At 58.7% G+C, this 89,575-nt stretch carries 86 protein-coding genes (1 of these 86 running past the window's edge); 45 read left to right on the top strand and 41 right to left on the bottom strand.

The annotated features are described in order from the left end of the window. Positions 1 to 207: 207 nt before the first annotated feature. Positions 208 to 1,554: a heavy metal sensor histidine kinase gene (locus H8F23_RS24445; RefSeq protein WP_194936098.1), complete on the bottom strand. Its 1,347-nt coding sequence runs from the start codon at positions 1,552 to 1,554 to the stop codon at positions 208 to 210. Next, positions 1,554 to 2,234, bottom strand: a complete 681-nt coding sequence (locus H8F23_RS24440; protein WP_194936097.1) for a heavy metal response regulator transcription factor — start codon at positions 2,232 to 2,234, stop codon at positions 1,554 to 1,556. The genes H8F23_RS24445 and H8F23_RS24440 overlap by 1 nt, the downstream gene beginning before the upstream one ends. Positions 2,235 to 2,398: 164 nt before the next feature. Here H8F23_RS24440 and copI point away from each other — a divergent pair, with 164 nt between their 5' ends. Both copI and queF read left to right on the top strand, forming a co-directional pair. Then, on the top strand, positions 2,399 to 2,932 hold the full coding sequence (gene copI / locus H8F23_RS24435; RefSeq protein ID WP_186624457.1) for a copper-resistant cuproprotein CopI: 534 nt from the start codon (positions 2,399 to 2,401) through the stop codon (positions 2,930 to 2,932). 61 nt (positions 2,933 to 2,993) lie between these two features. Further along, the gene (gene queF, locus H8F23_RS24430; RefSeq protein ID WP_194936096.1) at positions 2,994 to 3,824 is read left to right on the top strand and encodes an NADPH-dependent 7-cyano-7-deazaguanine reductase QueF; all 831 of its coding nucleotides are present in this window, start codon (positions 2,994 to 2,996) and stop codon (positions 3,822 to 3,824) included. Between the two features lie 171 nt (positions 3,825 to 3,995). On the opposite strand, the gene H8F23_RS24425 is transcribed toward queF, so the two are convergent. Together H8F23_RS24425 and H8F23_RS24420 are read right to left on the bottom strand one after the other, a co-directional pair. Further along, positions 3,996 to 4,259 (bottom strand): DUF4404 family protein, encoded by a 264-nt coding sequence (locus H8F23_RS24425; RefSeq protein ID WP_194936095.1) that lies wholly within the window; start codon positions 4,257 to 4,259, stop codon positions 3,996 to 3,998. A gap of 108 nt (positions 4,260 to 4,367) precedes the next feature. Next, positions 4,368 to 4,988: an HAD family phosphatase gene (locus H8F23_RS24420; RefSeq protein ID WP_194936094.1), complete on the bottom strand. Its 621-nt coding sequence runs from the start codon at positions 4,986 to 4,988 to the stop codon at positions 4,368 to 4,370. 197 nt (positions 4,989 to 5,185) lie between these two features. Between H8F23_RS24420 and H8F23_RS24415 the strand changes: the two genes are divergently transcribed. Then, on the top strand, positions 5,186 to 5,875 hold the full coding sequence (locus tag H8F23_RS24415) for an MlaA family lipoprotein (RefSeq protein ID WP_093433716.1): 690 nt from the start codon (positions 5,186 to 5,188) through the stop codon (positions 5,873 to 5,875). 52 nt (positions 5,876 to 5,927) lie between these two features. Here the strand turns inward: H8F23_RS24415 and H8F23_RS24410 are convergent, their stop codons facing one another. Continuing rightward, complete coding sequence (locus tag H8F23_RS24410; RefSeq protein WP_186624453.1) at positions 5,928 to 6,227, bottom strand: PilZ domain-containing protein; 300 nt, start codon at positions 6,225 to 6,227, stop codon at positions 5,928 to 5,930. Positions 6,228 to 6,502: 275 nt separating this feature from the next. Here H8F23_RS24410 and rssB point away from each other — a divergent pair, with 275 nt between their 5' ends. Both rssB and rssC read left to right on the top strand, forming a co-directional pair. After that, positions 6,503 to 7,684 (top strand): two-component system response regulator RssB, encoded by a 1,182-nt coding sequence (gene rssB / locus H8F23_RS24405; protein WP_194936102.1) that lies wholly within the window; start codon positions 6,503 to 6,505, stop codon positions 7,682 to 7,684. Next, entirely contained in the window at positions 7,684 to 8,166 is a 483-nt protein-coding gene (rssC, locus tag H8F23_RS24400; RefSeq protein WP_003226553.1) for an anti-sigma factor antagonist RssC, read from the top strand. The genes rssB and rssC overlap by 1 nt, the downstream gene beginning before the upstream one ends. Positions 8,167 to 8,382: 216 nt before the next feature. Here rssC and tal read toward each other — a convergent pair whose 3' ends face one another. Next, positions 8,383 to 9,309: a transaldolase gene (tal, locus tag H8F23_RS24395; RefSeq protein ID WP_007910528.1), complete on the bottom strand. Its 927-nt coding sequence runs from the start codon at positions 9,307 to 9,309 to the stop codon at positions 8,383 to 8,385. Positions 9,310 to 9,511: 202 nt separating this feature from the next. Next, on the bottom strand, positions 9,512 to 10,468 hold the full coding sequence (locus H8F23_RS24390; protein ID WP_194936093.1) for a cellulase family glycosylhydrolase: 957 nt from the start codon (positions 10,466 to 10,468) through the stop codon (positions 9,512 to 9,514). A gap of 293 nt (positions 10,469 to 10,761) precedes the next feature. Here H8F23_RS24390 and H8F23_RS24385 point away from each other — a divergent pair, with 293 nt between their 5' ends. The 8 genes from H8F23_RS24385 to H8F23_RS24350 all read left to right on the top strand — a co-directional run bounded on the left by H8F23_RS24385 (position 10,762) and on the right by H8F23_RS24350 (position 20,343). After that, positions 10,762 to 11,202, top strand: coding sequence for a low molecular weight protein-tyrosine-phosphatase (locus H8F23_RS24385; protein ID WP_194936092.1), 441 nt, complete (start codon positions 10,762 to 10,764; stop codon positions 11,200 to 11,202). Between the two features lie 39 nt (positions 11,203 to 11,241). Continuing rightward, complete coding sequence (locus H8F23_RS24380) at positions 11,242 to 13,470, top strand: polysaccharide biosynthesis tyrosine autokinase (protein ID WP_194936091.1); 2,229 nt, start codon at positions 11,242 to 11,244, stop codon at positions 13,468 to 13,470. 40 nt (positions 13,471 to 13,510) lie between these two features. After that, positions 13,511 to 14,593, top strand: a complete 1,083-nt coding sequence (locus H8F23_RS24375; RefSeq protein ID WP_194936090.1) for a glycosyltransferase — start codon at positions 13,511 to 13,513, stop codon at positions 14,591 to 14,593. 15 nt (positions 14,594 to 14,608) lie between these two features. Continuing rightward, positions 14,609 to 15,721: a polysaccharide pyruvyl transferase family protein gene (locus H8F23_RS24370; RefSeq protein WP_034156412.1), complete on the top strand. Its 1,113-nt coding sequence runs from the start codon at positions 14,609 to 14,611 to the stop codon at positions 15,719 to 15,721. Beyond that, a complete protein-coding gene (locus H8F23_RS24365; RefSeq protein ID WP_194936089.1) occupies positions 15,718 to 16,950 on the top strand; it encodes an MATE family efflux transporter in 1,233 nt (410 codons plus the stop codon). The genes H8F23_RS24370 and H8F23_RS24365 overlap by 4 nt, the downstream gene beginning before the upstream one ends. Continuing rightward, positions 16,941 to 18,044: a hypothetical protein gene (locus tag H8F23_RS24360; RefSeq protein ID WP_016986717.1), complete on the top strand. Its 1,104-nt coding sequence runs from the start codon at positions 16,941 to 16,943 to the stop codon at positions 18,042 to 18,044. Before H8F23_RS24365 ends, H8F23_RS24360 begins: the two co-directional genes overlap by 10 nt. 12 nt (positions 18,045 to 18,056) lie before the next feature. After that, on the top strand, positions 18,057 to 19,103 hold the full coding sequence (locus H8F23_RS24355; RefSeq protein ID WP_194936088.1) for an acyltransferase family protein: 1,047 nt from the start codon (positions 18,057 to 18,059) through the stop codon (positions 19,101 to 19,103). Positions 19,104 to 19,212: 109 nt separating this feature from the next. After that, the gene (locus tag H8F23_RS24350) at positions 19,213 to 20,343 is read left to right on the top strand and encodes an SGNH/GDSL hydrolase family protein (protein WP_194936087.1); all 1,131 of its coding nucleotides are present in this window, start codon (positions 19,213 to 19,215) and stop codon (positions 20,341 to 20,343) included. Between the two features lie 107 nt (positions 20,344 to 20,450). Here H8F23_RS24350 and H8F23_RS24345 read toward each other — a convergent pair whose 3' ends face one another. Together H8F23_RS24345 and galU are read right to left on the bottom strand one after the other, a co-directional pair. Next, the gene (locus H8F23_RS24345) at positions 20,451 to 20,855 is read right to left on the bottom strand and encodes a phosphohexomutase domain-containing protein (protein WP_194936086.1); all 405 of its coding nucleotides are present in this window, start codon (positions 20,853 to 20,855) and stop codon (positions 20,451 to 20,453) included. A 29-nt stretch (positions 20,856 to 20,884) separates the two neighbouring features. Next, on the bottom strand, positions 20,885 to 21,718 hold the full coding sequence (galU, locus tag H8F23_RS24340; protein WP_194936085.1) for a UTP--glucose-1-phosphate uridylyltransferase GalU: 834 nt from the start codon (positions 21,716 to 21,718) through the stop codon (positions 20,885 to 20,887). Between the two features lie 389 nt (positions 21,719 to 22,107). Between galU and galE the strand changes: the two genes are divergently transcribed. The 6 genes from galE (at position 22,108) to H8F23_RS24310 (ending at position 28,308) form a co-directional block, all read left to right on the top strand. Next, positions 22,108 to 23,124, top strand: coding sequence for a UDP-glucose 4-epimerase GalE (gene galE / locus H8F23_RS24335; protein WP_194936084.1), 1,017 nt, complete (start codon positions 22,108 to 22,110; stop codon positions 23,122 to 23,124). 230 nt (positions 23,125 to 23,354) lie between these two features. Continuing rightward, the gene (locus tag H8F23_RS24330; RefSeq protein ID WP_007910552.1) at positions 23,355 to 23,591 is read left to right on the top strand and encodes a hypothetical protein; all 237 of its coding nucleotides are present in this window, start codon (positions 23,355 to 23,357) and stop codon (positions 23,589 to 23,591) included. Between the two features lie 90 nt (positions 23,592 to 23,681). Beyond that, a complete protein-coding gene (locus tag H8F23_RS24325) occupies positions 23,682 to 24,800 on the top strand; it encodes a polysaccharide biosynthesis/export family protein (protein ID WP_194936083.1) in 1,119 nt (372 codons plus the stop codon). Between the two features lie 9 nt (positions 24,801 to 24,809). Continuing rightward, complete coding sequence (locus tag H8F23_RS24320) at positions 24,810 to 25,475, top strand: YjbF family lipoprotein (RefSeq protein ID WP_194936082.1); 666 nt, start codon at positions 24,810 to 24,812, stop codon at positions 25,473 to 25,475. Then, a complete protein-coding gene (locus tag H8F23_RS24315; RefSeq protein WP_194936081.1) occupies positions 25,475 to 26,233 on the top strand; it encodes a capsule biosynthesis GfcC family protein in 759 nt (252 codons plus the stop codon). Before H8F23_RS24320 ends, H8F23_RS24315 begins: the two co-directional genes overlap by 1 nt. Then, positions 26,230 to 28,308: a YjbH domain-containing protein gene (locus H8F23_RS24310; protein ID WP_194936080.1), complete on the top strand. Its 2,079-nt coding sequence runs from the start codon at positions 26,230 to 26,232 to the stop codon at positions 28,306 to 28,308. Before H8F23_RS24315 ends, H8F23_RS24310 begins: the two co-directional genes overlap by 4 nt. 599 nt (positions 28,309 to 28,907) lie before the next feature. Here the strand turns inward: H8F23_RS24310 and H8F23_RS24305 are convergent. The 3 genes from H8F23_RS24305 to H8F23_RS24295 all read right to left on the bottom strand — a co-directional run bounded on the left by H8F23_RS24305 (position 28,908) and on the right by H8F23_RS24295 (position 32,345). Continuing rightward, positions 28,908 to 30,302 carry an undecaprenyl-phosphate glucose phosphotransferase gene (locus H8F23_RS24305; RefSeq protein ID WP_007950006.1) on the bottom strand — a complete coding sequence of 465 codons (1,395 nt, stop codon included), beginning with the start codon at positions 30,300 to 30,302 and terminating at the stop codon, positions 28,908 to 28,910. Positions 30,303 to 30,692: 390 nt separating this feature from the next. Further along, complete coding sequence (locus H8F23_RS24300; protein WP_093433774.1) at positions 30,693 to 31,325, bottom strand: winged helix-turn-helix domain-containing protein; 633 nt, start codon at positions 31,323 to 31,325, stop codon at positions 30,693 to 30,695. Between the two features lie 279 nt (positions 31,326 to 31,604). Beyond that, entirely contained in the window at positions 31,605 to 32,345 is a 741-nt protein-coding gene (locus tag H8F23_RS24295) for a winged helix-turn-helix domain-containing protein (protein ID WP_194936079.1), read from the bottom strand. Positions 32,346 to 32,850: 505 nt separating this feature from the next. Here H8F23_RS24295 and H8F23_RS24290 point away from each other — a divergent pair. Continuing rightward, positions 32,851 to 33,684 carry an undecaprenyl-diphosphate phosphatase gene (locus H8F23_RS24290; protein ID WP_099756770.1) on the top strand — a complete coding sequence of 278 codons (834 nt, stop codon included), beginning with the start codon at positions 32,851 to 32,853 and terminating at the stop codon, positions 33,682 to 33,684. Here the strand turns inward: H8F23_RS24290 and H8F23_RS24285 are convergent, their stop codons facing one another. From H8F23_RS24285 to H8F23_RS24270, 4 genes are all read right to left on the bottom strand, one after another. Then, a complete protein-coding gene (locus H8F23_RS24285) occupies positions 33,685 to 34,104 on the bottom strand; it encodes a DUF2388 domain-containing protein (RefSeq protein WP_228759359.1) in 420 nt (139 codons plus the stop codon). It lies immediately after the preceding gene. 27 nt (positions 34,105 to 34,131) lie between these two features. Next, on the bottom strand, positions 34,132 to 35,118 hold the full coding sequence (gene dusA, locus H8F23_RS24280; protein ID WP_194936078.1) for a tRNA dihydrouridine(20/20a) synthase DusA: 987 nt from the start codon (positions 35,116 to 35,118) through the stop codon (positions 34,132 to 34,134). 260 nt (positions 35,119 to 35,378) lie between these two features. After that, on the bottom strand, positions 35,379 to 36,179 hold the full coding sequence (locus tag H8F23_RS24275; protein WP_194936077.1) for a hypothetical protein: 801 nt from the start codon (positions 36,177 to 36,179) through the stop codon (positions 35,379 to 35,381). 60 nt (positions 36,180 to 36,239) lie between these two features. Further along, the gene (locus H8F23_RS24270) at positions 36,240 to 37,238 is read right to left on the bottom strand and encodes an SIR2 family protein (protein ID WP_194936076.1); all 999 of its coding nucleotides are present in this window, start codon (positions 37,236 to 37,238) and stop codon (positions 36,240 to 36,242) included. A 646-nt stretch (positions 37,239 to 37,884) separates the two neighbouring features. Between H8F23_RS24270 and H8F23_RS24265 the strand changes: the two genes are divergently transcribed. From H8F23_RS24265 to lepB, 3 genes are all read left to right on the top strand, one after another. Continuing rightward, a complete protein-coding gene (locus H8F23_RS24265; protein ID WP_194936075.1) occupies positions 37,885 to 38,247 on the top strand; it encodes a DUF6124 family protein in 363 nt (120 codons plus the stop codon). 147 nt (positions 38,248 to 38,394) lie between these two features. Beyond that, positions 38,395 to 38,802: a hypothetical protein gene (locus H8F23_RS24260; protein WP_194936074.1), complete on the top strand. Its 408-nt coding sequence runs from the start codon at positions 38,395 to 38,397 to the stop codon at positions 38,800 to 38,802. Positions 38,803 to 38,883: 81 nt separating this feature from the next. Continuing rightward, positions 38,884 to 39,681, top strand: a complete 798-nt coding sequence (gene lepB / locus H8F23_RS24255) for a signal peptidase I (RefSeq protein WP_194936073.1) — start codon at positions 38,884 to 38,886, stop codon at positions 39,679 to 39,681. A gap of 44 nt (positions 39,682 to 39,725) precedes the next feature. Here the strand turns inward: lepB and H8F23_RS24250 are convergent, their stop codons facing one another. The 3 genes from H8F23_RS24250 to H8F23_RS24240 all read right to left on the bottom strand — a co-directional run bounded on the left by H8F23_RS24250 (position 39,726) and on the right by H8F23_RS24240 (position 43,405). Beyond that, positions 39,726 to 41,141 carry an amino acid permease gene (locus H8F23_RS24250; protein ID WP_194936072.1) on the bottom strand — a complete coding sequence of 472 codons (1,416 nt, stop codon included), beginning with the start codon at positions 41,139 to 41,141 and terminating at the stop codon, positions 39,726 to 39,728. Positions 41,142 to 41,268: 127 nt separating this feature from the next. Further along, complete coding sequence (locus H8F23_RS24245) at positions 41,269 to 42,321, bottom strand: ornithine cyclodeaminase (RefSeq protein WP_194936071.1); 1,053 nt, start codon at positions 42,319 to 42,321, stop codon at positions 41,269 to 41,271. A 49-nt stretch (positions 42,322 to 42,370) separates the two neighbouring features. Beyond that, positions 42,371 to 43,405: a histone deacetylase family protein gene (locus H8F23_RS24240; protein ID WP_150708032.1), complete on the bottom strand. Its 1,035-nt coding sequence runs from the start codon at positions 43,403 to 43,405 to the stop codon at positions 42,371 to 42,373. A 119-nt stretch (positions 43,406 to 43,524) separates the two neighbouring features. On the opposite strand from H8F23_RS24240, the gene H8F23_RS24235 reads away from it, so the two are divergent. Further along, entirely contained in the window at positions 43,525 to 44,025 is a 501-nt protein-coding gene (locus H8F23_RS24235; RefSeq protein WP_099756755.1) for an Lrp/AsnC family transcriptional regulator, read from the top strand. Positions 44,026 to 44,102: 77 nt separating this feature from the next. On the opposite strand, the gene H8F23_RS24230 is transcribed toward H8F23_RS24235, so the two are convergent. Next, complete coding sequence (locus H8F23_RS24230) at positions 44,103 to 44,471, bottom strand: DUF7079 family protein (RefSeq protein ID WP_228759358.1); 369 nt, start codon at positions 44,469 to 44,471, stop codon at positions 44,103 to 44,105. A gap of 177 nt (positions 44,472 to 44,648) precedes the next feature. Here H8F23_RS24230 and H8F23_RS24225 point away from each other — a divergent pair, with 177 nt between their 5' ends. Then, entirely contained in the window at positions 44,649 to 44,861 is a 213-nt protein-coding gene (locus tag H8F23_RS24225; RefSeq protein ID WP_194936070.1) for a hypothetical protein, read from the top strand. 3 nt (positions 44,862 to 44,864) lie between these two features. Here H8F23_RS24225 and H8F23_RS24220 read toward each other — a convergent pair whose 3' ends face one another. From H8F23_RS24220 to H8F23_RS24190, 7 genes are all read right to left on the bottom strand, one after another. Then, positions 44,865 to 45,656: a transporter substrate-binding domain-containing protein gene (locus tag H8F23_RS24220; protein ID WP_194936069.1), complete on the bottom strand. Its 792-nt coding sequence runs from the start codon at positions 45,654 to 45,656 to the stop codon at positions 44,865 to 44,867. Positions 45,657 to 45,715: 59 nt separating this feature from the next. After that, on the bottom strand, positions 45,716 to 46,585 hold the full coding sequence (copD, locus tag H8F23_RS24215; RefSeq protein ID WP_194936068.1) for a copper homeostasis membrane protein CopD: 870 nt from the start codon (positions 46,583 to 46,585) through the stop codon (positions 45,716 to 45,718). A gap of 3 nt (positions 46,586 to 46,588) precedes the next feature. Next, on the bottom strand, positions 46,589 to 46,963 hold the full coding sequence (copC, locus tag H8F23_RS24210; protein WP_194936067.1) for a copper homeostasis periplasmic binding protein CopC: 375 nt from the start codon (positions 46,961 to 46,963) through the stop codon (positions 46,589 to 46,591). Positions 46,964 to 46,995: 32 nt separating this feature from the next. Beyond that, positions 46,996 to 47,865, bottom strand: a complete 870-nt coding sequence (locus H8F23_RS24205) for a copper resistance protein B (RefSeq protein ID WP_194936066.1) — start codon at positions 47,863 to 47,865, stop codon at positions 46,996 to 46,998. A gap of 11 nt (positions 47,866 to 47,876) precedes the next feature. After that, the gene (locus H8F23_RS24200) at positions 47,877 to 49,583 is read right to left on the bottom strand and encodes a copper resistance system multicopper oxidase (protein WP_194936065.1); all 1,707 of its coding nucleotides are present in this window, start codon (positions 49,581 to 49,583) and stop codon (positions 47,877 to 47,879) included. A gap of 73 nt (positions 49,584 to 49,656) precedes the next feature. Further along, a complete protein-coding gene (locus H8F23_RS24195) occupies positions 49,657 to 50,622 on the bottom strand; it encodes a phospholipase D family protein (protein WP_194936064.1) in 966 nt (321 codons plus the stop codon). 48 nt (positions 50,623 to 50,670) lie between these two features. Beyond that, complete coding sequence (locus H8F23_RS24190) at positions 50,671 to 51,141, bottom strand: hypothetical protein (RefSeq protein WP_194936063.1); 471 nt, start codon at positions 51,139 to 51,141, stop codon at positions 50,671 to 50,673. Between the two features lie 165 nt (positions 51,142 to 51,306). Here H8F23_RS24190 and H8F23_RS24185 point away from each other — a divergent pair, with 165 nt between their 5' ends. The 4 genes from H8F23_RS24185 to H8F23_RS24170 all read left to right on the top strand — a co-directional run bounded on the left by H8F23_RS24185 (position 51,307) and on the right by H8F23_RS24170 (position 53,858). After that, positions 51,307 to 51,972, top strand: coding sequence for a ribonuclease T2 (locus tag H8F23_RS24185; RefSeq protein WP_194936062.1), 666 nt, complete (start codon positions 51,307 to 51,309; stop codon positions 51,970 to 51,972). Between the two features lie 135 nt (positions 51,973 to 52,107). Next, positions 52,108 to 52,605, top strand: coding sequence for a PAAR domain-containing protein (locus H8F23_RS24180; protein ID WP_038362545.1), 498 nt, complete (start codon positions 52,108 to 52,110; stop codon positions 52,603 to 52,605). Positions 52,606 to 52,608: 3 nt separating this feature from the next. Next, positions 52,609 to 53,337, top strand: coding sequence for an alpha/beta hydrolase (locus H8F23_RS24175; protein ID WP_137218725.1), 729 nt, complete (start codon positions 52,609 to 52,611; stop codon positions 53,335 to 53,337). Further along, a complete protein-coding gene (locus H8F23_RS24170; RefSeq protein ID WP_194936061.1) occupies positions 53,337 to 53,858 on the top strand; it encodes a hypothetical protein in 522 nt (173 codons plus the stop codon). The genes H8F23_RS24175 and H8F23_RS24170 overlap by 1 nt, the downstream gene beginning before the upstream one ends. 17 nt (positions 53,859 to 53,875) lie before the next feature. Here the strand turns inward: H8F23_RS24170 and H8F23_RS24165 are convergent, their stop codons facing one another. Continuing rightward, positions 53,876 to 54,733: a LysR substrate-binding domain-containing protein gene (locus H8F23_RS24165; protein ID WP_194936060.1), complete on the bottom strand. Its 858-nt coding sequence runs from the start codon at positions 54,731 to 54,733 to the stop codon at positions 53,876 to 53,878. Between the two features lie 109 nt (positions 54,734 to 54,842). On the opposite strand from H8F23_RS24165, the gene H8F23_RS24160 reads away from it, so the two are divergent. The 3 genes from H8F23_RS24160 (at position 54,843) to H8F23_RS24150 (ending at position 58,082) form a co-directional block, all read left to right on the top strand. Further along, positions 54,843 to 55,547 carry a haloacid dehalogenase type II gene (locus tag H8F23_RS24160; protein ID WP_194936059.1) on the top strand — a complete coding sequence of 235 codons (705 nt, stop codon included), beginning with the start codon at positions 54,843 to 54,845 and terminating at the stop codon, positions 55,545 to 55,547. 12 nt (positions 55,548 to 55,559) lie between these two features. Further along, the gene (locus H8F23_RS24155) at positions 55,560 to 56,333 is read left to right on the top strand and encodes an aldolase (protein WP_194936058.1); all 774 of its coding nucleotides are present in this window, start codon (positions 55,560 to 55,562) and stop codon (positions 56,331 to 56,333) included. Positions 56,334 to 56,510: 177 nt separating this feature from the next. Further along, the gene (locus tag H8F23_RS24150; RefSeq protein ID WP_194936057.1) at positions 56,511 to 58,082 is read left to right on the top strand and encodes a sensor domain-containing diguanylate cyclase; all 1,572 of its coding nucleotides are present in this window, start codon (positions 56,511 to 56,513) and stop codon (positions 58,080 to 58,082) included. Positions 58,083 to 58,268: 186 nt separating this feature from the next. Here the strand turns inward: H8F23_RS24150 and H8F23_RS24145 are convergent, their stop codons facing one another. Then, positions 58,269 to 58,568 carry a hypothetical protein gene (locus H8F23_RS24145; protein WP_194936056.1) on the bottom strand — a complete coding sequence of 100 codons (300 nt, stop codon included), beginning with the start codon at positions 58,566 to 58,568 and terminating at the stop codon, positions 58,269 to 58,271. 186 nt (positions 58,569 to 58,754) lie between these two features. Here H8F23_RS24145 and H8F23_RS24140 point away from each other — a divergent pair, with 186 nt between their 5' ends. Continuing rightward, positions 58,755 to 59,195, top strand: coding sequence for a carboxymuconolactone decarboxylase family protein (locus H8F23_RS24140; protein ID WP_095050559.1), 441 nt, complete (start codon positions 58,755 to 58,757; stop codon positions 59,193 to 59,195). Between the two features lie 136 nt (positions 59,196 to 59,331). On the opposite strand, the gene H8F23_RS24135 is transcribed toward H8F23_RS24140, so the two are convergent. From H8F23_RS24135 to H8F23_RS24125, 3 genes are all read right to left on the bottom strand, one after another. After that, a complete protein-coding gene (locus H8F23_RS24135) occupies positions 59,332 to 60,924 on the bottom strand; it encodes a DHA2 family efflux MFS transporter permease subunit (protein WP_194936055.1) in 1,593 nt (530 codons plus the stop codon). Further along, a complete protein-coding gene (locus H8F23_RS24130; protein WP_194936054.1) occupies positions 60,921 to 62,030 on the bottom strand; it encodes an HlyD family secretion protein in 1,110 nt (369 codons plus the stop codon). Before H8F23_RS24130 ends, H8F23_RS24135 begins: the two co-directional genes overlap by 4 nt. A gap of 96 nt (positions 62,031 to 62,126) precedes the next feature. Continuing rightward, the gene (locus H8F23_RS24125; RefSeq protein ID WP_194936053.1) at positions 62,127 to 62,891 is read right to left on the bottom strand and encodes an AraC family transcriptional regulator; all 765 of its coding nucleotides are present in this window, start codon (positions 62,889 to 62,891) and stop codon (positions 62,127 to 62,129) included. A gap of 98 nt (positions 62,892 to 62,989) precedes the next feature. Between H8F23_RS24125 and H8F23_RS24120 the strand changes: the two genes are divergently transcribed. From H8F23_RS24120 to H8F23_RS24090, 7 genes are all read left to right on the top strand, one after another. Beyond that, the gene (locus H8F23_RS24120; protein WP_194936052.1) at positions 62,990 to 64,123 is read left to right on the top strand and encodes an MFS transporter; all 1,134 of its coding nucleotides are present in this window, start codon (positions 62,990 to 62,992) and stop codon (positions 64,121 to 64,123) included. A 108-nt stretch (positions 64,124 to 64,231) separates the two neighbouring features. Then, the gene (locus tag H8F23_RS24115) at positions 64,232 to 65,959 is read left to right on the top strand and encodes a ShlB/FhaC/HecB family hemolysin secretion/activation protein (RefSeq protein WP_194936051.1); all 1,728 of its coding nucleotides are present in this window, start codon (positions 64,232 to 64,234) and stop codon (positions 65,957 to 65,959) included. 97 nt (positions 65,960 to 66,056) lie between these two features. Further along, positions 66,057 to 70,526, top strand: coding sequence for a hemagglutinin repeat-containing protein (locus tag H8F23_RS24110; RefSeq protein ID WP_194936050.1), 4,470 nt, complete (start codon positions 66,057 to 66,059; stop codon positions 70,524 to 70,526). 203 nt (positions 70,527 to 70,729) lie between these two features. Next, on the top strand, positions 70,730 to 71,107 hold the full coding sequence (locus tag H8F23_RS24105) for a cytochrome c (protein ID WP_194936049.1): 378 nt from the start codon (positions 70,730 to 70,732) through the stop codon (positions 71,105 to 71,107). A 104-nt stretch (positions 71,108 to 71,211) separates the two neighbouring features. Beyond that, positions 71,212 to 71,703 (top strand): sigma-70 family RNA polymerase sigma factor, encoded by a 492-nt coding sequence (locus tag H8F23_RS24100; RefSeq protein ID WP_099756744.1) that lies wholly within the window; start codon positions 71,212 to 71,214, stop codon positions 71,701 to 71,703. Positions 71,704 to 71,743: 40 nt separating this feature from the next. Further along, positions 71,744 to 72,727, top strand: a complete 984-nt coding sequence (locus tag H8F23_RS24095) for a FecR family protein (protein ID WP_194936048.1) — start codon at positions 71,744 to 71,746, stop codon at positions 72,725 to 72,727. Positions 72,728 to 72,825: 98 nt separating this feature from the next. Beyond that, positions 72,826 to 75,252, top strand: coding sequence for a TonB-dependent siderophore receptor (locus H8F23_RS24090; RefSeq protein ID WP_194936047.1), 2,427 nt, complete (start codon positions 72,826 to 72,828; stop codon positions 75,250 to 75,252). Between the two features lie 88 nt (positions 75,253 to 75,340). Here H8F23_RS24090 and H8F23_RS24085 read toward each other — a convergent pair whose 3' ends face one another. Continuing rightward, the gene (locus H8F23_RS24085; protein ID WP_093433835.1) at positions 75,341 to 76,492 is read right to left on the bottom strand and encodes an MFS transporter; all 1,152 of its coding nucleotides are present in this window, start codon (positions 76,490 to 76,492) and stop codon (positions 75,341 to 75,343) included. 236 nt (positions 76,493 to 76,728) lie between these two features. Here H8F23_RS24085 and H8F23_RS24080 point away from each other — a divergent pair, with 236 nt between their 5' ends. Further along, positions 76,729 to 77,709 (top strand): diaminopimelate epimerase, encoded by a 981-nt coding sequence (locus tag H8F23_RS24080; RefSeq protein ID WP_194936046.1) that lies wholly within the window; start codon positions 76,729 to 76,731, stop codon positions 77,707 to 77,709. Between the two features lie 54 nt (positions 77,710 to 77,763). Here the strand turns inward: H8F23_RS24080 and H8F23_RS24075 are convergent, their stop codons facing one another. The 7 genes from H8F23_RS24075 to H8F23_RS24045 all read right to left on the bottom strand — a co-directional run bounded on the left by H8F23_RS24075 (position 77,764) and on the right by H8F23_RS24045 (position 85,711). After that, positions 77,764 to 78,411 carry a carboxymuconolactone decarboxylase family protein gene (locus tag H8F23_RS24075; protein WP_194936045.1) on the bottom strand — a complete coding sequence of 216 codons (648 nt, stop codon included), beginning with the start codon at positions 78,409 to 78,411 and terminating at the stop codon, positions 77,764 to 77,766. Positions 78,412 to 78,697: 286 nt separating this feature from the next. Continuing rightward, positions 78,698 to 80,269, bottom strand: coding sequence for a glucan 1,4-alpha-maltotetraohydrolase domain-containing protein (locus H8F23_RS24070; RefSeq protein ID WP_194936044.1), 1,572 nt, complete (start codon positions 80,267 to 80,269; stop codon positions 78,698 to 78,700). A 196-nt stretch (positions 80,270 to 80,465) separates the two neighbouring features. Continuing rightward, positions 80,466 to 81,701 (bottom strand): cytosine deaminase, encoded by a 1,236-nt coding sequence (codA, locus tag H8F23_RS24065; RefSeq protein ID WP_194936042.1) that lies wholly within the window; start codon positions 81,699 to 81,701, stop codon positions 80,466 to 80,468. 15 nt (positions 81,702 to 81,716) lie between these two features. Continuing rightward, entirely contained in the window at positions 81,717 to 82,988 is a 1,272-nt protein-coding gene (gene codB / locus H8F23_RS24060) for a cytosine permease (RefSeq protein WP_194936041.1), read from the bottom strand. Between the two features lie 241 nt (positions 82,989 to 83,229). Next, on the bottom strand, positions 83,230 to 84,042 hold the full coding sequence (locus H8F23_RS24055) for an alpha/beta fold hydrolase (protein WP_194936040.1): 813 nt from the start codon (positions 84,040 to 84,042) through the stop codon (positions 83,230 to 83,232). A gap of 147 nt (positions 84,043 to 84,189) precedes the next feature. Next, complete coding sequence (gene queD, locus H8F23_RS24050) at positions 84,190 to 84,546, bottom strand: 6-carboxytetrahydropterin synthase QueD (RefSeq protein ID WP_007955941.1); 357 nt, start codon at positions 84,544 to 84,546, stop codon at positions 84,190 to 84,192. 85 nt (positions 84,547 to 84,631) lie between these two features. After that, positions 84,632 to 85,711 (bottom strand): patatin-like phospholipase family protein, encoded by a 1,080-nt coding sequence (locus H8F23_RS24045; protein WP_194936039.1) that lies wholly within the window; start codon positions 85,709 to 85,711, stop codon positions 84,632 to 84,634. A gap of 244 nt (positions 85,712 to 85,955) precedes the next feature. Between H8F23_RS24045 and H8F23_RS24040 the strand changes: the two genes are divergently transcribed. The 4 genes from H8F23_RS24040 to H8F23_RS24025 are packed head-to-tail and all read left to right on the top strand — an operon-like array spanning position 85,956 to position 88,557. Further along, positions 85,956 to 86,264: a PepSY domain-containing protein gene (locus H8F23_RS24040; protein ID WP_194936038.1), complete on the top strand. Its 309-nt coding sequence runs from the start codon at positions 85,956 to 85,958 to the stop codon at positions 86,262 to 86,264. Continuing rightward, a complete protein-coding gene (locus H8F23_RS24035; protein ID WP_095050577.1) occupies positions 86,264 to 86,575 on the top strand; it encodes a PepSY domain-containing protein in 312 nt (103 codons plus the stop codon). Before H8F23_RS24040 ends, H8F23_RS24035 begins: the two co-directional genes overlap by 1 nt. A 3-nt stretch (positions 86,576 to 86,578) precedes the next feature. Beyond that, on the top strand, positions 86,579 to 87,247 hold the full coding sequence (locus tag H8F23_RS24030) for a response regulator transcription factor (RefSeq protein ID WP_007915592.1): 669 nt from the start codon (positions 86,579 to 86,581) through the stop codon (positions 87,245 to 87,247). Continuing rightward, complete coding sequence (locus tag H8F23_RS24025; RefSeq protein ID WP_194936037.1) at positions 87,244 to 88,557, top strand: sensor histidine kinase; 1,314 nt, start codon at positions 87,244 to 87,246, stop codon at positions 88,555 to 88,557. The genes H8F23_RS24030 and H8F23_RS24025 overlap by 4 nt, the downstream gene beginning before the upstream one ends. A gap of 338 nt (positions 88,558 to 88,895) precedes the next feature. Here the strand turns inward: H8F23_RS24025 and H8F23_RS29400 are convergent, their stop codons facing one another. After that, on the bottom strand, positions 88,896 to 89,575 hold the 3' portion of the coding sequence (locus H8F23_RS29400) for a methyl-accepting chemotaxis protein (RefSeq protein WP_371857720.1). The gene runs 76 nt beyond the window's last position; 680 of the gene's 756 nt are visible here — the last part of the coding sequence; its start codon lies beyond the right edge, outside the window; the stop codon is at positions 88,896 to 88,898.

Raw genomic sequence — 89,575 nt, 5'->3', positions numbered from 1 at the left:
CTACTGAACATAGGCGAAAATCGAGTCTGAAAAACCTGATTATTGCTCAGGAAGCAGGCACAGCAAGGGGGAGCAAGCTCCCCCTTCAGTTTTTACCGGACACTAGTGACGCTCTGCGTGGGAATGCCTCAACGGACGCTCCGCGTTCGGCTCTGGAAGGGACGCGGAGCGTCCCGGGCTGCATTCCCACGCAGAGCGTGGGAATGATCAGGTTCGAGGCAACTCAATCACAAACCGCGTCCATCCTGCTTCAGATTCGCAATGAATCTGCCCACCATGGGCGCGGACGATCGACTGAGTAATCGCCAGCCCCAACCCTGCATGCTCACTGCTGCCTTCCTGCCGCGCCGGATCGGCCCGATAAAACCGGTCGAACAAGCGTGGCAGCAGCTCCGCAGAAATCCCCTCGCCACTGTTTTCTATTGAAACGCGCACAGCGTTCGGTTGCTCAACGATCCGCAAGCTCACATAGCCCTCAGCCGGGGTAAACCGCAGTGCGTTATCCAGCAAATTCGACAGCGCCCGGCGCAACATGCTGCGATCACCTTCGATCCGCGCATGGCCCTCGCGCGTCAGCTTGACCCCGGCGTCCTCCGCCAGCGGCGCAAAAAACTCCAAAAGCACATCGGTTTCATCCGCCAGCTCCAGCGCTTCACGCTTGGGCATCAGCAAACCGTGATCAGCCTTGGCCAGGTACAACATGTCGTTGACCAGTTGCGCCATCCATTGCAGCTCTTCGAGGTTACTGTGCAGCGCTTCGCGGTAATCCTCGATCGGCCGTGGGCGGGTGAGGGTGACCTGAGTGTGGGTCAGCAGGTTCGACAATGGCGTGCGCAGCTCATGAGCGATGTCGGCGGAAAACGCCGAGAGCCGCTGAAACGAGTCGTCGAGGCGTGCGAGCATGGCGTTGAAGCTGTGGGCCATTTCCGCAAGCTCGGGCGGCATTTGCGCTTCCGGCAGTCGGGCATTCAGCGATTGTGCGGAAATCCCACGGGCGACCGCGCTCATGCGCCGCAACGGGCGCAAGCCGCTGCGGGCCGCCCAGGCGCCGAGCAAGGCAGTGGCCAGCGCCGAGAGACCGACGGTCAGCCAGATCAGGTGCTGCATACGTTGCAGGAAGTGTTGGTGATGGGTAATGTCGAGCAACAAGGACAATTGCGGTGAATCGGCTTTGTCCGGGTAGAGCGGGGCGTTGAGTACGCGATAGTCGCTGCCGTCGTTGCTAACTGTCGACAGGCCGGATTGTTGCGGTAAATCCTTGGGGATTAGCGTCGAACTGTCGTACCAGCGTTGGCCGTCGCCGCCAGTGATGCGTAGCGACAGATCGGCCTGACGACTCAGCTCATCCGCAAGCCGTGCTTCACGTTGGCCGGGTTGAACATCCTGCAAGGCGCGGCGCAGGCCGATCAGCTTGCCGTCCAGTTGTTGCTGGTCGAGTTCGATGAAGTGCGCTTCGCTGGCACGGTTGAACAACACCCCGGCAAACAGCGAAACCACCGCCGTGCAGGCGGCAAACAACAGGGCCAGGCGTGAACTCAGGGACAAACGACGCATCAGGCGCCACGCTCTTCGAGCACGTAACCCATGCCGCGCACTGTGTGGATCAGTTTGTTGGGGAATTCATCGTCGATTTTCAGACGCAAACGGCGGATCGCCACTTCGATGACATTGGTGTCGCTGTCGAAATTCATGTCCCAGACCTGTGAGGCGATCAGCGATTTCGGCAGCACCTCACCCTGACGACGCAGAAGCATTTCCAATAGCGCGAATTCCTTGGCGGTGAGATCAATGCGTTGGCCACTGCGTTCGACCCGACGGCGAATCAGGTCAAGACGCAGATCGGCCAATTGCAGGCTGGTTTCCTGTGGTATAGCGCTGCCGCGACGCAACAGGCTGCGCACCCGCGCCAGCAGTTCGGAGAAGGCGAACGGTTTGACCAGATAGTCGTCGGCGCCCAGTTCCAGGCCATGCACCCTGTCTTCCACGGCGTCTTTGGCCGTCAGAAAAAGTACCGGCGTATCCAGCCCGGCGCTGCGCACCGCTTGCAGAATCTGCCAGCCGTTGCGGCCCGGCAGCATCACGTCGAGGATCAGCAGCGCATAATCACCGCTCAGTGCCAGTTGCTGACCGCTGTTGCCGTCGGCCACCAGTTCCGTATTGAACCCGGCCTCGGTCAGGCCCTGGCGCAGGTATTGGCCGGTTTTCGCTTGGTCTTCGACGATCAACAGTTTCATGGGCGACTCGGTTTTGTTCGGGGTGTAGAAACGAAAGCTTTATACCTTGAGAGCAGGCGACAGGCGCCAACCTGACAAAGTTGTAATCTGCCTGTCAGGTAGATGCCAGCGCCGGCCGGCTAAAGTTTCCCACAGGCTGAACCTTATCTTGTTGGAGAACGACCATGTTTTTACGCCAATCCCTGACGTTGGCTGCCTGTCTGTTGGCGCTGAGTTCGCCAGTGTGGGCCGCGCCAGCTCACACCTACGATTTTGGCCAGCCAGCACCTGCCGCCAATGCCACACGCAGCATTGAAGTGGTGTTGAACGACATGTCGTTCGACCCCAAGGCGATTCAGATCAAGGCCGGTGAGACCGTTCGTTTTGTGCTGGTGAATAAAGGCCAGTTGTTGCACGAATTCAATCTCGGTGACGCAGCGATGCACGCCAAACACCAGCAGGAAATGCTGCAGATGCAGCAAAGCGGCATGCTTACGCCTACCGGTATGAAGGAAATGTCCCACGACATGGCTGGCATGGATCACGCAGCGATGGGCCACGGCATGAAGCACGATGACCCCAATAGCGTGTTGGTCGAGCCGGGCAAAACTGCCGAGCTGACCTGGACCTTCAGCAAGGCGACCAGCCTGGAATTCGCCTGCAATATTCCCGGGCATTATCAGGCGGGCATGGTCGGCAAACTGACGGTCAGTCAGTAAGCACTCAAAGGCGCGGGCAAAGACTGGTAGAATCCGCTGATTCTTCAGTCAGGTTTCCGTCATGCATCCCGCAGCCGAACATTCGCCGCTGGGCAAATCCAGCGAATACATCGCCACATACACGCCGTCCCTGCTGTTCCCGATTCCGCGCACCGCGAAATGGGCCGAACTGGGCCTGACCGCCGAAACCCTGCCGTATAAAGGTGTGGATTTCTGGAACTGCTTCGAGCTGTCGTGGCTGCTGCCGTCGGGCAAGCCGGTGGTGGCGATTGGCGAATTCAGCATCCCGGCGGATTCGCCGAACATCATCGAATCGAAGTCGTTCAAGCTGTATTTGAATTCGTTGAACCAGACGCCGTTTGCCGATGTTGCCGCATTGGAGGCGACGCTGGTCAAGGATTTGTCGGCCGCCGCCGGTAAACCGGTGGGCGTGCGGGTACGCAGCTTGAAGGACGTCGAAGCAGAAGGCGTCGTGGCGCTGCCCGGCGTGTGCATCGATGATCTGGATATCAGTGTCAGCAACTATGAGCATCCGCGCCCGGAATTGCTGCGTTGCGATGATTCGCGGATTGTCGAGGAGACGGTGTATAGCCATCTGCTCAAATCCAATTGCCCGGTGACCAGTCAGCCGGACTGGGGCAGTGTGGTGGTGGAATACCGTGGTTCGGCGCTGGATCATGCGAGTCTGCTGGAATACATCGTCAGCTTCCGCCAGCACTCGGACTTCCATGAGCAGTGTGTGGAGCGGATTTTCCTGGATCTGCAGCGTCTGCTGAAACCAGAAAAACTGACGGTGTTTGCGCGCTACGTGCGTCGCGGTGGATTGGACATCAACCCATATCGCAGCACCGAAAGCGTACAGCTGCCGAACCACCGGCTCGTACGTCAATAAAGATCAACTGTAGGAGTGAGCCTGCTCGCGATAGCGGTGTGTCAGTTAACATCATCGTCAACTGGCTCACCGCTATCGCGAGCAGGCTCACTCCTACAGGGGAACGCATTGCCAAAGTTGAAATGAAAAAGCCCTGCCAGTGATGGCAGGGCTTTTTTGTAAGGCGGGGAATCAGATCCCCATGCTGCCCAGCGCGTTAACGATGTTGCGCAGGGTGCCGGCGATGGCCGGGTGTTCGACTTCGAAGCGTTCAACCGCCAGATTCACGCCATCGGCAATGCTGGCGTCTTGCGTGGCGCTTTCCAGTTGAATTTCGGATTCAATCTGCGCCATCAGCGCACGCAGGTCCTCACGTTCGACTTCCGACAGCGGCGGATTCTGCTCCAGTTGCTCGCGCAGGGCATTCAGTTGTTCTTGCAGTTCTTGGGCGGGCATGGTGTTTTCCTTTTATCAATAGGCACTGGCATTGACCGCAGCCGCGCGCCAAAGGTCTATGGCTGACCTTTAGATTAATCCACTCCCGTCAAACCTGCATGATCCCGATCAGGGCTTTTCGCCTTTGAGCCGGCGCAGGCTGATGTCGGCCAGGCAGGTGTCGAGTTCGCCCAAGTGATCGATGACCGAATGCACGCCCAGCCCGAATAACTGCACGGTGGCCTTGCCACGCAAGTGTTCGCGTTCTTTCTGGCTCAAGGCTTGCCATTCCTGAGGCGCCAGGCCGCAGAGCGAGCCGCAGGAGGCGAGGCCGATGGTCCACAGGCCGGCATTCAGTCCAGCTTCCAGCAGGCGCGGTTCGCCACTGACCAGCACGCAACCGTCCAGGCTGCCGACGTTCAGCGTCATCAATGCTTGCCAACAGGCGTTCGGGGCGGGCCATGGGTTGATTGTTGCCGAATGTTGCGCAGGCGTGATCCACGCCGGCAGCGAGGCCGACAACGCTTGCGCGAGGGGCGGGGGCAATTCATCCAGCCAGGCGCAGGGAATCTGCTGGCGCTGCAGGCTGTGCAGGCTGTCGAGTGCGCCGGGTGTGGGCTCGGCATGCTCGGGCAGGGTGATCGTCTGTTGCCGGGCGCGAGCACCGAAATCCACCAGACAACCGCTGAGTCCGAACAGTACGGCCGTCAGGCTGGGGGCGGCGACGGGCAAGGTTTCGGCGTGTGTCATGGCAACGTCCCTGAAATAACGATCAGGCTAGGGCGTCTCAGTGACAGTTGGATGACAGCGGTGTGAAGGCGACGCGTGAAGCGTCCTACAGACTGCTTCATTGCGCAGACTGTCCAAACGGGCTTTTGCGCTTATACTAGCGACCTGAATACCCGGACCCAGAGGTCCGCGACAGTACCATTCCAAGGAGTTTTTCTATGCGCTGGAGCAATCCGCTCGCTCAGCTTTGTGTATGTGCCGGCCTGTTGCTGGCCCCGTTTGCCTCTCAGGCGGCAACGGAAGAAGACCCTTGGGAAAGCGTCAACCGTCCGATCTTCCAGTTCAACGACTTCGTTGACACCTACGCGCTGAAGCCATTGGCGCAGGGCTATGAGTTCGTTACACCGCAGTTCCTTGAAGACGGCATTCACAACATGTTCCGCAACGTCGGTGACGTCACCAACCTGGCCAACAACATCCTGCAGGCCAAACCGGCTGCCGCTGGCGTCGACACTGCACGTCTGATCTTCAACACCACGTTCGGTCTGCTCGGCTTCTTTGATGTCGGGACCAAAATGGGCCTGAACCGCAGCGATGAAGATTTTGGCCAGACCCTCGGTTACTGGGGCGTCGGCAGCGGTCCGTATGTAATGCTGCCATTGCTCGGCCCAAGCACCCTGCGTGATGCACCGTCGAAATACGTCGACAGCTACACCGGTATGTACCGCTACATCGACGACGTGCCGGCGCGTAATTCGATCTTCGGCCTGAACATCGTCGACACCCGCGCGAGCCTGCTGTCGAGCGAGAAGCTGATCAGCGGCGACAAGTACACCTTCATCCGCAACGCTTACTTGCAGAACCGCGAGTTCAAAGTGAAGGATGGCCAGGTCGAAGACGATTTTTAATCTCGACCGGTAAAAACAAAGGCGACCTCAGGGTCGCCTTTTTTGTGTGCAGCTATTTCATCTTCAGGATGGTCAGACCGAGTTTCTGGCCGCCGTCATCCTGTGCTCGAATCCAGACCACTTCAGTCTCGGCCTCAAGGCCAGTGAGAGCCGCGTGGTCGGAGTCGATGCGTACGCTCAAACGGTCGCCGACCGCGAACTGGCGCGGCGCTTCGACCTGCATGCCGCTGCTGGAGAGGTCGATGCACACCCCTGAAACTTCATCACCTTCATGAATCAACACGACATCGGCATCGACCCGCATGCGGATGAAATCGCGCTTTTCGCTGTAGTCCCGACTGGTTTGACTCATAGGTTCGTCCTTCCATTGGGTTACGGTTTGAGCTGTTCTTATAACTCTCGGTGATTTGACAAGTAAAGTCGTCAAGCGACCATCGGCGCATGCTTGAAACGCTCTGCGGATGGGAGTACCGTCTGCGCCTTAGAAGGGCACCTCTGGTGCAACCGCGTTTGCAGCCAATGCTCGAAAGCGGTGCAGCAGAGAGGCTAGAAAGCGAATCCAGTAGTCTGCGCAGGGCCAAATGCCCCGCCAACTACGCCAACCTAATTCTGGCGCCGTTTGCCCACATGCCAAAAACCAGTGCCACGCTGCTGATAATCGATGATGACGAGGTAGTGCGCGCGAGCCTCGCGGCCTATTTGGAAGACAGTGGTTTCAGCGTCCTGCAGGCCAGCAACGGCCAACAGGGTCTTCAGGTATTCGAGCAAGAACAGCCCGAGTTGGTCATCTGCGATCTGCGCATGCCGCAGATGGGCGGTCTCGAACTGATCCGTCAGGTCACCGAGAGGTCACCGCAGACGCCGGTGATCGTGGTGTCGGGTGCCGGCGTAATGAACGACGCGGTCGAGGCCTTGCGCCTGGGCGCGGCGGATTACCTGATCAAGCCTCTCGAAGATCTGGCTGTGCTCGAGCACTCTGTGCGCCGGGCCCTCGATCGTGCGCGCTTGCTGCTGGAAAACCAGCGCTACCGCGAGAAGCTGGAAAAGGCCAACCGTGAGCTTGAAGCCAGTCTGAACCTGCTCCAGGAAGACCAGAACGCCGGTCGCCAGGTGCAGATGAACATGCTCCCGGAAAGCCCGTGGAGCATTGACGAGTTCAAGTTCGCGCACCAGATCATCCCGTCGCTGTACCTGTCGGGTGATTTTGTCGACTATTTCCGAGTCGACGAGCGCCGGGTCGCGTTTTACCTGGCCGATGTATCCGGGCATGGCGCCTCTTCAGCCTTCGTCACCGTGCTGCTGAAGTTCATGACCACGCGCTTGCTGTTCGAATCCAAGCGCAACGGCACATTGCCGGAATTCAAGCCTTCGGAAGTCCTTGGTCATATCAACCGGGGGCTGATCAGTTGTAAGCTGGGTAAACACGTCACAATGGTCGGTGGAGTCATCGACGAGGAGACCGGTTTGTTGAGCTATAGCATCGGCGGCCATCTGCCGTTGCCTGTGTTGTACACGCCTGACAGTGTTCGTTATCTCGAAGGGCGTGGTCTGCCGGTGGGGCTCTTCAATGAAGCCACCTACGAAGACCACGTGCTTGAGCTGCCGCCGACGTTCAGCCTGACGCTGATGTCGGATGGCATTCTGGATCTTTTGCCAGAACCTACGCTCAAAGAAAAAGAAGCCGCTTTGCCTCAACGGGTGAAGTCGGCGGGCGGCAGCCTGGATGGTCTGCGGCAAGTGTTTGGATTGGCCACGCTAGGGGAGATGCCGGATGATATCGCCCTGTTGGTGTTGAGCAGGAATCTTTAATGAGTACCGGTAGAATCCAGTTCGCCGAGCAGGACGGCACCTTCGTCCTGAAGTTCGTCGGTGAAGTTCGCCTGACCCTGTGTTCGGCGTTGGATGCGACTATTGAGAAAATCTTCACCGCGCTGAATTTCAACGCGATCGTGATCGATTTGACCGAAACCCGCAGCATCGACAGCACGACGTTGGGCCTGTTGGCCAAACTGTCGATCCTGTCGCGGCAGAAGGTCGGCCTGCTGCCGACCGTCGTCACCACCCACGAAGACATCACCCGTCTGCTGCAATCGATGGGTTTCGAGCAGGTGTTCAACATCGTCAACCACCCGGTGCCGTGCCCCGAGTGCCTGGACGACCTGCCTGATCAGGATCAGTCGGAAGAAGTGGTGCGGATCAAGGTGCTTGAAGCGCACAAGATCCTCATGGGCCTGAACGATTCCAATCGTGAAGCATTTCATGACCTGGTGAATGCCCTCGAAAGACACTGAGGGCCTGAAATGTGGGTAGAGCCTGCTGGCCCTATCGCGAGCAGGCTCACTCCTACAGGGTTCTTCATTCGACACACAATCGCGATCAGACCACAGATCCCTTGTAGGAGTGAGCCTGCTCGCGATAGCTCTCGCAAGAACACTGGAATTATCCAGCACCCACAAAAAAGGGCGAATCCACCAGGATTCGCCCTTTTTGCATTTCACCCACTCAAATCACAGCTTGGCCTGCAACAGCGCCTCAAGCTTCTCCTGGTCGCGAGCAAACTGACGGATGCCCTCGGCCAGTTTCTCGGTAGCCATCGCGTCTTCGTTGGACAACCAGCGGAACTGCGCTTCATTGAGGCTCAGACGGGCTTCACCGGCGTTGCCCGGTGCCAGTTTGCGCTCCAGCTTGCCGGTATCGGCCGCCAGCTTGTCGATCAGGTCCGGGCTGATGGTCAGGCGGTCGCAGCCGGCCAGTTGCTCGATCTGATTGAGGTTGCGGAAGCTCGCGCCCATGACCACGGTTTTGTAGTCATTGGACTTGTAGTAGTTGTAGATGCGGGTGACCGACTGCACGCCCGGATCATCAGCGCCGGTGTAGTCGTTGCCGTTGGCCTTCTTGTACCAGTCGTAGATGCGGCCGACGAATGGCGAAATCAGGAACACCCCAGCGTCGGCGCAAGCGGCGGCCTGGGCGAAGGAGAACAGCAGGGTCAGGTTGGTCTGGATGCCTTCCTTCTCCAGCACTTCGGCGGCGCGGATGCCTTCCCAGGTCGAGGCGATCTTGATCAGTACGCGATCACGGCCAATGCCGGCCTTGTCGTACAGCTCGATCAAGCGATGCGCGCGTTTGAGCACGGCGTCCTTGTCGAACGACAGACGCGCATCCACTTCAGTGGAGATACGGCCCGGGATCACTTTGAGAATTTCCTGGCCGACCGCGACGCCGAAACGGTCGCTGGCCAGGCCGACATCGCCCTTGCAGTCGCTGACGCAAGCATTCAGCAGCTCGGCGTAGGCCGGAATGGCTGCCGCTTTGAGCAGCAGGGACGGATTGGTGGTGGCGTCGACCGGTTTGACTCGGGCGATCGCTTCGAAGTCGCCGGTGTCGGCAACAACGGTGGTGAATTGTTTGAGTTGTTCCAGCTTGGAAGTCATGGGCGTGCTCTGTCCTATGGGTCTGATGACATTACCCGAGCGCTGACAGCCACTCAAGGGCGGGTACGTGTATCGATGGCCCCCGCGGCAACAACCTGAAAACGATTGTTTGAAAGGCGGGACGCGGTATCGATGAATACGATGCCAAAACAGCCAACAGGTTCAAAGCAACCGACCTGCGAACAGGCCGGTTGTGCATGCGCTACTGGGCGTTCAACAGGGCTTCGACGGACATACGCGCCGGTTTCGGCTGCCCGTCAGAGGTCAGCAGGCCGAAGTTCTTCTCGCGGTCGTTACTGCCCGAATCACTGTTCTTCCATTCATAAATGGACGTCAGCGGAATATTGAGCTTTTTAACATCGCCAATAAACGTGTTGATCTTGCTCGCTTGTCCTTCAGGCCCACCATTGGAGGCGAGCGCCGAGATGCCCCATTCACTGATGACTCCCGGCAGATGGAAGTTTTGCTGAATAAAGTTTTGCGCATTGCTGATCTGCGTGGCGGTCATGCCGTAGGGGTGGTAGGACACGGCGCTCAGGCATTTGGGGTATTCGCTGACGATGCGGTTCAGCGCCACGGTTGCAGCCGAGCCTGCGCTAGGCGGGCGAGCGAAGCCGTAACCGATCACGGGTGTCGATGGAGGCTGCTCCTGCAGCGCCTTGCACACGCCGCTCATGAACGGCACAAACGTGGTGTCGAAATTGCGCGTCGGCCAGTAGGTTTCCAGGTCCGGCTCATTCCATAGCTCGATCGCCACCAGTTGCGCGCTGTACGACTGTTGCAGCCCCGTCACGGCTTTGGCGAAGCCTTCACCGGCAGTGCTCAGCTCGGCGCTCGAGGTGGCGGGCAACGCCTTGATCGCGCGGACCGTCAGCAACACCGGCAGGCCCGCAGACTGGGCTGCGGCGAAGGCATCGCTGACCTGTTTCTGATAAGCCTTGGCTGTCAGGCTGTCGCTCCACACACCGAAGCGGACAAAACCGAAGCCTGCCGACTTGATCTGCGCGGCGTCGGCGGCCGTGAAGTTCTGGATCTTCACCTGCACGCCGATGTTCTTGGCTGGAAGGTTGGGAAACAGGTCGCTGGCGTGAACCTGAGTCGTAGCCCCTGCCACCATCAACGCCAACGCGCCGAGTCTTTTGAGATGTGTTGTTTTCATGTCTGCTCTCCCGAAGAGAAGTGACAACTGCGAATAAATGATCTCGTTTCTCAATTTTCGAGTGAGGTGATGGCACTTAGTGCGCGAATGTTAGTTTTTGTCGGAAAACAATCACTCGAAAATCACAGTTATTTTTAGTCCGTTAATAGTGGTTGGGGGGCTTTTAAACGCTGTGGTACTTAATGCTTCGGTACTAACAGGGCGAATCTATTTCTGAGTGCAGGAAGATCTTGAGGGTTCATTCAAATGCGCTCGGGATGTTGGCCGTTTGACATTACACAGGAAAGTAAACCTTGTTCAGAAAGATCCTTGTTGTCTGCGTGGGCAATATATGCCGAAGTCCGACGGCAGAATTGTTGTTGCGTAACGCGCTGGGGACATCGGCCATCACGGTGACCTCCGCAGGCCTTGCTGCCCGCGTCGGAGAAGGCGTCGAGGCTTCGGCCCGGCAGGTTCTCGAAGAGCATGGGCACCGCGCCGAAACGTTCAAGGCACGGCAACTGACCGCGGACATCGTCAATGACTCAGACCTGATTCTGGTCATGGAAAAACAGCATGTTAATCAAGTACTGAAGATTGCCTCTCACGCCAGAGGCAAAGTGTTTCTGCTCGGCAAGTGGCAGAGCGAGCGCGAAATACAGGACCCGTATCGTCAAGGCAAGGCCGCTTTTATTCATGCCCATGCATTGATTGAAGATGCTGTTAGTTCATGGGCGCAGCGCCTCGGGCATTGATGAATATTCTTCAGATCAGTGAATGGTAAGAACAGACTTATGCAGTTACCGTCAGTAATCGGCACCCGTGACAACGATCAAGACAGTATTGATCTGCTCGGCATATTTGGCAGCCTGATCGATCAGAAATGGTTGATCGGCGCACTGACCGGGGCCTTTATGGTGACGGGCGTGGCCTATGCGGTTTTGGCCACGCCCGTGTACCTGGCCAATGCGCTGGTGCAGGTCGAGCCGAAAAAGAACGACATGCTCGGGTTTTCCGACCTCAACAGCATGCTCGGTGGGCAATCGCCGTCGGTGACCGAAATCGGCATCATCAAATCCCGCGCGGTGATCGGTAAAACCGTCGACGACCTGCGGCTGGACATCGATGTCACCCCCAACACCTTCCCGATGATTGGCGGCTTTCTCGCCCGGCGTTATCGCGGCGAGACCGAAACCAGCGTTGCTGCGCCGCGTTTCGGTTTGAACAGTTATGCCTGGGGCGGTGAGCGCCTGGAGTTTGCCCGGCTCAATCTGCCTAAAGAGCTGTTGGGCAAGAAACTCACCCTGATCGCTGGCGAACAGAAGCGCTTCCAGTTGCTCGATGACAACGACAACCTGCTGGTCGAAGGCGTCGCCAGCGAAGCTTTTGCGCAGGACGGTGTAGAAGGGCAGATCACCCAGTTGTTGGCCAATCCCGGTACGCGTTTCGAAGTGGTGCGTTACCCGCGAATCGTGACCATTCAGGGTTATCAGGACGCGCTGGATATCTCCGAGCAGGGCAAGGAATCGGGGATTATCAAACTGGCGCTGGCCAGCAGCGACGCCGCTGAAGCAGTGAAGATTCTCAACAAGATCGCCGCGCTGTACGTCGATCAGAACGTACGCCGCACCTCGGCCGAAGCAGCGCAGAGTCTGGCTTTCCTGCAAAGTCAGTTGCCGCAGGTCAAGCGTGATCTGGCCAAGGCCAGCGATGCGCTGAACGCCTATCAGACCCGCGGCAAGACCGTGAACATCTCGCTGGAAACCCAGTCGGTGCTCGGTCAGTCGGTAGCGCTGGAAACGCGGATCTCCGAGCTGAAAATGCAGCAGGCGGAGATGGATCGCAAGTTCACCAAACAGCACCCGGCCTATCGCGCGTTGATGAGCCAGATCGGCGAACTGACCCAGCAACAGAAGTCGCTGGAAGGCAAGGTTGGCGATCTGCCTGCCACGCAACAAGAGCTGCTCAACCTGACCCGCGATGTCGAAGTGGCCTCGCAGATCTACACGCAGTTGCTGAACAAATCCCAAGAGCTGGACATCGTCCGCGCCGGTGCCGTGGGTAACGTGCGTCTGGTCGACGCAGCGGATGTCGACCTGACCAGTCCGGTCAAACCGAAAAAAGCCCTGATCGTTATCATCGCCACCTTCCTCGGTGCTTTTGTCGGCGTGGCGCTGGTGCTGCTGCGCAAATCCCTGAGCCGTGGTCTGGAAGGCCCGGAAGCCATCGAGCAACTCGGTTTGCCGGTGTACGCGTCGATTCCGTACAGCGCCTTGCAGGATGAAGAAGACAACAAAAAAGGCCGCGCCCGCGACGGCGTCGACAAGCCTGCGTACTTGTTGGCCCTGCGCAATCCGACGGATCTGTCGATCGAATCGATCCGCAGCCTGCGCACTTGCCTGCACTTCGCCGGGCTCGATTCGACCAACAACCGCATCATGATTTCCGGGCCGAGCCCACAGGTCGGCAAGACCTTCGTCTCGTCCAACCTCGCCGCGGTCATGGCGTTGAGCGGTCAGCGCGTGGTGCTGATCGATGCCGACATGCGCAAAGGTCACCTGCACAAAACCCTCAACACGCCGATCACCAACGGCTTGTCCGACCTGCTGGTCAAGCGCTGCAGCATCGATCAGGCAATCAACAAGGTCGAAATCGACAACCTGCACTTCATCAGTCGCGGCCAGGTACCGCCCAATCCCTCCGAGCTGTTGATGCACGCCAACTTCCGCGAGCTGCTGGCGGAACTGAGCGAACGCTACGACCTGGTGATCATCGATACGCCGCCGCTGCTGGCGGTGACTGATGCGGCCATCGTTGGCCGTGAAGCCGGGATCAGTCTGATCGTCACGCGCTTCGGAGTGAACCCGGCCAAGGAAATCGAACTGACCATTCGCCGCTTCGCGCAAAACGGCATCGAACTCAAAGGCGCGGTGTTCAACGGCGTCGAGAAGCGCGCGGCCAGTTACTACGGCAATGGCGGCTACGGCTATTACAACTACGAATACGCGTCCGACAAATCCTGACTGTCAGCGACTGTTTTTTCCTGTTTGAAGTGGGTGATTTGTGAAGAAAATACTGCACGTGGCAGAGACGATCAAAGGTGGCGTCGCGACGGTGATCCGGACGATTTCGGCTTCGCCTGAAGGCGATGCGGCGAACTACGAGCTGGTGTACGTGGTGCCGGATGATCAGGCCAAAGAGTTGCACGGTATCGGCGCGCAGCAGATCCGCACCTTTCCCCGCACTGGACGCAATGTGCCGTCGTTGCTGCGTTTCGCCTGGCGTTTGACCCAGGTGATGCTCAAGGAAAAACCCGACGTGGTGCATTTGCACAGCACCTTTTCCGGCGTGATCGGCCGATGCGTATGTGTGCTGTTGCGACCGTGGCGCAAGCCGAAAATCGTCTACTGCCCGCACGCATTTTCGTTCCTGATGGAAAGCTCGCCGACCAAGCAGAAAGCCTATGCATGGATCGAGCGGGTGCTGCAGAAAGTCACCGACGTGATCATCTGCGTGAGCCAGTACGAACTCGACAAAGCCGCGCGCTTCGGTATCGAGCGCAAGCGCATGAAGCTGATCTACAACGGCATTCACCACAAGGATGAAGCGCCGAAAGCGGCCAGTCCCGAGCCGATTCATCTGCTCTTCGTCGGTCGCCTCGATTACCAGAAAGGCTTCGACGTGTTGCTCAAGGCCTTCGCCAACGTGCAGCGCAAAGACTTGAAGCTGACCGTGGTCGGCAGCGCGGTGAACGAGGACGCGGTGGAGTGCCCGCCGATGGACTCTGTTGAATACCTGCCATGGGTCACGCCGAGCGAAGTGCAGGCGCTGTATCAGAAAGCCGATGCGCTGATCGTGCCGAGTCGTTGGGAAGGTTTCGCCATGGTGCCGCTGGAAGGCATGGCTATGGGTTTGCCGGTAATCGCCAGCAACTGCACTTCGCTGCCGGAACTGGTCACCAATGAAGTCTCCGGTTATGTCTTTCCGTCCGGCGATCACCAGGCATTGGCCGACGTGCTGACGATTATCCAGAAACCACGCTTGCTCGACCTCGGCAACGAAGGCCGGAGCATTGTCCGCGAGCGTTTCAGCGCCGCGTTGATGATTCGCCAGACCTACGACCTGTATCGCGCTCCCACTTTTTAAGTAGAACTCAAGCATATGAACGTAACGATTTTGCATGGCTACAGTGCGTCCAACTCCGGTGACGGCTTGCTCGTCGATCTGGCCATTGCCCTGGTGCAGCGCAACTTTGGCGAAGACACGGCGATTAGCGTGGTAGCTTCCGATCCGGATTCTTTCAGCTACTTGCCGCACCCGCGTTTCGACGCGCCGGTGATGGCGGCCAAGGGTCTGGGCCGGGTCAAGCAAGCGGTGTTTCTCAATCAGTCCTACGCCGGGCTGGCGGATCTGTTGAAGAAAACCGATCTGATCGTCGGCGTCGGCGGCGGCTACATGCGCTCGAAAAGTGCTTTCGAACATATCAAGCTGAAACTCGGCCACGCCAAGCAACTGGAAACCGCGATCCTCAGCAAAGTGCCGTCGGTGTACCTGCCGCAAAGCATCGGCCCGTTCCATGGCGAAAGCAGCAAGATCGTCGAGCATTACGCCAGCGCCGACGCGGTATTCGTCCGTGACAACCGCTCTTCGGCCATTTTCGATGCCTGCGCCAATGTCTACCGCGCGCCGGATCTGGCCGTGCAATCGCTGGCGAGCAAAATCCTTCAGCAAGCCAAATTCACCCGCTGCGCATCGTCGCCGGCCACAGTCTGCGTGGTGCTGCGCAAGCCGCCGGAGTGGAGCAAGGAAAAGAAAGTCGCTTACGTGGCCAATCTGAAATTGCTGCTGCAGCGCCTGAAGAACAAAAGCAAAGTGGTTTGCGCCGTACAGAGCGCGGTGCGTGGCAACGATGACGGTGCGTTCTATCGCGAGCTGGGCATTACCGAAGATCTGCTGTCGTTGAAGGCGACGATTGCCAAGTATCAGCCGGACCTGGTGATTTCCGTACGCCTGCACGGCGCTATCGAATCGCTGCTTTCCGGCGTGCCGGCGTACCACATCAGCTACGAACGCAAAGGCTTCGGCGCCTATCAGGACATGGGCGTGGAAGACTGGGTGATCAACGGTGGCGACATCAATGTCGACACCATCATCGACACGGTTTACGCGCCGAATGCGTTGTCGAATTTCGGCAAGCGCCTCACCGACACCTGCCGTGAAATCGAGGCAAAAACCGTGGCCATGGACGAGATCATCAAGGGTGTCGTTCGATGATATTTCGGCTACTGCTTCGCGGCGGAGCCTTGGGCGCGAAGTTTTTGCTGGTGTTGGCGATCACCCATTACCTCGGTTATGAGGCGCTGGGTTTTTACGGCGTGGTGGTCGCGGCGTCGTTGATCGCGTCGAAGTTCTACAGTGTCGGGTTCAGTTCCGAGATCAATCGCTTGATCAGTGTCGGCGGCAGTTCGCGCCGCGTGGTCGACAAGGTGCTGCTGCTGTACCTCGCCGTTGGCGTGGTCTTGTCGGTGGTGACGGTGCTGATTTATTCGCTGTTCCAGCAAGTCGAAGCGAGCGCCGCGCTGATCCTTTGTGTGACGCTGGTGTTGCTCACTGAGCATCTGTCGTTCGAGATCAACTCGTTCGTGTTTTCCGCGCAGAAAGCCACGGCGGGCGCGCTGCTGTTTTTCATCAAGACCGGCCTGTGGGCGGTGTTGGCCGTGGGCGGGATGATGCTCGGATGGGTGTCGGGAATCGCCAGTGTGTTGTGGTTGTGGGTCGCCGCCAACGTGCTGGTGATCATCGCCGGTTACCTGATCGTGGTGAACGTTCATCACGGCCGGGAAGCCGGGACACTGGCCACTGCTACTGTGTGGAAAGCGGGGTTACCGTTTTACCTCGGCACCGGGTTGATCGCGTTGAGTCAGTACGCCGAGCGGTTTCTGATCGCCGACCTCGAACCGTACGCCAAACTGGGTCAATACGTGTACGCGTGGTCAGCGGCCAACACCTTGCAGGCGCTGTCGTATGCGGTAGTGGCGGTGGTCGGGATTCCGCTGTTGGCCAAGCGTTTTCAGGCTGATCAGCAGGCGTTCACGGTCAAGCAGTTGTTTGTCAACAAGTGGGTCATGCGCTCGCTGGTGGTGTCGGCGGCGGTGGCGGTGGCGATCTATGTGTTTTTCAACGTGGTGCTCGATTACGTCGCCACCAGCGTGCCGCGCCCGGACAATGCGATCCTCGGCGTACTGATTTTCTCCTTCGCGTTGCGCGCGATTGGCGACATCGTCTGGGGCGGTTTGATTGCCTCGAAAAACAGTCGTGTATCGCTCGCCAGTGCGGCGATCTGTCTGCTGGTTTCGGTGCCGGTCAGCTATGTGTTGATCAAGCACTATTCGATTTACGGCGCCGCTTGGGGCAATGTCTTCGCGATCATCGTGCAACTGCTGGTGATTGCCGTACTGACCCGCGCAACGGCCGGGAAAAAGGCTGCGTTGTCATGGGCCTGAAACTGCCGTGCATCGAGTTTCGCGGCAAGCGACTCGATTCGTATGTCTCGTTCCTGATCCTCTTCACCGGGCTGTTTCTGTCGGTGGCCATGCCGCTGCTGATTCCCCGTGATCCGGGGCCGGATGCGATGACGTTGTGGTCGTCCTACGCCCGCGCCGACAACTGCAATTTCTGGAACCCGTTCTCGCCGGATCGCTCGTCCTACGAGTGCTCGGCGTTCCTGCTGCGGCCCACCGGGATCAACCTGACCAATGCCTGGGCCTACGGCATGTTCTGCAATTTTTTCCTCACGGCGATTCCGGTGGTGGTGTTCCGGCGCATGCCGTTGGCGATCTTCGGCACCCTGTGCCTGTGGGGGATTGTGCGCTCGTTTTTCCTGGAGAACCTGACCAAGGAAATCATCGTGTCGGTGGCGGTGTTGAGCATTCTGCTCAGCTCGCTGACGCGCAAATATCGCGGCGGGTTTTTTCTCTCGGCGGTGATCTACGGAGTGCTGATCCGGCCTTACTGGATTCTGTTTTCGCTGTCGTGGGTCGGCGTCTGTGTGATGAAAAAGTACGTCTCGCGCACGACGTTCTTTCTGATGCTGTTCCTGTTTTATCTGGCGGTGGCGATGTCGATCCAGCTCGCCCTGGGCTTTCCGGTGTCGTCGATCCGTGCCAGTAACAACGAGTTGCGCACGGCGGGCGAGGAGGGCTCGAAATCGTTGATCGTGTCGTGGCTCAGCGGCAGCGACTTCGTTTCGCAGGCGCTGGACTCGATGATCATCTTCTTCCGCCTGTCGTTCCCGGTGGAGCTGATTCTGCTGTCGGGGCCGGGGCAGGTGATCTTCGTCGCGTTGATGATCATGACCGCGTTGCTGCTGTTCAAAGTCATCACCTCGACCGATTACAAAGGCGCGCCGATCCAGACCAAACCCAAGGAACTGATCGCGATTCCGCTGGCGTTTCTGCTGGTGCAAGGCCTGTTCGAGCCGGACTTCGGCTCCTTCGCCCGGCACTTCTCGATGGTGGTGCCGGTGTTGTTCGTGGGTCTGGGCTTGATGCTGCGAGCGAACAAACCGGTGCAGGTTGAATCAAGAATTCTGAATTGAGGCAGGTGCTTTATGTCGAGCAAGAAAAAGTCCCTGGAGATTGAAACCCTGCGTGGCCTGGCGTGCCTGTTGCTGGTGCTCTATCACGTCATCGGCCCGCTGGGCGGCGGGTTGAAGATCGATATCGGCTCGCCGTTCCGGGTGCTCGCCGATTCGATGGTGTACGTGCGCATGCCGTTGTTCACCTTCATCTCCGGGTACATCTATTCGATCTACAAGATTCGTGGCAATGACTTTTCCGCGTTTTTCAGCGGCAAGGTGCGCCGCTTGATCGTGCCGCTGTTTTGCGTCGGTGTGCCGTTCTCGGTGTTGCAAGCGGTCGGGCCGGGGGTGAACAAGGATGTCGGGGTGATCGACGCGCTGTTGTCGTTCTGGGTGCCGATCAACCACTTCTGGTTCCTGCAGGCGGTGTTCATCATTTTCATGTTCGTCGGGCTGCTGGAGTGGCGCGGGATGTTACGTTCGGCGACGCGTTTGTATGGGCTGTTTGGGTTTGCGGCAGTGTTGTTTCTGCTGCCGCCGTTCAAGTTCGATGCGTTCGGGATCAACGGGGCGATTTATCTGCTGCCGTTTTTTGTCGCGGGGATGATTGGCCAGGAGAACGTCGATGCGCTGAAGCAACGCTTCAAGGTGATCGGGCCGTTGGTGTTTGTGTTGATCTCGCTGACGTTGTTGTATGTGGCGGCGATTGATCGTGAGGCGATTGTTGATCGCCGCAGCCTGATTGGTCTGACCGTGGGTTGCGTGTCCTGTATTGCGCTGCTGTCGAGTGATATGCGCTCTAAGGCGCTGACCTGGCTCGGTGGTTATTCCTATGCGATCTTCCTGTTTCATGTGCTGTTCGCGGCGACGTCGCGGTTGGTGCTGGGGCGGTTGGGGGTGAAGGATGAGAGCTTGCTGGTGCTCGGTGGTTTGACCTTTGGTTTGCTCGGGCCGGTGCTGTTGTCGATGGTTTTCAGTCGGTTCAATTTCACTTCTGTACTGTTCCTTGGGGAGCGTGCGGCGAAGAAGAAACCGGCGGCGCCCATCGTTCCGGTGGTGCAGACGCAAAACAGCTAAAAGCTTCGCGAGCAAGCTCGCTCCCACAGGGATGGTGTGACTTGCAGAGATCCAATGTGGGAGCGAGCTTGCTCGCGAAGGGGCCATTCCAGACTGAAGGAAATTTTGCATGTTGGCAGTAGATGAAGCGCAACCCGTGGCAGCGTCGGTGGTTCAGGTGGGCGATGCGCGCGAGCGTTTCGCACAGTGGCGTGAAGGCAAGGCCGGCAAGGTGTTGTCGGTCTCGGTGATCGGCGACAGCTACAGCGCCGGGCAGGATTTCTACTTGAACAAACTGGTGCAGCGCGTGGCCGGGGAGGTGGGTTTTGCCGGGCCCGGTTACGTCGGTTTCAACCACGGTGCGGCGCTGGGCGGCACGCATTTCAAATACACCCGCAGCAGTGACAAGTATTTCGGCGGCGACTGGAAGGTTTCAGAGTTGGGGCAAGCAAGCCCGGACAGCCGCACAGTGACGGGCCGGCCCGGTGCGTGGTTGCAGGTGGATGCCAATCCTTCGCCGCGCATCGATACGGCGGTCATTCAGGCGAAACTGCTTTATCTGGGTAACGGCGAATCCAGCGAGATCCGCTACCGCTGGACGCCCTCGCAAGACTGGCAGCCGTTGAAGCTTGAAGGTTCGGGCGTTCAGGAAGTCGCGCTGACAGGTCTCTCGGCAGCGAAAGACTGGTCCTTCAAACTGGAAGTGGTGAAGGGCGCGCCGACGTTGTTCGGCTTGTGGATGAGCAACGATCAGAACGGCGTGCGGGTTTCGAAACTGGCGGCCTCCGGTGCGGCCTCTGCGGACTTCTATCACCAGGACCCGCAATGGCAGGTGCAGTGGAAAGCTGCCGTGTCGAAGATCCCCGCTGATGTTTACCTGATCATGCTCGGTGGCAATGACCAAGGCTTCGGCGTGAAGCCTGCGCAGTATCTGCAAAACGTTCAGGGGCTGGTGGGCATGCTGCGCGAGATTCAACCGCAGGCGAGCATCAACCTGATCATGCGTCAGGACACCACACGCTCCAGCGCTTATCCGATGTCAGCGTATGCGCAGGTGCTTGAGCCGTGGGCGCGAGAGCAGCGCCTGGGCTACGCCAATCTGCAATGCGCGTTCGGCCCCGACGTCAAACGCTACGCGGCAGCGATGATCGGCCCGGACAAGATTCATCCGGTGCCGGCCACGGGCGGGAAGGTGATTGCCGATTACTTTTATGGCTGGATCATGGGCGCCAAGGATCGTTGCGACACCCTCCCGAAATAACCACAAAACCCCTGTAGGAGCTGCCGAAGGCTGCGATCTTTTGATGTTGCTGTTAAAAACAAGATCAAAAGATCGCAGCCTTCGGCAGCTCCTACAGGGGAGTGTGTTTATTCGAATTGTTCTATCTGGCCCAGCAGCTCCGAGAGTTTCTGCGGCATCAAGCGCGTATCGCACCGAGTCTCAACGTTGATGATGATCGCCGGGTCGTTGCAGCAAATCCGCACGCGAAAACGCCAGTCACCGAAGATCACCTTCAGACCATCACGGTCATCCATTTCCAGCGCCTGCTCGCCATACAGCTTTTTCAAATGTGCGAGCAGCGGATAGGGATCGCGTAGCGGCCGGCGGATATCACCGGACGCCGGAAATACGCCAATCCGCTCCACCAGCAGAATCGTGCCCAGCCAGGACTCGTTGGCGCTGGGCAACGGTTGATGGCGCGACAGCCAGCTCATCACCCCGAGGTTACCCACCTCGCGTTCAATCTCTACGGAATGTTGTGCAATGTTCATGGTGGCCTCGTTGGGTGAAGGGAGCCGTCTCAGCGGCCCTTGAGATAGACGTTTTCGTAGCAGAAATTGGTCGCCTGCAAGTAACCCTCGGCGTCACCGCAGTCAAAGCGCAGGCCTTTGAATTGGTAGGCCAGCACGCAACCGTTCTGCGCCTGTTTCATCAGCGCGTCGGTGATCTGGATTTCGCCGCCCTTGCCCGGTTGGGTGTCGGCGATCAGGTCGAAAATGTCCGGGGTGAGGATGTAGCGGCCGATGATTGCCAGGTTCGACGGCGCGTCTTGCGGGGCCGGTTTTTCCACCATGTTGTTGACGCGGTAGATGCCGTCGGACATCAGCTCGCCGGCGATCACCCCGTACTTGTGGGTCTGGTCGGCCGGGACTTCCTGGATGGCGACGATCGAGCAGCGGAATTTCTTGTACAGCTCAATCATCTGGGCGAGCACGCCGTCACCTTCGAGGTTCAGGCACAGGTCATCGGCCAGCACCACGGCAAACGGCTCATCGCCGATCAGCGGACGACCGCTGAGAATCGCGTGGCCCAGACCTTTCATTTCCACCTGCCGGGTGTAGGAGAAGGTGCAGGTGTCGATCAGTTCGCGGGTACCGGCGAGGAATTTCTCTTTCTCGGTGCCGCGAATCTGGTGTTCGAGTTCGTAGCTGATGTCGAAATGGTCTTCCAGCGCACGCTTGCCGCGACCGGTGACGATGGCCATGTGTTGCAGGCCGGCGTCCCGCGCTTCTTCAACGGCGTACTCGATCAACGGCTTGTTGACGATCGGCAGCATCTCTTTCGGCATGGCTTTGGTGGCCGGCAAGAAACGCGTGCCATAGCCGGCAGCGGGGAACAAACATTTACGAATCATAAAAGTATCCTGGACAGTCATGGAACACAGGCGACGGATGCGGGCCATAAACAATGGCTGCAAGTTTCAATATTGATTGAAGGCCTACTTTAATACCTGAGTCAGGTTGTTAATGGCAATTAGTTGGGCCGGTAAAACATGACAATGTTATGAGATGTCGGCGAATGCTTTATTGGTTATTTTTAGTCGGTATCGGTTGATAGTGAAGAGCGCACAGGGAGTGCTAATAAGTAGCGGGCAATACAGTGTGACCTGCAAAAATATTTATTGCCAGTCATTGAACTAGTTTTGTTTTCGGTTGTTGTCGCCTGTTTGTGTGAGTTGTGACACATCTTCAATGAAACAGGCTTGACACGCTACTTGTCACTCATCCAAAGACGGATAGCACTATGAAGATTCTGGTAACGGGTGGCGCCGGCTATATCGGCTCGCACACCACACTTGCTCTACTTGAAGCAGGTTATGAAGTTGTCGTACTGGATAACCTTTGTAACAGCAGCGAAGCCGCGTTGCACGCCGTTGAGGGCATTTGCGGCAAGAGTGCCTGGATGATCCGCGGCGATGTCTGTGACCGGGCATTGCTTGACCGGATTTTCCGCGAGCACAACATCGAAGCGGTGCTGCATTTTGCCGGCCTGAAAGCGGTCGGCGAGAGCGTGCGCAAACCGCTCGAGTACTACGAGACCAACGTCAGTGGCAGCATCAATCTGTGTCAGGCGATGGCGGCGGCGGGGGTGTTCCGGCTGGTGTTCAGCTCGTCGGCCACGGTGTATGGCGAGCCCGAGCAGATGCCGATCCGCGAGGACTTTCCCACCGGCAATCCGACCAATCCCTACGGCCAGTCCAAGCTGATCGTCGAGAATGTCCTGCGTGACTTGAGCCTGGCCGAGCCGCGCTGGAGCATCGCCTTGCTGCGCTACTTCAACCCGATCGGCGCCCACGCCAGCGGGAACATGGGCGAAGACCCCAACGGCATCCCGAATAATCTGGTGCCGTACATCAGTCAGGTGGCGGTCGGCAGCCTGCAAGAGTTGTCGATCTTCGGCAACGATTACCCGACGGTCGATGGCACTGGCGTGCGCGATTACATCCACGTCGTCGATCTGGCCGACGGGCATTTGAAGGCGTTGCAGTCGATCTCCGGGCGCACCGGCATTCATACCTGGAACCTCGGCACCGGCGATGGTTACAGCGTGCTGCAAGTGCTCCACGCGTTCGAGCAGGCCTGCGGGCAACCGGTGCCGTACCGGATGATGCCGCGCCGCTCCGGGGATATCGCCGAGAGTTGGGCCGACGCCTCCAAGGCGGCAAAAGAGCTGGGCTGGAAAGCTACGCGCAACTTGCAGGACATGGTCACTGATACTTGGCGCTGGCAATCGAACCATCCCCAAGGCTACTCGCGATGATGGCCATTTAGTCCAATGTTATTTTCAGTCAGGTTGTTAGATAACGTCGGGAAATTACACTGGCAATGCCTTTTGCAAGTCCGTAGATATAAACCTGCCGTTCGACTTTTATCAGTTGGGTAAGACTGTGAAAGAACGACGGATCATGTTCGCGCTTTTTGCGGACTTGAACTCACCACCGCTAACTCAGGCCAGTTTTATAACAGGTCGAATGTTAGAAAGGAGTTGATATGAAAAAAGTGATGGCAGTTGCCCTGTTGACGATGTTGAGCAACTGGGCTGCCGCCGCTGAAGCACCGTTGACAGCGGTAACCAATGTAGGTGGCAACGTGGCGGCTTCTCAAGCGCCCGCAGCCAGTACTGCAATGGTTGCCAGTGCTGTAGCGGCGTCTAACAGCGGTGGCAGTGCCAACGGCGGTACCACCGGTACGACGGGTACCACCGGTACAACCGGCACGCATAACTAACAGGAAGTTCTGTTAGTGCAGTACAGGGTCGCCCGACGCAAGTCGGGTGACTTTGTTTTTGGATTCGCCCTTGAATAGCGTAGTGCCATTATGACTCGTAGTGTTTATCTTTTAATGTTGGCAAGTCTCGCTTTGCAAGGTTGCATGTTTTCCCCCGGTCAATACCTCAGCACCAGTGACATCACCCGCCAGGGTGCCAGCGAAAGCAGCCGGGTCGAGCTGATTCCGATCACGCCCAAGCTGATTGCCATGAATCGCGCCACGCAAAAGCGTGAGTCGCTGCCGCCGGAGCTGCTGGCGACGCCGGCTGAATACCGCATCGGCAACAACGATGTTCTGTACATCACCGTGTGGGATCACCCCGAACTGACGGCACCGTCCGGCGCGCAACAACAGATCGATGCCAACGGCCGTCTGGTGCGCTCCGATGGCACGCTCTATTACCCGTTCATCAAGGAAGTCCAGGCCGCCGGCCGGACCATCCAGCAACTGCGCTCGGACATTGAACAGCGGCTGTCGGCGTTTATCGCCGAGCCGCAGGTGGATGTCGCGGTGTTGCGTTTCGCCAGCCAGAAGGTCGTGGTCACCGGCGCGGTGGCCAAGGCCGGGCCGCAAGCGATTTCCACCAATCCGCTGAGCGTGGTCGAAGCCCTCGGCTCGGCCGGCATCGACACCAACAACGCCGATCTGTCCGGGCTGTTGCTGACGCGCAAGGGGCGTACTTATCCGCTCAATCTCGACTCGCTCAATCAGGCGGATTCCGAGTTGCAGAACGTTTACCTCAAGGGTGGCGATCAGCTGTATCTGCCGTACAACGACAACAAGCGCATCTACGTGATGGGCGAGGTCAACCAGCCGCGTGCGCTGAGTTTCAAGACCGCGACGATGAACCTCACCGACGTGCTCGGTTCGGTTGGCGGCCTGGCCCAGACCACCTCCAATGGCAACGCGGTCTATGTCATTCGGGGCGTGGAAAACCTCGATGTCGAACCGGCCAAGATCTACCAGCTGGAAGCCGAATCACCGACCGCCATGGCCCTCGCTTCGCACTTCGAAGTTCGCCCGCAGGACGTGGTGTATGTCGGGCCTGCCAACGTGACTCGCTGGAACCGTCTGATCAGCCAGTTGGTGCCGTCGGCATCGATTGTCGGCACCGGCGCTTCCGCTGCGAAGAACTGGAGCGAATACAGCAACAACAACGCCAAATAAGGTCCGACTTTGAACATTTTGAAAGTTGGTCTGTGCCTGATGGCGGCCTCGTTGCTGTGCGGCTGTAACCCGCTGATGAGCGCTTCGTTAAATAACCTCAAGGCCGCAGTCGTCGGCCCGGATGAGGTCGATGTGTCGGCGGCCGAAGTGGCGGGGGTCAACTATCCGCAAATGAAACTGACCACGCCTTCCGGCTCCGGGGTGCTGGCGCTGGTGCGCGAGCGTGAAGACCTGCAGTTCTGGGTCGCCTCGGGCAAACAGGTTCTGCTGCTGCGCAATGGCCTTGCCGTGCGCTCCATTGGCCTGGGTCTGGAAGGCGATCTCGATGGCACGCGGTTGGCCGACGACTCGCCGTTCAAACAGGGCCTGCATCACGTTGCCGACGGGTTCACCGCGCGGCGCTGGATCGACCTGTACAAGGGCCAGGAAGTCGGGGTGATCGTCAACAGCCGTTTCTCCCGTCGCTCGGAACAGACCCTGAAGATTCTCGACAAGGAATACACGGTGCTGCGTGTCGATGAACACATTGACGCCCCGGCCATTGGCCTGAGCGCGACCAATCGTTACTGGGTCGACCCGCGCGACGGGTTCATTTTGCAGAGCGAGCAGCAGCTGACGTCGCAGTTGCGCGTCAAGGTTGTGCAACTGACCCCAGATCGCAGGCACCTGCCGTGATGCGCCTGAAAATGTTATCGGCGGGCCTGATGCTGGTCGCGAGTGTGAGTCAGGCGGCCGTCACGGTGTCGGGCGATGTCGCCAATCCTGGGCCGGTCGCGTTGCCAGCGGGCGGGCGCTTGCTCGATGTGATCAGCGAAGCCGTGCCGAATGCCGAGGGCTATTGGCTGGCGGGCGGCTTGCTGCGGCAGTCGCTGATTGAGGCGCAGACACGACTCAAGGTCGGTGTGTTGTTTGATCTGGATGTGCTGCAACGCATGTCGATGCTGTTCGACCGGCCGAGTCGGGCGGCACTGGCGCAGCGCATTGCCGAAGAAGTGCGGCAGATGCCGGTAACGGGGCGGCAGATCGCCGATCTCGATCCGGTAGCGCTGGAAGTCGGCTTCGCGCGCAACATTCGCCTCGACGACGGCGATCGTCTGGTCTATCCGAAGCGCGTCGATGAAGTGCAAGTGCTCGGCGCGGTCGCCGAGCCGTGTCACTTGCCGTATCAGCCGCTGCAGGAGGCCCGCGAGTACCTGCAAGGCTGTTCGATTCTGGACGATGCCGAAGCCGATTACCTGTGGCTGATTCAGCCCAACGGCGTCTCGCGGCGTGTCGGCATCGCCCACTGGAATCGTGAGTCCGGGCAGTTTCCGGTGGCCGGCAGCAAGATTCTGGTGCCGGTGAAAAATGATGATCTTGATCCGCCTCTTCCTGAACTGAATCAGCAGTTGGCCGAATTCATTGCCACGCAGCTGGCCGAGGTGGTTCGTTGAAGTTACGTTTTGCAGCTGTGTTGTTATTGCCCTGCGGTCTGGCTCATGCCGAACCGCGCATTACCCAGAATGACTTCGGTGGCACCGGGCTGTTGCAGACGCCGACGGCGCGCATGGCCCCGGCCGGCGAGCTGAGCGTCAACGCCAACCGCACCGATCCGTACAGTCGCTACAGCGTTTCGTTGCAGCCGTTGGACTGGCTCGAAGGCTCGTTTCGCTACACCGCGATCACCAACCGGCCGTACGGCTCGGAAGCCCTCAGCGGTAGTCAAAGCTATAAGGACAAGGCGGTCGACGTCAAAGTCCGGCTGTGGCAGGAGAGTCACTGGCTGCCCGATGTGGCCCTGGGCTTCCGAGATGTCGGCGGTACCGGTTTGTTCTCCAGTGAGTTTTTCGTCGCCAACAAGCGCTACGACAACTTCGATTTCAGTGCCGGCATTGCCTGGGGTTACCTCGGTAATCGCGGCGACATGGACAACCCGTTGGGCTACGTCAGCGATCGCTTCGATACCCGTCCGGCGCTGGAAGGCACCGGTGACGTCAACTCGGGCTCGTACTTTCGTGGCCGGCCGTCGTTCTTCGGTGGCGTGAGCTATCAGACGCCTTGGGATCGTCTCAGCCTGAAACTCGAATACGAAGGCAACGATTACAAAAACGAACCGAAGGACAACGAGATCAAACAGGACTCGCCGATCAACCTTGGCGCGGTGTTCAAGGTGACCGATTCGGTCGATGTCAGCGCGGCGTGGGAGCGCGGTAATACGGCGATGTTCGGCGTGACTTTCCACACCAATTTCGTCAGCCGCAAAGCGCCGGCCAAGACCTACGATCCCACCCCGGAACCGCTGCCGGCGAAGGCACCGAACACGGCGATGGATCAGGTCAACTGGGCCAACGTCTCGCAGCGTTTGCAGCAGAATGCCGGCTACAAGGTCGAGCGCATCACCCAGCGTGATTCCGAGCTGATCGTCTATGGCGAGCAGCAGCGCTACTTCCATTCGTCCAAGGCTGTCGGGCGGGCGAGCCGGATTCTCGACAACAGCGTTAACGACGACATTGACTGGTTCACCGTGGTCAACAAGCGCTACGACTTGCCGCTGGAAGAAACCAGCTTGCCGCGCCAGACCTTCCGCGAAGTGATCAACAACGAGGAGCCACTGGAATCGCTGCACCGCACCACCGAGATCAACCCGGCGATGCCACACAACGAGAAAACCCTCTACACCGAAGCGCCGCAGCATTTCAGCTATGGCGTGGGTTTGGGCTTCAAACAGAACGTCGGCGGTCCGGATGGCTTGCTCTATCAATTGAGTGCTGATGCCGACGCCGAATATCGCTTCAACCGCAACACCTGGTGGAGCGGTTTGCTCAGCGCCAACCTGGCCAACAACTTCGACAAATTCACCTACGACGCGCCGAGCGGTTTGCCGCGTGTGCGCACGGATTTGCGTCAGTACCTGACCACGTCTAACACGACCATGCCGTTGTTCCAGGTCAGCCATGCCGAGCAGTTGGATAAAGACTGGTATGGCATGGTCTATGGCGGTTATCTGGAGTCGATGTTTGCCGGTGTCGGCGGTGAGGTGTTGTTCCGCCCGACCGGTGAGCGCTGGTCGGTGGGCGCGGATCTGAATTGGGTGCGGCAGCGCGATTTCGATCAGGGTTTTGCCCTGCGTGATTACTCGGTGGTGACCGGGCATGTCACGGCGTATACCGATTTACCGTTCGATACGCTGGCGGCGGTGAGCGTCGGGCGTTATCTGGCCGGGGACTGGGGCGGCACGCTGGACATCTCGCGTGAATTCTTCAATGGCGTGCGCTTTGGTGCGTGGGCGACGATCACCACGGCGGGCAGTGCCGAGTATGGCGAAGGTAGTTTCGACAAAGGCATCTACCTATCGATCCCGTTCGACGAAATGATGAGCATGTCGACCATGCGCCGCGCCAACCTGGTCTGGGCCCCGCTGACCCGTGACGGTGGTGCGCGACTCAATCGCAGCTACCAACTGCACTCGATGACCGATAGCCGGGAAGGGGACATGTTTTATCGGAATTTCGAGAAGATTACCGAGTAAGCGCGGATCTCCCGAACACCCGAAAACCTGTAGGCGTGAGCCTGCTCGCGATAGCGCAAGACCAGTCGACATCCCCGTTGCCTGACCCACTGCTTTCGCGAGCAAGCTCGCTCCCACATTGGCTATTTGTCACACCACAAATCCCAGCCAATCACAAATCCCCTGTAGGAGTGAGCCTGCTCGCGATAGCGCAAGACCAGTCGACATCCCCGTTGCCTGACCCACTGCTTTCGCGAGCAAGCTCGCTCCCACATTGGCTATTTGTCACACCACAAATCCCAAGCCAACCACACATCCCCTGTAGGAGTGAGCCTGCTCGCGATAGCGTCCGACCAGCCGACATCCCCGTTGCCTGACCCACCGCCATCGCGAGCAGGCGAAGGCCTACATTGGCTATTTGTCACACCACAAATCCCGATGCCATCCCGGATCCCTGTGGGAGCGAGCTTGCTCGCGAAGGCATCAGTGCAGTCAGCATCCTGGTTGCCTGACCCACCGCGTTCGCGAGCAGGCTCGTTCACCCGCAATCCAGCTCCACTCCCAAATCCCACGCACAAAAAAGGGGACTTTCGTCCCCTTGCGGTATCCAGCTTCGAACCTCAGTAAATATCCTTCGACAGCAACGTAAACGGTGTCTTCACCAGAATCTTCAGATCCAGCCACAACGACCAGCTGTTGATGTACTGCAGGTCAATCTCGACACGCTTCTGCATCTTGTCGATGGTGTCCGTCTCACCCCGGCAGCCGCTGATCTGGGCCAGCCCGGTGATCCCCGGTTTAATCCGGTGGCGGGCCATGTACGCGAGGATTTTCCCCGAGTAGTAGTTGTTGTGCGCGACAGCATGCGGGCGTGGGCCGACCAGGGCCATATGCCCCTGCAACACGTTGAACAGTTGCGGCAGTTCATCCAGCGAAGTACGGCGAATAAAGCGACCGACTGCGGTGATGCGCGAGTCATTACGGCTGGCCTGCTTCACGTCACGGTCATCGTGAACACGCATCGAGCGGAACTTCCAGACCTTGATCACCTTGCCGTTCCAGCCATGGCGATCCTGTTTGAAAAACACCGGGCCTGGCGAGTTGATCTTCACCGCCAGCGCAATGATCAGCAGGATCGGGCTCAGCGCGATGATCGCCAGAAACGCCACGGTTTTTTCCACCAGACTCTTGCTCAAGGCAGCGGTAGGGCGACTGGTCAGCGGGCTTTCGTTCAAGTAGATCGCCGGCAGGCCGTCCACAACCTTCACCGAGTGATTGAGCAGCGTCAGACTGTTCAAGTCCGGCACCCACACCACGTCGACGTTGGCACCCAGCAAGTCACCATAAATCGCCTCGATTTTCGCTGCTTCACACAACGGCAGCGTGATGTACAAGCGGCGGATGTCATGCGCCTCGATCAGCTCCAGCAACTGTTCCTGATCACCCACTACACGCGGTGCATCCGAACCCAGTGCAGACACATCACCATTGCTGACCAAACCTACCAACGGCAGGTTTTCCAGTTGGCTGAGCTTCTTCGCCAGACCCAACGCCAGTTCGCCAGTGCCGACGATCAGCGTCTTGTGTTCGCTTTTACGCGACCGTTGGTAGTACTTGGAAAACGCATGCAGCGGCGCGTAGAGAAACGCCTGACCGAGGAAGCCATACACCGCCCAGCTCAGAATCACCTGCCGCGAAAACAGCTCATCGGCCTGGCAGACAAAGGCGATGCACGCCAGCGCCGCCATGGTCATCGACCAACCCATGAACAGCCGACCGAGACCGGTCAGGTAGTTGTCACGCTTGCGATAAACACCGCTAAACGTATAAGCCGGCACCGACGCCAGTACCGCCAGCGTTGCACACATCCGGTAGTAGAACGCGACCGTCCCGGTGTGCTGCTCGGCGAGTATGAACAGCAGCGTCACCACAAAGCCTTGTGCCAGCGCCCATTGGCCCCAAAAGGTCAGTCCCTTGAGGCCTGTGCTTCGATTGATACTTAAAGAAAGATCCATACGGTATCCCCAAAAGACGTCCATTCAGGTTTCAACAGTTGAAAACCGAGTTGTTATGCAGACTTATTGTTTTTGTTGTAGCGAGTGTCCTGAGGTAACAACATCGATATGCCGAACTGTCGTCAGTCAATAGACTAAGTTATTGGCTGGAATGGTGTCTGACGAGTTCTAACAAGATGGCACAGTGCCAACTTTTTAATAATTAAATAGAAGGGTGTTAGAAAAGGTCGTGGAGCGAGGGGTGAATAAAGTATGTTGTATTTGTTACTGTTGGAGGGGTGGAGGCAGGGAGTGTTTAATTCAGGGAGGAAGATCAAGCCAAACAGAGTGCTCTTGTTGTTTTTGTAATCGCACTTTTTCTGTTTGTTCTGTTCGTGGAGGTCTTGCGGGTTACGCGACGACTTCCTGAATCAGGCAATAACCGCGATTTCTGACGGCACGAAACAGTCGCTCACCATTACTGGCGCTTTTGAATTTGTCTTGCAGGCGACTCAGGCACATTTCCAGGCCGCGATATTGTTCCGGTTCTCGACCGATGCTGAGAATCAGCTCGTCACGACTGACAACACGCTCTTCATGGCTGAGCATTTTTCTGACCAGTGCTGTTTCCAGACCAGTCAGGCTGATTTCGACATCTTCTTTGACCAGTGCACCCTGAGCCGGGTCGAGATGCCAGGTTTCATTGCCGGGCATATCACCTTCAACGGCAGGTGGCATGTTGCGGGATTCCCCGGTAATGACCGGGACATTCTGGAAAGGATTAGCCGATTGCGCGGCGCGCCATTCGGACTCGAGCGTGGCCACTATTCGCTGAGTATCGTGTTCGATACTGCGCGGGATATTTTTTCGACTGATGCCGGGATATGTGAACTCCATCACCATTGGAGCGGAAGAGGGCGAATCAACCCCTTCAAACGAATTGAAACGTTCACTGGACAGCATGCTCTCTAATTCGCGTTGCGACGTTGTACTGTGAGTCACGACAACAAAATATTTCCTTGGGAGGGTTGTACTAGTTTCCATGTCTCTCTCCTGAATACATACCAAAATTGGCTAAAAGATAAATCGGCAGGCGAGCAATGACTTCCTCGGAAGTAATCGATAGGCAGGGTCTGGGCCCAAGATTGGCCCTCGATAAATTCCACTCGATCTGCTGCTATGTTATGGAGTTTTATTGTTATGGGGCGTGTTGTCGCGCTCATTCAATTGCTTGATTTCAAACAGGCGTGAAGCAGAACGGGAGCTATATGGTTGCATCAGACGATCCTTCGTACGTATGCAAATGGGATGGCTGCCCGAGAGTCAGGCAGTCGATATCAGACCCCGCAGCAGGCGATAGCCATAGCCGCGAATGCTCTGAATCGCGTTTGTACCATACATGTCCTTGATTTTTCCACGCAAGCGACTGATTGACTTCTCCAGCGCTCGAGGGTCGTAGAAATTGGTGTTGAGGCCCATGATGCTGGCGATTTCATCATGACTCAGAATGTGATTACTGGTTTGCGCGAAGGCTTCGAGGATCTTCATTTCGGCAAACGAGATATCGAGTTTCTTGCTGGTGCCCATCAGGCAGATACGCGTCGGATCAAGCGTCAGATCGATATCGCGTTGCCATTCTTCGCTGTTGAAGAACTCGCCCAGCAACTCGGCGCCATCGTCGGAAAGGGTATTGAGCTTGATACAAACATCCGCGCCAGCCAGATAATATTTGATCTTGTTGAAGGCGCCGCGACCGGTGATGACCGCGCAAATGATCGGTTTCAAGTTGTCGCTGCGCAGGTTCTCGACCAGGGCAAGATTGTCTTCGAGCGCCTGAGGGCTGTCGATAACCAAGAAGATCGCTCGATACGAACCAGACTGTTCATTCAACTGATATGAACTAGTGTACGCGCTGGCTTCGAGCGCCATATCAGTGCGTACATGCTGGGCGACTAGCGCTTTGAAATGTTCAGCCACGCCACGGGTACGACCCAGAGTAAGAACACCAGGTTCGTCGTTTGTCGGGCGCGGGCTTCTAGTCGCTAAGTTCGCTGAGAGCATCATGCATTGACTCGAATTAAGTGCTGACATCGGGATGTTAAAGCACCGGTTCTCATCTGTGACTGACAATTGGTAACATTTGCGCGGATTTTAGACGTGTCTCGCGAGTTTTCTAACAATAATTAAGCTTTTCAAGCTTTTAGTTGATTTTCTCGGAGGGGTGAACTACTGCTTAGATGGTGGCGATATGCAATGGTGCCACTATTTTGAGCTTATTGCGATGGCTTTGTCTATGTCCATCTGCCACTGTCTGGCCATCCCTGCATAATGTGATATTGATCACACTTTATTGTCCAGGCAACTTTTTTCTGCAAAAAGGCCTAAATATTTTCCGCGTAGTTCGTCGGCCGACGATTACTAACATGGCTTGAGTGTGTCTTTTAATAAGACGTAATCTTTGTGGCTGATGAACTTTTGCGTTTATGTATGTCAATGGTCTCACTGCAGATACTCAACCCCTGAGTGTTATTACCCGGTCGCTCATCATGAGCGCTCTGACGGAGGATTAATGGATTTCTGGACCCTTTTCCAGGTGTTGATATTAGGTGCGGTAGAAGGCCTGACCGAGTTCTTGCCGATCTCGAGTACCGGCCACCAGATCATCGTCGCCGACTTGCTGGAATTTGGCGGTGAACGCGCCATGGCCTTCAACATCATTATTCAACTGGGTGCCATCCTTGCCGTCGTCTGGGAGTTTCGACCGAAGATCTTCGACATCATCAAAGGCCTGCCCACCGAACGTAATGCCCAACGTTTCACCCTCAACTTGCTGATCGCTTTTCTGCCCGCCGTGGTCTTGGGCGTATTGTTCGCAGACGCCATCCACGAATACCTGTTTAACCCGATCACCGTCGCCGTGGCACTGGTCGTCGGCGGCATCATCATGCTGTGGGCCGAACAGCGCAGCCATGTGATCAGCGTCGAACACGTTGACGACATGCGTTGGTCCCACGCACTGAAAGTCGGTTTCGTACAATGCCTGGCGATGATTCCCGGCACCTCACGCTCCGGCTCGACCATCATCGGCGGCCTGCTCTTCGGCCTGTCGCGCAAAGCCGCCACCGAATTCTCGTTCTTCCTCGCTATGCCCACCATGGTCGGCGCCGCCGTGTACTCCGGCTACAAATACCGCGACCTGTTCCAGCCCAACGACCTGCCAGTCTTCGCCCTTGGCTTTGTCACCGCATTCATCTTCGCGATGATCGCCGTGCGCGGCTTGCTCAAGTTTATTGCCAACCACAGCTACGCCGCGTTCGCTTGGTACCGGATCGCGTTTGGTTTGTTGATTCTGGCAACGTGGCTGTTTGGCTGGGTCAACTGGACCGCCGCAGCGGCCGCCTGATCACTGAGCGCTGATCAATGCCGCAACGGCGAGATCGTTTAACGCCGAATCCGGCGACTCCTGGCGGTAGCGCTGCAAGGCCGAGGTGAAATACGCGGCCTGCAGCATGCCGTCGCTGGCCAGATAGAGTCGCGCGTCTTCCTGCTCCTCGGCGGAGTAAACACGCTTGTGACTGTCGGTTGTTTCCTGGCTAGCCGAAAAAGGTGCGAGAAATAAAGACACCAAGGTGAGCCCGGAAATCTGCGTCACCTCCCACGGCGTATCGGTACGGCCCATGCAAAAGCCATCGCAGTGTGCATAAACGTCGGAAGTGAAGTTGAACAAGGCGAGGAGGGTGAAACGCTTGAAAGCAGAAAAAGTAAACGCGGGCATAAACAAAAGACATCCTGTCAGTACAACAAAACAACGGGCAACGCTCATGCGTCGCCCGCAGACTCAAACCATCAATCAACGACCTTCAAGCAACTCAGCCGCCTGATCCAGCAACGCCAACGGATCCTTGGCCTTGTGAATATCCACCGACAACAACTGACGGAATTTCCGCGCCCCCGGGAACCCCGTGCCCAGGCCCAACACATGCCGCGTGATGTGATGCATCGCACCACCGGCCTGCAAATGCTCGGCTATATAAGGACGCAACTGCGCCAACGCCTCAGCCCGACTGATCACCGGCGCCGAACTGCCGAACAACTGCTGATCCACCTCCGCCAGCAAATACGGATTGTGATAAGCCTCACGCCCCAACATCACACCGTCAAACGTCTGCAAATGCTCATGGCAAGCCTCCATCGTCTTGATCCCGCCATTCAGCACAATCTCCAGCTCCGGAAAATCCGCCTTCAGCTGCGCCGCCACGTCATAACGCAACGGCGGAATGTCACGATTCTCCTTCGGCGACAACCCCTCCAGAATCGCAATCCGCGCATGCACGGTAAAACTGGTGCACCCGGCATCGCGAACAGTGCCGACGAAATCACACAGCTCAGCGTAACTGTCCCGACCGTTGATGCCGATGCGGTGCTTTACCGTCACAGGAATCGACACCGCGTCTTGCATTGCCTTCACACAATCCGCCACCAGTTGCGGATGACCCATCAGGCAGGCGCCGATCATGTTGTTCTGCACACGGTCGCTTGGGCAGCCGACGTTCAGGTTCACCTCGTCGTAACCGTGTTCCTGAGCCATGCGGGCGCAGGCGGCCAGATCCAATGGAACGCTACCGCCTAACTGCAGCGCGAGAGGGTGCTCGGCTTCGTTGTGACGGAGGAAACGTTCGTGATCGCCGTTGAGCAGCGCGCCGGTGGTGACCATTTCGGTGTAGAGCAGGGCGTTCTTCGATAGGAGGCGTAGGAAGAAACGGCAATGGCGGTCGGTCCAATCCATCATTGGAGCGACGGAGAAGCGGCGGGAGAGTGGGGCGGGTTGTAGAGGCATTGGGGGAATCTGGATCAGAGGGGCGAAGGTGGGGGAGTTTATCAGGATTGGGATAGGACGGAGGCCTACGCGTCGTTACTACGTGCTCTTGCTCGCTGATGAGGCGAGACGAATCGACTGAATATTGTGGTCTGGCCCCTATTTGCTGCCAGTCTCGCCTGACGCTACCCCTCTACCGCTGGAGGCCTTGAAAATAGTGGAGCGGGTGAAGGGAATTGAATCCTCGTTATCAGCTTGGGGAGCTGATAACGAGTGCTGCTCTATTTTGCTAGCCAGAAAAAGTAGTAGCCAGTAGAAATAGCAATTACTAACGCGACGATTCCCCCCCAAAAAAAATTCTTCGCTGACGATCTACGGCTAGCAATAACACTTGTTTGTTTGCCAATGAGAAATATATTGCCAGGGTAGAGGTAGCTGATTATTTTTCTAAAAGGAAAGATTGCTGATAGTGATAAAATGATTGGCAGTGCAATCATGTAATTCATTGCGTTGGTCGTGTTTGGTTTTATTGTTCTTGTATCGATTATATAGTTAAGTTTTTCGTGAATGTCGTTGCTAGATAGTATTTTTTGAAGTTTTTCGGTGTCGGTGCTCACGTCCATGCTTCTAAAGAAATATAGCATGATGCTCATTAGTATTATTATGTATGCAAATAATATCGTTTTGGCATTCGCGAATGCGAAACTTGATATTTTTGCAACTTCTTTTTCTATGTATTCTTTCAGCTCGGATGAGAGTAGGTATACGTCGTCTCTGTCTTCACCGGTTACAGTGAATTGCGCTCCATTCTCAGCATCGAAATTTATTTCAAGTATAAGCTGTTTGTCAGCGTATTCGATCGTAATGTTTTTAATTTTTCGCGTGGAGTCGTTGTCTTCAGACAGTACACGATCGATTTCGGCAGTTCTGTAAACTAGGGAGTCTTCTCTAAATACTTCGAATATAATGTCTTTGTGATTCTCTTCGGGAACTCTCTTCTTTATGTCTGCGTAGATTCTTCTGATGCCCTCTTCGTTTAACTCAAATCTTTTTTGAAATTTTCTCAAAACTTTTGCAGACATATTTTGTTCCTGAAGGTTGGTTTTAATTATTCGAGGTTAGTAGAAGATTTTTGTACGGGGTCAGAGGTTGTAGGTGTGATCCCATTGGTTGAACTCTAAAATGTTGTGCAAATAAAAATGGTGGAAATTTGTTGTTTTGAATTTTTCAGACCAATAGCCTAATCGCTGCTGCTGAGTCTGATTCAAGCCATTCCATTCGACAATCAAAATGTGTTTTGATTGTGCATGTGCCGCGATTACATCATTCAAATGCTTGTCTTCGCCAGAGTAACCAAAGACGATGATGCTTTGGGACTCATTAAGGCTGAAGTTTAAATAGTTCCAGTATGTGGACAGCACGTTCGATGCGCCAATTGCAGAGCGTTTATGGCGTACGTGTGCTAACACTATGTGGTCAGAGCCTTCAGGCGAAAAGGGGTTGAGTTCGTGCCTATCTCTTTTTCGCGCCAAACCATTATGGTCGAAGAACAGAGGAGACCCGTGAAGGTGCAGGTAATATCCGAAATTGTTATTGTATCGACGTTCAAGGGCTTCAGAGCTGAAACCCGCGGTTACCATGCCATCGACTAGAACGGTGCCAAAGTAGCCAGCCATTAGGTTTGCATCAAGGAATGCCCCATATAGCAACTTATCATAATTCAACGTGGCTATATGCGATTTTGTCTGACGCACAAATCTAATAAGAGGTTCTAAAAAGTTTTGGGGTAGTCCGCCATTATATAGATGCAGTCTTGTAGCAACTTTATGTATGTAATTTCCGACTGCGATAGGAAATTGCTGACCTTCTTGCGAAAGCCAATGCACATTCATTCTTTGCGACATGTTTATGCTGTTAAGAGTCTTACAGGCTGAAATCACCAAATGGAGAGGGTCGAGTTGGTCTTCTCGTTGGGGGACCATTCCATTACCGCCAATGCATTGGCTGATTAATTCCTTATGGACGTCAGATACGGCGAACGGATCATTCCATACGTCGGCCATTGCATTAGTTAATGAAAAGTGGCGTGGATCAAGCGCCATTCCGAGGCCATTGCCAAAAATCAATGTTTTCCTAGGCATCCTTGCTCTCCTGATCGCGTATGCGATATTTCGGCCATTAGAGGCATTTTGCCATCCAGTGGGGCGCTCATGGAAGCAGAATTCGATAGGTAAAGGAGATAATTGGTACAAAAATGGTGCCGAAGGAGTTTTGACCTACTAGGCTCTAATAAATCCGGGGTTCACAAGATGTACCCCTACAATCCATCATCGCAAGACAGGCCGCACTTGAAAAAGAACGCAATGCTTCCTGCAATTGGAGGCTGTTTTTGGTTCGATCACTAAATTCGTCGAGCTTGTTCTAAACGCAGAAATCTGGATGTGTTTAAACGTAGTCTGTTTTTGCAGTCCTTGGCCTACACCACCTTGCGCCTCCCCCTACACCTAAGACAGAATCCCCCGGCTTGTGCCTCTAGCCCGCAGGTTCTATCGTCCCTACGTCACTGAAAACCAGTGATCGGGTTTGGTAGCCCGTCTCCGTCAGAAGCACAAGACTACTGTCTTGCGACGACGTTTCTCGTCTTCGTTTTATGGTGGTCATGCGCGGGGCGTCTTCGGATGCGCCGGGGTTCCTGACGACCGGTCTACCAACCTGCGTATGGCCTCCACCCTTCGTTTGGTAGCGAGAGTGATGGCTCCTTTTCGTTTATCCGTCAGGAGTTACACCATGTTCAAACCAACACCGAACCCACCAGAAACCGATCCCGCATCCCCCTACGATTCCCTCAACCCCAAAAAACTCCACGAAGCCGCTGAGCGCGCGCTCGATCACTACCTCCTTCCCGCCGGCCACATCATGTCCAGCGTCAACGAGCCCGAGCGCATGTACCTCGCCAACCCCAAGTACGACTCGGAATCCCTATTGGCCAATGCCAGTGAAACGCTGAGCTCCGCCTCGGAAATGCTCAACAACTTCGCCGCAGCACTCGACCCCTCGCACCGCAAAACCGCGCTGGGCATTGCGCAGGTGGTGATGCTGGGGGAGTTGGCGGTGAATCAGGCGTTGGATAACGTTGAGGTGAAGGCGTAAATCAGCTCCCTCCGTGGCGAACGGCTGAGCCGTTGCCACGGAGGGGCTGTTCGCGCTGGGCAAAGCAGCCGGGAGGAGGGCGAGGAAATGGACGCGGTGATGGCTATTTAGTAGCATTTCGCGCCTTTACTCAGGAGTCGCCGCACCATGGAAGCTACATCGTCCCAAGCTTGGTACAACACACGTCCCGCCGTTGTTTTCATGGCCGTTTTTTATTGCTTTGTCGTATTGATTCAGGCCGGCCTGTGGGTGGCTCATGACGGATTTCAACAAGCGCGGGAAGGGGATATTTCGTTTCTGATGCTGCTGAACGTCTGCGTGGTGGCGTTGTTGATGTTTGTTGGCGGCTTGCTGTTGCTGGCGAGAAAGAAGATCAGTTCTCTGTGCTTTGTTCTAGCGTTGATCCTGGGAATTGCCTTCTCTCTGTCGCAGATAAACAGCGGTTCGGTTGTGCATCTGCTCACTCTGCCGATGTTCAAAGAATATGCACTGGTGTTTGGTATCTGGGTCTACAGCCTGCAATTGCGCACGACTGGCTACTTTGCCGCTAAATAACCCCCTCTGCATTGCCCGTAGCGCCCTGTTGGCTCAATAGGCCGGGCGCTTGATTGTCAGCTATTTACGTGAAGAGAATTTATGTCTGTTCCTGATAAGCCGAAGCTGCCGCTGCAAGCATTCGTGATGTCGTGCCTGGTGGCCGGCTGGGGTCTGGTGTATGTCGGTCAGGTGAAGTGGGCGGTGCGTGTTGCCGCTTTGCTGTATCTGGGTGTGATTTTACTCGGTGTCTGCGGGGTGCCTGCCACGCCAGTGGGCCTGTATGTCTTCGCTACGTTTATCGTCCTGGTGAAACTCGGCTCGGCTACGGCAGCTGCGATATCGGTGCGTAGAAACGACCATCCGGTGAACAGCCCCAGCACCCGTTTCCATGTGCTTTACGTGGTGGCGCTGGTCATCCTCACGCTGATTCTTTTGGGGCCATTGCGAGGCCCGACGCTGGGGTTCAAGACTTACTTCATCCCCTCTGGCTCGATGGTTCCGACCCTTTCGATCGGAGACTATATCGTCACCAAAATGCGCATCGACGCGCCGCAGGTGGGCGACATTGTGACTTATCGCTACAACGGCACGGAGGCGGTCAAACGTGTGGCGGCAGTGGGTGGCGATACCTTGTCGATTGTTGACGGTAAGGTCATTCGCAACGGCGAAAACATGGGGCTGTTCTTTGCACCGCCAGATCGCGTGAAGGATCCTCGTTATCTGCAAACGCCGCAGACGGTGGTCGAGAAAGATCATGTTTATCTGCTCGGTGATAACCGCGACAGCAGTAACGACAGCCGCTTTATGGGCCAGGTCGCACTCGAAGACATTACCGGTAAAGTCACCGGAATCTGGTACTCGTCCGATCGATCGAGGATTGGCACAGCCTTTCAGTGAAAACAAAAGCCGTCACCTTAAGGTGACGGCTTTCGTTTGCAGCTCTAACCAAACTGACCCGCCGACTCAACCGCAGATTTCGGCTTCCTCAACCGCGTCAACTGATAAGCAATCCCCAACCAGACAAACCACCCCGGCATGACCATCAGTGCTATCCGCGTATCAGGCCGCAACGCCAGCAACCCCAGCACGAACCCCAAAAACGCCAACGAGAACCAAGCCATCGGCACACCGCCGGGCATCTTGTAAGTCGACTTCGCATGCAGATCCGGACGTTTTTTGCGGTAGGCGATGTAAGACGCAAGGATGGTCGACCAGGTGAAAATCACCAGAATCGCCGACACGGTGGAGACGATGGTGAACGCGGTCATGACTTCCGGCACGATGAACAGCACCAGCACGCCGACCAGCATCAACAGCGTGGTAAACGCCAGGCTCAGCAGTGGCACGCTGTTGCTCGACAGTCGGCGGAATATGCCGGGGGCGTTGTCTTGGTTGGCCAGCCCAAACAGCATGCGGCTCGAGGAGAACACGCCGCTGTTGGCCGATGAGGCCGCTGAGGTCAGGACCACGAAGTTGACGATGCCGGCGGCTGCGGGAAACCCGGCGACGAGGAACAGTTCGACAAAGGGGCTTTTGACTGGAGAAACCTGTTGCCACGAGGTCACGGCAATAATGCAGGTCAGCGCGAGGACGTAGAACAGGATGATCCGCAGCGGAATCGAGTTGATCGCTTTGGGCAGGGTCTTTTCCGGCGAGCGGGTTTCGGCGGCGGCGGTGCCGATCAGCTCGGTGCCGGCGAAGGAGAAGATCGCCATTTGAAATCCGGCGAAGAAGCCGAACAAGCCGTTGGGGAACGCCGCTTGTTTGTCCACCAGGTGACTCAGGGACGCGGTGACGCCACTGGGCGAGACGAAGGAGCTGGCGATCAGCACGGTGCTGACGCCGATCAGGGTCACAACGGCAATGATCTTGATGATCGCGAACCAGAATTCCACCTCACCGAACATCCTGACGGTCAGCACGTTGAGCGCGAACAGGGTCGCCAGCATGCCGACGGCGGGTATCCACGCCGGTACGTCGGGGAACCAGTACTGGAAGAATCCGCCGACCACGACGGCGTCGCCGATCACCGCCACGCTCCAGCTCAGCCAGTACGACCAGCCGAGGAAGAATGCCGCGCGCGGGCCTAGGTAGGCACCGGCGAAGTCGGCGAAGGTTTTGAAGTTGAGGTTGGACAGGAGCATTTCGCCCATGGCGCGCATGACGAAAAACACGAACAGGCCGATGATCATGTAGATGAGAATGATCGACGTCCCGGAGAGGGCGATGATCTTTCCGGAACCCATGAACAGGCCGGTCCCGATGGCGCCGCCCATGGCCATTAACTGGATGTGACGATTGCTGAGCGTGCGCTGCAGCGCGGGCTGTTCAGGCAGCCCGGAAGGGGTCGATTTCATTGCAAAACCTCTTGATTTTATGTTTTTGAGTTTTGGCAGAAAGTAGGTGTCGAGCGTTCTTGTTAGAGGTGCAGCGGCTGATCACAAGGTGAATCGCCCCCTGTGGCTTGGGGGCGGCGGTTAGCGATCAACTGACGGTGCGCAGACGCGAGGCTTTGGCCGGTTGCGGATCCAGCAGTTGGAAGAGGTTTTTGATGTTGGCCGGCGTCGGCACCAGGTGGATGCGCTGGCCGATTTGCTGTGCCTGCGCAAGGTCTTTCAGGTAGCGCAGTGAGGAAAAGTCTTCCAGAGCAAAACCCACCGAATCGAACACCGTCACCTGCGCATCGTTTTCGCGTCCGGCGACTTCGCCCTGGACAATGCGGAAAAACTCGATCACGGGGGAGTCGGCTTCCAGTTGCTGAATGTCGCCCTCAATGCGCGTTTGCGGCTCGAACTCGACGATGACCCGGGCGTTGCGCAGGATGTCGGCGTGCAGTTCGGTTTTACCCGGGCAGTCACCGCCGACCGCATTGATGTGCATGCCGGGCTCGATCATCTCAGGGGTCAGAATGGTTGCGTAGGTTTTATCGGCGGTGACCGTGGTGACGATGTCCGCGCCCTTGACCGCGTCCTTCACCGAGCCGGCCAGAATCACGTCGATGTCCGGGAACGCGGCGAGGTTGTGCTTCAGTTTGACGGAGGCGTCGCGATCGATATCGAAGATGCGGATTTCAGTGATGCCCAACATTTCATGAAAGGCCAGCGCCTGAAATTCACTTTGCGCACCGTTGCCGATCAGGGCCATCGAAGTCGCATCCGGGCGCGCCAGCGACTTCGCGACCAGTGCCGAGGTGGCTGCGGTGCGCACGGCGGTGGTCAAGGTCAGTTCGCTGAGCAACGTCGGATAGCCACTCTGCACATCCGCCAGCAGACCGAAGGCCATGACCGTGAGCAAGTTCTGCTGGCCGTTGTTTGGGTGGCCATTCACGTATTTGAACGAGTACTGCTGGCCGTCGTCGGTGGGCATCAACTCGATCACGCCGTCTGCCGAGTGATTGGCCGTACGCGGCGATTTATCAAACTGCGCCCAGCGTGCGTAGTCCGCTTCGATGTAGCCGGCCATTTCGCGGATGGCCCGGCGGATGCCGACTTGGGTGAACAGGCGTGCAGCATCATCGACATCAATAAAAAACGTCATGGTCTTATTCTCCGATCCAGTCATTGAAGGTTGTAGAGCGCGGGCCGGCTCAGCTGCGTTTGCTCTCGAAACCGTGCAGCACGTTGACGGCATTGATGCCGATCTCATCGACCATGTAGCCGCCCTCCATGACGAACAGGGTCGGGCAGCCGACGCTGGCAATCAGTTCGCCGATGCCAATGAAGTCATCGCTTTCCAGCAGGAAATGGCTGATGGGGTCGTCCTTGAACGTGTCGACACCGAGGGAAATCACCAGCACTTCAGGGGCGAACTGCTGGAGCTTTTTGCAGGCGTGGAGCAGGGCGTTGCGGTAGCTCTCCCACGTGGTGTTTTTCGGCAATGGATAGTTGAGGTTGTAACCCTCGCCGACACCCGCGCCGACTTCGTGGCTGTAGCCCGAGAAGTACGGATAGGACACCGCCGGTTCGCCGTGCAACGAGACGAACATGACGTCGCTGCGCTGGTAAAAAATGTTCTGCGTGCCGTTGCCGTGATGGAAGTCGACGTCCAGCACCGCGACACGTTTCGCGCCCTGAGTGATGGCTTGTTGCGCGGCAATGGCAGCGTTGTTGAGGTAGCAATAACCGCCCATGTATTCGCGCGCGGCGTGATGGCCGGGCGGACGGCACAGGGCGAAGGCACTGTCGTGGCCTTCGTCGATCAATGCCAGGCCAGTGAGGGCGATATCGGCGCTGGTTTTCACCGCCTGCCAGGTCGTCGCGGTGATCGGCGAACCCGCATCCATGGCATAGAAACCCAGCTTGCCATCGATGAACGTCGGCACCTCTTCGCCGGCCAGATCGCGCACCGGCCAGACCAGCGGCAAGGCGTCGTGGGTGCGACCGGTTGCGCTCCATTCGGCCCAGGCAGTTTCGAGAAAACTGACGTAGCGCTCGCTGTGCGCGTTGACGTAGCACGAGCGGTCAAACGCGCGCGGTTCGACGATCTGCCCGAGACCGACCTGTTTGACGCGGTTGTGCACGGTATCGGCCCGACTCGGTTGTTCGAACGAAGGTTTGAGCACGCCGTCTTTCAATTCGGTGCCGTGGTGCAAACGGTGGGAATCACTGAAAACTGTAAACATTCTGCGCATCCGTTATTGTTAGCCAGTGCAAATATTCTGTTCCGGCTTAGCTGCGCTTTCTTTGCTTTGTTTTCGTGGTTTGGTCGATTATTCGGGCGTTTTTACTCAGAAATGGCGGCATGCAGAAAAAAATATCCAAACGCATCAGCCTCGACGAGACCGACCTGGCGATTCTTGAGTTATTGCAGGAGGACGCCAGTATTTCCAACGCTGAACTCAGCGAGCGGCTGTCGCTGAGCCTTACGCCGTGCTGGCGACGGCGCAAGCGCATGGAGGAGGCGGGGGTCATCAAGGGTTATCAGGCCAACCTTGATCGGCGAATGCTCGGGCTGGACATCATGGCGTTCGTGCACATTCGCTTTTCCACCCACGCCGACCACGCGCCGGACGCCTTCGAGGCGGTGATTGCGCAATTGCCGCAGGTGGTGGCCTGCCACAAGATCACCGGCGATGCCGATTATGTGTTGCAGGTGTTGGCGGAGGATCTTGATAGCTACAGCGACTTCATTGAGCAGGTGCTCAGGCGTCAGGTGGGGATTGCCTCCATTCAGTCGAGTCTGGCGTTGCGCGAGGTCAAGACTGGTAGCCGGATTGCGATTCCTAAATCGGGAAAGGACTGAACGGGCAGAGGGGCAATCATCTTTTCAATTTCAACGCGTTGTATGTCGTTGATGCGCCATTGCCACGCAGGGCTGTATTAATTCCAGCCTTTGCAGTGAGCGGTAATCTCTGTCCAGACTTCCCGATAGCTGAATCGCAACCACGCGGTGTGCAGCTTGTGCAGTTGCCGCCGAATCCAGCTGTTCGTGTTTGCGAGCAGCATTTGCTCGATGTCCCTGTTCAACGCATCGGGTTCGAAACCTGTCCAGACCGGCGGGAGTACACATTCCAGGTTCCAGGCGCAGACGATGGCAACTTCGGCATACAGAATGTCTTTAACCTGTTCCGGATCATAGTCTTCGATTTGCCGGGCGATGTAGGGGTAATCGACGCCGGTGTCGACGAAAATATCGGAGAGGGCTGCGCGGATTTTGTATAGATCGGCGTGGCTCAGTTCTCGTCTCAAGCTTGGCCTCCTGGCGTTGAATTGCGCGGACCCGATTGCACGTGGCGGTTCTTGTCTGGTGGTTAGTCGATTCTGAACGCGCGCTGTCGATCAGCAAAGTTTCATCTTGCCGGGTGCGGCGCAGGCCTAGGATGTTCAGACAAGATCGTCGTTGTTCATCCCGAGGGGAATCGTGCCATGCGCCTTAATGTCGTCAAAGTGCTGTTGATTGCTGCTGCAGTATCGGTATTGAGTGCCTGTTCCGGCGCTGGCGGCCTGACCACCACCAGTTGTTTCTCCAGCGACTGTCAGTCGCCGGAGGGGCGCAACGCCAATACGTTGAAGTTCGGCGGCAACAGTATTGGCAACAGCCTCAATCAGTACAGCTCCGGCATGTTGCATGACGATTGAGGATTACTGCGCGGCAGGTACGGCGATCCACTCGCTCAGGGTTTGCTGATACTTGCCGGTGACTTTGCTCAAGTGCAGCCACTGATCGACGTACAGTTTCCAGCTGATGTCATCGCGCGGCAGCAGGTAAGCCTTCTCGCCGTACTGCATGTACTGATGCGGATTCACCGCGCACAAGCCCGGTTTGAGTTTCTGCTGATACAGCGCTTCCGAGGCGTCGGTGATCATCACGTCGGCCTTGTTGTCGAGCAGTTGCTGGAAGATCGTCACGTTGTCGTGCAGGGCCAGTTGCGCTTTGGGCAGGAAGGCGTGGACGAAGGCTTCGTTGGTACCGCCGGCGGGTTCGACCAGGCGCACGCCGGGCTGGTTGATCTGTTCGACCGTCTGGTATTTGCTGACATCGGCGCAGCGCACCAGCGGGATCTTGCCGTCGGTGTCGAGAGTGTTGCTGAAGTAAGCTTTTTTCTGCCGTTCCAGGGTCACAGAAATGCCGCCCATACCGATGTCGCACTTGCCGGCCTGCATGTCCGGCATCAGGGTTTTCCAGGTGGTTTGCACCCATTGCACTTTGACGCCGAGGCTGTCGGCCAGCGAGCGGGCCATGGCGATGTCGATGCCTTCGAAGTCGCCGTCGGGACGTTTGAAGGTGTACGGCTTGTAGTCGCCGGTGGTGCAGACGCGCAACTGGCCTTGTTGCTGGATGCTGTCGAGGTGCGAAGGGGTTTGCTCGGCATGCGCGCCGGCGGACACGGTCAGCAGGCCGCAGAGGATCATCGTGCTTTTTAGTGTTGTCATTGCGATCGGGGCTTCTGAGAAGGGCGGTGGCCCAGTGTAGTGAAAGGCTTTCCCGGGTGTCACCCTGCTTCCGGGCTTAACGTGCCTAGCCACGCCACCAGCGCCACGATCAGCGATGCGATTGCCAGTTCAACGACAACGCTGCGTTTTAGCGCATTTGCCGCGATGACATATTGTCCATTGCGCAACGCTTGCGCCAACGCCGGACCAAGATGAAAGCGGTTCAACGCCGCCAACACCAACATCCCGGCAAACAGTAAAACCTTGATCGCGAGCAGCATCCCGTAAGTGCCGAGCAAGATTTCGTCCAGTCTCGCACCGACGATGAACAGGTAGTTCACCACGCCGGTAATCGACAGCGTCAGCACAATCACTGCACCGATCCACTCAAAACGCCGAACCGCAAACGCCAGCGAACGAATGCGAGCTTCATCGACCGACCCCTGCGCCATCAACACCAGCGCCAGCATCGCACCCAGCCACGCGCCCGCCGCGAGCAGGTGCAGAATGTCGCTGAGAAAATGCCAGAACCGCAGTGTTCCTTCGTCCATCGCCCCGTGTCCGCTCCAGGCCAAAGAGGCGAGGGCAATGGCGCCAGCCATCGATGCGAGCCACGCGCCCGGCCTGATCAACACCACGATCAGCGCGATCATCCGCACTGCCCACGCCAGCCCGACATCGGTTTCCAGCAGCATCATTTGCAGATGCGGCCACAGCGCCGCGAGCGCCGTTTCGCCACTCATGGCGCGGGTCATCAGCACCAATCCTGCCACTGACAACAACGCCCCGATCAATGCCATCCCGCGCAGCATCGGCCGAAAGTGCAGCAGCGTCCCAGCGCTGTACAGCGCAAACAACGCCAGCCCGAACAACAGCAGCAAATCCACATACAACGCAAACCGCAGCACGATGTTGATCAGTTCAGCCATTGCTCACTTCACTTTGAACGTGACGTTGCCGGTGATCGGGTGCGTGTCGGAAGACACTGCGCGCCATTGGACTTGGTAGGTGCCGGCGGGCAGCGGCGCGAGCGGGGTGATCTGCATGCTTTTCGGATCGCTGCCGGCGCTGACTTTGGCTTTCATTGGCATCGGCGAATGGGCCATGCCGGGCATTTCGGTCATGACCAGTTTGGCGCCGGAGAACTGCGTCAACAGGTTCTCGGAAAAATGCAGTTCGATCTTGCCGGGCGCGGCGCCGTCAGCACCTTCGGCGGGAGTCGACGAGAGCAGTTTCGGGTGGGCTTGAGCGAGGCTGCTGAGGAGCAAGCCGCTGGCGAGTACAAGGGTGATTTTCAAGGTGCGCATGCAAGACCTCTGGAGTGTTTTTTAATGGGAATTCAGAACCACATCCGCACGCCGAGGACGAGGCGCGCTTCGCTGCGATCCTCGCTTTCTTCGCGGGCGTAATCGGCGGTGTTGCCGTAGGTACGGTTCCACGTCACGCCGATGTACGGCGCAAATTCGCGGCGGATTTCGTAACGCAGGCGCAGGCCCGCCTCGGTGTTGGCAAGCCCGGAACCGATACCGCGTTGTGCATCGTTCTTGCCGTAGACGTTGATTTCAGCGGTGGGCTGCAGGATCAGGCGATTGGTCAGCAGGATGTCGTAGTCACCCTCGAACCGCAGCGCGCTCTGGCCGCCTTCACCGATAAACGCGGTGGCCTCGGCTTCGAAGTTGTACAGCGCCATGCCCTGCAGGCCGAACGCGGCCCAGGTCTGCGGCGCGCCGGGTTTGAAGTCCTGCCGCACGCCGCTGACCACGTCCCACCACGGAGATATTGCATGGCCCCAGAGCGCCTGAAGCTCGGCATCTTCGGTCTTGCCGTTGCTGCGCTCGCCTTCGGAGCGCAGCCACAGACGATCGATATCGCCACCGATCCAGCCGGACAGATCCCAGGCCAGCGCGCTGCCGTCGTCGGCGTCCTGCCATTCGAGTTTGTCGGCGAGGAAGTACGTGTTGATCGCGCTGTCGTGGACTTGATGACCGCCGGGGCTGGTGAATACGGCGGCGCGGTCGGCGTCGGTCAACTGCGGGATCGGCGTGCGACTTTCGGTCGGGGCGGCGGGCTGCATCATGCCGTCGTCCATGCTTTGCATTGCCGAGTGATCCATGTCGGCCATCTGGCTGTGATCCATGCCCGGCATGTCGCTGGCGGCCATCGCCGAGCTGCCGATCAGCAGCAAGGAAAACGCAGTGAGTCGAGTCATCAGCGGCCCCTTCATGCTTCCACCCGCACTTCGCGGAACATGCCCGTTTCCATGTGGTACAGGAGGTGGCAGTGATAGGCCCAGCGGCCAAGTGCGTCGGCGGTCACGCGATAACTGCGGCGCGTGCCGGGCGGCATATCGATGGTGTGTTTGCGCACCTGGAAGTCGCCGTTTTCGTCTTCCAGATCGCTCCACATGCCGTGCAGGTGAATCGGGTGGGTCATCATGGTGTCGTTGACCAGCACCAGGCGGAGACGCTCGCCGTACTTCAGGCGCAGCGGTTCGGCGTCGGAGAATTTGATGCCGTTGAACGACCAGGCGAATTTCTCCATGTGGCCGGTCAGGTGCAGTTCGACCGTGCGGCTCGGATCGCGGCCATCCGGGTCTTCGAAGGTGCTGCGCAGGTCGGCGTAGGTGAGCACGCGACGGCCGTTGTTGCGCAGGCCGAGGCCGGGGTCGTTGAGTTTGGGTGCGGTGGTCATGGCTTGCATGTCGACCAGCGGATTGTCTTTTTCGCTGTCGGGATGGGATTGCATTGGGCCCATCGCCGAGTGATCCATGCCCGCCATGTCACTCATGTCCATCGAACCGTGATCCATGCCGGCCATGCCCATGTCGTCCATCGTCACCAAGGGTCGCGGGTCCAACGCTGGCACCGGCGCCGACAATCCGGCGCGAGTGGCGAGGGTGCCACGGGCATAACCGCTGCGATCCATGGCCTGGGCAAACAGGGTGTACGCCTCGGCGTCCGGCTCGACGATGACGTCGTAAGTCTCGGCCACCGCGATGCGCAGTTCATCGACGCTGACCGGTTTGACGTGCAAGCCATCCGCCGCGACTACGGTCATTTTCAGTCCGGGAATGCGCACGTCGAAATAGGTCATGGCCGAGCCGTTGATCAGGCGCAGGCGCAATTTTTCGCCGGGGCGGAACAGGCCGGTCCAGTTCGAATCGGGCGCGTGGCCGTTCATCAGGAAGGTGTAGGTGGCGCCACTGACGTCGGCAATGTCGGTAGGATTCATGTTCATTTCTGCCCACATCTTGCGATCGGCCACCGTGGCGCCCCAGCCTTTTTCGCTGACGTCGTTGATGAAATCGCCGACGGTGCGTTTGTGGAAGTTGTAGTAGTCGGATTGTTTTTTCAGGGTCTTCATCAGGCTGGCCGGCTCTTCGTCGCTCCAGTCGCTGAGCATCACCACGAACTCGCGGTCGTACTGGAACGGCTCAGGATCTTTGGCGTCGATCACCAGCGGGCCGTAAACGCCGGCCTGTTCCTGCAAGCCGGAATGGCTGTGATACCAGTAGGTGCCGTTCTGCCGCACCTTGAATTGATAGACGTACACGCCGCCCGGTTCGATGCCGTGAAAGCTCAGGCCCGGCACGCCGTCCATGTTCGCCGGCAGCAGAATGCCGTGCCAGTGAATCGACGTGCTGGCGCTGAGCCGGTTGCGCACACGCAGCGTTACGGTGTCGCCTTCGCGCCAGCGCAGCAAAGGGCCGGGCAGGCTGCCGTTGATGGTCATCGCCGTGCGTGGGCTGCCAGTGAAGTTGGCCGCAGTTTCGCCGATGAACAGCTCGAAGTCGCTGCCGTTCAGTTCATGCAGTTGACCGGGCGCATTCAGCGCCCAGACCGGCGTGCGCCACAGGCCCAGGCCACCAAGCAGACTGCCGGCGGCGAGGCCTTTGACGAAGGTGCGTCGTGAAGGGTTGGAAGGCATGTGCTGGAAATCCCCGTTTGACTCATGACGGGGAGGCTAACCAGCGCCAGCTTTCAGTTGGCTGAGGCGGGGATTACAGTTTTGACAGGTTTAACGCGGCAAACGTCCCGAGATCCATGCACATTCCACCCTCGGACTTCCAGTTGGCAGTGCTCGCTTTGGCTTTGTGTAACAGCGGTAGCCATTCGTGCAGCGCTCCCAGGTTGTTTTTGTAGCCTGGGATATGGCTGGCGCTCACATACTGCATGAACTCGGCTTGCCCGGTAGCCGAGTAGAAGACTGGCTCATTGGCGCCGTCCTCTTCTGCAAAGCAGAACTGCTCGCCATCGTGATAGAAGCTGATGAAGTGTGCATGCTGCGGGATATCGCTCCAGCTCTCCCAACCAAATGCCGGTTGCCCTTGTTCCGTCGACTTCTGCGCCAGAGCCTTTTTGCCTTTGGTGGACATATCGTGAATGTCGACAGTGACAAACCAGCGTTCCGAGCCGAAAGCTTCAGGGTTTTTCATGGCCGCCGCGATCAGCGAGTCTGGCTGTGTGTCTTGCACCTGCCGGAATTTTTGCCGGGCTGCCCAGGCCGCTTCGATTTTTTTGAAGTAGGCACTGTCGACATCGATGGCATCCGACTCAGACCAGCGTTCAGCGAACCAGCGTTTTGCGTCCTGTATCGCTACGGTATCGTCCGTCAGGATGCCGAGTTCAATCCATTGATTGGCTGCCTGACCTTCAATGCCCAAGCCATTGGCTGATGCGTTGGCGCTTCCTGCGATCATTTCGTTTTCGCCAATGTAAGCCTTGGCATGGAGTCGAGGGAGGCTGCGAATGTTCGCTGGATGCAGTTGGAGCAGTTGCCTGACCACTGCGGGGTTCGTCGCCCCTGCAGACAAGTCAAGGAGAATGCGGACGTCTCCTCGGCGTTGATCCAGACCCAGTTCCGTTATGGCGCGTTCGCCCCAAAAGGCGACGGCAATGTCCAATGAACCTTTGACTTCGCGCGCCCATTGAGCGAGTTGTTGCTGGTTTTGAATCAGACGTGTCATCAGTACAACTCTAAGAGGTTAATAGAAGATCTGCCGGGGCTGTCGATCCTAGAGGCCAAGCCCTTCCTGCACGACCTGCAGCAAGTTGTTTTCGGTCAGGGCGATGGCATCCAATTCCTGCCCGGTTTCGACGGTTTGCAACCACCAGTGGCTTTCGTGGTGTTCATCGATGGTTCGCAACAGATAAGTGTTTCTTTCCGGCAGGGTAATCTGCACCCGCCCGGCGCCATCCTCGGTAAACCGCGCAATGGGATCGAATGTCAGGCTTCGATCATTGGCCTCGATCACCAGTTGATCAATTGCGTAGTCATGCGCCTCACCATCCGGTGAAGTTTCGCAAACATGCGTAGGATTTCGCCGAATCCTCAGTCCTACTTCGGTGACGGGCTGCAACCACGCCTCAATACGGTGGTACAAGTCATACACCTGAGCAGGCCAGCAATCGATTTCCAGTGCCGCATCCGCGTGGGTATGCCGGGTTTGTTTGAGTTTGGCGGCGAGTTCGTCTGCTTTACTCATTTTGGTTCCCTTGGTTTGGTGGCTGCCTGTTAATCGTAGACCTTTCAACGGCGTACGGCTTTGCCTTGCGTCATGCGCTTGCAACACAAGCGTGTCGAAATCAGTGCTGGCCAAGTCGGTCAGGATCAAAAACCATGGACGCAGGCGTCCCAAAGGAGTGGGTACATGAAAAAGCTGTTTACAATTTTGGCGGTGATTGCGCTGACGGCCGGTAGCATCGGTTTGAGTTCGGCGCGCCAATCACAGTCCAGCAAGGCCCAGGCGGAATCGGTGGCGGGGGTATTCGATTACTACCTGCTGGCGTTGTCCTGGTCGCCGACCTTTTGTCTGACCCACAAAGATGACTCGCAGTGCACGGGCAAGGGCTACGGCTTTGTGTTGCACGGCTTGTGGCCACAATACGCCAAGGGTGGCTGGCCGGAATCCTGCCCGCCGCTGACCACGCTGAACGCGGCGCAAACCAGCCAGGGCCTGACGCTGTTCCCGACCAAAAAACTGCTCGACCACGAATGGTCCAAACACGGCACCTGCAGCGGCCTCGGCGCGATGGGCTATCTGGACAAAGCGGACAAAGCCGTGGCAGCGGTGAAAATCCCGCAGGAACTGCAACCGTTCAGCAGCTCCTATTACTTCGAAGCCCAGGAAATTGCTGACCTGTTCCGCAAGGCCAACCCGGGGATTCCAGCGGATGGCATCGCCGTCATTTGCAGCGGCCCGGAACTGTCGGAAGTACGCGTGTGCATGAGCAAGGATCTGCAGTTCGGCGCGTGTGGCAAGGGCGTGAAAGCCCAGTGCCGCGCGGGGGATATTCGGGTGCCGCCGTCGCGCTAACCTGAGCGGTTTCCACGTATCAAAAAGGCGCCCGATCGGGCGCCTTTTTTGGTCTGGAGGTTTGAAGTACCCGGCGAACTCCCGCATGCTTGCGCCCCCGAAAGGATGACCACGTTACATTGCAAGGAGCTGTTCATGAGCGGAAAACCCGCCGCCCGCGTTACCGATCCAACCGCCTGTCCATTGCCGGGACATGGCACCAATCCCATAGCCAGTGGCTCGCCGAATGTCAATTTCGACGGTCTGGCGGCTGCGCGAATGACTGATAAATCTGCTTGCGGCAGCCCGATCACCGGCGCTGTTGCGTCGACGGTGTTCATCAATGGCTTGAACGCCGCCACGTTGGACAGCACCGGTGGTCACGGCAATGTCGTCATCGGCGGTTCAGGCACGGTGATCATCGGTGATACGGTGACAGCCGCGCCATTCAGTGGCCTGTTACCGATGCCGGTGCATTTCACTGACAGGTTGAAACTGGTCAATGACGTGACTGGTGAGCCCATGCCTGATCATCCTTACGTTATTCAGCGCGCTGACGGGCGTCTGGAACATGGGGTGTCTGACGCGAACGGATTTACTCACCAAGTCAGCTCGCACCTGCCGGAAACCATCAAGTTGTTTTTGGAGGAGTGAGGCATGGCTGCTGAAACGGTAACGTGCGCGAAGGGCAACAATTACAGGTTGCACAAGGAACATGCGCTGACGGACAAGAAGGATGTCAGTGACAAGCCTGTGCCGGTGGAGAGTACCAAGGCGATTGTGGTTTTTATCGGAGGTGCGGGAGATAAGGAGAGTTATTATTTTTCGGGGCCTTATGAAAACATCCAGGATGCCCGACTCGCATTTGATAGGCGCACCGAGACACTAAAGGGAGAAGGGAAATATAAATCGGAATGGTTGGGTTACAACGAAGTCAGAGGAAAGCAGGACATTCAACGGCACGTGCTAAGCCTTATTCCGTATAAAAGCTGTCCCGTCTATATCGTTGGCCATAGTCTCGGCGGCTGGAATGGTGCGCACCTGTCCAAAATAATGTCGGATTGGGGTTACAAGGTTCAGATGCTGATCACTCTGGATCCTGTGGGTGAAGGGGCTTTGGTGTGGCTGGGCTCAGACATTTATCGTGAACGTCCCGCGCCAGTTTCGGTTGATTGGATCAATATCAAGGCAACACCTTCCAAGAGAGACCCATCAGACGGGGTCGCGGACTTCGGGGAAAAATGGATTATCTCCTGCGGACCGTCACTTAACGTAAATGTCGACACGAATCATGCCAACGCACTGGGATTGCTAAACGCCCCAATCGCTGGTGGTAAGTCTGCAAGTGACTTGCTATTTGATTCAATCATGAAGGAGTTTCCGTGATGTACAGGTTTTTCCTTTGTGTGGTTCTGGCTGTCTGTTCGGGATGTGCAAAGGACCATTTACAGCCTCCGGCAAATTTGAGTTATGTGTCCGTAGATAGGTCGAGTTCCCTTTTATATGTCATAAAATATCAATCCGATGTGGATGTTTTGAACCTGTTTGGCCGAGGCGAAAGGCAAGGGATGGCTTCGGGGACATTGAGGTGCGCGTTAGCGGATGACCACGATTTTTCGGTTGGCAAAGCTATTCAGTTTTCTGCGGTGGGGCTGGTGGATTCTGATATACGCGAAAGCGGCAGCTCCAAATTCTCCTTTTCGACCCGTACATTTATCACTGAAACCTCCCGCGACCGAAGTACGGAGAGAGATCTGTCAGCGGCAGAACTGAACCAACTCCTCGCCAACAAACAACAAATCCCCTGCAAAGTCGTCGTCACCGCCTACGGCTACAAACCCTACTACTCAAACACCATGAACATTCCCGTCGCGGATCTGCTGCGGGAAATCAACAAACCCCGATAACAGAAGCAAGGGGGATTTCAGGCGAATCCCCCGGCATCCACCCCCAACTCCCCACGCAAAAACTCCACCAGACCGCGCTGTAACCCGCTCAACACACCCTCACGACTGACCAACGCCAATTCCGTCGGCGCCAACTCCGGCAGATCCGTACACACCTGATGCTCAGGCAACACCGCCGATACCGGCAGCACCGACACCCCCAGTCCCGAAGCCACCGCTGCTTGAATCCCGGTCAGGCTGTGACTGCCAAACGCCACCCGCCAGGGGCGCTGGGCAACGTCGAGCAAACGAATGGCGCGCTGCCGATACAGGCAGCCTTGCGGAAACAACGCCAACGGCAACACGCCAGCGGACGAATCAAACTCCGCGCCTTTGACCCACACCAACCGCTCCGGCCAGGTCGCCCACGCCGGGCCGCTGTCGGGTTCGCGTTTGATCAGGGCGATGTCGATGTCGCCGGCATCCAGACGCTGGCGCAAATCGAGGCTCATGCCGCTGAGGGTTTCCAGCCGTGCTTGCGGATGGCTGCGGGTGAAGCCGGCGAGGATCAGCGCCATGCGCCGCGCGTCGAAGTCTTCCGGCATGCCGATACGCAGGATTTCCAGGTCGAGGTCGCTGGCCAGCGCCTCGCTGGCTTCAGCGGACAGCGCCAGCAAACGGCGGGCATAGTGGATCAGCAGTTCGCCGTGCTCGGTGACGGCGACATTCAGCCCGGTACGGTCGCGCAGCAGCAGGGCGTGGCCGACCAGCTCTTCGAGTTTGCGCACCTGCTGACTGACCGTCGATTGGGTGCGGTGCACGCGCTCGGCGGCGCGGGTGAAGCTGCCTTCGTCGACCACGCAGACAAAGGTTTTCAGCAATTCCAGGTCCAGCATGGCGGCGCTCTCGATAGTGATTATTCAACTGACGATTGGCTATTTATTTAATTTCACACTATCACCGAGTGCTCATAAGCTGAAGTCCTCACTACGGAGGATTCGACCAATGACACTCATCCACACACCGCGCCCGCAGTGGCTGACCTTCGATTGCTACGGCACTTTGATCCAATGGGACGAAGGCCTCAAAGCTGTAGTCGGCGAAATTCTCAGCGAGAAGGGCGAGCATCAGGTCGATGTCGCTCATCTGATTGAAGTCTATGACCGTCATGAACACCGCCTCGAACAAACCCCGCCGCACCGTTCGTTCCGTGAACTCAGCACCCTTGGTCTGCAAATGGCCCTGGAAGAATCGGGCCTGCCGAGCCTGCTCGAAGACAGCCAGCGCCTGGCCGCCGCGATCCCGAAAATGCCGCCGTTTGCCGAAGTGATCGAGACCCTGCGTGAATTGAAAACCATGGGTTTCAAACTGTGCATCGTCTCCAACACCGACGACGACATCATTGCCGGCAACGTCGCGCAACTCGGCGGCTACATTGACCGGGTGATCACCGCGCAACAGGCCGGTGCCTACAAGCCGGCGCCACGGCTGTTCGACTACGCTCATGAACAGTTGGGCGTCAGTCGCGCAGAGGTGGTGCACATCTGCGCCAGCCCTATGCTTGACCACACGGCCGCGCGGAACATGGGCTTTCGCTGTGTGTGGATCGATCGCGGCACCGGTCGCCAGTTGCTGGCGGACTATCGCCCCGACGCGATCCTCAATACCCTCGATCAAGTGTTGCCGCTGTTCAAATCCCTCGGTTGGTAACGGAGAATCGTCATGGCTCACACCCTGACTGCCAGAGCGCGGGCCTCACGCCCGACAGCGCTGAACCTCGACACAGAAGCGATCATCACTGCGCGCAGCGAGCTGGCGGCGTGCTTTCAACTGGCCGCGTTGCATGGGTTGGAGGAGGGCATCTGCAACCACTTTTCGGCGATGGTGCCGGGGCATGACGATCTGTTTCTGGTCAATCCCTACGGCTATGCCTTCGCCGAAGTGACCGCGCAGAATCTGCTGGTCTGCGACTTCGAGGGCAACGTGGTGGAGGGTGAAGGCCTGCCGGAAGCCACGGCGTTTTACATTCACGCGCGTCTGCATAAACAACTGCCGCGAGTGAAAGTCGCGTTCCACACCCACATGCCTCACGCCACGGCGTTGTGCTTGCTGCAAGGGCCGCCGCTGTTGTGGCTGGGGCAGACGGCGCTGAAGTTCTACGGGCGTACGGCGGTGGACGAGGACTACAACGGCCTGGCGCTGGATGCGTCCGAAGGCGACCGTATCGCCGGGGTCATGGGTGACGCCGACATTCTGTTCCTGAAAAACCACGGCGTGATCGTTGCCGCGCCGACCATCGCCGAAGCCTGGGACGACCTCTATTACCTGGAGCGGGCCGCGCAGGTGCAGTTGCTGGCGATGGCCACGCAACGGGAGTTGAAACCGGTGCCCCACGCCATTGCGCAGCGGGCCTATGAGCAGATGCGCGAGGGCGATGCGCAAAGTGCGCGGGCTCACTTGCACAGTGCGATGCGGCGCCTGGCCCTTCACAACTGACTAACCCTAAAGAGGCAATCGAAAATAAATCGTCGAACAGCGATCATCCAATCTCGTTGCGCGCCGATATACCTGGGCGGGAGCGGGGCGTTTGCCCCGTAGATTCCGGTGGGCTACGCTCACAAACATAAGGGTTTCCCTGCTGGCGCCCTTGTCGTACCAGCCCAGGACTTGCTTTTGCCTATCCCCATTCACGACCCACATCAGGCCCCCGGAGGCACCCTTAAACGCCTGCCGCTACGCAAAGCGGCTGTGCTGTTTATCGTTGCGGTGGGGTTGTGCCTGTCCGGTTTGCTGTACCTGCAACTGGAGCAGTCGCGACGCCAGGATCTGGCGGTGGCAAAAGTCGCGTCGAGCAACCTGACCCGGGCGATGGCCCAGCAGGCCGAGGACACCTTCCTGGCTGCCGATCTGGTGATGACCAGCCTGGTCGACTGGATTCAGGAGGACGGTTACGGCGCCGCGCAGAAGCCGCGTCTGCAGAGAACCTTCGCCCGGCGCGTGCAGCAACTCGATCAGTTGCACGGCATGTTCCTGTTCGATCGTGATGGGCAGTGGGTGATCACCTCATTTACTGATCTGCCCCGTGGCAATGGCGTGGCGGACCGCGAGTATTTCAAATTCCACCAACAGAACGCTTCGACGCTGGCGCACATCGGGCCGGCGATTCGCAGCCGCGAGAACGGCGAGTGGATCATCCCGATTTCCAAACGCCTCAATGATCACGCCGGTAATTTTCAGGGTGTGTTGCTGGCCGGGATCAAGATGTCGTACTTCGACCGCTTCTTCGAGAGCTTCAGCCTCGATGACCAAGGCATCATGTTTCTTGGCTTGAGCGACGGCACTTTGCTTGCCCGCCGTCCGTTTGATGAAAGCCTGATCGGCACGTCGCTGGCGCAAGGACGGATTTATCGCACGTTGCTGCCCGAGGCGGCAGCCGGCACGGCGATGATCAATTCGGTGGTCGATGGTGTTGTGCGTTTGTACGGTTATCGACGCTTGTCGGCGTATCCGTTGGTGGTGTCGTCTGCGACCTCGCGCGACACGATTCTCAAGGGCTGGTACGAGCGTGCGTTCCAGTCGAGTGTGATTGTCGCGCTGGTGATTCTCGGCGTCGGCCTGTTTGGCTGGGTGTTCATTCATCAGGTGCGCGACGGCGAACGGATCGAGAAAAACCTGCGCAAGGCCCAGCGCGCACTGGAGCAGATTGCGACCCACGACAGCCTGACCGGATTGGCCAATCGACGTTTGTTCGAGCGTTCGCTGGAGACCGAATTTGCCCGGGGCGCGCGGCAGGTCAGTCCGGTCAGCCTGATCATGCTCGATATCGATTTCTTCAAACGCTACAACGACGCCTATGGCCACGTCGCCGGGGATCACTGTCTGACCCAGGTTGCTCAGGTGCTGCGGGCGTGCTGTCAGCGCAAATCCGATCTGGCAGTACGTTACGGTGGCGAGGAGTTTGCGGTGCTGTTGCCGGACACCGACATCAACGGCGCGCTGGCAATTGCCGGGCAGATTCGACGCAGCGTGATCGACAAGCACATCACCCATAGCGGCTCGCCGACCGGGTATCTGACGGTGAGTCTGGGCTGCTATTCATTTATCCCGAGCGGCAATGACAGCCTGGAAGTGTTTATCCAGCGCGCCGATGCGGCGCTGTATCAGGCGAAAAATGCCGGGCGCAATCGCGCAGCGGTGTTGTCGCTGGACAGCGGCCTGGCCGAATTGATGCGTTCCGATCGCTGATCCATACGCTGACACAAACCCTGTGGGAGCGAGCTTGCTCGCGAAAGCGCAGTGTCAGGCGATGAAAATGTTGGCTGATCTACCGCCTTCGCGAGCAAGCTCGCTCCCACAGGGATTTTCATCAGGCCAAGGTTATGTGAATACCCAAACAATCAAGGGTCTTCACCACGGATGGCTCTTGTTCGTTCATCCGCCCGTGCCACCGCCCGCACCGCCAGTCCCGCCGCCGGCCGAACCTGTGCCGCCGCCAGCCCCCGAACCCGAGCCGCTCGCGCCACCATTGGTGCCAGTCCCGGAACCCATCCCCGAAGAACCGCTGCCACCGGAAGGCGCCCCCGGCGTGTTATCTGGCGGCGTGGTGGTGCTGGTCGGGCCGCCGGATTTGGTACCGGTGGCGTCAGCGCCATCATTGGCGGCGAAGCTCGCGGTCGATGCCGTGGCCAGCAGCCCGGCGAGTAATAACGAAGTGAGTTTGCGCGTGATCATGATCCGTCTCCACAAAGGGTCTGTACCTGATATTGGTCTGACGCGCAGAACCCTTGGTGCCGGGTAGCTGACGAGCGGTCAGCAGCGAAACCGAGTGGCCTCCTGATCTTCGGCAATATTGGCTATTTGCCGGACCGGGTGTGAGGGCTAACGTAACCACACATTCACTTGCTACCCGGAGCTACCATGCAACCTCGTGCCGATTTCTACACCGCTTCCCCAGACGCCTTGAAAGCGATGATGGCTTTGGAAACGGCGGTGTCCAAACTGCCGCTGGAAAAGACCCTGATCGAACTGGTCAAGCTGCGCGCTTCGCAAATCAACGGCTGCGCGTTCTGCATCGATATGCACACCACCGATGCGATCAAGGGCGGTGAAACCCCGCGTCGGCTGTTCGCGGTCACCGCCTGGCGGGAAGCGCCGTTCTTCAGCGACCGCGAACGCGCCGCGCTGCTGTGGACTGAATCGCTGACCCAACTGAGCCTGACCCACGCACCGGACGAAGATTACGACGTGGTTGCGGCGCAATTCACGCCCAAAGAAATGGTCGACCTGAGCGTGGCGATCAACACCATCAACAGCTGGAATCGTTTGGCGGTGGGCTTCCGTAAAATCCCACAAGCTTAAGCCTCAACGCATAACTCCTGTGGGAGCGAGCTTGCTCGCGAAAGCGATGTATCAGTCACTAAATTGTTGCCTGACACACCGTATTCGCGAGCAAGCTCGCTCCCACAGGTGGCGGTGGATAGTTTCAGATTAGGCATCAATGCCCATCCGCACTCGGCGCCGCCGGTGGTTGCACCTTGCGCATCAAGGGCACCATCGCCGTGGCGATAACGAAGCACGCCCCGATCATCAGAAAGGTATCGCCGTAGGTCTGCGTTTGCGCCTCACGGTAGGTCAGCAACCACAACTGGCGCAGGCTGGCGGTGACGCCGACGTCGCCGCTCTGGCCCAGATTCGCCAGGTTGCCGCCGACCTGAGACAGCCACTGATTCATCGCTTCATTGCTGCTGTTCAGATGTTCGGCCAACCGCGTGAAGTGCAGGTTGGTGCGGTCATTGAGAATGGTCGCGCACGCCGCAATACCAATCGCCCCGCCGAGATTGCGCATCAGGTTGAACAACCCTGACGCATGCTTCAAACGTGCAGGCGCCAACCCACCCAAAGTCAACGTCACCGCTGGTGGCACCGCCAGTTGCTGGGCAATCCCGCGCAACGCTTGCGGCAGCATCAATTGCCCCGCACCCCAGTCGTGGGTGATCGGGCTGAACTCCCACATCGACACCGCGAACAAACCCAGACCGATCATCATGATCCAGCGCAGGTCCATGCGATTGGCCAGAAAGGCGTACAGCGGAATCGCCATGATCTGGAACACGCCAGTGGAGAAAACCGCCAGACCAATGTCCAGCGCGCTGTAGCCGCGTACCCGGCCGAGGAACAGCGGCGTCAGGTAAATCGTCGCGAACAGACCGATGCCGGTGACAAACGAAAAGAAGCAACCGAGGGCGAAATTGCGGTCCTTCAAGGCGCGCAGATCGACGATCGGATTGGCCACGTGCAGGGTGCGGCCAATGAACGCCAATCCTGCCAATCCACTGATCCACGCGGTGGTCAGAATGGTCTGGTCGCTGAACCAGTTCCAGCGCGGGCCTTCTTCGAGGGTGTATTCCAGGCAGCCGAGAAACAGCGCGAGAAACACCATGCTCAGATAGTCCGCGCCTTTGAGCAGCGACAGTTCCGGCTGGTCGATTTTCACCAGCATCGGCACTGCCACGGCAACGAAAATCCCCGGCACCAGGTTGATATAGAACAGCCAGTGCCACGAGGAAATATCAGTGATCCAGCCGCCGATCACCGGCCCCATGGTCGGCGCCAATGACGCGACCGCGCCGATGGTCGCGGCGGCGATTACCCGCTGTTTACCGGTGAAGAAAAAGAACGCCGTGGTGAACACCAGCGGGATCATCGAGCCGCCGAGAAAACCTTGCAGCGCCCGAAAGGCAATCATGCTCTGGATGTTCCAGGCCACGCCGCAGAGCAGGCTGGCGAGGGTGAAACCGACCGCCGACGCGCAGAACAACCAGCGCGTCGAGAACACCCGTGACAACCAGCCCGACAGCGGAATCACGATGATTTCGGCGATCAGATAACTGGTCTGCACCCACGCGGTTTCGTCGGTGCCGGCGGACAGTCCACCGCCGATATCGCGCAGTGACGCCGAGACAATCTGGATGTCGAGCAGCGCGATGAACATGCCGATGCACATGGTTGCGAAGGCGAACACCTTGGTCGCGGTCGCCATGTCCGCCGCGTTGAACGGTTGCGCCGGGGCGGCGAGGGCGGTGCTCATGGTGCGACAGCCACGGCGCTGGTTTCCGGTTGTGCACGGGTGTCGACTTCCGCCGTTACCGACAGGCCCGGGCGCAAGTGCCCGAGTACGCCGTCAGCCGGGTCAAGGAGGATCCGTACTGGCACGCGCTGGACGATTTTGGTGAAGTTGCCGGTGGCGTTTTCCGGTGGCAGTACACTGAATTGCGAACCAGTGGCGGGGGCGAGGCTGTCGAGGCGGCCGTGGAATTCCTGTCCGGAAAGGACGTCGGCGCGGATGCTCACGCGTTGCCCGGGTTTCATCCGCGCCAGTTGGTCTTCCTTGAAATTGGCATCGACCCAAAGGCCGCTGGCCGGCACCACCGACAACTGTTGCGAGCCGGCCTGTGCATAGGCGCCAACCCGTGCGCGGCGATTGCCGATCACGCCATCGACCGGCGCGCGCAGTTCGGTGTAGCCGAGGTTCAGTTGCGCCAGATCGCGTTCGGCGCGGGCTTGTTGAAGGGCGGCGCGGGCCTGTTGTTTTTGCGTATCGATCACCGCCAGTTGGCGTTGCGCGGCGAGCAGTTCGGCCTGGGCGCGGGCACTGAGGGCTTGCGCTGTTTTGAAGGTCGCGTCGGCGCGTTGTGCGCTTTCCACCGACACCGCATTGGTCGTCACCAAGCGTTTGTAGCGCGCGTTGTCATCCCGCGAGCGTGCGGTTTCTGCGCCAGCGGCGTCGATGCCGGCGCGGGCCTGACCGATCACCGCTTGTTGCAGTTGTTCGGTGGCGTCGAGGTTGGCCAGCAGGGCTTCTTCGGCAGCAACGGCGCCTTCGGCTTTGGCGAGGTTGGCGCGATAGTCGCGGGCGTCGAGGCGGATCAGTACATCGCCGGCCTTCACGTGCTGGTTGTCGCTGACCAGCACTTCGTCGATGTAACCGGCGACTTTCGGGCCGATCACCGTGACGTCGCCACCAATATAGGCATCGTCGGTTTCTTCAAGAAAACGCCCGGCACCCCACCAATGCACGGCGTACACACCGGCGAAGATCAGCGCGAGCAATCCGGCGCCCGGAAGCAAAACGCGTTTAAGCAGGGACGGCTTGGTCTTTACCACAACAGGTTCGAGGGTGGGCATGCTGGTCATGGCGGATTACCTGCGTAAGCGGATCGTTATTACGGCTGTAATATGACGCAGGTAATATTTAGTGGCAAATTATTTCTGATGCCAATCGTCAGTTGTTCACTTGAGCCAGTGGCCCGGTGTGCTGCCGGTCATGGTTTTGAAGAAGGCGACGAAAGCGCTGTCGCTGGCAAAACCCGATTCGAACGCGCAGTAACTCAGGCTGCGCCCGGTGGCGAGCAATTCCATTGCGCGCATCAAGCGCCACTGCTGGCGCCATTGCTGATAACTCATGCCGGTTTCGCGCTGGAAGATTCGCCCGATGGTGCGGCTGCTGGCGCCGACCTGCTGCTCCAGCACTTGCAACTCCGGAGGCAGACGTTCAGGCGTTTTCAACAGGGGTGCCAGGCGCTTGTCCTGAGGTAACGGCAGCAGCATCGGTTGCTGCGCCGCTTCAGCGATTTCGCTCAGACACAGGCCGAGCAGGTGGGAGAGTTTGCCTTGCTGCCAATCGCTGGCGAAATCCGCCAGCGCCATCGGTTCCAGCACCGCACGTAACAACGGGCTGACTTCAATCACGCAAACCTGCTGCGGCAGTGCGCTGCACAGTTCGGCGATCAAGTAGATCGAGCGGTAGTCGACGCTCTGTTGCATCACCGCGCGATGGCTGACACCCGGTGGAATCCACGCCGCCCGCGACGGCGGTAGCAGGCACAGTTGCTGCGCCAGGGTAATCCGCGTGCAGCCTTGGCGCGTGTACAGCAGTTGGCCGCGTTGATGACGGTGCAGACCGGAATCGTGATCGCCCAAGGTCGAGGCGATACCGATCACCGGTGCGTCATAGCGATCTGCATCAAACGTTGCGTGGGCGTCGAGCCAAGCCATGGGTTGTCCGGTTTCAGCGATAAATTGGCAGGATCTGGATAATACGCCAGTCAGCGATTCTTAAACTCCTCGGCGGTTTATGAGAGGAGTGATGAAGCATGAACAACAGACATTTCTTGTGGCTGGCGATTGCGCTGCTGATGTTTCCGCAGATCGCGCAAACCCTGTACAGCCCGGCGCTCGGTGATATCGGGAGGGTGTTTAACGTTGGCCCGCAAGCCGCCGCGCAGACGTTGTCGGTGTATTTCCTCGCGTTTGCCGTCGGGGTGGTGGTGTGGGGGCGTTTGTGCGATCGCATCGGTCGACGCCCGACGATGCTCGCGGGCCTGGCAATCTATGCAATTGCCACGCTTGTAGGCCTGCGGGTCAGCAGTTTCAACGGTTTGTTACTGGCGCAGATGTTGGCGGCCTTTGGTGCGGCGGTGGGGTCGGTGGTCACGCAGACCGTGTTGCGTGACCGCTTCAACGGCACAGAACTGGCGCAGGTGTTTTCCCTGGTGGGCATGGCGCTGGCGGCCAGCCCGGCGCTTGGCTTGTTCACGGGGGCCAGTCTGGTTCAGGCCTTCGGTTATCGCGGTGTGCTTGGCGCGTTGCTGTTGCTGGCCACGTTGTTGTGGTTATGGAGTTGCTACACCTTGGCGGAAACCCGGCCAGCGCCGACTGGCCATGTTGCTCTGTTCAAAACGCTTGGGCGCATGTTGCGTGACGCGGATATCTGGCGCTCGGCGCTATGGATCGCCTCATTCAACGTGGCGCTGTTCAGCTATTACAGCCTCGCACCGTTCATTTTTCAGCGATTGGGCGTCAGTGCCAGCGGGTTCGGCTACAGCGGTGTGATCCTCGCGCTGGGCTCAGGTTTTGGAGCATGGCTCAACCGGCGTTTATTGACGGCCGGGTTCAAGGCATTGCAGTTGATTCGCCTCGCGGCTGGCATCGCCTTGCTCGGTGGCGTGGGCGTGTGGTCGCTGCAAGGCGGTGTCGCGTTCGTCCTGCCGATGCTGTTGGTGGTATTGGCGTTCGGCTTGGCGATCCCGAACATTCTCGGTTCGGCCCTCGCCGATTACGCTGATCGGTTGGGCACCGCCGGGGCGTTGCTGGGCTTGATGTATTACCTGCTGATCGGCGCGGGGCTGATGCTCGCCGGCTGGTTTCAGGCCCTCGGGGAAACCCTGATAACGTGCAGCGCCGTGGCCTTGCTGCTGACAATAAAGCCAGGCAAAGCAATTGTTTAAGAAATGTAAGCGTTGTAGGACGCGTCTTGCTTTTGTGTGGGATGGCTCCGACTATCACGATCATTGATGACATGGCATTACGCCATTTTATGATCGCAAGGAAGTTGCGTGCCGTTTCCGTTTCGCGCTGTTTTTCGTCGTTGTTCCACGCGCTGCCCGCTGTTGTCGGCCTTTGTGTTGAGTGTCTGTGCCTCCTCGATTGAAGCTGCCGAACCTGTCGCGCCGGGCCAGGAAGTGCTGCGCCAGCAGCAACAGCAGCAGCGCGATCTGCAACAACTGCAACTTGAGCAAAGAAAGCGGCAACTGGAACGCGGCGCGTTCGGCCCTGCGCCGGTCACTCCGGCCATTCCGCCAACCGTCTCCCCCGATGAACGTTGCTGGCCGTTGAGCGGTGCGCGCATCGGCGGCGTCACGTTGATCGACAGCGACCAGCTCAATGCACGGATCAAGCCGTTGTTGGCGCCGTGCATGGGCGTCGGCCAGATCAATCATCTGCTGGCCACCATTACCGCGAGCTACGTCGACAAGGGTTACATCGCCAGTCGTCCGTATCTGCTCAGCGCACCGGCAGCGGGGCAGTCGCTGGATATCCGCATTGACGAAGGCTACATCGAGTCCATCGAACTGGCGGATCAGAGCTTGCCGGTTTCATTGGGCGGTGCTTTTCCGAACATGCTCGGCGAGCCGCTGAATCTGCGCGATCTGGAGCAGGGACTGGACCAGTTGAATCGTCTGCGCTCGATTGATCTCACCGCCGACATCGCCCCCGGCAGCCAGCCCGGTGCCTCGCGGATCATCCTGCGGTCGCGCACCGCCGCGCATTCGCGCTGGGCCTTGAACGCGGGTATCGACAACCTCGGCAGCGCCAGCACTGGACGTGATCGCGACACCGTCAGCCTGAGCCTCGACAGCCCACTGCAACTCAACGACTTGTTGAGTCTCAGCGCCAGCGACACCCTCAATCAGGGTGACCGCTACAGCCGCAACGCCAGCCTGTATTACGCGATCCCTTACGGCTACTGGACCTACAGCGTGTTCGCCAGCCACGCCGAATATCGTGCGCCGTTCAAACTGCCGAGCGTGACCTTTCACAGCACGGGCATCACCGATCAGGTCAGCCTGCGCGCCGACCGTGTGTTGTGGCGCGACCAGAGCCGTCAGCTCAGCGCCAACCTGCAACTGGCACACAAAGATGTCGACAGCTACTTGCAAGACGTTCGCCTTGGCATTCAAAGCCCGACCCTGACCGTGGCCGAGGCCGGGCTCAATCTGTTCTGGCTCGACCGCGCGGTGTGGAACCTAGACGTCAATTACGCCCAAGGCTTGCGCTGGTTTGGCGCCGACGATGACTCACAACATCAGATCAACAACCTGCCCAAGGCGCAGTTCCGCAAGTACCGCGCCGGCCTCAGCCAATGGCGCAATGGCCAGTTCGGCGCGCAGGCCTGGCAGTGGCAGAGCCAACTCAATGTGCAATACAGCCCGGACCCGTTGCCGGCCATCGAACAGTTGCTCGGCACCGACGACTCGGCGGTGCGCGGCTATCGGGTCAGCAGTGCCTCCGGCGCCAGCGGCGCGATCTGGCGCAACACCTTGCGCCTGCCGCTGCGCAGCGAATGGCCGTTGCAGATCACCCCGCGGGTGGGCCTCGACCATGGCTGGATCAAGGCTGATCACGGTGCGCAGGGGCAACGCCTGAGCGGTGCCAGTGTCGGTCTGAATCTGGGCTGGAAGAACCTGCAAGTGGACGTCGATTACCAGCGCGCCCTCAACACCCCGAATGGTCTGCAGCACGAGCCTGAAACCTGGCTAATGCGCGTGGGCCTGCAAATCTGAACAACGCAGTGAACAAACAGCCGTCGGATCTGAGCGCGTCAGCCACGGCCAAGACTAAACGCGCAACGTGATGCCGTACTCACATGGAGACGTTTTTATGCCAGCACACACCTTTGCATTTCATCTTTCCCCTCGGGGCAAATTGCGCTGGGCGATTGCCAGCCTGTTCTTCGCCGTGCACCTGCCGAGCGCGATGGCCGGCGGCGTCGTGGTCGCACCGGGGCCCGGCGGCACCGCGCAATTGCAGACCCAGGGCGGTGTGCCCATCGTCAACATCGTCGCGCCCAACGGTTCGGGCCTGTCGCACAACCAGTTCCTCGACTACAACGTCGATCGCCAGGGCCTGGTGCTGAACAACGCCTTGCAGGCCGGGCAATCGCAACTGGCCGGGCAACTGGCGGCTAACCCGCAATTGCAAGGGCAGGCGGCGAGCGTGATCCTCAACGAAGTGATCAGTCGCAATCCGTCCGCGATCAACGGTGCGCAGGAAATCTTCGGCCGCGCAGCCGATTATGTGCTGGCCAACCCCAACGGCATCTCGGTCAATGGCGGCAGCTTCATCAACACGCCGAACGCTAATCTGGTGGTCGGTCGCCCGGAATTGAATGACGGCAAACTGCAAAGTCTGAGCAGCCGCGATGCCAGCGGTCAGTTGCAGATTCAGAGCGGTGGCCTGCGCAACGGCGAGGGCTCGATCAACCTCATCGCGCCGCGTATCGACAGCCAGGGCGCGATCACTGCACGCGATCAGTTGAACCTCACGGTGGGACGCAATCAGGTCGATTACGCCAGCGGTCAGGTGAAAGCCGTGGATCCGGCGGGCAACACATCTGATCAACGCATCGACGCCAGCCTGTTCGGCGCGATGCAGGCCGGGCGAATCAATATTGTCAGCACCGCCGAAGGCGCGGGCGTGCGGGTGGGCGCGGTGCAAGTCGCCGGGCGTGACGGCGTGCAGATTCGCTCGGCCGGTGACTTGAGTGTCAGCGGTGAAGCCGTGGCCAACAGCCTCGACGTGACCCGCGCCGGTATCCGCAGTAGTCAGGGCGACGTCGGCTTGCACAGCGGCAAGGATCTGACGTTGGCCGCTGCTGATGTCAGCGCTCGCGACGTCACTGTTGAGGCGAAACGCAACCTGACTTTGTCCACGGTCGAAAGCCGCAAGCTTCAGGAAAAGCGCGAAAACTGGAACAACAGCACCATCGGCATCACCTGGGAAACCTACGACCGTACCCAGACCGATAGCGAATCCCGTCAGCACGGCAGCCAGATCATTGCCAGCCGCGACGTCAAACTTGCCTCCGGCAAAGACACCGAACTGAAAGCCGCCAAGGTCGAAGCCGCGAAGCAACTCGACGTGCAAAGCGCTGGCGATTTGCGCCTGACTGCCGCTACCGAAAGCCACACGCAGACCGATCAAGGCAACCACCGCAAACACCTGTGGAAAGCCGACTGGAACAGCAGCAGCGAAGAACAGCGCAGCGTCACCAGCCAGTTGAAGGCCGGCAATATCGCCCTGCAAACCGCCGCATTGTTGCGCTCCGAAGGCGCCGAGGTGAGCAGCGCCGGCGACCTGAAACTGGCCGGCAAACAAGTGGAAATCAGCACCGCCACACGCACCGATCGCAGTAGCGATAATAGTTACTCCGGTGACCTGGTCGGCGGTGGTTTCTTCGGCAAGACCGGCGATGCCGATAAGGGCAAGACCCAGCATCAGGGCAGCAAGGTCAACGCCAACGGCAAGTTGATCGTCAAGGCTGACGACGTGCGCATCAGCGGCAGCCAGGTGCGTGGCGGCAGCGACGCCAGCGTGATCAGCGACAAGGGTTCGCTGGTGATCGATGGCGTGCAGGACACCTCGCACAGCAACAACCACGACAAGGACAGCAAGTTCTTCGGCATCAGCAAGGACGAGTCGCGGCAGAACAGCAAAGACAGCAGCACCGTGCGCAGCGAACTGGTGTCCGACAGCAACCTCAAGCTCAAGAGCGCCAAGGACATCGAGGTGGCTGGCTCGACGGTCAAGGCTGACGGTGCGCTGACGGCCGACGCGGCAGGCGACGTCAATGTGCATTCGGCGCAGAACACTCACGACAGCACTGACACCACGCACACCCGTGGCTTCGATGCGTACGCCAAAGAGCAGACGCCGGAACAATACCGCGCCGGGATTCACTACGAAGACAAACAGCAAACCGTCACTAGCAACGACGTCACTCAACAAGGTTCCAGCCTCAGCGGCGGCAGTGTGCAGGTGAAGGCGGGCGGTGACGTTACGCTCAAAGGCGCAGAGGTGAAATCCACCGCTGGCGACACGACATTGAGCGGCCAAAACGTGTCGTTGCTGGCCGAAGCTGACAGCCACAAAACCTCCACCGACACCTCCAGCACCGGCGGTGGTTTCTACTACACTGGCGGCCTCGACCGTGCTGGCAGTGGCGTCGATTTCGCCCACAGCACGGCGCAGGATTCCACCAGCAAAACCACCGCGCAAACCAGTAGCGTACAGAGCAGCGGCAGCCTGACGATCAATGCCGACAAACTCGCCACCGAGGGCGCGCAGCTCAAGGCCGGCAATGGTCTGAACGTCGCCGCCAACGCGATCGACAACCGTGCGGCCAGCAACACTGACAGCAGCACGCATAGCGAGAGCAACTGGTCGGCGGACATCGGCGCCAACGTCGAATACAAGGACATCGCCCGGCCGATCGCCGGCGCGGTCAAGGATGTGCTCAACGGCAAGGTGCCGGACAAGGACGCACTGGCCAATCTCGGTCAGCCGAACGTTGGTATCGACGTCGCAGTCGGTCACGGCAGCGCCAGCAAAACCGAGCAGAACAACAACGCAGTGGTCAGCCGTTTTGACGGCGGCACCGTCGATGTGAAAGCCACCGGCACGCTGCACGACCAAGGCACGCAATACAACGCCAGCGCCGGCGAAGTGAACATCAGCGCTGACCAACTGCTTGCCGATGCCGCCAGCAACACACACAACAGCAGCGCTAACGCGGTGGATGCCAAGGTCGATGTGCGCGTCTACACCAAAACCGGTGAAGACGTGAACGTCGCCGGCAGTGGCGCGGGTGGTAGCAGTGCGTCGAGCAAGGACAGTTCCACCGCCGTGGTCGGCGCTTATGCCGGCAGCCAGGGTGTGAACATCAAGGTCGGTGGCGATGCGCAGTTCGAAGGCAGCCGTTTCGATGGCGCGCAGGGCGGTGTGAACATCAACACCGGTGGTGATCTGGCGCTGAATCAAGCCAATGACCGTCAAACCAACAATGACACCAGCCTGCGCGGCAATGGCTCGCTGACGGTCGGCACCTTGCCGGGCACCGATGGCACCAATGTCGACCTCGGCGCCGGTTTCCAGCTCGATCACACCGGCAAGCAGAGCACTGACACCCATGCCCATGTGGCGAGCATCAGCGGCAACGGTCCAGTGCAACTCAGCAGCGGCGGCGATCAAGTCCAACAAGGCAGCAAAATCGACAGCGCTGGCGCCATCGATCTGCACGCTGACGGCAAGCTCGACCTGCAAGCGGCCACCGACACCCACACCGCCAGCGGCAGTAATCTCGGCGGTGGTTTGAAGGGCGGCGGCAGCAAAACCAGCAGCGAGAAGAGCCGTGATCAGGGTGGCAATCTGAGTGGCAATTTCAATATCGGTCGGGTCAACGAGGATTCGAAAACCCTCAGCGGTGGCCAGCTCAACAGCCAGAACGGTATCGCCTTGAGCGGTGACTCGATTCACCTGCAAGGCACGCAAGTCAGCGCGCCGAACGTCAGCATTGATGCGCAGAAGGGCGGTTATGTGCAGGAGTCGGCGCAGTCCACCGACCAGCGCAATAACTGGAATGTCGCGCTCAACGCCGGCGGCAACCTGAGCAGCAAAACCCCGACTGCCAAGGATGAGAAGGCCAGCAGCGATCACGGCTTCAACGCCGGGGCCAAAGCCGGCGTGGATTACTTGCAAGGCAGCACGCAGCAGAACAGCCAGATCAAGGCTGACAGCGTGGTGTTGAACAGCGCCGGTGACGCACGGCTGGCGGGTGCGCGGATTGACGCGAAAACTGTCAGCGGCAAGGTCGCGGGTGATTTGACCGTCGAGAGCCGTCAAGACTCGAGCAACCACGCCAAGGTCGATGTCGATCTGGGCCTGACCGCGAAGAAAAACCCGCCGAGCGACAAGGAGAAACTTGCCGGCACCGATTACAAGCCGACATTGAAAGCGCAGGGTGAGTATGCGCATAAGGACGGCGTGGCGCAGGCCTCCGGGATCAGTGCCAACCAAAGCGTGAATCTCGCGGTCGGCGGCGCCACGCAACTGACCGGTGCGCGGATTTCGGCGACGCAAGGGAAGGTCGATCTGGGTGGTTCGAAGGTCAGCAGTGCTGATCTGAGCAACCGCGATTATGGCGTGAAGGCAGGCCTGGATCTGCCGCATAAAGCCGAGGAAAACGCACCGAAGGTTTCCCTGGAAAACGGCAACCTGAAAGTCGGCCCGGTCACCTTGAGCGGGCATCTGGACACCCAGACCCTGCAAGCCGGGATCGACGAAAAAGGCTAAAACAAACGGTAGTGGATGTGCCAGATCTGCCATCCACCACCGAACAATGTGGGAGCGAGCTTGCTCGCGAAAGCGTCCATTCCGTCAATGCAGTAGGTGACTGGTGAACCGCATTCGCGAGCAAGCTCGCTCCCACGTTGTTTTGCGCCAAGCGTTAAATCTCGCGCATCATGCGCGACCTAAAGATGCCAGGGAGGCAAACAATGAAAACAGCATTCGTCGCTGTACTCGGGGCTCTGTTGATCGCTCAACCAGCCATGTCCTTCGCGGATAACAGCAACGGCAAAAACCTCTATGTGCAGCGCTGCGCTGTGTGCCACGGCGCCGATATCAAAGGAACAGGGCCGCTGGCGCACAAAAGCAATCCGCCCACACCTGACCTGACAACCTCCGCGTTCAAGCAACGACTGCATGAATATCCTGGGGTGATTGTGTCGTCGATCATCCTTCGCCCGAACGGCAACCTGATACCGAAAACGCTGAAGGAAAATGGGGTAAAAATACCGCCGCACGCCTGGAGCGTTAAGGAACTGCGCGATCTGCATGAATACATGAGTGGTGTGATTTCGATAAAACGCTGAGCTGCACAGGTGACCCGGACGGTCGTTCGAGGAATCCATTGCTTCGGCTTAATAGGAAGCATTACTATTCACGCCCCTTTCCTCAGCACGCCGCCAAAACCCCCATGCGTCCCCGCAGACCCGGCTTTTTCGAGCACTACGAAGAGTTGATCGGCACCTGGACTCGTCGCCTGCGCAATCGCGCGCAGGCCGAGGATCTGGCGCACGACACCTTTGTGCGGGTGCTTGAGTCGGATTCGGCGGCGGTGCAGCAGCCACGGGCGTACTTGCACCAGACCGCGCGCAATATCGCGGTCGACGGTTATCGGCGTGAGGATCGGCGCGGCGCTTTGGAGTCGCAGGACATCGATCACACTGAGTCGTCAATCGGCGACCCTGAGCATTACATGCATGCGATCCAGCTGGCCGATTCCATCGAACGGGCGCTCAGCGAGTTGCCGATCAATTGCCGGAAGATTTTTGTCTGGCAGAAGATCGAAGGCCTGACTCAGGCGGAAATCGCCGAACGCCTGGGGCTGTCCAAGAACATGGTCGAAAAGTATATGATCCGCACCCTGCGCCATCTGCGTGATCGCCTCGACGGGTTGCAGTCATGAGCCGCTGCCCCGTTTCATCTTCAGCCCAACAGGACATTCCATGATGGAGACGCGTGCTTGCGCGTGCGGGCAAACAACGGTGCGCGATGACGCGGCTCGCTGGTTTGTGCGTTTGCAGGAGCCGGCCATTGAGGCCGACGAGCAGCAGCGCTTCGACGCCTGGCTGAATGAACATCCGCAGCACCGTGACGAATTCCAGTTGCTGCAGGGCTTGTGGTCGGCCGCCGATTTGCTTTCGGCGCCGCGCCTCAGAGCCCTTGCTGAAACGCCGCCAACACGCCGCGAACGCCGTCCGCTGCTACGTTATGCCGTGGCCGCCAGTGTGCTGGCGGTGGCGCTCGGCCTGGGCTTGTTCAGTGGCTTGAATCATCCGGGCGGTTATCGCGCCGAGTTCGCCACGGCGTTGGGCGAGCGCAAACATGTGGCACTGCCGGACGGTTCGGTGATCGATTTGAACAGCCGCAGCCGCTTGCAGGTGCGCTTTGAACAGGATCGGCGGCTGATCGAGTTAAGTGAAGGTGAGGCGATGTTCAGCGTCGCGCACGACACTTCACGACCGTTCGTGGTCGAGGCCGGTAGCGGCAAGGTCACGGTCACCGGCACGCGTTTCGATGTGCGCCGCGACGTCACGCAAACCCGCGTGGCGGTGGAGCAGGGTACGGTGAAAGTGCAGGGCCGTGATGCGTCGGATGATCAGTTCATCAGCCTGACTGCCGGCCTCGGCACTCATGTCGATGCCCAAGGCCAAGTCGCCGCCGCCTATGCGGTGAACCCGGCGGAACTGACGGCGTGGCGTGGCGGCAAACTGGTGTTCAACAACGCCAGCCTCAGCGAAGTCGCGGCCGAAGTGTCGCGTTATCGTGAGAAGCCGCTGACCGTTGCCAACCCGGACGTGGCCAGTCTGCGCCTGACCAGCGTGTTCAAATCCGACAACACCGATGCCTTGCTCAAAGCCTTGCCGAGCATCCTGCCGGTGGCCGTTCGCACCCTCGCGGATGGCAGTCAGGAAATAATCGCAAAATAAAATTCAGGTTTTTTTCGAGTTCTTCGTCTTCCTGTTCAACTGCAACTGGTTTGCATTAACAGCCGCACACTCTTGCGATCCACAGGACTACGTACGACGTGAAAAACACCCCTGCCAACAACAAAAAATTCCCTTGGCTGCCGCTGGCTCTTGCGCTGGCGGTCAATGCTGGCATGCCACTGGCGTTCGCCGGTGAAGCCATTCATATCCGTGCGCAGCCACTGGGTCAGGCCTTGAGCGAGCTGGGCCAGCAAACATCGCTGCAAGTGTTTTTCAGCCCGGATCTGGTCGCCGGCAAACAGGCCCCGGCGGTCGACGGCGACATCTCCCCGGAGCAGGCGCTGCGCCAATTGCTGCAGGGCAGTGGTCTGGATTATCAGATCAACGAAGGTTCGGTGACGCTGTCGCCTGCCGCAACCTCCACCGCCGGCAATGGCCCGTTGGAACTGGGCGTGACCGACATCAAAGTGGTCGGTGACTGGCTCGGCGATGCCAACGCTGCCGTGGTGCAGAACCACCCCGGCGCGCGCACGGTGATCCGCCGCGAAGCAATGGTTGAACAGGGCGCAATGAACGTCAGTGACGTGCTCAAGCGCGTACCGGGCGTGCAGGTGCAGGACTCCAACGGCACCGGCGGCAGTGACATTTCCCTCAACGTCGGTGTGCGCGGTCTGACCTCGCGTCTGTCGCCGCGCTCCACCGTGTTGATCGATGGTGTGCCGGCGGCGTTCGCTCCCTATGGCCAGCCGCAACTGTCGATGGCGCCGATTTCCTCGGGCAACCTCGACAGCATCGACGTGGTACGCGGCGCCGGTTCGGTGCGTTATGGGCCGCAGAACGTTGGCGGGGTGATCAACTTCGTCACCCGCGCGATCCCGGAAAAAGCCACCGGTGAAATCGGCACCACGCTGGAAACCACCCAGTACGGTGGCTGGAAACACATCGACACCGCGTTTCTCGGCGGCACCGCCGACAACGGCATGGGCGTGGCGTTGCTGTATTCGGGTGTCAACGGTAACGGCTACCGCGAGCGCAACAACGGCAACGACATCGACGACGTGCTGCTCAAGACCCACTGGGCGCCGACCGATCAGGACGATTTCAGCCTCAACTTCCACTACTACGACGCCACGGCCGACATGCCCGGCGGTCTGACACAGAAGCAGTACGACGCCAAACCGTACGACTCGGTGCGGGACTACGACCAATTCACCGGCCGGCGCAAAGACGTGTCGTTCAAGTGGATCCGCCAGATCGACGAGCGCACCCAGGCGGAAATCCTCACCTACTACACCGACAGTTTCCGTGGCAGCACCATTGCCGCCCGCGACCAGAAAACCCTCAGCTCCTATCCGCGTTCGTATTACACCCTGGGCATCGAGCCACGGGTCTCGCGGGTATTCGATGTCGGCCCGACCACGCAGGAAGTCAGTGTCGGTTATCGCTACCTGAAAGAGGCGATGCACGAATCGTCGAGCCGCGTGGCGCTGGTCAACAACCAGCCGGTGCTCACGTCGACCTCCGACGGCCATGTGTTCCAGGACCGCACGGGTGGCACCGAGGCCAACTCGGTCTACCTCGACAACAAAATCGACGTCGGCAACTGGACCATCACCCCGGGCATTCGCTTCGAACACATCAGCACCGACTGGCATGACCGCGCCGTGCTCGACACCGCCGGCAAACCGGTGCAGGCGAAAAACCGCAGCATCGAAAGCAACGAGCCGTTGCCGGCGCTGAGCGTGATGTATCACCTGTCGGACGCCTGGAAACTGTTCGCCAACTACGAAACCTCGTTCGGCAGCCTGCAGTATTTCCAGCTCGGCCAGGGCGGCTCGGGTGATCAGACCGCCAACGGTCTGGAGCCGGAAAAGGCCAAGACCTACGAGATCGGCACGCGCTACAACGATGACGTGTGGGGCGGCGAAGTGACGCTGTTCTACATCGACTTCGACGACGAGCTGCAATACATCAGCAATGACGTGGGCTGGACCAACCTCGGCGCGACCAAGCACCAGGGCATCGAGGCCTCGGTGCATTACGACATGGCGGCGCTGGATCCGCGTCTTGACGGCTTGACCGCCAACGCTGGCTTCACCTACACCCGCGCCACCTATGAAGGCGAGATTCCGGGCTTCAAGGGCCGTGATCTGCCGTTCTATTCGCGTCAGGTGGCGACCGTCGGTTTGCGTTACGACATCAACCGCTGGACTTACAACATCGACGGTTTCGCTCAGTCGAAACAGCGCTCGCCGGGCACCGGTGTCAACGCCGACGGCAGTTTCAACGGCAACTACATCACCGATGGCACGGCAGATGGGCAATATGGCGACATCCCAGGTTACGTGACCTGGAACGTGCGTGGGGGTTATGACTTCGGGCCGCAGGTGTCGAATTTGAAACTGGGCGCCGGGGTGAAGAACATCTTCGACAAGCAGTACTTCACCCGCTCCAGCGACAACAACTCGGGGATGTATGTCGGCGCGCCGAGGACGTTCTTTGTGCAGGCCAGTGTCGGCTTCTAAAGCATAAGATCAAAAGATCGCAGCCTGCGGCAGCTCCTACATTGGAATGCGTTCCTGTAGGAGCTGCCGCAGGCTGCGATCTTTTGCTTCAGACTTTCAGGACTTTGCCGCCGATGGCCACTGCCACCAACAGCACCGCCATCAAGCCAAAGGCAAAGCTCAAACTGCTGGCATGCGCTACAAAGCCGATCACCGCCGGCCCGGCCAGAATCCCTGCATAACCGAGCGTGGTAATGGCCGGCACGGCGATGCTTTCCGGCATCACCGTCTGCTTGCCCACCGCCGTGTACAGCACTGGCACGATGTTCGAGCAACCAGCGCCGACCAACGCGTAACCGACCAGCGCCGCTTCCCAGCTTGGCGCGAATGTCGCCAGAAACAGGCCGGCCGCTGCCAACAGACCACCAAACAAAATGATCCGTGTTGCACCGACCATCCGCACAATCCGGTCACCCATCAAACGTCCGGCCGTCATGGTCAATGCAAACGCCGCATAACCCAGCCCTGCGTACGCCGTGTCGATCCCGCGCTCCTGCGCCAGAAACACCGCGCTCCAGTCCAGCGCCGCGCCTTCGGTGAGAAAGACGATGAAACACATCCCGCCGATAAACAGCACGATGCCGTGGGGGATGGCGAACGCCGGCCCAGAGCTTTCACTGCCGTAAGGCAGCATGTGCGGAACGCACTTGAACAGCGCCGCGATCAATACCACGACCACTACCAACATCGCCGCCAGCGGCGTCAAGCCGAGGCCGAGCAGGGCGCTGACACCCGCCGCGCCGACGATCCCGCCGAGACTGAACAAGCCGTGAAAACCCGACATCATGTTCTTGCCGCTGGCGCGTTCGACGATCACCGCTTGCAGGTTTACGGTCGAATCCACCGTGCCCAGGCCGGCGCCGAACATGAACAGCGTGGCGATCAGCGCCGGTATCGACGACACCGTGGCCAGTAACGGCAGCGCCGCGCAGATCAACAACGTGCCGCCGGTGGCGACGCGCCGACAGCCGAAGCGCGTGGCGAGAATCCCGGCCAGCGGCATCGCCAGAATCGAACCGACCCCCAGGCACAACAAAAGTAACCCCAGCGTGCCTTCATCCAGTCCGGCGCGCGCCTTGGCGTAAGGCACCAAGGGCGCCCACGCGGCGATGCCGAGGCCAGCGATGAAAAAGGCGATGCGCGTGGACATCTGTTGCAGGCGTCCGGGGACGAAAGTGTCTTGGGGGTTGAGGCTGGTCATATCGATCCTTGGCAAAAAACTTCGCGTCCCCGAAGGACAGTGATACGGCGACGAGGTTCGATCGCCGATGCTCGGGGACGTGCAGACGACATCCTACCCTGTGGGAGTGAGCCTGCTCGCGATAGCGGCTTGTCAGTCAATATTTTTTTGCCTGATACACCGCTATCGCGAGCAGGCTCACTCCTACAGGGGATTCGGTTTACAGTGGGATTCTTCGGTAGCAGGGACTCAGGTTGATGACGCAATTCTACGATGCGCGCGGCAATATCTATGGTGTGATTTCGCCCCAGGCACTGCGCGACGCGGGCATTGTTTTGCCCGTCAGCGCCACTGAATGCGCCTCTGCGCGTCACTCTTGGAGCGCAGCGGCAATCAAACTCTGCTGTGACTGGCCCGAAGGCCAACGCCCGACAAACAGCAAATCCCACCGCAGCGACGGCCTGCTGATCGGCCCGTTCCAGACATCGCCGCCATTCGACGTGTTGATCGTCAACACCGACGGCACCCTCGCCGAGCGCAGCGGCAATGGCCTGACGATTTTCTCGCAAGCGCTGACCGAGCAAGGCTTGATGCCGGAGGAGGGCGCGTTGTTGCGCGTGCATCACGACAAGGGTGACGCCGTGGAGACCTCGGTGAAACCGGCCGAAGTCGAAGGCGTTGAAGGTTTCTGGCTTGATCTCGGTCAACCGCGATTCGGACCGGATGCGGTCGCTGCGCAGACGGTTCAAGGCATTGAGTTCAATGCTCGGGACGTAAGCCACGTCCAGCCCTTGGCACAACTTGATCCCGACTGGGCACATAGCCAATTCGTGCGCATTGGCAATCCGCATTGCGTCACGCTGCTGGGTGACGCCGCGGAATTGCCAAGCAATGAGCAGATGCGTGAATCGCCGCTGAGCGAAGGGTTGACCCAAATTGCCTACGCCATACCCGCTGGTGCCGGTGACCCATGCCCGGCCGGCGTCAATCTGCAATGGGCGGTGCTAGAGTCGTCGCAAACAATCCTTGCCCGTGTGTTCGAACGTGGCGAAGGGCCGACGGCCTCATCCGGCACCAGCGCGAGTGCGGTAGCGTGCGCGGCATGGCGGGTGGGTTGGGTTGCCGCAGGAGAAGTGCAAGTGGTCATGCCCGGAGGTACGGCGCCGATTTTGCTCGAAGAAGCGCACGGAGAATTGCTGCGTGTCAGACTGTTCGGTACGGCGCGGTTGATGGACTGAGTTCAAAACCGCCATTGCTGGCTTACCAGCGATGAGGCCCTCAGAGTTAGCCCGTCAGTGAGCCTTGAACAAAGTCACCGACATCACCTGATCACCCTGTACCGTCAACCGCAGCAGTGCCAGTGGCGACGGTTCATCCTCAAAGCATTCAACCAGCACCGATTGCGCCGAACTGGCCTGCACCGCCAGTCGCCCCGCATGTTTCAACTGGCGTTTGACCGCTGCACTGACAGGAATCGGTGCATGCCCGGCGCGCACTTGCTCACAGAAGGACAGCGCGATTTCACGGGGTGTCGGTGCGGGCGGTGAGGTCAGGCCGGCTTCCTCGAACAGTCGATTGAGTTGCTCCGCCGCGCTGACCGCCCGAGGAAACCCCGCGAATGCCGACGCCTGCAACAGCACTTCGGTCATTTCACCGGGCGCCAACCCCGAGGCCAAGCCTGTCTTTAAGTGCACACTCAGCGGCGGGCCGACCATCCCCGAGGCGACGATTGCAGCAAACGACACTGCTTCACGCAAACGCGGATCGAGGCCGGGGCGCGCATGCAAATGCCCGTAAACCACACCCACTGCCAACTCGCCCAGGGCGGGCACGGTGTGAAACAGCGCATCTAGTCGAGCGCCGCCATCGGGTACAAGTCCGGTAAAGATATGTCGGCCTTCGTGGTACAGCGTGGCCATGGGCGAAGGTTTGTTGTTCATGAAAAATCCTCAAGCAAATGAGGATGGCGGCTGATCAACTACGCACGAACTTCAGCATGAAAAAGCGTACATCCGGGAGGGGGACGGCCCGTTGCGATGGCGGCCTTCACACCTTAGCTCAATGTTTGCGGGCGCGAACCTGTTAGTTCTTACAGTTTACGGATGCCCGAATTGCGCTTAAAAGGGGGAGTTCAATCGCAAAGACTCCAGCTGTGTCGATGCCCGATCAGTATTCGCAGGCGAGTACCTTGCCAGCGTGTGCAGGGTGAGCGCCGACAAGTCTTAATCAAAAACGTCCGGCTGTGTCGCTGACATCGCCGCTGGTGAACGAATTGTTCGGGCCGGGTTGCCAGTAGACCGGCGAACCATTCTGTCCGCGCACAACGCATTTCCATTCGAGCGCCTGCTGCCCTGGTACTTCGATGTTCGTGCTCCAGCGATTGCCGGCGGAAGTCAGCGCAATCCCGTGCAGCGGATCCCACGCCCCCAGCTCCAGTGATGAGCCAACGGCGTAAACCCCTTCACCGGATTGCGGGTTAGCATTGTCGCAATGAAGGCTAATGTTGACTGCTGCAGCCTGCACGGGTGTGCTCCAGATGCGAATATCACCGTTGTCCCAGGTCAGCGTCGGTACCCCCATGCCTTCGGGCAATCGTTGCAGGTCGGATTTGAGCGCTATCACCAGCGTGCCACGCGCTCCTGAAGTGGTCCCCACCAGCCCCGAATACTGGGTGTTGAAGCGGATAGGCGAGTCGGCCCGGATAGCAGCATGTTTGCGAAGTTTGATGAGTTGCCGGATCAGCTGGTCGCGCTGCCAATCGTACATATGCGGCCAATAGACCGTCGGCGTTCCGGGGCTGCTGAGGATATAGGCGTAAGCCAGATTGACCAGCGGATCGGGCAGCGCCCAATGATGTTGGCCGCCATTGGCGCCGGGCGAATAGCCGGTGTCATGATTGTCAACGAACGTTACCGCAATCGCACGCCAGGCAGGGTCCGGATTGCCATTCAGGCCGTGGCGCCATTGGGCGATTGAGCCATTTTGCATGCGTTCCTTGAGAGCAAAATCGAACACCGCGCAGTGCGAACGATCAGACCAGTCCTTGAGTACATCCTGCCAACTGGCTGAACGGCGCCAGTCACCTTGCGGATATTCGTCGGGGCCTTTCCAGTTTTCCCCGACGCAGAACTGCTGGCTGCCAAAAGCGTTCATCCAGCGGTCGATTGTCTCCGGGGCGTAACCTCGAACGAAATCGAAGCGCAGGCCCTGGGCACCATAGTTGTCACGCAAATTGATGAATTCGTTCTTGAACGCATTGAAAACCTTGGGGTCGGCGGTATTCAGGTCTGCCGTGCCATCCATGAATGCATCGCCCTCATCACACTGGAGGCAATCATGGCGCCATTCATTGCGCCCTCGGGGAAACATGGACTGGTTGACCCTTTCGTCATTCATGTGATTGGGCACCACGTCGTACACGACTTTGACACCGGCAGTGTTGAGTGCCGCCGCGGCCTGTTTGAGTTGTTGATCGCTGCCATAACGGCTGTTTTTGTCGAAGCCGCTCCAAAAATAGCCCTCGCCACCACCGGATTTGCCAGTCGGTTCGCTCCAGCTGGAGGTGTCAGTCCAGACGGGTGGCAACCAGATCAGCGTGAACCCGTCGCTGCTGATCGTGGACGCGTGTTGTGCAAGAACGGAGTACCACGCTACGGCATTACGGCTGGAATTCCAGTGAAAGCCCTGGAGCATGATTTCTTCGCCGCTGCCATTTCGCATCGTGGCGTTCGTCGCGAAGGTCACACCTAGCGTCAGGCAAAGCCATAAAACCTGGGTGAACAGTAAAAGGCGCTTCATGGTTGTCCTCCTGAATCTGTTGATTCCAGAGGACACTGTGAGTCTGTTCGTAGCGTGTGTCGCCTGTCAGATCTGACAGGTTTGCTCGATTATTTGGCGATAAAAGTCTCGCCAACCATAACCTTGCACACGATCGATCAAGCGTTCTTTATTGAAGAGTGCCAGTCGGCGCCCCAGGGACGCCGATGTCGGGACCTCAGGCAAACTCCACCACCGGCATCTGCCGCTTCATCAACACCTTGCCACCGCGAATCGAATACAGCGGCAAGCCCTGACTGCGGATCACCTCGTAATCGCTGTCCGCCGACAGAATCAGCAGATTCGCCGGACGCCCCTGTTCCAGGCCGTAACGCTCACCCAGGTGCATCGCTTTGGCACTGTTGTCGGTGACCAGATCCAGCGCACTTTGCAGGTTGCGGTAACCGAGCATGTGGCAGATGTGCAGCCCGGCTTCGAGCACTCGCAGAATGTTGCCGTTGCCCAGCGGATACCACGGATCGACGATGGAATCCTGACCGAAACACACGTTCATGCCGGCTTCGAGCAGCTCATTCACGCGGGTCACGCCCCGGCGTTTGGGGAAGTTGTCGAAGCGCCCTTGCAGGTGAATGCTTTCGGTCGGGCACGAGACAAAACTGATCCCGGAATGGCCAAGCAAGCGGAACAGTTTGGCGCAGTAGGCGTTGTCGTAGGAACCCATCGCCGTGGTGTGGCTAGCGGTGACCAACGCGCCCATGTCGCGACTGCGCGCCTCTTCGGCGAGTACTTCAAGGAAGCGTGAGTGCGGGTCGTCGGTTTCGTCGCAATGCACGTCGACCAGGCAACCGGTGCGCTCGGCCAGGTCCATCAGAAACTTCACCGAACTGACGCCCTGATCGCGGGTGTACTCGAAATGCGGAATCCCGCCGACCACGTCCGCGCCCATGCGGATCGCTTCTTCCATCAATTCGCGACCGTTGCGGAACGACTCGATGCCTTCCTGCGGGAACGCGACAATTTGCAGGTCGATAAGGTGACGGCTTTCCTCGCGCACTTCGAGCATGGCTTTGAGCGCGGTGAGTTGCGGGTCGGTAACGTCGATGTGGGTGCGCACGTGCTGGATGCCGTGAGCGGCCAGCGCTTGAATGGTTTTCTTGGCGCGGGTCTTGGTGTCTTCTTCGGTGATGGTGACCTTGCGCTCGCCCCAGCACTCGATGCCTTCGAACAGTGTGCCGCTCATGTTCCAGCGCGGTTCGCCGGCGGTGAGGGTGGCGTCGAGGTGAATGTGTGGTTCGACGAAGGGCGGCACCACCAGATTGCCGCCGGCGTCGAGGTCATCCGGGCCGAGGGTCGGCGCTTCGGTCTGCCGGGCGATGCTGCGGATCAGACCGTCTTCAAGGTGCAACTCGTGCAAACCTTCCTGGTTGCGTAAACGGGCGTTGATGATGTGCATCAGGCGAATCCTTTTTTATAAGTCTTGTAGTGGCGCGGTTGCGCTGCGAGCGCCGAGCACGCCGGTGACGATGACATACGTTAGCGCGGCAGCGGCGATCCCTACCAGCGGCGCGACCCACGGCGAGCTGAACGCGGCAACGGTACCCACCGCATAGGCCCCAAGTCCCGGCCAGTTGAACGCCGGCAACCGTGCGTCGGCCAGGCGCGGATAACGCCCGCGCCAACGGAAGAAGAAGTCCGCCATGATCACCCCGCCAATCGGCGGAATCACCGTGCCGAGCAGAATCAGATACGGCACCAGCATGTCGTACATGCCCAGCAGAGCGAGCAGGGTGCCGATCACCGCGCCAGCGAGGGTCACGGTCTTGCGTCGGCCAGTGCGCAGCAGATTGCAACCGGCGACGGCGAAGTTGTAGATGGTGTTGTCCTGGGTGCTCCAGATGTTCAGCAACAGCATGGCCATCGCGGCCATGGCGAACCCTTGCAACAGCAGCACTTCAACCACGTCCGGCTGTTGGTAGACGATGGCGCCATACGCACCGATCAGCACCATCAGGCCATTGCCGATGAAAAATCCGATCAGGCTGGCCAGTACCGCGACCCGCGCCGAGCGCGAGAAGCGTGTCCAGTTGGTCGCCTGCGTGGCGCCGCTGACGAAGGTGCCGAACACCAGGGTGATTGCCGTCGACCAGTCCAGCGAGCCCGTCGGCACGACGCTGAGCAAGCCGTCGAACCCGCCAACTTTCACCGTCGCCACCCACATCGACAGCAGGAGCAACAACATCATCGCCGGCACGGCGATGTACGAGAGGATTTCCAGCCCGCGATAACCGACGTAGGCCGTGGCGCAGAACAGCAGACCGAACAGCACCATCAGGCCGAGTACCGTGCTTTCTTCGAGATTGAAATATTTACCGATCACCACGGCAGCCGTCGCCGTGCCCCAGGCGTACCAGCCGATCTGGGTGAAACCGAGGATCAGGTCGCTGAGCTTGCTGCCGACTTCGCCGAAGCAGAAGCGGCCCATCAACACCGAGTTGAGGCCACTTTTGAAGGCGATAAAACCCAAGCCCGCCGCATATAGGCCGAGCAGCAGGTTGCCGACGACGATCACCGCCATCATCTCGGCGAAACTGAACGCCACGCCAAGCTTGCCGCCGGCAAACATGGTTGCGGTGAAAAACGTGAAACCGAGCAGCACCATCGCCGTCGAGGCCAGGCCTTTGCGTGCATGCATGGGGACTTCGCTGAGGGGGTAATCGTTGCCTGGATCGTTCTGCGTCATGGGGCGGTCCTTGCTGGAGTGGAGGAGACGCGGGGGAGGGTTGCAGTGGTCGTGCCAAATGCCGGATGGCGCCGGTTATGTATAGACGAGTCGCGTCGGCAAGCGCGAAAACAGTGCACCTGAATACACCGGAGCCCCAATGTAGGAGCTGCCGAAGGCTGCGATCTTTTGCTCTTGTTTTAAAAAGCAAAATCAAAAGATCGCAGCCTTCGGCAGCTCCTACAGGTGGATAGGTGTTGGCTCAGAGGAAGCGCAGCAGGGCGGCGACGATGGCTTCGGGGGCGTCTTCCTGGACGAGGTGTCCGGCGTTGGCAATCGGGTGGAATCGTGACCCCGGGATCATCTGCTGTAACGCGCGGCCACGCTCGATGGGAATCCACTGATCCTGCTCGCCCCAGAGAATCTGTACCGGGCAACGGATCGTCGGGTACAGGCTTTCTGCTTCACGGGTATAGCGCTCATCCATCTGCGCAATCTGCCGATAGAACGCCGCTTGCCCCGGATCGCCCAGCCACGGCTGCAAATAGGGTGCGAGTTCGTCGTCGGGGATATCCCGGTGAATCGCCCCGCGAATATAGGTCGGCACGATGGCGCGCTGAATGTAGTCGGGGATGCCACTAAACGCCGCTTCATGCTGACGCACGTGCTGCACGAATGGCGAACCCCACGGTGTCAGCGCGACCGGATCAATCAGGGTCAGGCTGCGGTAATCCCTGCCGTTGAGCAGATGTGCGCGCAGCACGGTGGCGCCGCCGAAGTCGTGGGCGACGACGTCCGGGCGTTGCAGATTCCAGTGATCGAGCAGTTGCGCCAGCAGTTGATTTTGCACGCCGAGGGAGACGTCGGCGTCGGGTTGCTCGGAGCGCCCGTAGCCCAGCAGATCGAAGTAGTGCACCCGATGCGTGGCGAAAAAGTGCGGTGCGATCCGATGCCACACGTATGACGAAAACGGCGTGCCATGCACGAACACCAGCGGCGGGCCGTCGCCGCGCACGGCGTAGCGGACCTGTCGGCCGTTGAAGTCAAAGACCTGATCCAGCAGCCAGTCTGTCATGGGCCTGTCCTCTTGGCGGGTGGGAGCCAAAAAGCATAGGCGTAAAAAAACAGCCGTGAAGGCTGTTTATTCATTCACTGACACGCCGCTTATCCCTGTGGGAGCAAGCTCGCTCCCACAGGGATAAGCGGTGATTTCTGGATCGGATTATTCACCGCGATAGATGCAACCGCTGGTGCACGTCTCGTGAATACGGATCGCGCTCAGTTCCGGCAGCAACGGCTTCAATTCATTCCAGATGAATTTGGCCAGCACTTCACTGGTCGGGTTCTCCAGACCGGGAATGTCGTTCAGGTAGTTGTGGTCGAGACGCTCGTACAGCGGTTTGAAAATCGCCTTGATCTCGGAGAAATCGCGGATCCAGCCGGTATGCGGATCGAGATCGCCGCTGAGGTGAATCGCCACTTTGAACGAGTGACCGTGCAGACGCCCGCACTTGTGGCCGTCCGGGACGTGCGGCAGGCGGTGGGCGGATTCGAAAGTAAACTCTTTGAAGATTTCCACGGTATTTTCGGCTCTGTTCAGATGGCGTTCGCCGCAGCGATTCGGGCAGGCGGCGAGTTTATCAGCTTGTGTTTGACCGTGCTGACTAAAGGGTCAGCAAGCGCTCGGCGAGGCGACCATTGGCAGTCAGTTCAAGAAATTCATCGCCCAGGCGGCGGCTCTCGTCCATCGCTGCGTGCCAGTATTTCTGCCGGCTCGCTGCATCGCCCATGAAGCGTTTGAAGTCGTTGCGGTCAGGCAATTTGCCGTAGGGCAGGCGCGCCAGATATTCCTTCGACGGCGCGAGCAGCAGCACGTCCTGCAAGCGCTCCACCGAGGCCTTGCGCCATGGCAGGGTCTTGTCGAACCAGCCTGGAATGACCCGGTCGGTGAAGTGCGGATAGAGCACGATGCCGTCACCGCTGTAGGGCAGGTCGAGGTGATAGTCGAGCAGACCGCCGTCGCGGAACGTACCCGCGCCGGCGCCCGGCAAATCCCTTACACCTTCCATGACCATCGGGATCGAACCCGAGGCGAGCAGGGCCTGACGCAGGTTGCTGGCATTCAGGGCGACGAAGCGCGACGGGAAGTCGTTCAGCGCATTCACCGGCGGGGCCAGGCGTGGGTCGTGGACGATCAGGCGTTCGAAGTGTCGCGACAGGCGCGAGCGACCACGCAAGTTGTCGGCGATCACCGAACCCAGCGCCAGACCGAGGCGACCGCGATGGTCATCAGCCAGGCGCCCCTGACTTTTCACCACCATGATGTTCAGGCGGTAATGCGCGTTGTCGAGGATGCTCGCGTCGCGGCCGTCGAGCAGGTCATTGAGCATGCGCTGCGAGCTCTGACTGATCTCGGCCATGGTCACGCCTTTGTTGAAGTTCTGCTCGGCGTACAGATGACCGAGGCGCCGGATGCCTTCGGCGGCGTCCGGCAGGCAAGCGCTGGCGAAACGCCAGGAACCGACCGAGGCGCCGATCAGCGAACGCTCGCGCGGCGCGCTGGGCAGCCATTCACCGAACAGCGCCAGATCCAGCCCTTGAATTCCCAACGCCTTCGGTCCACCGGCGGCGCCGGGCAGGGTGCCGACGTCGGCAGCGTTCAGGCCTTGCGCACGAATGCGCGCCATGGCACGCGGGCCGGCCTTGAGGGTGAGGGCGGGGAATTTGATGTGGATGGCGGTCATACCGGTCTCGATCGTTAGCAAGCGAACAATTATAAGCACATGTTACAAAACCTTGTAGGAGTGAGCCTGCTCGCGATAGCGGTGTGTCATTGAATAATGATCGGTCTGATACACCGCTATCGCGAGCAGGCTCACTCCTACAGGGTTGTGTGTTGAGTCAGAGCAATGATGGCAATTCAGTTTCAGTTAAGTTCATCCCGCTAAGGTGCCCACCGTAAGCAACACATAAAAATATGGAGACACCATGAAAACCCTGACTGCCCTGTCCATTGCCTCGATTATCGGTTTCACTGCCAGCCTCGCCCATGCCCGCGATCTCGGCCCTGACGAAGCCCTGCGTCTGCGCGACGCTGGTACTATCGTCTCCTTCGAGAAGCTCAACGCCGCCGCGTTGGCCAAACACCCGGGTTCGACGATCACTGAAACCGAGCTGGAAGAAGAGTACGGCAAGTACATCTACCAGATCGAAATGCGCGATCCGCAGGGCGTCGATTGGGATCTGGAATTAGACGCGGTGACTGGGCAGGTTCTCAAGGATCATCAGGATAAGTAATGAAGGTTAATGTTCGCGCCACCAGCCGTACGGCATTGGCGCTGGTGATTTTCTGCTCGGCCGCGATGGCGCGCGACCTCGATCAGGACGAGGCCCTGAGTCTGCGTGAGAAGGGCGTGATCCTGCCGCTGGAGCAAGTGCTGCAGCAGGCGCTGGACCGCTATCCCGGCGCAAAACTGCTGGAAGTCGAGCTGGAAGAAAAACACGACGTCTACATTTATGAAGTCGAGTTGCTGACCGTCGAAGGTGTCGCCCGTGAGCTGCACTTGAAGGCCGATACCGGCGAACTTGTGAAAGACAAGGAAGATTGATCGATGCGTTTGCTTTTGGTGGAAGACCACGTACCGCTGGCCGACGAATTGCTCGCCGGCCTGCAACGGCAAGGTTACGCGGTCGATTGGCTGGCGGACGGTCGTGATGCGTTGTATCAGGGCAGTAGCGAGCCCTATGACCTGATCATTCTCGACCTCGGCCTGCCAGGCGTGCCGGGGCTTGAGGTGCTGGCGCAATGGCGTGCCGGCGGTCTGGCGATTCCAGTGCTGATTCTCACGGCGCGCGATTCCTGGGCCGAGCGCATCGAAGGCCTGAAGGCCGGTGCCGACGATTACCTGACCAAACCGTTCCACCCCGAAGAGCTGCAACTGCGCATTCAATCGCTGCTGCGCCGCTCCAAAGGCCAGGCCAATCAGCCGACATTGCAGGCGGCCGGTCTGCATCTGGACGAGGGTCGGCAATGCGTGGTTCGCGATGGCGCCGATATTCAACTGACCGCCGCCGAGTTCCGTCTGCTGCGTTATTTCATGCTGCACCCGGAGCAGATTCTCTCCAAAAGCCACCTCGCCGAACACCTCTACGACGGTGAAACCGAGCGTGATTCCAACGTCCTCGAAGTGCACGTCAACCACCTGCGGCGCAAGCTCGGCAAAAGCGTGATCGAAACCCGTCGCGGCCAGGGTTACCTGTTTGGCGGACAAGCTTCGTGAGGTCGATCCAGCGCCGCTTGAGCCTGGGTCTGATCAGCGTGATGGTGGTCGTCGGTGTGGTGGTGGCGCAAACCAGTCTGTGGTTGTTCGAAGTGGGTTTGCAGCGTTATCTCGAAGCCGGCCTGCGCAACGACAGTGAAAGTTTGCTGGTGGCGCTGGTGCGCGGCCCGCAGGGGCTGCAACTGGATGAAAGACATCTGTCCCCGGCCTATCAGCGGCCGTTTTCCGGGCACTACTTCCGTATCGATTTTGCCGACAGCCACTGGCGTTCACGCTCGTTGTGGGATCAGGACCTGCCGCTGCTCGACCATCCCGGGTTACACAGCAATCTGCAACTGGGGCCGGACGGTCAGCAGTTGCTGGTGCTGCGCTCGGATTATCGGCGCCTGGGCCAGTCGATTTCGATCAGTGTCGCGCAGGATTACACGCCGGTGCGCGAGAGCTTCCAGCGCATGCGCCAGATCGGCCTCGGCCTGGGTCTGGCGGCGTTGTTGTTGATTTTGTTTTTGCAGCGATTGACCGTGCGCCGCGCCTTGAAACCGCTGGAAAAAGCTCGCGAACAGATCGCGCAATTGCAGCAGGGCCAGCGTTCGCAACTGGATGATCAGGTGCCGGTGGAACTCGAGCCGTTGGTGGCGCAGATCAACCATTTGCTCGCGCACACTGAAGACAGCCTCAAGCGTTCACGCAATGCTTTGGGCAATCTCGGGCACGCGTTGAAAACGCCGCTGGCGGTGTTGTTGAGTCTGGCCTCCAGCGAAAAACTCGATGCGCATCCCGAGTTACGCAAGGTGCTCAAGGAACAGTTGGAGCAGGTGCAGCAACGGCTCAACCGCGAGTTGAACCGTGCACGGCTGTCCGGTGATGCGCTGCCGGGTGCGTTGTTTGATTGCGATGCGGAACTGCCGGGATTGTTGGCGACGCTGAACATGATTCACGGCGAGCATCTGGCCTTGAGTTATGTCGCGCCAGCGGGATTGCAACTGCCGTGGGATCGCGAGGATTTGCTCGAACTGCTTGGCAACTTGCTGGACAACGCCTGCAAGTGGGCGGACGCCGAGGTGCGTCTGAGTGTGATTGAACGTACGGATGGATTCGCCCTGAGCGTGGAAGATGACGGCCCGGGGATTCCCGAAGAGCAGCGCACTGAGGTGTTCAGCCGGGGCACGCGGCTGGATGAGCAGACCCACGGGCATGGCCTGGGGCTGGGGATTGTCCGCGATATTGTCGAGACTTGGGGCGGGTTGCTGGTGTTGGGCGAGAGTGAGTGGGGCGGGTTGAAGGTGGTGATCGAGTTGCCTCGGCGGTGAGCCTTTAGAAGCCCCTCACCCTAACCCTCTCCCGGAGGGAGAGGGGACTGACCGCGTTGTTTGTTCGAGGTACGCCGACGTGAGATACCGAGTCGAACTCGGGTTTTGAAAGCCTTCCGGTGACATGAGATACCGAGTCGAACTCGGGTTTTGAAAGCCTTCCGGTGACATGGAAACCGAGTCGAACTCAGGTTTTGAAAGCCTTCCCGTGATCTGCAATACCGAGTCGAACTCAGGTTCTGAATAACATGGAGATCGGCTCCCTTTCCCCCTCGCCCCCTTGGGGGGAGAGGGCTGGGGTGAGGGGGGCATCCAACTGACACCCCGCAACCTTCGCATCACACCCGAAACTGATCCATCAAACTCTGCTGCTGATTCGCCAGGCTATTGAGCGACTGGCTCACCCGCGCCGACTCATTCGCCTGCCCGGACAACGACTCGGTCACATCACGGATCGTCGCCACGTTGTTATTGATCTCCTCGGCCACTGCACTCTGCTCTTCAGCGGCGCTGGCGATCTGCAGGTTCATGTCGCTGATCACCGTCACCGCATCGCCGATCTGACGCAGCGCAGTCACCGCCTGGCCGACTTGTTCGACACTGCCCTGAGCCTGGCGGTGGCTGTTGCCCATCGAACCGACTACATCCTGCGTGCCGGTTTGCAGTTGTTCGATCACCTGACGGGTTTCTTCCACCGACTCTTGCGTGCGGCGGGCGAGGTTGCGGACTTCATCGGCGACCACGGCAAATCCACGTCCGGCTTCACCAGCACGCGCCGCTTCGATCGCGGCGTTGAGCGCGAGCAGGTTGGTTTGTTCTGCGATGGCGCGAATGGTTTCCAGCACCGCGCCGATTTTCTCGCTGTTGGCCGCCAGCCCTTCGACTTGCACCATCGCCGCACTCATGTCGGCAGCGAGGGTGTCGATGCTCGCCGTGGTGCGATCGATCACGGTCAGGCCCTGACGGGTAGCGCGATCAGCATCCTTGGCGGCCTCGGCAGCCTGCGCGGCGCTACGGG

This window comes from Pseudomonas neuropathica, from assembly GCF_015461835.1.
GTDB classification, from domain to species: Bacteria; Pseudomonadota; Gammaproteobacteria; order Pseudomonadales; family Pseudomonadaceae; genus Aquipseudomonas; species Aquipseudomonas neuropathica.
Note: the sequence above shows the minus strand (reverse complement) of the source record. Positions and strands in the feature narration are given on the sequence as shown.

Bases quoted from the DNA above. Each gene is read 5' to 3' on its own strand.
- H8F23_RS24445 (WP_194936098.1), bottom strand. From the start codon at position 1,554: ATGCGTCGTTTGTCCCTGAGTTCACGCCTGGCCCTGTTGTTTGCCGCC.
- H8F23_RS24440 (WP_194936097.1), bottom strand. From the start codon at position 2,234: ATGAAACTGTTGATCGTCGAAGACCAAGCGAAAACCGGCCAATACCTG.
- copI (WP_186624457.1), top strand. From the start codon at position 2,399: ATGTTTTTACGCCAATCCCTGACGTTGGCTGCCTGTCTGTTGGCGCTG.
- queF (WP_194936096.1), top strand. From the start codon at position 2,994: ATGCATCCCGCAGCCGAACATTCGCCGCTGGGCAAATCCAGCGAATAC.
- H8F23_RS24425 (WP_194936095.1), bottom strand. From the start codon at position 4,259: ATGCCCGCCCAAGAACTGCAAGAACAACTGAATGCCCTGCGCGAGCAA.
- H8F23_RS24420 (WP_194936094.1), bottom strand. From the start codon at position 4,988: ATGACACACGCCGAAACCTTGCCCGTCGCCGCCCCCAGCCTGACGGCC.
- H8F23_RS24415 (WP_093433716.1), top strand. From the start codon at position 5,186: ATGCGCTGGAGCAATCCGCTCGCTCAGCTTTGTGTATGTGCCGGCCTG.
- H8F23_RS24410 (WP_186624453.1), bottom strand. From the start codon at position 6,227: ATGAGTCAAACCAGTCGGGACTACAGCGAAAAGCGCGATTTCATCCGC.
- rssB (WP_194936102.1), top strand. From the start codon at position 6,503: ATGCCAAAAACCAGTGCCACGCTGCTGATAATCGATGATGACGAGGTA.
- rssC (WP_003226553.1), top strand. From the start codon at position 7,684: ATGAGTACCGGTAGAATCCAGTTCGCCGAGCAGGACGGCACCTTCGTC.
- tal (WP_007910528.1), bottom strand. From the start codon at position 9,309: ATGACTTCCAAGCTGGAACAACTCAAACAATTCACCACCGTTGTTGCC.
- H8F23_RS24390 (WP_194936093.1), bottom strand. From the start codon at position 10,468: ATGAAAACAACACATCTCAAAAGACTCGGCGCGTTGGCGTTGATGGTG.
- H8F23_RS24380 (WP_194936091.1), top strand. From the start codon at position 11,242: ATGCAGTTACCGTCAGTAATCGGCACCCGTGACAACGATCAAGACAGT.
- H8F23_RS24370 (WP_034156412.1), top strand. From the start codon at position 14,609: ATGAACGTAACGATTTTGCATGGCTACAGTGCGTCCAACTCCGGTGAC.
- H8F23_RS24365 (WP_194936089.1), top strand. From the start codon at position 15,718: ATGATATTTCGGCTACTGCTTCGCGGCGGAGCCTTGGGCGCGAAGTTT.
- H8F23_RS24360 (WP_016986717.1), top strand. From the start codon at position 16,941: ATGGGCCTGAAACTGCCGTGCATCGAGTTTCGCGGCAAGCGACTCGAT.
- H8F23_RS24355 (WP_194936088.1), top strand. From the start codon at position 18,057: ATGTCGAGCAAGAAAAAGTCCCTGGAGATTGAAACCCTGCGTGGCCTG.
- H8F23_RS24350 (WP_194936087.1), top strand. From the start codon at position 19,213: ATGTTGGCAGTAGATGAAGCGCAACCCGTGGCAGCGTCGGTGGTTCAG.
- H8F23_RS24345 (WP_194936086.1), bottom strand. From the start codon at position 20,855: ATGAACATTGCACAACATTCCGTAGAGATTGAACGCGAGGTGGGTAAC.
- galU (WP_194936085.1), bottom strand. From the start codon at position 21,718: ATGATTCGTAAATGTTTGTTCCCCGCTGCCGGCTATGGCACGCGTTTC.
- galE (WP_194936084.1), top strand. From the start codon at position 22,108: ATGAAGATTCTGGTAACGGGTGGCGCCGGCTATATCGGCTCGCACACC.
- H8F23_RS24330 (WP_007910552.1), top strand. From the start codon at position 23,355: ATGAAAAAAGTGATGGCAGTTGCCCTGTTGACGATGTTGAGCAACTGG.
- H8F23_RS24325 (WP_194936083.1), top strand. From the start codon at position 23,682: ATGACTCGTAGTGTTTATCTTTTAATGTTGGCAAGTCTCGCTTTGCAA.
- H8F23_RS24315 (WP_194936081.1), top strand. From the start codon at position 25,475: ATGCGCCTGAAAATGTTATCGGCGGGCCTGATGCTGGTCGCGAGTGTG.
- H8F23_RS24305 (WP_007950006.1), bottom strand. From the start codon at position 30,302: ATGGATCTTTCTTTAAGTATCAATCGAAGCACAGGCCTCAAGGGACTG.
- H8F23_RS24300 (WP_093433774.1), bottom strand. From the start codon at position 31,325: ATGGAAACTAGTACAACCCTCCCAAGGAAATATTTTGTTGTCGTGACT.
- H8F23_RS24295 (WP_194936079.1), bottom strand. From the start codon at position 32,345: ATGATGCTCTCAGCGAACTTAGCGACTAGAAGCCCGCGCCCGACAAAC.
- H8F23_RS24290 (WP_099756770.1), top strand. From the start codon at position 32,851: ATGGATTTCTGGACCCTTTTCCAGGTGTTGATATTAGGTGCGGTAGAA.
- H8F23_RS24285 (WP_228759359.1), bottom strand. From the start codon at position 34,104: ATGAGCGTTGCCCGTTGTTTTGTTGTACTGACAGGATGTCTTTTGTTT.
- dusA (WP_194936078.1), bottom strand. From the start codon at position 35,118: ATGCCTCTACAACCCGCCCCACTCTCCCGCCGCTTCTCCGTCGCTCCA.
- H8F23_RS24275 (WP_194936077.1), bottom strand. From the start codon at position 36,179: ATGTCTGCAAAAGTTTTGAGAAAATTTCAAAAAAGATTTGAGTTAAAC.
- H8F23_RS24270 (WP_194936076.1), bottom strand. From the start codon at position 37,238: ATGCCTAGGAAAACATTGATTTTTGGCAATGGCCTCGGAATGGCGCTT.
- H8F23_RS24265 (WP_194936075.1), top strand. From the start codon at position 37,885: ATGTTCAAACCAACACCGAACCCACCAGAAACCGATCCCGCATCCCCC.
- H8F23_RS24260 (WP_194936074.1), top strand. From the start codon at position 38,395: ATGGAAGCTACATCGTCCCAAGCTTGGTACAACACACGTCCCGCCGTT.
- lepB (WP_194936073.1), top strand. From the start codon at position 38,884: ATGTCTGTTCCTGATAAGCCGAAGCTGCCGCTGCAAGCATTCGTGATG.
- H8F23_RS24250 (WP_194936072.1), bottom strand. From the start codon at position 41,141: ATGAAATCGACCCCTTCCGGGCTGCCTGAACAGCCCGCGCTGCAGCGC.
- H8F23_RS24245 (WP_194936071.1), bottom strand. From the start codon at position 42,321: ATGACGTTTTTTATTGATGTCGATGATGCTGCACGCCTGTTCACCCAA.
- H8F23_RS24240 (WP_150708032.1), bottom strand. From the start codon at position 43,405: ATGTTTACAGTTTTCAGTGATTCCCACCGTTTGCACCACGGCACCGAA.
- H8F23_RS24235 (WP_099756755.1), top strand. From the start codon at position 43,525: ATGCAGAAAAAAATATCCAAACGCATCAGCCTCGACGAGACCGACCTG.
- H8F23_RS24225 (WP_194936070.1), top strand. From the start codon at position 44,649: ATGCGCCTTAATGTCGTCAAAGTGCTGTTGATTGCTGCTGCAGTATCG.
- H8F23_RS24220 (WP_194936069.1), bottom strand. From the start codon at position 45,656: ATGACAACACTAAAAAGCACGATGATCCTCTGCGGCCTGCTGACCGTG.
- copD (WP_194936068.1), bottom strand. From the start codon at position 46,585: ATGGCTGAACTGATCAACATCGTGCTGCGGTTTGCGTTGTATGTGGAT.
- copC (WP_194936067.1), bottom strand. From the start codon at position 46,963: ATGCGCACCTTGAAAATCACCCTTGTACTCGCCAGCGGCTTGCTCCTC.
- H8F23_RS24205 (WP_194936066.1), bottom strand. From the start codon at position 47,865: ATGACTCGACTCACTGCGTTTTCCTTGCTGCTGATCGGCAGCTCGGCG.
- H8F23_RS24200 (WP_194936065.1), bottom strand. From the start codon at position 49,583: ATGCCTTCCAACCCTTCACGACGCACCTTCGTCAAAGGCCTCGCCGCC.
- H8F23_RS24195 (WP_194936064.1), bottom strand. From the start codon at position 50,622: ATGACACGTCTGATTCAAAACCAGCAACAACTCGCTCAATGGGCGCGC.
- H8F23_RS24190 (WP_194936063.1), bottom strand. From the start codon at position 51,141: ATGAGTAAAGCAGACGAACTCGCCGCCAAACTCAAACAAACCCGGCAT.
- H8F23_RS24185 (WP_194936062.1), top strand. From the start codon at position 51,307: ATGAAAAAGCTGTTTACAATTTTGGCGGTGATTGCGCTGACGGCCGGT.
- H8F23_RS24180 (WP_038362545.1), top strand. From the start codon at position 52,108: ATGAGCGGAAAACCCGCCGCCCGCGTTACCGATCCAACCGCCTGTCCA.
- H8F23_RS24175 (WP_137218725.1), top strand. From the start codon at position 52,609: ATGGCTGCTGAAACGGTAACGTGCGCGAAGGGCAACAATTACAGGTTG.
- H8F23_RS24170 (WP_194936061.1), top strand. From the start codon at position 53,337: ATGTACAGGTTTTTCCTTTGTGTGGTTCTGGCTGTCTGTTCGGGATGT.
- H8F23_RS24165 (WP_194936060.1), bottom strand. From the start codon at position 54,733: ATGCTGGACCTGGAATTGCTGAAAACCTTTGTCTGCGTGGTCGACGAA.
- H8F23_RS24160 (WP_194936059.1), top strand. From the start codon at position 54,843: ATGACACTCATCCACACACCGCGCCCGCAGTGGCTGACCTTCGATTGC.
- H8F23_RS24155 (WP_194936058.1), top strand. From the start codon at position 55,560: ATGGCTCACACCCTGACTGCCAGAGCGCGGGCCTCACGCCCGACAGCG.
- H8F23_RS24145 (WP_194936056.1), bottom strand. From the start codon at position 58,568: ATGATCACGCGCAAACTCACTTCGTTATTACTCGCCGGGCTGCTGGCC.
- H8F23_RS24140 (WP_095050559.1), top strand. From the start codon at position 58,755: ATGCAACCTCGTGCCGATTTCTACACCGCTTCCCCAGACGCCTTGAAA.
- H8F23_RS24135 (WP_194936055.1), bottom strand. From the start codon at position 60,924: ATGAGCACCGCCCTCGCCGCCCCGGCGCAACCGTTCAACGCGGCGGAC.
- H8F23_RS24130 (WP_194936054.1), bottom strand. From the start codon at position 62,030: ATGACCAGCATGCCCACCCTCGAACCTGTTGTGGTAAAGACCAAGCCG.
- H8F23_RS24125 (WP_194936053.1), bottom strand. From the start codon at position 62,891: ATGGCTTGGCTCGACGCCCACGCAACGTTTGATGCAGATCGCTATGAC.
- H8F23_RS24120 (WP_194936052.1), top strand. From the start codon at position 62,990: ATGAACAACAGACATTTCTTGTGGCTGGCGATTGCGCTGCTGATGTTT.
- H8F23_RS24110 (WP_194936050.1), top strand. From the start codon at position 66,057: ATGCCAGCACACACCTTTGCATTTCATCTTTCCCCTCGGGGCAAATTG.
- H8F23_RS24105 (WP_194936049.1), top strand. From the start codon at position 70,730: ATGAAAACAGCATTCGTCGCTGTACTCGGGGCTCTGTTGATCGCTCAA.
- H8F23_RS24100 (WP_099756744.1), top strand. From the start codon at position 71,212: ATGCGTCCCCGCAGACCCGGCTTTTTCGAGCACTACGAAGAGTTGATC.
- H8F23_RS24095 (WP_194936048.1), top strand. From the start codon at position 71,744: ATGATGGAGACGCGTGCTTGCGCGTGCGGGCAAACAACGGTGCGCGAT.
- H8F23_RS24085 (WP_093433835.1), bottom strand. From the start codon at position 76,492: ATGACCAGCCTCAACCCCCAAGACACTTTCGTCCCCGGACGCCTGCAA.
- H8F23_RS24080 (WP_194936046.1), top strand. From the start codon at position 76,729: ATGACGCAATTCTACGATGCGCGCGGCAATATCTATGGTGTGATTTCG.
- H8F23_RS24075 (WP_194936045.1), bottom strand. From the start codon at position 78,411: ATGAACAACAAACCTTCGCCCATGGCCACGCTGTACCACGAAGGCCGA.
- H8F23_RS24070 (WP_194936044.1), bottom strand. From the start codon at position 80,269: ATGAAGCGCCTTTTACTGTTCACCCAGGTTTTATGGCTTTGCCTGACG.
- codA (WP_194936042.1), bottom strand. From the start codon at position 81,701: ATGCACATCATCAACGCCCGTTTACGCAACCAGGAAGGTTTGCACGAG.
- codB (WP_194936041.1), bottom strand. From the start codon at position 82,988: ATGACGCAGAACGATCCAGGCAACGATTACCCCCTCAGCGAAGTCCCC.
- H8F23_RS24055 (WP_194936040.1), bottom strand. From the start codon at position 84,042: ATGACAGACTGGCTGCTGGATCAGGTCTTTGACTTCAACGGCCGACAG.
- H8F23_RS24045 (WP_194936039.1), bottom strand. From the start codon at position 85,711: ATGACCGCCATCCACATCAAATTCCCCGCCCTCACCCTCAAGGCCGGC.
- H8F23_RS24040 (WP_194936038.1), top strand. From the start codon at position 85,956: ATGAAAACCCTGACTGCCCTGTCCATTGCCTCGATTATCGGTTTCACT.
- H8F23_RS24035 (WP_095050577.1), top strand. From the start codon at position 86,264: ATGAAGGTTAATGTTCGCGCCACCAGCCGTACGGCATTGGCGCTGGTG.
- H8F23_RS24030 (WP_007915592.1), top strand. From the start codon at position 86,579: ATGCGTTTGCTTTTGGTGGAAGACCACGTACCGCTGGCCGACGAATTG.